The sequence below is a fragment of the Phycisphaerales bacterium genome, from assembly GCA_029268515.1.
Classification (GTDB): Bacteria; Planctomycetota; Phycisphaerae; order Phycisphaerales; family SM1A02; genus JAQWNP01.
Genome location: JAQWNP010000001.1, coordinates 173,015 through 288,357 on the forward strand (window position 1 = coordinate 173,015; position 115,343 = coordinate 288,357).

The following is a 115,343-nucleotide window of genomic DNA, read 5'->3' on the forward strand; positions in this document are numbered from 1 at the left end:
CCGAGACCGTACCTTTTTTCACAAAGTCTGCATAACTACTGTAGTCACGACAGGGCGATTGTCAAGCAAATCAGGCCTGCTCTCGACATCCGAAGATCGAAGGTAGGATCATCGTCACAGCTGATTTAGGCTCAGTCAATCCATGAATTTCAAGGCTGCTACCCACAATGATTGATACACATTGCCATCTGACAGATCCAAGGCTGGGCGAACAGCTCGAAAACGTACTTGAGAGGGCCTTAAAGGCCGGAGTCCAGGGTGCAATCACGGTCTCCACCTCCGCATCAGATGTTCCGCTGGCCCAGGCCTTGGCTGAGGCGAATCCTCGAATTTGGTTCACGACAGGTATTCACCCGCTCTCAGCGGACGAAAATCCACAGTGGGAAATAATCCAAAATGCCGCCTCACACCCCCGCTGCGTGGCCTGGGGCGAACTTGGTCTCGATGGTCACTATCCCAATCCCTCCCTCGATACCCAACGAACGATCCTCGAAGCTCACCTGGAGGTTATTGGTGAATTTGAGGCCAATGGCGGGAAGCAACTGCCAATTATCGTCCACTGCCGTGATATGCATGTTGAGCTGATCGAGATCTTCCGCGCGTCTGGAATCGATGGCAACCGATTTGTGTTTCACTGTTTTAATGCCTCCCCAGTTGAGGCTCGCATGATCTTGGACTTGGGTAGCTGGATTAGTTTCACCGGCATCGTGACCTTTGCCACTGCACCAGAAGTTGCAGAGGCTGCCAAATTGATCCCGGCAGATCGCATCATGGTGGAAACAGATGCACCGTATCTTTCACCAGAACCACTGAGAAAAGTACGCCCTTGCGAGCCCGCATTTGTCGTTCATACCGCAGAGAGACTTGCAGCGCTTCGCGGCGTCGACACACAAAAATTCGCAGCGCAACTTGATGCCAACGCAGCGAGATTTTTCGATATCGAGATTCCACAATGCGCGTAGTCTCACTCTTACCATCGGCAACAGAACTACTCGTTGGCGTAGGTGGCCAAGATCTACTTGTTGGCCGCTCTCATGAATGTGATTGGCCTGTTGAGATTACTGACCGCCCAATACTGACATCACAACGAACCACTGGTTCAACCGGCGCAGCCATTGATGAGGAAGTCCGCCAACTGCTGAAGGAAGGCCAACCACTCTACGAACTCGACGAAAACCAGTTAGCAGATCTCAAGCCGGATCTCATTTTGACTCAAGATCTTTGCTCAGTTTGCTCCATTGATCTGGCAGCGGTCTCACGAGTTGCGAGCAGACTGTCACCACAGCCACAGGTGATGAGCCTTAATCCAACCTCACTCGATGACGTCTATGACGATGCATTACGCATTGGCAGCGCCATTGGCTACCGAACGAAAGCTGACCAAGCGGTCGTCAATTGGCGAGCCACCTACCACAATGCCCGCGATTACGTGAACTGTTATGAACAGGGACCCGTTGTCGCTTTCTTAGAGTGGCATGATCCCATGATGGCCGCTGGCCATTGGACACCAGCCCTGATTGAGGCTGCTGGTGGCCAGCACCCATACAACCCACCAGGCGCCAACGCGATCACAATATCCGCAGAGAAACTTAAAGCAGCTCGCCCCGATCGCTTGATCGTCTGCCCATGTGGCCTTGATCTTGAGTCCATTGTTCAACAGTTGGATGTGCTTACCAGGTCAGAATGGTGGAGCGATATTCCTGCTGTAAAGAACAATCAGGTCGCAATCGTTGATGGCAACCAGATGTTCAATCGTCCTGGCCCAAGATTGATTGATGCCTTCTGTTGGTTAGTGGGCTGGCTGCAAGAACGTCCAGAAGTGATTCCCAATAATTTTCCCTGGCAGCCGATAGCTGGTGACGCCACCATTGAAAACCACTAAACAGAACCGCTCGATAGCAACCATGCTCAACAGTCTCAATCAAGGTTGGTTTTCATTGTCGCTACTGTCCAGCGGTGGCATTCCCGGCAGTCTGATGGGCTCCCGGCCAGGCGATTGCGGCTGCGACAGTGGCAAAATTGTTTCTGACGATGGCTGATTGACACCATCTATGAGCAGTGGCACCGTCCGCACAGTGAGCGTGTAGGTGTCTTCACCAGACTGGAAGACGATTGGCATTTCATCTGGTAAAACTTCGAGCTCACCGGTACGTGTAATACTGACCGGAGCTTCAAAAAGCGCGGGCCGGTCTTTCGCAGCCACTGCTGGCCTTGCCAGCTTCCATGGCTCAATCGCAACCGCAAGACCCTCAGGACTCACTGCAGTCAATGGTGCTGGCGGATCATTGCTTCCGATCTCACCCTCTTCGCCGGCAATTTTTATGTCCAGTGATTTGCGTGATGATTGCAATTCAATAACTGGGTAAGTAGACCAAAGAGGTGGCACTCGACGGGTATTCATTATGACATTCAAAGTGAGTGCGGTACGCGTCGAACCCGATGGGGCCTCCGACCAATTGATCCGCATATTAATAGGAACGACTTGTTTTCCTGACCTCTCACTAGGCTTCATGACCGCAGACACCAATACGTCGCCACCGGGACCGACCTCATTAATATCCACCGTTGCCTCAGTACAGCTACAGCCCGGAGTCAACCCTTCAATACGAATCCACTGGTCCGTTTCATTGAGCAGTACAAATGAGTGCTGCCTTTCAATCCTGTCAGGGCCAACTTCAATTCGGCCAAAGTCATAGGTAAGCTCTCCCGTCAAATCAGGTACAGAGCCGCGGTATAACATGAATACAACCAACACTGAAACGACAAAAGACACGATCACTGCCAACAAAAACAGATGAATACGCTGACGACTCTCGGTCATAGTCAAGTGCCTCCTAAACGACCCCTTATAGAATACGGCCGCCAGTACTGTTCGGCTACTTTCCTGGTGGCTTGATTCTCATTATTGGCTCCAGCTACAGAAGCTCTAGAATACAAACCAACTAAAACTGGCATAAGAGGATTTGAGGCTCACACAATGCAAATGGAACGCTTTACATCGCTGGCGCAAGCCGCTTTAGGAGAGGCGCAGTCAATTGCGTCTTCAATGTCACATGGAGAGCTCTTACCGTTACATCTTCTCGCCGCATTTGTACGTGATACCGATGGCGTAGGCAGAGTCATTATTGAGAGAGCTGGTGGCGATCTTTTGCAGCTCGACAACATCATTGAATCAGAACTTAAGAAGCTGCCCAGGGTGACTTCCGAGGGTCAGATGCAAGTGCCACGCACAGGCACCGAGATGATGCAGACCCTCACGAGCGCCGAGCAAGAATCTAAACGAATGGGCGACACTGTCATTTCGGTCGAACACCTTTTAATTGGAATCGCAGATACCAAGTCGATGGCCTCTGAAATTCTTAAGACACTAGGCATCAATAAAAAACATCTCATCACTGCAGTGGAAGCGCTGCGCGAAAGCTCTGGTGTCACCAACATTCACGACGAAGATGCTGAGTCAAACTATGAAGCACTGAAGAAGTATGGCATCGACCTCAATGCGATGGCACAATCAGGAAAGCTAGATCCAGTCATTGGCAGGGACGAAGAAATTCGCCGCTGCATGCAGGTACTCAGCCGTCGCACAAAGAACAACCCTGTACTCATCGGAGATCCAGGTGTCGGCAAGACGGCTATTGCTGAAGGTCTGGCGCTGCGAATCATCAACGGCGACTGCCCCACCTCAATGCAAAACGCAAGGATTATTGCACTTGACGTCGGACAACTCTTGGCCGGCGCAAAGTTTCGAGGGGAATTTGAAGAGCGGCTGAAGGCTGTTCTCCGTGAGGTGCAGGCGAGCGATGGACGTGTGATTCTTTTTATCGATGAACTTCACACAATTGTTGGCGCAGGTGCGGCAGAGGGCTCCGTCTCAGCTGGCAATCTTCTCAAACCCGCACTTGCACGCGGCGAGCTTCGATCAATCGGAGCCACAACCCTTAATGAATATCGCCAGCATATTGAAAAGGATGCTGCATTCGAGCGGCGTTTCCAACCCATCTACGTTGGAGAGCCAACCCTCGAAGACACGATTGCTATTTTACGCGGCCTCAAGCCAAGATATGAAGCACATCACGGCGTACGAATTCAAGATGGTGCGCTGGTTTCTGCAGCCACTCTTTCTCATCGTTACATCACAGAGCGTTTTCTCCCTGACAAGGCAATTGATTTACTCGATGAAGCAGCTTCACGGCTACGCATTGAAAATGATTCCATGCCCGCGAGTATTGATGAACTGCGCCGTCGGTTAATGCAAATGGAAATCGAGCGAGAGGCACTCAAACAAGAAGGCGACAAAGCTTCGCAGTCTCAACTCAAGGAACTTGAACGAGCAATCGCCGAACTTGAAGAAGAGAATCGAAGACTCACGGCTCAGTGGGAAGTCGAAAAAAATGAGCTCGATGAAATAAAGGCTGTCAAAGCAGAGATTGATTCTAAACAGACAGAGTTAAATCAAGCTCAACGCTCTGGTGATCTAGAGCAAGCCGCACGAGTTCAATATGGAGAAATCCCTGAACTCGAAGAACGACTCATGAATGCCGAAACAACACTCTCTGAACGCCTCGATGCGGGACAGACCATGGTCAAGGAAGAAGTCGATGCAGAGATGATCGCCGAAGTTGTCTCAAAATGGACCGGCATACCTGCCATCAAATTGGCGGAAGGTGAGCGAGAACGCCTTCTCCAAATGGAAGATGAATTAAGACACCGTGTCATTGGTCAAGATGAGGCTGTCAAGGCTGTATCAGATGCGGTCCGACGCAGCCGCGCCGGCCTCGGCGAAGCATCTCGACCGATTGGATCCTTCTTGTTTCTTGGCCCAACTGGTGTCGGCAAAACCGAACTTTGTAAGGCGCTCGCTGACTTCCTCTTTGATACAGAAGACGCAATGGTGCGAATTGATATGAGTGAGTACATGGAACAACATGCTGTTGCGCGTCTCATTGGCGCTCCTCCCGGCTATGTGGGTTATGAAGAAGGCGGCCGCTTGACCGAAGCCGTACGTCGTCGCCCCTATTCACTCATACTTTTTGATGAGATGGAAAAAGCACATCCAGATGTCAGTAATGTGCTACTCCAGGTGCTTGATGATGGAAGACTCACTGATGGCCAAGGGCGAACCATCGATTTCAAAAACACCATTATTGTGATGACAAGCAATATCGGCTCACAAACGCTTTTAGAAATGACTGAAGCTGGGGCATTGGATATCGAAATTGATACCCACATGCGCGAACTTCTTAAGCAAGCCTTACGACCAGAACTCTTGAATAGAATTGATGAGACCATTGTGTTTCATCAATTGTCGCGAGACCAGATTGCTGGAATTGTTCGCATTCAGATCAACGCTCTGGAACGCCGACTTGAAAATCGGGGCCTTGGCATTTCACTCACTGATTCTGCGATTGAAGCAATTGCATCTGAGGGATTTGACCCACAGTTTGGCGCAAGACCACTCAAAAGAACTATTCAACAGCGCATCGAAAATCCGATTGCAACACGCATTCTTGCTGGTGAATATGATGCCGGCGACCAAATCATGGTTGATTATGAACAAGAGAACTTTACGTTCGGTCGGGCCAACTAAAGCTTAGGCTTCACTCTGATCCGCATCGTTGCCACCTGCCGCTAGCTTGTCGGAAGGCAGCTGCTGAAGCAATTGGTTGTATGCCTTGTAATTGGCATGAAGCTCAAGCATTGAGTCACCGCCAAACTTGTCCATAAAAGAAGCAGCGATCTGAAAAGCAATCACATGCTCCATCACGACACTGGCTGCTGAAAGAGCACAAACATCTGAGCGTTCATAATCACTTCGCTCTGACTTCTTCGTATTAAGATTGACGCTCTCCATACCCTGCAACAAGGTACTGATTGGCTTCATGGTGCCACGAACCACAACTGGCATCGCATTGGTCATTCCGCCCTCAATACCACCTGCGTTGTTACGAAGACGCACAAAGCCCGCGTTCGGTGACTGTCGCGCCGACTCGTCATACACAATGGCATCATGAACCTGGGAACCTGGACGACGGGCACATTGTGCACCGAGACCAATTTCAACCGCCTTGAATGCCTGGATGCTCATAACAGCTTGAGCCAGACGTCCATCAAGTTTTTCTGACCACTGCGTACATGAGCCAAGCCCATAAGGACAACCAAAAACCACTGCTTCGCAGAGACCGCCCAGCGTATCTTTGTCGATCTTCGCTTGACGGATATGGCCAACCATCGCTTCAGTGGCAAGCTCATCAGGGCAATACATAACAGAGGCATCACGCAAACTTCGAAGTTCGTTGAGTCGATCGTGTGTGATCTCGACTTCGGTGTCGACATCAAGCAAGCCACGCACAAATCCAAATGTCTCAATACCAAATTCACGAAGCAGACAACGGGCCACCGCTCCTGCGGCTGTGCGAGCGGCCGTCTCCCGAGCACTTGCTCGCTCTAATGTGTCACGACAATCGGTTGTCAGCCACTTCATGGCTCCAGCAAGATCTGCGTGACCTGGCCTGGGCCGGTAGACCGGTGGGGTTCTTTTTGCGTCATCAAGTCGACTGTCTTTATTAACCACCTGAATGGTCAGTGGCCCACCCATGGTTACACCGTTGCGTAGCCCAGTGAGAAATTCAGCCCGATCGGTTTCGATACGCTGCCGTCCACCTCGGCCATAACCACCCTGACGGTGGGCCAATGCACTATTAATGAGGTCTTCATCGAGCCGCAGACCGGCTGGAAGACCTTCAATCATCGCCAGACCGCAAGGGCCATGTGACTCGCCGGCGGTACGGAAGATCAGTGGGGACATGCCCCCATCCTACCACCGAGCGTGTGGCGGGGGTACGATGCCGCGTCCTATGCATGAACTGACGCCTCGAGACATCGTAGACAAGCTTGACCGGCACATCATTGGCCAGCACGCCGCCAAGCGCGCCGTTGCTGTAGCCGTCCGAAACCGCTGGCGCCGCCAGCAGCTTGAGGGCGACCTGTCCCGAGAGGTGATGCCTCGCAACATCATCATGATTGGTCCCACCGGGGTCGGTAAGACTGAAATTGCAAGGCGCCTGGCCAAGCTCGTTCATGCCCCCTTCCTTAAGGTGGAGGCCAGTAAATTTACCGAAGTCGGATATCACGGCAGAGATGTGGAATCAATGATTCGAGATCTGCTGGAACTCGGTATCAATATGGTGCGTCGAGAGCAGGCTGAACGCGTACAAGAAGAAGCTCGAGAAAGAGCGGAAGAAAGACTTGTCAGTTTGCTTCTTGGAGAAGAACAAGCATCGGAGCCAACTCCACCGCCAACGAGTCCGATCGATGACTTAACCAACGCCAGCACCACGCCGAACGCTGAAGAGGCTGCTCGATCACAAGAACAAGAAGCCGCCCAACACGAACGTGTGCGACAGCGACTCTTGAAGAAACTTCGTGATGGTTTTTTTGATGAACGCGAGATTGAGATTACCGTCCGTGAAAAACAGACGATTCCAGTGATGGGCATGATGGGTCCAGATCAAATGGACCCTGGAATGACCAACATGCTTGAAGGGCTCATGCCCGACCGCTCACGACAGAGGCGTGTTAAAGTCGCCCGCGCTCGAACCATTTTGATAGAACAAGAAACAGAGAAGCTGATCGATCATGAAAAGACGATTGAACAAGCAATCGAGCGGACCGAACAAACGGGCATCATCTTTTTAGATGAGATCGATAAGATCGCAGGCGCCAGTGATGGGCGTGGCTCCAATGCAGATGTTTCAAGACAGGGCGTCCAACGCGATTTACTTCCGATTGTGGAGGGCTCCAGCGTTGTCACACGTCAAGGCGTTGTGCAAACTGATCAGATTCTTTTCATCGCCGCAGGTGCTTTTCACAGTGCGTCTGTCAGTGACCTGATGCCCGAGCTACAGGGGCGATTCCCAATCCGCGTCGAGCTTGACTCTCTCACAAGAGATGACTTCGCTCGAATTCTAATTGAGCCGGACGCCTCACTCACACGCCAGCAAGAGGCACTTCTTTCAACCGAAGGCCTCACGATCAAATTCACCAGTAGCTCGATTGATGCCATGGCCGAAATGGCCGCAGAGGCCAACGCATCGATGGAGAATATTGGTGCTCGCCGTCTCATGACTGTGATCGAACAAGTCTTTGCAGAAATCTCTTTTGATGCGCCTGATCTTGCAAAGAAAGGCACAAAGAAAATTGAGATCACTGAAGCGTTTGTTCGCGAGCGCCTTGCAGAGATCATGGCTGATGAAGATCTCACTAAATTCGTTCTTTAGGTCCGGCCTCTTATGAAGAGGCATCAGCGCTTATAAACACCAACTTAGAGACTGCTTTGTTGCCAAGCTCGCTTGTAGGCATCCTTGCTCGCCGACGCTCCCACCCATGCCTCATATTGCCCCACTGCCTGGCCTAGGAACATTCCAAGCCCACCAATGACCTGGGCACCACGCGCCTTGGCGTCTTCCATTAACTTTGTTTCCAATGGGCTATAAATAATGTCATAGACAGTCAGATCCGTCGTGATGACATCAGATGAAACACCCATCGCCGTTAATGGTGACTCTTCTGGTGCGGCGCCACCCGTCATACCAACCGTCGTGCAATTCACCAATATGTCAAAAGCACCCTCGACGAGATCTTTCAAAGCACCGCTCTCAATGACACCCTCACCACCATCTTGTTTGACAGCATTCAGCTGGCGACACATCTCTTGAGCATTTGCCTCGTCACGATTGAACACCGTGATCAGTGCACCAGAATCGAGAAGCCCGACTGCGACTGCTCGAGCAGCACCGCCGGCGCCCAAGAGCGCGACCTTCTTTGACTTCAGATCCTGGCGATGAATACCCATCCCGTCGATTAGACCCTGGACTGCACCAAGGCAGTCTGTATTCGATGCCTCAAGATCGCCATCTCGTCCAATCGCCACGGTGTTGGCAACACCGACTCGCTGCGCCAGTGGCGTCATGCAGCCTCCCGACTCTTCAACCAATCGCAATGCATGAGGCTTGTGCGGGGTTGTCACCGATAAACCCGCAAGCTGTAAATCCGGGGCTTCTAACATCTCAGCAATGGTGGCCTTAAAACTGGCCCACTCAGGTGCAATAGGCATGGCCAAAAAGACTGCATCCAAACCTTCACTGGCAAAAACAGCGTTGTGAATGACTGGCCCCTTCGAATGAAACGCAGGCCAGCCAACAATCCCCATCACTTTGGTCTGGGCTGAAATCTCATGGAAGCGATAACGGCTTGTCAGTTCATACACAGGAATTTGCCCTGGCGCTGTTTCATCACCTTCTTCACAGCTTGCAAATGTTGCAAAGGCACCAAACTTGCCTGCAAGTATTCGACTCATCTGACCAAACAGACCCATCCCCAATGCGATCATAGGTTTTGCCCGCTCTCTCAAGATTTCAAAGATCTCAAGATTGTCCCGCAATGTCCTTGCGTGATAAGCAACTTTAATGACGGCACACAAAGGCTCACTTGCTGCTTTTGCGATACGACGTGATAAATCATGAGGACGACCATCGAAATCATGTATAGACAGAATGAGCGATGTCGCATCATGATCGATTTCATGAGTCAAGCATTCACGCAATTCATGAGAATTCGTCCACGATGCAAGTTCTATATCGATATACCTCGGTGGAACCGCTTGTTCACAAAGCGTCTTCAGCAACGTGCCTCGCTCTTGATCTGAACCCTGCCAATCACCACCCTCAGCCGCCGATCGACAAGTGATGATGGATGGAATCGGACTCTCAGCAAGAAGCGATGACAGCGCCTCAAGGCCTGCCTGAGGATCAGTCAGCGTGTCAATGCGCCATTCCACCAAGCCCGCCCCCTGAGACTGGGCTCTCCGCGCTTGCTCAATGAGGCCTTCCGGACATTCGAGATTTCTCACAGGAATTGAAACAGCAATGAGTGTCATAACAACTAGGATATCTGGCTCACGCCAAACCGCCGGTAAGATGCCCCTTATGCCCTCTGAAGCCAACCAACTCAATCAAGCTCAGAATTTCATTCGTAGCCACTCCAAAGGGGAGCTGAATTTTGATGACAATGTTCAGCCACTAGGCTACATCGTCTCACCAGACGGCCGCCTCGTTGCACCAGTCATGGTAGCCGTACTTCACAGCATACAAACTGTTCTATCCATCCCAGATGAAGGCGATCCAGATCTGGCCATGCTCTTGAGCCTTGAGGAGCTCCCTGCAGAAGAACAACGCGGCTCACTGCCCGATCGCTGGCGGATTTATCACGGCGATCCACCTGACGTGAATTGGGCTTATTTGAATATTGAGATGGCGAGACTTGGTGAATTCGTTCTGGATGGCGAGGCGTTTGATTTATCCAATCCCTTGTCGGATCAAGAAGCATCTGCAGTCAAAACAATCAATCAGAATCCGGCAATAATCCAGCGCGTCTGCCTCTCGATACTCAAGGTCGACATTGATTCACCGGTGATGGTCGGTTTAGATCCAGCTGGCTTTGACATACGCGGGACGTTTAGCGTTTTCAGAATTCCCACTGATCATTTGATGTCGTCTGCAGAAGATGCAGTAACAACATTCCATGGTTTGGATCCACAACATGGATAACTCTTTCATTTCATTACTGCGAAGTTTTCCGGGTGATGTGGTTGAGGCCCTTCAAGCCCAAGGCTTTACCAACATTTATTGCAACCCCAAACCAGAGAAACTTGACCGCGATCGCATACTTGAGGTTTGCCAAGGTGCCATTGGCATCATGATTCCACCTGGAGACACCTCTATTGACGCCACGTTTTTCGATACCGTCGGACCACAACTGCGCGTCGTCAGTTGCTACGCGGTGGGTTATGACAAGATTGACTTACAGGAAGCCTCCAAACGAAATGTTGCCATCGGATACACGCCTCATGCGCCCACTGAAGCAACCGCAGACTGCGCGTGGCTCTTGATGCTTGGTGCCGCTCGATTCGCGGCCTGGGGCGATCAACTTGTAAGAAGTAAGCAGTGGCAGGGAGTGGGACCAAATGACCGCCTGGGCCAAGGGCTGACTGGTAAAACAATTTTGATTGTCGGCGCAGGTCGAATTGGAACGGCTGTCGCGCGCCGAGCCATTGCGTGGGGAATGCGTATTCTTTACACCAGTAACTCACGCAAACCTCACCTTGAAGCAGCTCCATACTACGGCGCGTATGTCGATTTAGATGAAGGACTCGCCATTGCTGATGTGGTCACTTTGCATTGCCCGCTATCACCAACGACACACCATCTGATTGATGCACAACGCCTCGCAAAATTTAAGCCTGGCTCAATACTCGTCAACACTGCACGTGGGCCAATCGTAGATGAATCAGCACTTGTCGATGCACTCAAAGATGGTCCGCTACAAGCCGCAGGCCTTGACGTCTACGAACATGAACCAATCGTCCATGCGGGATTGATTGAACTAGATAACGTGTTCTTACTGCCGCATCTTGGAAGTGCCACCACCTCCGCTCGGCTCTGGATGTCCGAAATTGCCACAACAAACCTCGTTGCTGGGATACAAGGCGAGCCACTGCCCTACCAAGCACTTTAGAAGCGAGGCATGCCTAGGACAGCACCATCATTGCGTTTCAACTGCGAGAACTCACTGAGGTTTGGTTGCTTCAAGATGATCGATGATTTGCGTTGATCCCAAGCCAGGCTCGTGCGCTAACACCCGCAGTTCAATACCAAGTTCGGTCACGAAACCATGTTCAGCAATCTGCTCCGGTCGATAGTCGCCACCTTTAGCATAGATATTGGGCATCACTGACCGAATCAGCGCCTCAGCTGTTGGCTCCTGGAACTCCGTCACATAGTCAACACACTCAAGTGCAGCTAATACGCGCATGCGCTGCTCAGCGGTAAACACTGGACGCCCCTGTCCCTTAAGAGCTCTGACCTGTTCATCAGCATTGACACCCACCACAAGCACATCACCTTCGCCCTTGGCTTGCTGAAGATAAGCAACATGACCCGCATGAAGAATGTCGAAGCAACCATTGGTGAGAACAATGCGATGACCTGCCTCGCGGTGCACCTGAACTTCAACTTCCAGCGCCGTTCGATCACGAACTTTGCCCACTAACTTCGATGCAGTTTGCAAAGCAGCACGCCGAAGTTCCGAAATCGCGATTGGCTGAGCTCCAAATCGCTCGACCTCGAGACCCGCTGCCATATTCGACAACGCAACAGCCTGTTCCCACGTCAATTCATTCGCGATAGCGCCTGCAAGCGCGGCAATCACCATATCTCCGGCACCCGTCACATCGTAAACACTACGCGCTTGAGTCGGCATCAGCTTTGGCGACCGACCACGTTCCAAAAGAAGTGCGCCATGACGATCAAGAGTGACCACAACAACTTCACATCCAACTGTTTCCATCAGTTGCTGAGCGAGTTCACCATTGTGCTCTTCAGAAGCCTCCAAAGGCGTACTACGACCCGTCGCAAGCTCGGCCTCTGATCGATTGGGGGTCAACGCCGTTGCCCCTTGGTATCTGGCATAGTCGGCAATCGCCGCAGGATCAACTAACACAGGAATACCTAATTGCTTACACTTTTCCATGACCGGCGATAATAGGCTTTCGTGACAAACGCCTTTGTTGTAGTCCTCGATACAAACAACATCTGCTTGTGGTAAAGCGTCTTCAATTGCGGCGCGTATTTTCTTGCATACGGCTTGATCAATTGGCTCACGCGATTCCATATCTACGCGAAACATCTTCTGAGGATGACGATGTTGAGCGAGCCCAATGAGACTTCGCTTAATGGTCGTCGTACGACCAGGATCTTTTATAAGACCGCAAACATCTGCTCCAGATGCGGCAATCGCATCACTCAATACCACGCCTTCTGAATCACTGCCAATGACCCCGAAACAGTAGACCTGGGCATCTAGTGACTGAAGGCAAGCGGCAACATTTGCAGCACCACCAGCACGATCCTCAATACGACTCGCTTGAAGCACTGGTACAGGCGCATCAGGACTGAGTCTTTCAGCCGCCCCGTAGACGTACTGGTCCAGCATAAAATCACCAATGACCAGCGCTGTAAATGGCTTCCATTTTGAAAGATTACCCAGCATGTTCGACATCAAAAAGCTCTTCTCAATTTAGCGATCGAATCATCATTACTAAGCGCGTCTTAAGCGATGTTGAGCCGGACTGTTTCAACAACCCGGGCTTCTAAGAACTCACCACCCCGTAAGAATTCCATACGCAATTGTGGCACCAGAATTGGAACCGGAAACATCGCCAAGTCTACCACGTGACGCAACTTCACCCAATCTTTGGCGGTCACCAACAATGCCTCTGCCCCTTGGCAGGCAGCATTGAGCTTGCCAACAAGACTGGCATCAAAAACTTGATGATCTGCCAAAGGGATATCTTCTACAAGCTCTGCACCATAGTCCTTCACTTGTTGACATACAGCGGCGGGATTCCCAACGCCTAAAGCGGTCACAACCCGCATTGCTTTGAGTTGCTCTGGGGGGCATTCCTGTTCACCAGAAACATCATGCCGCACAAGAGACTTCCAAACATGATTCACCCAGGCAAGTGGAGCGGCGCCACTCATCGCTTCAATACGAGCAGACAACTCGGCATCAAAAGAATGTGCCCGTGTAACAATGACGCCATCAGCTCGTTTTAGCGACAAAGGCAACTCACGTAGGTAGCCCATCGGCAGCAGTCGATCATGCAACGTGTCTTGTGTCGCATCAATCGTGACAAGATCTAAAACGCGACCAACCATACGATGTTGAAACCCATCATCTAACACACAGCAGTCAATAGTACGGTCACTTTCGCAGCGTGATCGAAGTCCCTTCATTCTATTTGGCTGAGCGATGATTGGTGTGCTTGCTCCCAGCCTTTCGAAATACTCCGCCTCTTCATCACTGTGCCCATTGGTACGGGATCCATAGCCACGCATTGCAATCGCTGGGTGAAAACCTGATTCACGCAAACGCTCCACTAACCACATCACCAATGGAGTTTTACCGCTTCCGCCTACAGAGAGGTTGCCGACCGAGATGACTGGTACCGGAGGCTTGCCAACGCGCCAACCTCGATCAAAAGTCCAGTTGCGCAACGACGTCACACCACCAAAAATACTGCTTGCGATTGGGGCCAATGGCCGCAAACCGCTTGGTAGTTTCTCACGCATCACGATCACCTTGGGGGCCCTGATCTATTTCGCTTTGCAGTGCCTTAAAGAGGCCTGGCGCATCACGGCGAATATTCGCTTCTTGCCGACGAGCATGGGCATTGGCCGTTAAGAAGATATCGATAGCGGCAAAAATCACAAGAATCATCATTGCGACCAATATGATCAGCCATGAAACAACATACTGGGTTGGTTCAATTGAGGGGTCAAGATAGCTCAACGCCCGTACAAGTATGGGAAGCGTTACCAGCATAAGTAGTAATGTCATGCGACGGATCTTACGCCGCGAAGGGGGCACATGATCAGAACCAAGTCGCCAGCTATACCACACAATTAACATCGCTATGACGATCGCGATCGGGATTGAAATCGAAGGCAAAATATGAACTACAGCCAACATCAAGAAGTGATTCCAATTCGTCCGAGCAATGGTGTCAGCGTCTGCATCGGTAATCCCATGACCGTGGTTGGATCGCCGTCAACTTCAATTGACCAGCCTGCCTCAAGTCGGTCCGCTAGATTGTAGCCACCAGCTTTGCCCTGCCAATCATCGCTTTCTATATATTGACGAATGGCATGCGCATTGAGGCGACCGAGATTAACACGTGTACGATCAACAAAGAGACATCTTTTAAATTGCTCAGCACCAAGTAAACAGACACCAGTCAATGTCTCATGACTACGGCCCTGTAACAGATCAATCATTCCATACGCTTCATCGCGTGTCTTTGGCTGTCCAAGACACGACCCATCAATCAAACAGAGTGTGTCTGCACCTAAGACGATGGCGTCTCTTTGCCCAGAGATTTGGTACATCGTGCTCCACGCTTTGATATACGCCAGAGAAATGACCCAATCAGCTGCAACGACGTGCCCTTGCGACAATAGTCCCTCATCAATTGGCGATGGTGCAATGCTTGGTTCAAAACCAGCTTGGCGCAGGAGCATCTGCCTGCGCGGCGATCGACTAGCCAATACTAATTTCATGAGGCCTGTTCCTCGGTGGCTCGGGGCGCGACCCCCTTCGAAACCGCATGCAACGATGCTTCAACAACCTCATCGAGTTCAATGCGATCCATCCATAATGAACCAGGCTGGGTAGAGCGATAATTGACATTCTCCAATTCGTCACCATTAACGTGCTGCAGAACTGCATCTGATCGACCATATGGACCAACCTTCTCTGGATCCGTGGGCCCAAACAAAGCCACGATGGGCGTATTCAACCCAACAGCCATATGTAATGGCGCGGAGTCATTGGCAACAACTAATTGTGATGATTCAATCACCGCCATCGTCTGACCTACGGAGAAGCTTCCACAGCAATCATGCAACCTCAGCTCACCTTCATTGCCATGACGTACACCGACAATCTGAGATTGTTCACCTGGAGCCCCAATGATTACCACATGCTGTTTTCTACAAATGTCTTTTTCACTCAGTAGAGCGGCTGCTAAAAGTGACCACTTCTGAGTGGGCCAACGCTTGCTTGCCCACCGAGACGTTGGCGCCAGAACAACATATGGATCATCACCAATGCCAATTTCTTTGCGGTAGATGTTCCACCAAGCTGCATTTTTATCTGAAATGTATAACTGCATATCCTTGATGGCCGGCACATTGATCGTTTCAAGGATGGCAAGCATGCGATCAACTGTGTGAACACAGTGCCCGGTTTCCGCGCGACGGTTGTAACCTAACCAGGCCGCTTCTCGGGCCTGCCTGGAACCAACCCGAACACTGGCTCGCGTCACCCAGGTAAAAAACCCACTCCGACTCAGGCCTTGGCAATCAACAACTAGATCATAGTGCGCCTTATTGAGCGATTTGAGAAATCGACCCAGCCGCGCCGTCGTCGGAGGGTGGTACCACCATCGAGCCAGTTGCTTCCTTTCAAAACGCACACACCCATCCACTGCCGGGTGAGCATTGACCGCATCTTCAAATCCGTCTTGCACAAGCCAGTCGATATGTGCAGAGGGCCAGCGCTTCTTTAAACTTGCCGCCACGGGCACGGAACGACAGACGTCGCCAAGAGCGCTTGGACGGACGATCAAAATACGAGCAGGGTCAAGGGAAGAGAGCATGCCAGCACTTGGCTCCCGGTTCAGACCGATAAACCACCCTTTCATTCATTTCAAGGTGGATTACGTTATCTTCAAGCACCTTAACAACGATGTGGCACGAAGAGTGTCATATCCTTATAGGGTAGAGAATCATCTGAGATCATGATTGCGAACGATCCTAGCATTCTCTCAAATCACCTCAATGAGCCTTTGCTCATGTTTCCTGTAGTTTTCATCCATGGCACAAGACCAACCCAAAAATAGAGCCTCTTCCCATTCTGGTGATCTCGGGCAAGATCCCTCTGAACCACTCTCACTGGCTGATTCAGACACAGGGAAGCCACATGCACCGCAACCACCCTCTCCTGTGCCAACCCCACGACCAGTCATAGCGAGTCCTGAGGGCGCCACCACCACCGGAGGATTTGAGACGCTCATGGGCAAGCTGGTGATCTCCAGTGGCTTGGCGACTCCAGAAGAAGTCGAGCAATGCAATGAGGTGCTGAAAACCCGAACCGATCAAATTGGAGCAAGAACGCTGGCTGACTTGCTCGTTGAGCGATCCTACGTCACCGACCACCAACTCAGTCGCTTACGCGATGACTTTGAGGCCAAGAAATCGGGCCAACGAATTCCGGGCTACCGTATTCAACGCAAGCTTGGATCTGGAGCAATGGCGACCGTATTCCTCGCCCATCAACTCAGCCTCGATCGCCCCGTCGCCATTAAAGTGCTTCCAAAGAAGTTCTCTGACAATGTCAAGTTCATAGAGCGCTTCTACAAAGAAGGTCGAGCTGCTGCCAAACTCAACCACCCTAATATTGTCGGGGCTTATGACGTTGGTCACGCTGGAGAGCATCATTATTTCGTAATGGAATATGTTGATGGCATGACCGTCTATGAGGAGTTTGCCTCAAAGAAACGTCTCGATGAAGCAACGACAATCCGATATATCAAACAAGTCGCTCTGGCTTTACAGCACGCACACGATCAAGGCTTTATTCACAGGGATATTAAGCCAAAGAATATTATGCTCTCATCCAATGGCACCGTGAAACTTGCTGATCTGGGCTTGGCTCGTGCATTGACCGATCTAGAAACGGCCAAAGCTGAGGCGGGGCGCGCCTATGGCACGCCTTACTACATCAGCCCTGAGCAGATTCGCGGAGATCTCAACCTCACGCCAGCCACTGACATCTATGGGTTGGGCGCGACCACCTTCCATATGCTCACAGGACAGGTACCTTTTCAAGGGAAAAATCCATCTGCCGTCATGCACCGACATCTCAAGGATGATCTTGTTCCACCAGATCATCTGAATCCCGCCATCAGCCCCGGCATGGCTCAGATCATCGAGATGATGATGGAAAAGCAGCCCGGCAATCGATATCAGACCGCGGAAGATCTTTTGACTGATCTCGAACTTGTTGGCAATGGGCAACCACCACACTTTGCCCGACATGCCTTAGATCTAGCGAGTGCTGGCAAAGCAGAATCACAGGTTGCTCCGGGGCCGCCAACCGCGCCTCAGATCAACACATCAACAGGCTCTTCATTGAGTAACCTCACCATCGGCTTCATCATCGTGACGGTCGCCCTGGTGCTGAGTCTGCTGGTAAACGCGTTTCTGTTTCTAAGTTCACCCTAGACCATCGCTCCGAGGGGCCCACGCGAGAACCTCTACCTCAACTGGGGCGCCCAGCGGCAAGCTTGATGCACCCGTGGCAGCCCGAGCGTGGCGCCCAGCTTCACCAAAAACATCCATGAACAGCTCGCTTGCACCATTTGCGACGACTGATTGCTCTGTAAAATCATTGGCACAAGCAACAAACACGCCAATCCGAACGATCTGCTTTACCCGACTCAGGTCTCCTTCGACCATGTCAGCAAGCACCGCAATGGCATTAAGGGCACATTGCCGAGCTGCCGCCTTGGCCTGATCAATACTGACCTGCCCGGGAACAGAGCCAGTCCAGCCCAAGGCCCCATTGAGCATGGGCACTTGACCGCTGACAAAGATGAGATCATTGGCCCACATGGCCGGCAAATACGCTGCAACAGGCCTGGGGGCCTCTGGAAGCACGATTCCCATTGCCTTGAGCTGCTTATGAGCCTGGTGTGACATATATGAACTCTCCTAATTTTTGATCTATAAATCGTGTATTAGTTGCGGCCATTACTTGACCTGATCGTAAGGACTAGTAGGCTAAAGGAAGAGATCAGAGACATCGAGCTCTGATTTTGACTAAATGTTGCCTGTCGCAGCCAAGCTGAGGCAGGCAAAGACAATCTGGGACGAATGTTCGCGGCACGACAGTAATATCCCAAAAACGTTTTCATCTGCCACTTTTCACTGGCTTCAATCAAATATATACCGCCGCGACACGTCGACATTTCGAACTGAGCACGCGGTGATGATGCTCTTGCAATTTGATCTACGCGCCGTTGGTATTTTTAAAAAATACCGACCACTTATGGTGCCAATATCAGTGCTAGAGGATTCACAACAGCAATAAACGCTTGGATTTAAACTGCATTCTGAATGCCTAGGGCGAGGTTGGGTTTAGCCTGATCTGGGATTGCTCGAAAGCACAGGTGCAAAGTTTTGTTTCGCTCTAAATCTGTTGAGCTACGGCTCATACAGATTGTTAGCGAGGGCTCCCAAAGGGGGGATGCCTTCAGCACCATTGATGCAAAGGTGCTCTTGAGGTTACAAGGACGGTCATGCAGGATGCTGACCGAGTGTAAATGAGTCCATGGAGGGCACTGGGCAGGCACTGGATAGTCACGAGCTCGTCTATGGCGGGTCAGCGACTGGAAGAAAAGACAAAGGAGTGTGTAGGCCAATGGCCAGCGGGCACAACTCCATAAAAAATGGTCGGCAAACAATCTTGTACTAATCGCTCATCATCGAGCAAATTTCATAAAGCACTCTATGACAATCATGCCCTCCATAATTGAGAACCAAACTGACAGGAGATTAATCCCTATGAATCGCAGGAGAGGTTTTACCTTAATCGAAATCCTAGTTGTTGTTGCTATCGTTGGCGTCCTGATGTCATTGCTGCTTCCAGCACTGGCTAAAGCTCGTAAATCAGCACAACTTCTGCAAGATGGCAACGGCATCCGGGAAATGCACCGTGCGGGAAAAATGCATGCCCAAGATTCCAATCAAGGCATGCCTACGCCGGGCAAAATCGCATGCCTAGATATGGACTTTGACGGCGATGGCGCAGGAGACCAATACGTCCCACTGAAAGGCCCTGAAGATACCAATCAGAACACTACAAAGGCACTTCATTCACTAATGATCGCCCTTGAGTACTACCAACCAAAACTCTGCGTAAGCGGTGTTGAGGCCAACCCAGCTGTCCAAGTTGATGATGATTACCAGTACGGTCTCTATGACCCCGCGAACCAATCATTCTGGGACCAAGGCTTCGATTGCAATATCACTGGCCAAGGCCCATTCCCAAGTAATATCTCATATGCTCACCAGTGGTTTGCCGGCAAGCGGAAGGCTACTCGATGGCAACGAAATACTGTTGATTCCAACGTTGTACAGATGGGCAACCGTGGCCCCAAAGATGGCAACATTCACCCAGACGTGGTAGACCCAGAAGAATACAAGAACTCTAATACGCTCCTGATGCATGGTAGTGAAAAAGATTGGACTGGCTGCTTTGTCATGGGTGACAATTCAACACGCACAGAGAACGGCTTCTATCTGGACGGTGTTGAGTACAACCCACGTGGTGGCTTCGCTGCAAAAATGGACAACCAATTCTTCGACGAAGACAATCACAGCAACGCATTCGACATAGAAGCGACCTCTAATGGCGTTTGGGAATTCAGCGACCTCAATGGTGGCGATTCCGTCCTGACCATCCAGAGAACGAATATAAACAATTTCGACACACGAATGAATGACTAATTCTTCTTGCCAAAAAAATGACTTATTACGACTTCTCTTATGAATGAGCAAGTTGAATAGATTGGAGACAATAACAATGACAAATCGTCAGAATATTATTCGAGGTGGCTTCACCTTGATTGAACTTCTTGTGGTTATCACCATCATTGGAGTACTGATTAGCATGTTGCTTCCAGCGCTTCAAAAAGCACGAGCTACTGCAGCTTTAATGGAAGATGGCTCACAACAAAAGAGTATTGTTCAGGGAATGGCTGTTAATGCTGCTGGCTCTGGAGCTACTGGCAGCTATCTACCAGCACCAGAATTCCGCCACAGAGGCCCAAGCGCTGACGGAAACTTCTACCCAGGCATTGGCCCAACAAGCCCAGAACTAAACACACATACGAACCTCATGTCGATGCTGGTTATGTCGAACGCCATTCCAACAAAGCTACTCATTGGAACGACCGAAGACAGCATCACTGTCTATGAGGCAATCACTTACAGGTACGACGACTACCGCCCAGCCGATGGCACCTCAACAGAGCCTAGGTACTGGGAAGGTGGAACAAATCTGAGCGGTGATAACACAGGTGACTATCAGGGAGATCTAACAGAAGGCTGTAATCACTCCTACGCCGTTATGGCATTGGATGGTGACAGATACCGACGTGGCTGGAGCACCAATCACGACGCCTATACACCTCTTACAGCAAACCGCGGCCCAGCATGCGGCGAACTCGGTGGCCATGACTCGGAGAACCTACCTCAACCATTCCGTGCTCATGGTGACGAGCAATCTTGGTACGGACACATGGCATATGGCGACGGCCATGTAGAAGCAGGCGAGAGTTTCATCCTTGCAGACAACCAATACCAAGACGGCAATGGCAACAGTGCTCCTGATAACGTCTTTAGTCATCAGGAAACGGCGAAAGGAAGCGATCATTGGCTCATCCATTGTGATGACAAAGAAGCCGCTTCTAACTCTGACTACGGCACACATAAATCAGTTGCGAATTGGGAATTACTGCCTGACGGCAGCGATTCGGGCTGCAGCGACTAAGGCACCCACTTCTAGCTACTTTAGGCTGGGCACCCCTGGTGCCCAGCCTTTTTTATTGCGCCCCAACCACTAAATAAACTACTGCTGGCCAACTCACTCCTATAATCTCTAACGTAGGCATCATGAAACTAAGTTCTACCCAACCTATCTTTCAAATCGCGTTTCTACTCACGCTCATCTGTATTCTTAGTGGCATGGCCCAACAGCAAGCCACGGCCCCAATTCCTGCGGGACGTAGTGCTAGTTTAGTGGCGGTATTGCCTGTGAGAGGCGTGATTGATCGTGTGACCGTGTGGTCATTGCAACGGAGACTCGCCGCCGCCATTGAGGCTGGCGCGGATGCTGTTGTTCTTGATCTTGATACACCTGGCGGCGAAATGACGGCCACACTTGATATTTGCCTGCTGATTAAGACACAAGCGCCTGCCAATACAGTGGCATGGATTAACCCACAAGCCTACTCGGCTGGAACGATCATCGCCCTTGCCTGCCGTGAGATCATCATGGCGCCAGGCGCTACCTTCGGAGATGCCGCTCCAATTGCTATCGGCCCTGGTGGACTTAGTGCGTTACCCCAAACAGAGCGTGCAAAAATTGAGTCGCCGCTCCTTGCGGAAGTCATTGATTCTGCAAGACGAAATCACTACGACGAAAATCTGGTTCAAGGGTTCATCAGTGTTAGCGTTGAATTATGGCTTATCGAAAACAAAAGCACTGGACAGCGTGTGTTTGTTGATCGACCTGAGTTCAAAACGCTCTTCGGCCAAGAGCCCACCGAAACAATGACACCGGTCGGATTCTCTGCGCCTTCAGTATCAACGATTATGCCTTGGTGGAATACGCTTTTTGATCCGCCAAATCCAGGTGGCTTTTCAAGCAGCCCCCAACAAACTGAACAGGAAAAACAGGCAGAGATTGAATTCCAACAAACACTGCCTTCGAGTCGACAGCGGCTCACTGCCAATGACCGTGACCAGTGGCAAGTCGTGGGACAAGTGCTGACGAATGATCGGCTGCTGACGCTAAAAGCCGCAGAAGCGTCTCACTACGGGCTCGTGACCGCGGTCATTTCGAATGATCAGGAAATAAGTGACTTCTTTGGTGCCTCGCGGGTCATCTTGTTTAACGAATCTTGGTCAGAAGGGCTGGTTCGCTTCCTCCTCAATCCATGGACAAAAGGCACTCTCATTGTGGTCTTCATACTTGCTCTGTTCATTGAGCTTGCTTCTGGAAGTGGGGTCTTTGCCTTGCTTTCTATTAGTGCACTACTGATCTTAATTGGAGCACCAGCGCTGGTTGGCATGACCCAATGGTGGGACATTATGTTCATCGGACTTGGCTTGGTCTTGATCGGCCTGGAGCTCTTTGTCATTCCAGGCTTTGGATTTGCAGGCGTCGCTGGCGTTGTGGTGCTACTGATCGGGCTGATTGGTACATTTATCTCTGGTGACGTGACCACTGCAGAAAGCCAGCGCGGACTATGGGTTGGAATCACCACTGTGTTCGCAGCACTCTTTGCGGCAGCTTGCGGAATCTGGATCATTTCTCGATATGTTCACACACTACCGCTATTCGATCGGGCCATCCTTCGTGCTGAAGTAGCGACTGGAGCTGGCCCCGATGTCTCTTCACCAATCACACCTAAAGTAGCCAGAGGAGATATTGGTTTGACTGAGACAGATCTACGACCCAGCGGTCGAGCTGTCTTTGCTGACCGCCCTTTCGACGTGACCTCAGCGGGAGAGTACATTGCCAAGGGCACGCCTGTTCAAGTCATCAGTGTCGATGGCCTAAGTATCCAAGTTGAGGAGGCCTAGCAATGGGATCACTTGCCCTCGCTGCTATTGAGACTGCGCCCGACGACACCTTTCTAGTGATTGGCATTGTCTGTCTTTGTATTGCCGTACTGGTCATTATTATGGAGGTCTTCATACCCTCAGCTGGACTCCTCGCCCTCATTGGCGCCGCTTCTGCGGTGGCCGCGCTGGTCTCTTTCTTCCTCTATGACACACTGCTGGGTGTTGTCATGCTCGGCCTGACACTGGTGCTCGGTCCACTGGCTGGATGGGGGCTTTTTCGCCTATGGATCAACTCTCCTATTGCTCGCCGGATGATCCTGGCCGACGAAAACGAGGCGATTTCAACTGGAGATCGCGCCTCCTTTGCGAAATCAGAAATGGAAAGAGCTCAACGGGCCCAAGAACTACAACAGCTCATAGGCAGTGAGGGAGAAACGATGACCATACTGCGTCCTGTGGGCACGGTGCGAATTGCTGGGCGTCGGCTCGATGCAATGGCAGAATCCGGTATCATTGAGGCTGGAACTGCAATCGTCGTCACGGATGTTTACGACAATCAAGTAAAGGTACGCCCGCGCTAGATGGAGCTTAGCTCAGGCCTGAAAGTTTCTTGCAGACTAGTTCTCTAGCAAAGCCATCGCAGGAGTCCGTGACATGTTGCTGCTCTCCCCCGTTCTTGCCATCACTCATGCCCAACCAATAGTTCTCGGCCTTACAGGCGGGACCATTGCTGCCATCGTTTTGGGCAGTATTGGTGGGCTCATCTTATTGGTCCTCCTAGGCTTCGCCTACCAGTTCTTTGGCCTTTGGCTACAAGCATTGGTATCCAATGCCCGCGTTGGCTTCATCGACTTAATAATGATGAAGTTTCGAAAGGTCAATGCTCGAGAAATTGTCTTCAATCGGATCAGTGCCAAGAAAGCTGGAATGGACCTGCCAACGCAGAACCTCGAAGCGCACTATCTCGCTGGTGGACGAGTCACAAATGTCGTTCGTGCAATGATTGCTGCTGATAAGGCGCACATCGATCTGCCATGGGAAACTTCAACTGCAATTGATCTTGCGGGCCGCGATATTCTTGAGGCTGTTCGTACCAGCGTCGATCCCAAAGTCATCGATTGCCCAAGCCCAACCCACGGCAAAACAACGATTGATGCAGTCGCTGGCGATGGCATCCAGCTGCGAGCTAGAGCTCGTGTAACAGTGCGAACAAACATTGCACGACTGGTTGGCGGTGCCACCGAAGAGACCATTATCGCCCGTGTTGGTGAAGGCATCATCTCAACGATTGGCTCCGCGGCAACCCACCTGAAAGTGCTTGAGAATCCAGACAAAATATCGAAAACCGTTCTCGCCAAAGGCCTGGATGCAGGAACTGCGTTTGAGATTCTCTCAATCGATATTGCTGATGTAGATGTTGGTGAGAATATTGGCGCAAAGCTTCAAGCCGACCAGGCCGCAGCAGACAAAAAGAGATTCCAAGCTGATGCAGAGAAGCGCCGGGCGATGGCCATCGCAGCTGAAGCTGAATTCCAGGCTGATGCAAAGAAGAATCGCGCCTTGGTCATCCTGGCTGAAGCTGAAGTACCCAAGGCACTGGCCCATGCATTCCGTGAAGGCAATCTCGGCATTATGGACTATTACCGAATGAAGAACATCGTCGCCGATACTTCTATGAGAGATTCCATTGCCTCCCCAGGCGCTGACACTGAGGGCGACACAGGAGCCACCAAACAGTAGGCTCCGATGATGACATTCGTCGCGACTGGACTGGGCCTTGAATTCGGGCTTCTCTAGAAGCTGGTCGATGTAGCGATAAAAGGAATCCACACTGAGCCATTCAGAGGTCCCTCATTACACTCGCCGCCGCCTGATCTTTGATCTGTCGGGCTTTGTGGTTGGCGCAGCCTTGTTGGCTTGGATCATTCAACAAGCAATTGCGAAAGGTGATTGGTCAAAAGTGCTTGAGGCGCCAGCTTGGCTACTTGTGGCACTGGTGGGGGCAACACTTGTCAGCGCGATCGCAAATGGTGCCGCATTCTGGATTACTATTCGCCCAGTTAAGAAGCTTCGGTTTTGGGATCTTCAGGCGCTCAATCTCGTTGCAAGCATGCTCAACTATGCTCCGGTCAGAGTTGGTGCCATTAGTCGATTCCTTTATCACATGCGTGTTGACCAAATGCCCTTGTTCCAAATTGTGGCCTGGTTTGTCGCCATCATGTGTATGTTTGGGGTAGGTCTGGCAGCGGTGGTTGGCGCCACCATCATTTGCCCACAGCTCAACGCCATTTGGTTCATTCTCTTAGTCGTAGGCACAGTAGGCCTTGGCTTTATATTGCGTGGCCTTGCTGCAACACCATTTGTAATGCACTACGGCCGGGGCGCTGGCCCTATCCTGCGCAATCACCGAGCCATTTGGGGAGGTATCATCCTGCGTTTGATCGACCTGGGCGCTTTTGCATGTCGCATGGCTGCTGCCCTAGCTATTTTAGGAATCGATCTTTCCCCAACACAAACACTCGTGCTCGCTGTTGTTGCTGTGCTTGCCAATCTGATTCCATTTGGCCGAGTTGGATTCCGAGAGTTTGCCGTCGCCATGGCTGCAGCACAATTGTTCTCCAGTGACACCACGTTTGATGTGCCCTGGGAAATGTTGGCTTTGTTTGAATCCGCCGGGGAAGCCGCTGTCTTCATACCACTTGGTGGCATACTTCTCATCTGGTTTATTCCTCGCCTGGCGAACGCACGCTCTACCAAAGAATCCGTAGACCACTCGTCATCTGACTCAATTTATGAATGATGTGTCGTTCGAGCTGGGAAGCGGTATCACGCCCATCATGATGAGAATCACAACAACTAATTGATAGACCACAGAGATGATTCCTAGAATCATCCCTGCACGCGTTGCATCACGGGCTTCCGGCGGCATTTCTCCACGCTTGATTCGATTGAGGTCTGCAGCACCCATCGACCATGCAATACAACCAAGGATCCAACCTCCACAGGGGATCAGCGCTAAGAAGCCGCACAATAAAACAACCGAACTTCGATTCTCACGTGTATCCTTGGTCGGATCGACCTGACCCGGCTGATGACCAACGGCATCATGGGGTGGTTGAGTGTCTTGACCTGGATCAGCTTTGGACATAACTCAGGATCCTAGCAGCACATTACCCCTGACATGAACAACCGCCGTTACTTCCCTCCGCAAAATGATACAAATCAACAACAGGTCGCCTAGAGGTGCTTCAGATTGCCGATTCAGTGAGATTTGAGCCGCTTTTTCAGGCCATCGCGTATCATACGGCTTGAGTAGAGGGCGGATATGACTCGTTTGCACCGCCCCACCTGACTTGAGATCTCATGTTTCCAGAATTGACTACCTATGACGACAACCACTTCATCCAATCGCCCTGCACTACTGGGTGGCCAGCCCGCAGTCACCCTAGACCAAACCGAAGCGCTCCGTTGGCCCATCGTGACGACAGAAGATGAGGAAGCAGTCCTCCGTGTGTTGCGTAGTGGCGAGATTTCAATCAACGATGAGGTCTCAAAGCTCGAAGACGATTATCGCCAATGGCTAGACCTTCCTTATGCCATTGCTCATAACAATGGCACTGGTGGCATTCATGGAGCAATGCATGCCTTTGATATTGGTCCAGGCGACGAGGTCATTGTGCAGTCAGCGACCTGGTGGGCAAGTGTGATGCCGATACTCCACCAAGGCGGCATACCTGTCTTTGCTGAACTTGATCCAGATACGCTGGGATTATGCCCAAAAGATGTTGAGCAGAAAATCACTGACCGCACCAAAGCCATCGTAGTGGTCCATCTTTTTGGCATGCCATCTAAGATGGATGAGCTCATGGAAATTGCATCTAAGTATGGCTTACTCGTCCTTGAAGATGCCTCTCACGCACATGGAGCGACCTACAAAGGTCGTAAGATCGGCACCATTGGTGACGCAGCAGTATTCAGTATGCAAGCAAACAAACTGGTGCCCTCATCTGAAGGTGGCATGTTTCTTTGTAGTGACGAGGAAATGTATGAGAAAGTTCTGCGTTACGGCCATTACGAGCGACTGCTTGGATTGGAATCACTCAATAAATATTTGGCTGCGACGGGATTGGGTCATAAGTTCCGCATGTCACCCCTAAGTGCCGCCGTAGCACGCGTCCAACTACGACATTTGGACGAACGAAACGAAAAACGCAATCACAATTGCATCAGATTAGGTGAGCGGCTCGAGAAACTTGGAATCAAAGCTTTCTTGGCACCAGATGATGTGCAACGCACCTACTTTGAATATCTGGTCCACTACGATGAAGAGGCCACTGGCCTTCCAATTGGCGATCTCGCAACTGCATTAAGAGCCGAAGGTGCCCAAATAGAAGCACCACGCTATCCACTACTTCATCAAATGCCTGTTTTCACACACGGTTTTTGGTCGATGATTGCTCGGACGGATGAGACCGATAGCCCGCTTCGGGAATATGATATTGACGACCTGCCATTTACGGTCAAGGGCAATGGCTCTCTTCTTAAGCTTCCTGCCTTTCCAAATGCAGGCGATGATTTAGTCGATCAGTATGCCGCTGCATTTGAAAAAGTCCTCTCTCACGCTGATGAGATACCTCGAGACAGCGAATGAGTAAAGATCAGAGATACCAAGTATTTACAGCACAAGAAATAGAGCGGAAATTTCGCCGCCCACTCACTCGTGTGATGCGCCCTTTAGTCTTATTGACCACCAATACACTACGCGTGGGCAATCGAATTACTTGGGAGCTACAAGGCGCTGAGTATTTAGAAGAGGCGACTGGGCCCTTTGTTCTTGCCTCCAACCACCGTAGTCATGTTGATACAGTTTCAATCCTAGGCTTATTGCCAAAATCAATATCACGCCGGACTGTGGTTGCAGCTGCGCAAGATGTGTTTGGTCGCCAAGGAACAACTTTTAAGAAACGGTTGATGTATGGATTCGTTGGCTTGGCTGTAGCAGCTGGCTTTCGTGCATTTGCATTCGACCGAAATGGTCCCCCACTCGCTTCGATTCGAACATCTCGAGAACTCATCAAACGCGGCTGGAATCTACTGCTTTATCCGGAAGGCACCCGCACCCGTACCGGCAAGATGAAGGCCTTCAAATCCGGTGTCGGAGCGCTGGCACGTTTTACCGGCAGTCCTGTTTTACCTATTTACGTTTCTGGTGGTGATCAAGTGATGCCTGCAGGTCGCGTCTTCCCAACACGAGCACATATCTGTGTCAAAATCGGAAAGCCACTTTATTTTCAAGATCAGTCATCGCCACGCCGTTTTACGGCTCGTCTTGAAAGAGCCGTCCGCCAACTTGGTGGCGAAGAAGTCTCCGCTAGACTCAATGCCAGAGCTGAGGGTATTTCCCAAACAGAAGAAACCCAATGTTCTCATGATAATCAACCGAACAGTGAACACCAGAACACTGGCCTTAAAGAAATAAAGCAACAGTCCGCCTAAGCGTGATGTAAACAAGATGCTATTGCTAAAACCCAAGGCTCTTTTTCCTCATCATAGAATGCGCTACCGCACTGATCTTGCGCTGCGTAGAAAACTCGCACTGACATGAGCATTTTGGCGACATCTATTATCCACTGGTCAACCACTGACATTCCACTGTTTGGGCTGCTCGTAATATTGCTTATTTTTAGTGGGTGCTTCTCATCATCAGAGACTGCTCTTTTTGGACTAACTCATAGCCAACGATTGACATTGCGCAGACGTCGATCAATCGCGAGTCGGGCTGTAGATGCCCTCCTTTCCGATCAACGCATGCTGCTGATTACCATTCTCTTTGGAAACATGTTGGTTAATGTTCTCTACTTTGTTGTCAGCTCAGTACTTCTGATCAGAGCTGAATCATCAATCTGGATTCAAGCAATTTTAGGCATTGCATTTCTTCTGATCATCGTTGCCGGCGGCGAGGTCATCCCAAAGGTGCTTGCGAATGCAAATCGCGTTGGCTTCATCCGCATACTTGCGCCGCCCTTGCTCACAATGCACCGTTTCATTGGCCCGTTTCGTGTCATTCTCAATTCGTGGGTCATAGCGCCTCTGAGTCGGCTCACCTCGCCACCACAATTGCCGCCAGAACTTGATGAAGAAGAACTCAACGCACTGCTTGACATCTCAGGTCGCCAAGGTGTGATCGACACCGACGAGCAACGCGGACTTCAAGAAGTCATCAACCTTTCACGACTGCGGGTTCGTGATGTCATGACACCACGGGTCAAAATGGTGGCCATTAGCCAAGAAGAAGAACATGAAGAAATTCTTGCGACCATCCGCAAATCAAGGCTGACACGAATTCCAATTTACCAGGGCGATCTCGACCATATCGTTGGAAACCTTTCAGTCAAAGCTTATTTAACTCAGAGTCAGCTTGGGGCGATCGAGCTTTCTCGTGCAATCTATCCGATGCGATATGTGCCTGAAATTGCCACACTCGATCAGCTACTGGAGCACTTTCGTTCGTCGGCCTCGAAGATTGCGGTTGCGGTTGACGAATATGGTGGCACGTCTGGAATTGTCTCGCTTGAAGATATCGTCGAAGAACTTGTAGGCGACATTGTTGCTGAAACCGACCAGCAAACGACACCACCTGTGCAAATAGAGCCTGGTGCATGGCGTGTGAGTGGCGGACTTAGTATCCGAGATTGGCCTGAGGTGCTGGGGCATCTTGTATGGCGTACCAACGTCGTCACACTTGGCGGCCTGATCTTTGATCGACTTGGACGGGCGCCTTCAGTGGGAGACATTGTCAAGATTGGTAACATCCGTATTGAGGTAGAAGCAGTTGATAGCCATCATGTCACAACCGCATTAGTCAAGACGACATCAATACCCGAATCGAAGGAGGATGTGTAATGACCCCTCTGGAGATCATTATCTACCTTGCTCTTATGATTCTGGGAATCATCCTGTCTGCCCTTTGGTCTGGACTGGAAACTGGAATGTATGTCCTCAATCCAGTTCGACTTGCTGTCAAAGCGGCTCATAATGACCCACGAGCTGTCGCTATTCGTAGAGAGCTCATGCAGCCAGCGAGACTTTTGGCAGCGCTTCTAATCGCTACAAATGCTTCGAGTTATCTGGCAAGTTATAGCATCGCAAAGTTATTGACCGGCTTTGAATTAAGTGGATGGGGCCTGATCATTATTGAAACAGCGATCTTCACTCCCACCTTATTTATCTTTGCAGAAACACTTCCCAAGGATCTTTTCCGAACACATAGCGATGTGTGGACATATCGCCTTGCTCGCACGGTGCACATTCTGCGATGGGTTTTAACAATCACATTGCTTCTTCCTACTATTCAATGCATTGCGCACCTCGCTGGCTTGATACTAAAAGCAAACTCAAACGACAACGAAACCGCTCGCCAACGCGTACTGCAATTGATTCGCGAGGGCATTGCTGTTGGGGTGGTCTCTGAGGCTCAAACGACGCTCGCAGATCGAATGCTCACTCTTCGAGAACGTCGCGTCCGTGATGAGATGGTCCCTTGGGCTGGTGTAGCAACCGTGTCTCTTGAAGACCCTCTGCCAACCCGCCTCGCTTGGGTTGCTGCTCGCCACCACACGCGTTTTCCTGTCGTTGATCAGTCCGGCCGAGCAGTTGGCGTGCTCTCGATGCTGGAAGCGCTTCTAGAACCGAATACTGCAACCCAAGAGCTCATACAACCAGCTTTTGAGTGCCCCGCAGACATGAGTGTCACTGAAGCACTTGCAAGCATGCGTGTAAACCGCCAGGCACTCGCCATCGTTACTGATCCAAAGGTAAACAAGGATGATTCTGGTAACAATGTGGTCGGCATCGTGACCCTAAAAGACCTCGTTGAGCCCCTCACCGGCGAGCTACACGCTTGGTAGTTTTTTAAAAGAACACCGCAAAAAACAATTCAGAACTGAATATGCCACGCCTATGATGATCTAGGTGGAACCTATCGGGAGGCTAAGAAGAATGTTTTTTTGCAGGTCAATTTCTATTATCGCGTTTTTGGGCATCAGTTTATTGACCCTTCAGCAGAGCGCTCTGGCTTCACACCTTGTCGTACAGGCTGGTGCTGGAATAGGCGTGAAGGACAAATGCAATAAACCGCAGAAAAAGAAAGAGAACAAAAAGAATAAGAAAAAAAAGATGACACCTGGATCATCAAACGATTGTCATTCACAACGACATAAAAACAATAGTCAAGTTGATGTCAATCACTCGGTTTATGGTGGTGTCATTGCTTGGGCAGATCGCCCGTTCGGAGGAAGTGTCGTTGCTTGGGCAGATCGCCCGTTCGGAGGAAGTGTCGTTGCTTGGGCAGATCGCCCGTTCGGAGGAAGTGTCGTTGCTTGGTCGCAACCGCGTTGTAATAACATCAATATCGTCACGCATGCGACCCAGATTTCATGGCCTGTTATTCCAGGATACTGGTCGCCGACAGACCCCCAAACTCTAAGCGGCAACACCATGACGTCGCAAACACCAAACACAATGACTCTAAAACAACGCCGAATGCCCTCTCGCACCCGCAGCAATGCACCACATAGTGGAAACGTGCATTGGGTCAATCAATCTCCACAGACTGAACAAACCACTTCTCTTGCTGATGCACGGCCCAGGGTCTGGTGCATCAAGCACGCCAGCCGTACTTGCGGATGCTACAGTCCATCACCCAAAACCACTGATCAGGTGCAGATGGCCAGCACACAATCTGTTCAGCCCTAGCGGCGTTCCGCGCTGACCCAGGGGAGGCCCCGTGAGCGCAAGGCGCCCCCAGGAGGAGGCGATTTGCCGACCCTGGGGGGCGAGGAGAAAGATATTTTCATATGGCTAAGTACCGAGAATAACGAAGCCGAGCACCAATCCAGGCAACTATCATGAAAGCATCTCAAGCCTAGGCCTCAGACGGCAATAATCCGCTTTTAGGCAAAACAGTGCCACTGGCCTGGTTGTGATATACGTTGTTTACTGGTTTCCGTCTGGCTGCTGCGGAACCAGGACCAGCTCTGAAACGGGCGATCCGGGTAGAAATGGCATGGGATCACCATTGAGCCAAGCCTCTTGCATACTGCCATAGTTGGCTGACCGAGGATCTCCTGATTGCCCGGCTGGCATTTGAAAAATGCCTTCCTCGTGATGGCCCGGACTCACGGACATTCGCGCCGATGCTCCAAATCCATATTGCCCAACACGCACGGCCCGCATATGACCTGGCAGTGGTTCATCTGGCATATTGAATTGCTTACCTAACCAGGGAATGCCATCGGTCAACAGATGTGTGACACCTGTTCTATTAGAATCACCCCACGGCTCATCCCAAGTTGTATCCATCGCTTCCATCCGTTGCTTCGTCGTCGACAAAGCGCTTCGAAACCATGATCTCCAAGAGTCATAGCCGGCTGGTTGTAAATGAGCGGGTCGCTCTTCAAGAATTTGGCGAAGTGGCTCTTCATTTATTCTGAATGGTGCTTCCTCAAGCGCAGGATGATCAAACTGACTCAGCAATGCATTTGACATTTGCGCCCGAAGAATTGCGTGAAATTGTTGCAGTAGGGCAAGTCCTCGCTGATCAATATCAGCCCGGCCATTAAATTGGTTAATGACTTCACGTATGACTCTCAATTCAGCATCACGGTCTTCTGGATCAACCGATTCGAGAATGATTTCTCTATAGAAATCATAAAATGGAACCTGGGTATCTAACTGAATCTCAAGCTGCCGCTGCTCATTATGAGCTTCTGTTTGTTCAAGCAGCATCTTAATGCGCGCTGCTCGACTTGGGTGTGACCATTGTTGTCCAATAAGGGATGCTTGTTCAAATGGCATCGTGCGGTTATTCGCTGTGTAGAGTAATCCGCTGGGTGGATCAATGATCATGGGACGATTCTCTTCATTGAGCGCCCCATCCCATCCAACGTCTCTACTTGCCCAAGACATGGGCGTTGTACCATCAAAGCCAACTCTTTTGGGTAAATATCCGCTCACTACCCAACCAATACGACCAGAATCATCTGCCAACATCACGTTTTGCGAGGGACCGTAGAACGATCGCATGATCTCTACTGCATCATCAAGATTCTCCGCCTCGAGCATTCCAAGAATATTGAGATTGACCATCTCTGGCTCAAGGCCAACCCATTTTTCAACCAGAGGTTGATCCATCCATTTCTTATCAGAGACAACACCCCAGCGTGTTGTTTGCAGTGGCAAAATTTCACGTCGCCCACCACGAACTTCAATAACTTCTTCTACATGACCAAACGCTTCCTGCCCGTCTGGTGTGTAGTACTCGTCAGTATTTTTGGGGTCTACCTCAACAATAATGTAATCACGAAAGTCACCCGTGGTATTTGTAAAACCCCAAGCAACCTTCCCAGTCGATCCAATAATGACCCCCGGCAATCCAGGCAGCGTGAGTCCCCCAACATCGACCCCAGGCCATTGCAACACAGCCCGGTACCAGATGTTTGGCACCTGCAACATGAGATGAGGATCATTGGCAACAATGGCCCCTCCGTGAGATGTGAGCGAACCAGCGATAGCCCAGTTATTAGAGTTTTGACCGCCTAATTCATCTGTTGGATTTTCTTTTCCTGATTCAACTGGTGATAAATGGGCGGGATCAGTCACCGGCGGCGACACCACAATGTCCTTGCGAAGATCAATCAGTGCAGGACCTGGGATCGGTGGCACAAGCACGCCCTCACGATCTGGCGTCAATGGAACATCGCCACGATCACCGGGCCATACCAAGAACTCATAGAGCTCCTTGGGCAAGCCAGCTTTGATCGCACCTCGACGTAGTTCTTCATTGCCATCCTCATGCAACATCTGGAACATAGTGAGATACACCAACAACGAATCTTGTGGCGTCCAGGCCTCTGGAGCAATGTTCAAAATACCATACTCAAGTGGCGGCTCAGCCAAACTCGCAAGCCCTGCATTAACACCATCACAGTAACGCTGCACGGTGGTTTGCATATCTTTATCAAGAGCATTCCACAGACGTTCAACGAGCTGCCTCGGCCGGCGATAACGCGCCCTACGATCCATAGGAACCGTTGAGGGACCAATCATGGCAGAGAGTTCACCTGCAAAAAGCCTTCGCATGATATCCATTTGAAAAAATCGGTCTTGCCCGTGCACAAAACCCTCGCCAAACATCGTGTCAAGCATATCTTTACCACGTATGGTCGGAATTCCCAGTTGATCGCGCGCTATGTAAACCTGCTGAGAGATAACCGGCACTTCGACTTGCTCTCTAACAGGCACTTCTAGAGATTCTTCATGCGCACTCTGTAATGCGAATACAACCGCCAATATCATTCCACTAGCAACTAACATGAAGCACCTTTTGTTACATTCATTGGTGATGCTGTCTTAATCTTGACATCACGAATTTCAGATTCGATTTTATGTGTATAGCTACTTTTCTTTGGTGACGCAGCAATATCAAGCTGCATACCACGCGTCAGTTGGTGAGCATACTGACTTGATCGCCACCACACCATGCGCTGTTGAATTGGGCCGCGAGGGCTCTCTTGTTTCACAAACAAAGCGAGGTGATTGCCTTCCTTACCAAATGACTGCGGATCACGAGTCAAGATAACATCACGAACACAGACAACTGGCCGAGCATTACCTTGTCCAAATGGCGCTAGTCTTGTGAGTGCTTTAATGCTTGTGTCATTGAATTCATGCAACTCTGCTTCACAATCAATATTGAGTTCGGGCATCAAAGTTGCTTCTGATATATTTTGGTTTGCGTGTTTTTTTAGTCCGCTGACTAAGGCATCGAGTTGTTCGGTTTTAACCGTAAGGCCAGCTGCTGCTGCATGACCTCCATAGGATTCTAGTAGAGCTTCCTGACTCACGAGCGCCGCGTGAATTGAGTATCCTGGAATACTTCTCGCAGAGCCTTTACAAAAGCCACCCTCTTGCTGAAGAAGAATGGCAGGACGGCCATACTTTTCCGCCAGTCTTGAGCACACAATGCCCACAACACCAGGGTGCCATTTTTCATGAGCCAATACAATGACCCGGCAATCTGGCGAGGTCATGCCCTTAGACTCTGCCAATTCACAAGCCTGTTCTAAAATGATTGCTTCAAGTGCCTGGCGTTTGGTATTAAGTTGAGTCAACTCTGTGGCAATAGCATGACCTTCATCACGCGTTGCAGTGGTCAACAATTCGATCGCTTGCCTTGCATGCCCCATACGTCCGCATGCGTTGAGACGGGGCGCTAGTCGAAACCCGACTGTCTCAGCATCAATACTTCCCTTTGCAACACCTGATACTTCAATCAAAGATTGAAGACCTGAGAGATTGGTGCAGAGCATGCGCCGCAGGCCCCAACGTGCCAAAATTCGATTTTCTCCGAGCAGTGGAACGACGTCTGCAATTGTGCCCAGAGCAACTAAAGGCAGTAGATCTAACAAGACCTCTCGCAATTTTTCACTCACGCGCTGGGAGCCGCACCAATCGACTGCCAATTGCCAGGCAAGTTTGTAGGCCACGCCTGCCCCACTCAGATCTCGGAACTGATAGCCACTGCCTGGAAGACCAGGATGCACCAATACATCTGCCGTCGGAAGTGATCCATCTGAATTGAGGGTGTGGTGATCTGTAATAATGACGGAAAGTCCCGCTTTCCTCGCTGCAGCAACTGGCTCACAAGCAGTGATTCCGCAATCAACTGATACGACAAGATCACAACCTTCTCTTGCCATCTGCTCCAGAGCAGAGGCATTCAGGCCATAGCCATCATCAATCCGATGCGGAACGAACGTCCGAATATCTGCATCAGGATTGATCGCCTTGAGCATGTGATAGAGGATCGAGGTAGCCGTAATGCCGTCAACGTCGTAGTCGCCATAGATGACGATTGACTGCCCTGCCCTCAGAGCCACCAAAAGACGCTCGGATGCAGCACTAATCCCTGGCAGCTGGTCCGGGGACAGGAGATCTGCCAGCGATGGATCGCAGAACTTCTCGACCTCGGGGGTGGAATTGAAGCCTCTGGCCACCAGAATCCGCTGAATCAGTGGCGGCAGAGAGCTACCCTCAAGGTGGCCCCCAGCCCCAGTCCTGGGGGCAGCTTCTCGTAACATCCATCTTCGGCTCAATCCGTCCATGACAGACCACCATAGACGACTAAAGAACCTCGGGCCAGAGCACTTTCGAGACTGCCCCGACTGGAGACCTCCACTATTGAAGAAAACGTCTTATTTTGCCCCGACTCGGGTTTTACGACCCTCCGCAGGTGCACAATACTGGCGTGTGCGGATAAGATTTGAAGCCCACGTCTGATCAGTAGACTGGATCACACCATGCAAGCTCCATATACATCCATCCTCCTATTCGGCCCTCCCGGCGTTGGCAAGGGTACCCAAGGTGCCATGCTGTCATCGATTCCAGGCTTCTATCACCTGGGTACCGGTGACATCTTTCGAGCGCTCGATCGGAATAGTGAGTTAGGCCAAGCATTCTTGAAATACTCAACCAAAGGGCTCTTGGTTCCAGATGAGTTGACGATTGAGGTATGGCACAATCATGTTGCCAAGATGATCAAGTGTAAGGCTTATGATCCAAAACGAGATGTGCTTCTTTTAGACGGCATCCCTCGGAGCAAACCTCAAGCATTGGCTATGGATCAATATCTTGATCTTCTTGGTGTTGTCCACCTCGTCTGCAAAGATATCGATGAAATGGTGCGCCGCCTAAGACATCGAGCTGAAGTCCAGAACCGTCCTGATGATGCAGATGACAAAGTGATACGTCGTCGTTTTGATGTCTACAAAGACGAGACTTCCCCAGTTCTGGCTCACTATCACAAAGACCTGATCTTTAATATTGATGCAATCGGCAGCCCGGCAGCCGTCCTACTCAAGATCCTTGAGTTTGTTGTGCCTGCAACCGAATCCCGTCTGGGTAATCCTCTCTCTCAATGATCGAAGAATTTGTTGGCATGAATGACAAAAACCGTCCAGTACTTTCTGTGGTTGATGTCACCAAGCGTTTTCGAAAAAATACCGCGCTTGATAAAGCAACGTTAAGCATTGCTGCCGGTGAATTTGTTGGACTACTCGGACCAAATGGTGCTGGAAAGACCACTTTGATCCGCGCTATTACGGGACATGTGTTAGTAAACAGTGGCTCGATACATCTCTTTGGTGAGCCCATTCTGGGCCGAACACGCAGCCGAATCATCACCGACTGCCTTGGTACCGTTCCGCAAGATCTTGCCCTCTATCCCAATCTCACCGCGCGCGAGAATTTGTCTGTGTTTGGATCTTTGTATGGTGTGACAGGAAAGACTGCCAAAGAACGGAGTAAGTGGGCACTGAATTGGGCTGATTTAGAAGACCGTGCTGATGAACCTATCAACAATTTCTCCACTGGCATGAAACGTCGATTAAATATTGCCTGTGGCATCCTCCATGAACCAGCATTCATACTTCTGGATGAACCAACTGTCGGCGTCGATCCACAAGCCCGCGAATGCATTTGGCAGATGTTACGCACATTGCAACAAAACGGTGCCACCCTTCTTTTGACGACACATCAATTAGATGAGGCAGAAACACTTTGCGATCGAATTATTATTATTGATGACGGCAAGCCTATCGCGCAAGGTTCATTTGATGAGTTGGTAGCTGAGACCATCGGTTCGGATCGCGTTATCGTTATAGAATGCGCACTTGATAATAAATATGCCCAATCGCTTCCAGAGCACTGGTCCTATGACGGGACTGTCATTCGCGTAAAAGTAAAAGATGTATGGAAAGAATTGCCAGGAATCATTGAAGTGCTTCAAGATATCAGCACTCCAATTGGCAACATCCATATCAAGCTTCCGAGTTTGCATGATGTATTCCTACATCTCACCGGACGGGAGTTACGCGAGTGATATTCACTATTTTTAGAGTTGGAGCGATACGTGTCTATCGAGATTGGATCAGTCTGGGCTTAGCTTTTGTGCTACCAATTGTTTTCTTTACGATCCTCGCACTTGTTTTTGGCGGAATGACTGTCAACACAGAAGGCAATCGCTCTGTCAAGGTGATGTTTGTGGACCTTGACGATTCTTCTCAAAGCAGGGCGATCGTCAATTGGGTCAAGAACAGCAATGTTGGCATCATGGTGATTCCACCCCCACCAGCAACAAGCTCAGATGAACCGCCTACGAAAGAAGCATGGCGTGCTGTCCGAACAGGTCACGTTCCCGCAGCGGTAATCATCCCAAAGGATTTTGGCAAGAGCGTGAGCAATATCAAGGGCGGGACACCTCAACTCACGATCTATACCGATGAGGCGAACCCGATCACACCCATGATTATCCAGGGCACGCTTCAAGCTGCAATGGCGAAGGCGCTACCAGAAATTGCTTTGGCCAACGGCTATCGAATCATTGAGAAGCTCATTGGTCCACTCACACTGAAACAACAAGAGCACCTTGAACACATAAGAACATTGCTCACGAAGCATCCTTCAAATCAGAGCACTGACACGGTCGGCACACACTTTAGCTCAGACAATTTGTCGCCCGTAAAGATTCAAGTCGAATCCGTTCACAAGCAAGGCGTGACCGTCGAGTCAGGTCATGACATGGTCACGTTCTATGCTGCTGGCATTGCGGTGACGTTTCTACTCTTCACCGCAATGGGCGCTGGCGGCACGCTATTAGAGGAAGAAGAGATTGGTGTACTAGAGCGCCTCATGGATACTCGAGTTGGTATGACGAGACTACTCCTTGGCAAATGGCTTTTTCTTATGCTTCTTTCGTTTCTACAAGTCATTGTGATGTTTATCTTTGCAGAGTTTGTCTTCGGGGTGGCTCTATTTACCACCAAGCACATTATTGGCTTGCTTGTAGTCACACTCTTTACAGTGGCCACCTCATCAGGTTTTGGACTGTTACTGGCGACCATTTGCAAAACTCGTGCCCAGCTCGCAGGCATCGGCGTTGTCGTGATTTTGATGATGAGTGCTATTGGGGGAAGCATGTTCCCCGCCTTTATGATGCCAAACTGGATGCAGACGGTTGGCATCTACACCTTTAATCACTGGGCCGTCCAGGCCTACCAAGGTGTCTTTTGGTATGACAACCCAGACCAATCAATCATTGGCATGCTTGGCACACTCTGGCCGGAATACCTTGTGCTCACTGCTTTGACGTTCATCTTTCTGGCTGTAAGTCGATTTTTGGCACGCCGATGGGAAATTGCCTAGAAACTGCCGTCAACTGACTACAATAGATGCTCAATGCCCTCTCTTGTTGAGGTCATTTTCCTCTTTGATAATTGGGGCCGAACTGGTATCGACCGGACAGGGAAGGTTCGTCGTTGCACGTCGTGGACGCATCTTTGCCACGTAAAAAGGATGCAACTTTATAACTGCCAATCCGCAGTACGCACTCGCAGCTTAATGCTGTGACAGCCACCGCCTGACGCCCGATGAGGTGGTGGCTGAAAACATCGGGCTGGTTCCAATGGGCTCACAGGCCTCGGCGGAACGAGATATTTGTCTGTGTAGGCAAAGCGAAATGCTGTCGTCGGCAGCTCGCGGCGCCGAGATTAAAACGGCGACTACACGTGTAGACGCGGCGCTCTGACTGTTTCGGCACGGGGGTTCGATTCCCCCCGGCTCCACTATCCAGAATGAGAAGGCACTGAGTTAAGTCGCTGCCGCACTTCAATCAGCCTCGCGCAGATGCTAATTGCTATTTCTTCAGGCGTCTCAGCACCGATCCCTAGACCAATTGGTGAATCGATGCGATCGAGAAAGTCGCGACGAATGCCTCGCCCCTTAAGCACCTCAAGCACTTGAACGACACGTCGCTTACTACCCATCAGTCCAATGTACTGGCTTTTGACTGTGGCCAGTGCTTCGAGCGCAGCAACATCGTGTTCGTAACTACGACTCACAATTGCTGCGTAGAGCTGACGATCAGACTGTTGACGCATAAGCGTTGCTGCGACTGATTCGCAGCACTTGATACATCCCTCAGCTAGCAAGTCATTGCCATCAGTCATCGGTCGATCATCCTGAATCACAATCTGAAAGCCCAAAGGATGAGCCGCACGCGCGAGTGCTAAACCACAATGGCCCCCACCTATGATAAGCAACATCGCATCAGGCAATATGTAGAAAGGATCTGCTGTTTCACTTATGAGCCGGTTTGTGCCGACCACTTGGAGTGACCACGACTGATTGTCTGGAAACTGCTGCTGTACAGACTGACCTATTTGAAGTGCTCCCAACGCCTCTTCTATAGATTCAAGTGCCGCTGGGGCGAGCAAATCCAGACGTACCTTCATCGTCCCGCCACAGATTCCATCTCGAGGCTCTTCACAAGTTCCCCGAAGATCTATCACCACTTCCTTCGGCCCATTTACCTTCTTCATCTGGCGAGCCGCCTCGACCACTCTTGCTTCAGCTTGGCCACCACCAATCGTGCCTAAACACCAGTCTTCACCACAAGCCATTTGAGCACCGGCATAGCGAGGTGTCGAGCCACGGACGTCACGCACAGTCGCCAATACAACTGAGCCTGTCTTCAAACGCCCGGATACTGCGCGAAAAAAATGTTCGCCAGTCATCGTAATTCACTTTCAGAAACCTGATTCCAGCACTCCCAGAATGTCTGGCTTGGATCTGAATAAACGCGAAGCATTGCAGCTGCAATTTTCTTTGGATCATGCCATTTCTCAACAAATCGCCGTGACTCTTGTCCTGCTTTTCGTAGCCCTTCTACATCTCGGAGATTTGCACGCAATGTCGCCAAGAGATTTTCTGGGTTTACCTGAATCAACGGCAACTCATTTCGCATTTGTTCTGGAATATACTCCAGATCTTCTTGTCTTATATAGCACATGACAGGCTTACCCATTGCCATCATCTCGACTGCAAATGCCCCGTACCATCCAACCCGCAGTTGATCAATAACTAAGTCTGCTTGCTTATATAACTCCATTGCTTGCTGGTGAGGAATGCCCTCGATAAACAGCCATTCGAGATCAAACTCACCTTCAAGAGCACTCGCTGCCTCTTCGATAACTTTGGTCCCTTTAACCGCGCGATTTGTTGGTGCGTGCAGAATCTTCAACTTCGCTTTTTTCTCTGAGGGAACCACTTTTACGACATCAGGATTGACTGCAGCGTATGGCACAAATTCGGCCTGAGGGACCACATGCAAGAGATCCGGATTCAGGCAGAACACTCGATGCGCTGATCTGGACACATAGCTAATATTATTCGCCTTGCTCGCATCATCACGAGGATGACATAAGCCCTCGCCTTGCTGCTGACCACAACAAGATAACGAAAAGTTTTTCTGGCAATAACCAACCTGCCTCGCATCACACCCCTGATATGTCATCACCACTGTCTTACCCGCTGCGCGCAGTAACGGAAGATCAATACCATGAGATCCGAGTCGAGGCAAAAAGCTCTGTCCAAAATTAAAATGAAACACATCGTGACGAGATATTGATTTAAGTCCGAATAGGACCCGTTTAGTCAAACGGTTCCATCGATTCGTTTGCCCAAGATTCAGATCAATATCAACTGGATATCCCAACCACGATCGTTGTAATACTGCAAGCATACTCTGTGCACCGAGTGCTTTCTCTGCTGCAACAAGACCGCTCGGATGTCCGCCGACATCAGTAGGCGCGTGTAAAACCCGAATTCCATGCGAGCGTTCTTCATTCATAGCTATTCACGGTCTCTTGCAACGCCTTTGACAGAGAAGTAAACGAAATGTCAACAAGAGAGCAGAGACGCTTTACATCCGCTATTAGATCAAATGGCCGTGTCGCCTCAGCCAATTCAAAAATAGGCTCAATACCAAGGGCCTGGCCAATACCCATTCCTATTTCACGAATACTTACACCATTTGGACCACCGACATTAATGACATTATCTCTAATCGTTCCACTCAACATGCCACCAATCAACGCTTCTAATCCAATCAGCAGATCGTTAATATAGATCAGTGAGACAACAAGCCCCCCCTCATCTTCAATATTGGCTGGATGACGCTGCAAAGTGATCGCTTGCTGTTTTTTGATACGACCTGCCAAACCCGGAACCAGCATATTTTCTTGACCTGGGCCAAACGCGCCGAAAATTCGTATGGTCAGCGTCTGCATCTCACCAGCAATCGCACCCACGACATCTTCACCCATCACCTTACTAAGTGCATATGCATTGTCACGACGAAGTGGTGTCTGCTCATTCATGGCAGCAAAACTATCTGTATATACGTTACCTGTTGAAGCATAAACAAACAGGCGGGCACCCGACTTCTTCGCTGCAGCTGCTACTCGAGCCGCACCGACAACATTCACGCCAAATAGATTATCTGCCTGTTCTGGAAACGATCGGTAATGTGGGGATTGTGATAAATAGACAACCACCTCAGTTCCAGGTGCGATCACAATACCATCGTTACAAACATCAATCGGCAGGACACCCGTACGTTCGCAAGGATGAATATCGTATCCAATGACATCATGCCCCTGTTCTTTCAAGCGCTTCAGCAAGTGCCTTCCAATAAACCCACTGGCTCCAACAATTGCATACTTCATGAAGATCTCTTATCTAGGGTAGCTGACCTGCTTCAACATTGAGCTGCTTGTAGGCCCGGTGCAAACGTGCGGCAAAGTGCACTGGCGTATGGTGTTGTTCAATATACTTTCGCCCAGCTGCACCAAGCTGATGAACGCGCATTCTGTTATTGGCAAGATCCCGAAGGGTGTCTTCCAGCTGATCAGGATTCGCAGACAAGATGGGACAAGCTTCAGAATCGAGTAGATATCGCTCTGGATCTCGAATGTAACAAATAACAGGTTTCCCTAAGGCCATCCCCTCTTGAGCGGTATAACCATGAAAACCAATTAGACATTGATCAAAGAGAACGTCGGCCTGTTGATACAACTTCAACGCCTCTTCATTCGATAGGTTTTCAATAAGCTGTAACTCAATCAACACGCCCTCTTGCTGTAATCTTTCCACCGCCGACATCAGAAAGCGAGTTCCCTTATAGGCGCGGTTATTCGGAGCATGAACTACACACAACGCAGTAGTAGAGTCCGCGCTCGGTACGTGCGGCTTGTATTTATTACCACTTTCTACATCGAGTTCTACCGGCCAATAAAATATATCGTTAATACTGCCTGGCGTGTAGTGAATCATATCACCCATTGAAAACACAGCAGTTGTATTATTCCTTATTCGCTCTGCATATCTGTCACCTGTTTCCTTATTACAAATACAAAACGATCCTGGCTGGGGACACTCCATACAACAGTTATATTGCCCGAGCGATTCGGTGCGCTCACGAGAACGAACATCGCCTCCATATGCCCAACAGAATACTTCTTTCTTAATCTTTTTCAGGAGCTCAAGCTCATCCCAGTTAAACGTGAATGGCTCTGGCGATACAAGAATGCCACGATCACAGTAAAAGTGGAACCGATCAAATTTCCAGATCGCCCATAACAACACACCGTATGGACTAAGCCTCCCAATGATAGGCAAGCGCCTCCATTTGGCTAAGTCATAGGTAAACGCACCACGAATGTGATCATGTTCAAAAACCAGCGATCGTGCATCAATTCCCAGCAAGCACTCAGCCCGTGCATTAATACCCATATTCAACACTGGATGCCCGACCCAAAGACTGCGAAGAACTCGCTTCTTTTTGCGACGTGTTCGAAAACACCCCAAGGTTCGAATGACCATCATAAGCAAAACGTGAATGAGCTTTGTCATGATGTACTCAGACTAACGTGTTTGTGAGAGCCGTTACGGCAGAGCCACCCATCACACGAGCAATCTCATTATTGGAATGGTACCTTTGATACCAACGCTTACCAGCCTTACATAATTCCTGAGTATACTCTGGGTCCTGATAAAGACGTCTAAGATGATCAACTGCTTCTTCAGGTGTACTTGTATTCAGAATTGGCGGCAGCTCTGGAAAACACCATCTATGCCGATCCTCATCGAGCCTAAGCAGGACAGGACGCCCATGAAGTAGTGCTTTAGGGGTCAGACTGCCGAATGCCCCAAGGTAAAACTGATCTGCCACAACATCGGATGCCAAGATATATTCAATCATCCCATAATTGGGAACTGGCGCAATCCATTTCACTCGATCACTAATACCACACTCTTCAAGAAGCTCTTTGGTTGCATCAACTGTGAGGCCCCATTCAACAAAGATAGCCGACGCCTTTGGACAACATTCATGGACAAAGCGGGCGAATCCGCGAATGAGGATATCATTGCCCTTTTCCCAGCTTGGATGACGGGCTTCTTCCCAATGCTGGCGAGCAGGATGAAAAACAATAAAGTCTGTATCGAGCTCCTCACAAAGCGAGGCTCGCAACTGAGAAGCTGAGGCATCTACCTGCAAGTCTTCATTAATGGGGTGTGGAACAAAACGATACTTATCCAGCTTCAACTTATGAACTGCATCAATATTGTCACAGTTCGTAATAAGTGACATATCAGCACTTCGATAAGTCAAGGCACAGAGGCGACCTTGCTTCGTTTTCTCAAATGGAATACTACGAATTGTTCCGTGTTCAAATGCTAAATATGGACGCTTCTCACAAAGCAATGGAAGAATTCCGTCAGTGGCATAACCGATAACTACGTCGTAGTAAGCTAATACCTCAGACCACTTTTCTATTACTGAAGCGTAAGCAATAATATCATTACTGCTAATCCGACTTTCTTCCTCTGGAAACATTTCATCCTGAGCCTTCGCAAGCTTCTCTGCCAAGATATTGATCCTATGAATAATAGATGGCTTGGATTCTTGCTCTTCTGGAAATGAGAACCCCTCTGTTAGTTTAGATTCTGATGGAAACATAACAGGTGGCAAAGATTCTAACTTTGTTGAAACAGATTCAATAATCTGCCAAAACCGTCGCAGGGGCATAAACATCAAGACGATGAGCGACATAACCACCATAGGAATTCCTAGACAGATCTGTGTCACCCGTGACTGCAACCAATACCAGTCAAGCCACCGCATAACTCGCGACTTGGTGTTCTGGATAACTTTGTCACCACCACTCTTCTCCAGGGTGCGGAACATGCCATGTTGCACTTTAACAACTGTTGCTCGACCACTATCACTAGCCCTGTAGCAAATCTCTTTGACTAAGTTCCTTTTTCCAGAACTCACGAGAACGAAATACCGACCTGCATTTCGCATTCCATACTTCGTTTTTCTTATAACTTTCCTGAGCGTGTAAAGTGACAATCTTCCAGACTGCAACACCCACACTTTGGCTCGAAGTCGACGTTGATCATTTCGAAAGACCAATCTTGCTAATGCTCGGATAGGGCGAAATCGTCTTGTCTCTTCACTTGAACCAGAAACTTTTCCAGACCAATATCCAACAAGGTTCGCCCAGAGACTCTCTGCTTTCAGCGTATTACCAGCCTGCTTCGCCAGAAGATATTCCAAACAAGTCTGATGTGGCCCCTGAACAAACCATCTTGGACGTTCAAACCCTGTAAGATCAAGCTCATGCCATTGCGGGGCAAAATGATCAATGTCACTCACAACAATTTGCAACTCTTCCCACTCGGGACATCCCATGATGTGGTAGTAGTCATAGCAAATAACATCACATTCAAATCCACGCCTATTTAATATCTTTGCGTTTAGATAAGCATTGTTGGCGATATTTCCAATATGCAATACGCGGGGAGCTCGCCCCTCAGCTTCCCGAAACTCCGCAAGCCACTGATCCAATTCTTCATCATTCAAGTGATTAACGATCGCACTTGCCCCATGAGCTGGACCAATCTCTACTGCTCCGGAACTTGTACCATTCTGTTTCTCACTCGAATGGCGAGAAGAGAAATCAGGAATCATATTCGCTTGCTCTTCAGCCACGGAAGTACTCCGGGTGAAGCACAACTAACACCTCAGCACCCAACTCTGCAGACATAACCACATCTAACATTTCAGCAAGTGATACATCCCAGACAAACGTGTTGCCTCCACCGATTACCCATCGATCCTGTCCTATGGCCCAAACCTGCAGATCCACATCCCAATCATGACACGGGTTGTTCGTTAAGTAGGTACGCATCCAGTCTTCATTACGAATCGAGGCCCCCGCAGAATGAGTCGCAAATTCAGTGGCTGCCGCTCTATCAACCTCTTCTACTACTTTGGCATAAGTACCTTCGTAGAACAAACCAAAAGACTTCTCATCAACAAGGCCTACTGGCAGCTGCTGTCCTTCTGCATCACAAACTTCGCGATTCCAGAACACTCTATTTTTAAACACCTCAGAATTGTCCGCCCCATAAACCGAGATAGAGTTGTGACCAACTGTACCTAGAACATTAGCACCATGACTTCTAAGCCAAAATAACTCTGTCCATAAAGCTCCAATAGGATCCAGATCAGTTGTCGAAGCAACATGCATTACATCATTGTGCAAACCAATTTCACAGCCGGCAACGATCAGATTTTGAACTATTGCTGCAAGCTCAGGCGATCGCACTAGTAAATCTTTTTCATATTGGCCGTAGTAGAGTGCTGTTGGCAAAAGATAAAACGAACTTCCCACACCAACCTGCGCACAGTAGCGTGCCATACGACAAGCAGTTTGTACATCCGCATCTATATCCACACGGAGACCAACATTGACCAAGTCATTACTACGTTCAGTCTTTAACTTGCACAGTGGTTTTATATTGAGGCGATCACACTTAGCCAAAGAATCAGTCATGATTCTAAAAGTATCGAAGATACCTGTCAGATCTTTATAACAAGACGAAACTTGATCCTGGATATTCCTTGGTTCTGGTGACTGGAGCACACGAATCAAAGCCGGCTTTGGTTCTTCAACCGGCACCTCCAGCTCAGCAGCCACTTCCTCTGGTTCAGCCACCGGCAACCCGGATGCATCCCCACCACCAAAGATTTTCTGCATTCGCCTTAACATTGCTAACACCTCTCACAGAGGACATACCACCTATCACGACCGTTTGAAAGCTGCATCATACCTCACCCCAGAGTCCGACTTCATGAATCCTTACCGCGGTTTTCAGGCACGCGAGCTATTATTCTTGTTTCACGTGGAATCGAATCATTTCCCGTTGCAACGGTACTGATCTCAATTGAATGACATCCAAGTCTTTCAAGCGTCCGCTGAGCTCGACTAGGAGACAAGTCGTTGTAAGAACAGCCGTGTTCTTCATTCCAAGAGTATTGATGATCTGTTAATTCGGGGAACCAGCCACGATAGCACGTCACATAGATCCAACCTTGCGACCAGCGCACCATTGCTGCCAGATACGCATCCATATCATAACTATTGTCGATGGTTCCCTGTGAAAAGACCAGATCGAACTTTTCATCAGCATCCTCAACAATAAAATCACAAGATCGATAATGATGTTTCTTATTAGGACGGTTTTCCTGACACCATGCAATAGCAGGATGAGCAAGATCAAAACCGACATAGCGGCGATCCGCCAAAGCATCGCAATAACCAACACCCAAACCACATCCAAAATCTGCAACCGTTTGCAACTCAGAATGACCATCTATAAATGACAATAAGTCTTGATGAACGGCTTTTCGAGACTCATACATCCACGTATACCACTCAAGACCACCATCATGCTCTTTCCAAAACTGACCATAGTTTTTGGGCTTCCATCTACTGCGAGCACAATTGCTGTATTTAAGATCGATCATCATCTGACCTGCATGCCGATCAAACGCATCCCGCATTTCCCCTGACCACCACGGCCAGGAAGCCGCTGGCCTTGGATTTGGCGTCTGCCGATATGCGAGAGAGTTAACCCGCTGATCCATAATTTCTTGTACTTGATCCCGACCAGGGGAGTCGAGACCAAGCCATTCATACATACCTTCAATTCCCTCTACTCCATCCCGAGCGAGATCGATGCAACGGACTCGATCACCAGTCACTGATTCCAAGCCTTTAAGGTAAACAGAATTACAGGCACTCCAATACCAAGCACACATGTGACTTCGCGGCATTTTTTCCCATAACTCGTACACTGGATCCCCTGGCTGTGGCCGGTTACGAGCGTAATCAGAACTATCGTCACTAATCAGCAAGTTCGCTGCCGAACTCACCGCTGCTGGCTCCAACGCTTCGGATTGCAAACCTTCCCGATAAATATTTCCAAACTTCGCGATGTGCCAATTCATCATTGAAGTCACCACATCGCGACCATCCCGAGTCAACAGCACGAAACGACAGTTGCTTTCCTTTGCGAGCGCTGGAATAAACGGACCATAGGTCACATTTTTTTCGCCATAATTTCCGTGTTCTGTTAACCCCTTCTTAAAACGGGGCACTAACACATCCCGCACCAATTTCATTTTATCTTTGTCACTAAGGCATCCATCTAAAGCTGCTCTTGTTTCACGATTGAGATTGGGCATGGGCTCTGAAGCACAATGACCATTCACTGCAGTATCGAGCAATGTCGCCAAAGCTGTCGAGCCAGATCTTGCTGTACTAAGAATACAATAGGGAACGTTTGTCATCGTTTTACTCAACGTTCTAATTTAGACTCCAGGCTTTAGCTGTGAAGTTCTTTTTAGTGTTGTGTTTGTTCGTTTGGCATGCTTACGCCAAGCATGGAACATTCTAAACTGCTCAGTATTAATCACTCGCTCTTGGTCATTAGATGGCTTCATGAGCACCACACTTACCGGAGCTGCTACTCGGGCAGGGCTCCAGACAGACAGATTCATTTCGTCAGAAAAACACAGCTGCATTTTATTTTGTGGGCATTTCCATTTGGCCAGTGCCAAACTAAACCAGCTAATGTTATTTGCTTCTTCTGGCAGCGCCTTCAAGAATATATAGCCTGAGCAAGATGGTATTTTTCGATACATCGATCGTGTCCCAATGAAGAGGCTGAATCCACTTTGAGATGCTATACGCACGCCCCATTTCAAACGATGATGCCACTTTTTATGCAAGTCAACACCTTCGATACCAATGTATTGAATCGCTCCGAGAATATTTGGCACCGATACAACTCTACTCTTCGTTTGGTTCGGCAGCTCAACTCGCTGCCGAACACCTCCACTCAAGACTGTTACCAATTCTGTTTTGTCACCGATATGGCCACCAATGCGCAAGACGTCTGGAAGAGGACTACTATCGAGCGTCACCTTGGCTTTCTCTGCGCAATCGACCGAAACGGTCAACCCGTAAAGTTCCGCGATATCCTCAGGCCCACGATTTCCAGTATGTGGATCATTCCAGGATTTAATATTGATCTCATTTGGGCTCACCCGATCAACATGATCCGCAATCTGGGTCATCATGTATAAATACTGATAGAAGCAAGACGCTCGCATTACACAAATGCGTTTTTCTTCTTGTACTTTTCCAGAGAAATTGAAAACTCGATCCTGCAAACCTTGTATTGCAGGAGAATCAAACTGCCTCTCTTTATGTTCCCACCTCTGATCTGCCCCAATATGGGTATAGAACGGAATTGCTTGTGGAACACTATTCTTCGTCGCATTCAATACAGTCATAAGACGTGATGCAAATGTTGTAATGCGGCTTCTTTTATTGACGAATTGCCCCAAAGATAGATCGATGAGATTTTCATCCTGCACTGGCAGCACACGTCGGACAACTGTAATGGGCTTCCCATCTCTTGCGATCGTAGGACTGGTAACTTGCAGTGGGTGCAGTGAGGTCCTGGGCTCTCCCGAACTACCCGATGGATTAATAAAACGAACACCCAGCTTTCGAAAATGTTCGAGAATGTAAAGTGGCGAATCTGGATCATCTGGCAGAAGAGAAACATCAACATCATCATTGGCACTATCTAACCAGAATGGCCTAACACTTTCAGGCTTCAAGATATCGAGTACTGATGCCAATTGTTCACGATGACGTTTCGCGGATGAATCTGTGAGAAAACCACTTGCGTTATGGTCAATAAACAGACGGCAAACAGGGCGACAAGTACTTCCCAGATGATCGAGCACTTGCTTCTCTAAATCACCATCAAACGCGAGCAAACAGAGATGCTCGATCGCATCGCGTGCCTCACGACTTTCGACACAGATATTAACCCTGTTAATAATTGTCTTTCTAGCAATCAGGTGGCCGCTAGAAAGTGGCAAATGATACTTGTAACGCTTTCTACCATTGCTCAATTCCTCAATCCCACCAAAGTCCAGCTTGCGACTCCAACCACCCGCTGAGATAAAAGTCAGCTCAGGTGGAATGCCTGAATAGTCATCGAAGTCAAGAAACGCGGCACGATAGTCGCGGACAAATCGACGGCTCACCTTTTTTTTAACAATACGACCGAGCTTCTTATTAGCACGCTTTAGGGCAACCACACGACCATTGCATTCTTTCTTCCACTCAATGAGTGATTTGGGAATCATAATTCCATTTGGAGGTGGATTCCAGAGTCCATGAATGTGGTCAATCAACCCAAGCTCTGCTAACTGCGTCAACTCACGACTATTTCTTGCCAAGTGATTACCATGGCCAAAACACGGCGAAAACAAACTGTTCGCCATGTTTATACCGGCATCAATTGGCAGTATTGAATCTCCGAAGTCAAGATTTAAGTCGTAGCAGAGGGTAGACAGTGCATGCCAAGTATTTCTTGGATATGAGCAATCGCAATCACTGATGATTGCAAAAATGTGCTGAAAGGGATAAGGAAGTAATCGAATTCCTTGCGACTTCAAACGAGCTTCAAGATCTGCCGCCTGCTGATCACTTAAGCCTGCGTCTCGATGAAATGGTCGCTCCATAGTCATAATAGAAAGTCTTCTTGTATTCTGAATCCCAGATTAACCTCTGGAATAATGGACGCGCAAAACATCACGCTTGTGTCCACGAGTCGAAGTCCCAATCCATTAACTCACATAGACGCCTATTTGACGGATCATAAAAATTATCTAGTTTCTTTCGAACATCTACTGGCATAGCCAAAGCAGATATTTCTTTTGTGGCATGGTCATGAACAGAATTATGCTTTTTCCCCACTTGGCTGTAATCAATTCCATCCTGGCCTGGCTCAGGAAGATTGAGCCATGACATGACATCAGCAAGGGCTTTTAGTGGCTGATCTGCGAAATCTTGGTAGTTCGTGACAAATACTTGAGACCACCCGAACAGATGGATGTAGTTCATAAGCTGTGAATAGTACATGCCACGGTCAAGATGCAATAAACGGGCATCAGAATACAACATATGTTGCCACCTCTGCCGATTACTGTCATCGAAGTTGTCTTTAACAGCGGCCAGTCTTTCATCTACCATAGACCCAAAGTCACTGAGAAGATCTGAGCCGCTATAGCTTTTCCGATATGAAGACCACAGACAATCTGTTGGGTTGCGTAATATGAACAGAATTCGAGCATCTGGAAGATGTTGTCGAATGTTGCAAGCAATGTGAGGGAACACCATAAAGTAAGGCCACTTCGTGCCGTAATACTTTGGCTTTGGTTTCATTAGCTTGGCTGGATTCCATCGCTCACGGCGCGGCCTATCGGCTGTCGTCATCTCTTCATAGACCTTGCCGCCATCTTCGAGCCCAATCATGCTGTAGGAGTTAAAGGGTGTCGCAAAAGGAAAGCCAACATACTCGCCTTTATAGGACAAGACTTCCTTGGAGTTACTCAGAAAGCAAATTTCTGGACTCAACATAAGAGCTTGCTTAAGAGAGCTCGTAGCCGACCGCTGGGCTCCGGCGATGATCAGATTCAGACGTGACATAAACTCAGCTCCATCAAATATCTATTTACAGCACTACAGTCTATCAGATTGACCCTATTGGGCCCTTCTGACAGCATCCATATACCATCTCATACCAATGACTCAGGAGTTCGCTATACTGCCGCCCACTTGGATCCCATGGGGTCTCTATAATCGAGGTTCCACATGTCCGATCCCGTTACAGTCGTCATTGTAAACTCGCTCAGCTATACCGGTACGACTTGGCTTAATCTGGTGCTTGGATCCCACTCTAGAACCTTTACGATTGGGCCACCTGATCGCGTCTATGCCCTGCTTAAGCAGCAAACAGTTGAGCACCCTGTCAATGCCTGCCGTGTCCATGGCCCTACGTGTGAATTCTGGCAAGGCTTCTGCGAACAGTACGATTCTCGTGAGAACTACTTTGTTCAACTCGCTGATTACGCCAAGTGTGATGTACTGGTTATCAATAATCCAATACCCAACGGCACCAGCCTAGAACTTGAGCATCCCTCAATTGTGGTCAAACCTATTCAGCTCATTCGCGATGGCCGAGCTGTCGCAGCAAGTTATAGGCGAAAGCACCCAAATGAGTCGTTTTTCGATGGCGTCAAGAACTGGCTATCAGCACCCCTCAATAGTTTCCCCTTCGATAAAAATGACCCCGATCTTCTCTGCCTTCGATATGAAGATGTGCTTCAAAATCAGCACACCGCAATTGAGCAAATTGGCCAATTTGTGGGTGTCGATTATGACGCGAAAGCTTTACGTTTCTGGGAACACCCACATCACATCACAGCTGGAAATTCTGGCACCATCATGATGATTAAATTGGCACAAGAACTCCGGGTTCCAGCAAACGAGAATCGCGAATATTATGAAGAGCAGCTGAAAACACTGCAAGACAATCCAAGCCACACATTTAATGACAAACGTTGGACTAGTGAGCTCTCAACCAGAGACCGCTTTGCATTTGATTACTTTTGCGGCAAAGCAAACGCCCAGTTTGGCTATGACAGAGATTCGTTCACCACTGACGAACACCGAGAGTTCACTAATGAACTACAACAAGTCATTCCGCCACCAGCGACAACTGCTATCAACACCTCACCTGAACAAGAAACATTTGTTGCCCCACCACCCGAAGAATCAGAGGCGACTCCAGCACCTGAGTTTACACTGTTGCCTCCACCATATGAGCCAGCGGCGTCGCCTCCACTACGACAGCAATTGTTGCCTTCATACTGGTTACAAAACGGAATAGCGATCACGTCTACTCAAGCCCGCAAACTTAGTTTTGCTATTACCATTTGCCTCGTTGTAGCCATATTAGTCATCATCACCTTGGCAATTTTACTCGGCGCCTCATCTTCTATTGGGTAATACATGGCCTCATCATCTGCCATCATCGAATCAGAGCAGCTTCAAGTAGATTTAAAGAACCGCAAAATACAAAAGTACCAGGTTGAAGATAGCGGCCTCTCACTACATGCTTGTATCAGCAACGTAAATCGAAACAACTTTCAGGGATATGGAGCCGACTACACGACAGGCGCGGGCGCCCAGAAGATTGTCGTTGGATGCCTACAGCAATACTACGATTTAATTAAATCTCTGGCTGCATGCCCACGAATTCGTTTTGCACCTCATTGTGACCTAACAAAGCAACCCGTCTCCGATGATGAAATTGTTTGCAGTATTCGACATGATGTCGATGCTGATCCGCGTGTGTCGCTTGCTGAAGCTGAAATAGAAGCTGAATTTAATGCCAGCACGACTTACTTTGTTCTACACACAGCCACCTATTATGGAGCCTTCCAAAAAGGTATCTTCCGACGCAATTCATGCATGGCGGTGATTTACCAAAAGATTCAAGAGCTCGGACAAGAAATCGCCCTCCATACAGATCCTTTAGAGCTGTTCCAAAATTTAAACATAAACGGCGCCGAAGCTGTTGTCACCGAAGTCGAGTGGCTGCGTAGCCAAGGCCTTCGTATTGTCGGAAGCGTGGCTCATAACTCAGCGCCTATCTATGGAGCTGAAAACTACGCCATCTTCAAAGGCAGAAACAAACACCACAAGCCCAACAACGCTAATCCTGATAAGAAACCTGAATACCTTGATGAAATTATTCATGAGGGTCGCTGGGCGCCACTTGGAATTATTGATGAGCAGCAATTAGGGTTGCACTATGAGGGCAACGAGTTTCTTCATCAACGCGCAGTACCGGTCGAATATGGCGCCACTCGCGGCGTGAACCGATGGCGCTGGAACCAACATAACCTTCGCCTCAAAAAATGTCCCAATCCGAAGGAAGATCTATTTATCGATCAGACTCGACTCCTTCGAGATATTCAGACAATGCCAGGCGGACGTTGGCTTATTCTCAATGTCCACCCCTTGTACTACGGTGCAAGGCACAACGAAACAACAGCACCACCGATGCATGTTGACTCTATTACTGTTGATCACAAAAGCTCTGTGGGCTGGGATACCTATAAACCCAATACGCTACAGGCTCGATCTGGGAACGAACATGATGCTCAAGTCATCAACTTCAGCGATGAAGATGGGATGCTAGACGCACCACGCCCGAAACCAGATGCGGATAACACCCTCCGAATTATGTTTCTTGGAGGCGCCAACCTAGATGGTCTTTCAACGCCAATCCCTGAACATTGCGGACAACAACTTTATCGTTTATTAGCTCGACATTTAAAACGATCTATCTGGTGCCGTACTCTTGCGTTCCCATCGATGGGCCTTTGTCGACACTTTGATTGGTTTGAAAGACACAAGACAAGTGTTTCTCCTGATCTTGTACTCATTGGTATAGGCGCCGATGAAATCGAGACAAGTGTTACACCACACTGGTGTCTTAACACGGGTTTTGATTCCACATTCCCACCAGCCTCTTATCTCAAAGCAAATGGCCATGGCGCAGAAGTGGTTGCAGGTGTACCTAAACAAGCAGCAATTCGTCGTAGTCAAGCTCAAGCAAAGACGACTACTACCGCAGTAAGTCTCACTACTCTTGACTCTAATAAGCACCACCAAGCCAATGATCAGATTGCTCAGTGTGTGAAATATTATGCAGACGCTGTACGAGCAACTGGAGCCGTTCCTATGCTCTTCGTCAATGAATGCGGCGAGTCTGCCGGCCTCTGGAGTGAAGGCATTACTTCGGACCGCCGCGCAGAGGGTCATGCCCAGGCACTCTCATACATCCAGCAGTGGGGCAGCCATGCCGACATTCCAATTATTGACCCTTATGCTGCATTTTTAACACAGAATGAGGATCTCATTTGCCATGTCACAAATGGTAAAGAATGGAATGCCACTGGACACCGACTTGCAGCTGGCGTGCTGTTCGATGCGGTTTTAGATTTTCTAGGCAATCACGATTAACGGATACGAGGCAGGCTCTCACTAACGAGAGCGTACTTGTGGCGATTGCTTGAGCTCTTCATAGAGTTCGAGTGCCGCCAAGCGGTGCGCATTCACTGTCCAAGTGCCATCTTCGTGATGAATTGGGCACTCCGCCTCCGCCTCAAATCTTTGATAGGGACTGATGAGTGGAATACTCAATCGCCCAGCAATTTCACGCCATCTTTCAACAACAATATTTGCCTGCTTATATGCTTCCACGCTTGAATGGGTCGCTGACAGAGCGCCCAGATGCTCTCCCGCCTCCGTCACCATAAGAAATAACTGAGAATCACGGGGCTGGATTGAATCATTAATGAAATGCAGAATTGAACTCAGCCCGATCATTTTCTGAGATTCCACTTCCGTTAACTCTTTGCAAAATAATGTGCGTTGAAAAGACGATTCATCTTCAGGACCGCTTTTACTTGGATTTTGCCGGTGCTTTTTCCACTTCGAACTTGCAGCCTGTACTTCAACACGCTCTCCGGCCCATTTTAGATACGAGCCAGGAGGATGTTCTGGAGAGAATCCCGTGCGCTTACTCCAATATGCTGACTCGCTCCAGGCCAGCTCTTGTGACGTTACACCAAGCACAACAATCGTCGGCTCAATTCGTTCTTGCATGATCTTAAGCCAATGCCACAGACGCGAAATGCTCATTTCAGAGAACGCGCACTTCACACACATGGTGCTTTCATCGATCTCCTCACAAAAACGCTGCTCCAACAATCGATGGCTCTGTGAATGGGACGCGACTGCTAATGAATCGAGCCCTCCGCCATCAAGAAACAAAATCCGGTTTCGACACTTACTTCGCTGACCTGTTAACACTCCTTCAGCGTCAAGCATGCCGAGCTCGTTCACAAATGAAACGTTGTGGTAAATCGCTTTGTCTTTATCTGGTCCAATTGCTGAAACAGAAGAACCTGGAACCAGTGTTTCCCAACCTAATTTCTGTCCCACAGACACTTGCACATGATGTCTCGCTGAGTCAGGTGGATCAACAGCACTTGTACGACCACCGTAATAACACGGGTGAATCGTCATCACAATGCAAGCAGGTGCCTCAAGATGCCTAATATCTCTGACCATTTCATCCTGAGTACAGAATGGTGGACGGCCCAACTCCAACCCTTTTTTAGCACGTCTATCATATGCGCGCCATCGCCAACCATCGACGGTACGTGTAGCGCCATACTCCACGTTAATTTCTTTTCGTCTTCTAAAAATGTCATTGCCTTCGTAGGTCAGACCTAACTCGGCCTCGTCCACAACACGCAGCAGCGCCAGCGTACCATTGTGCTCTAAGACGTCGGGAGGGGCGTCGGGATCATAGGCAACCTTCGCTTCATTCCGGAATCGGCCTCTAAACAACTCATAGTTTTCGGCTCCAAAAGCGGCTTTGGATCCATGAGCAACCGTACCCGTGATCCTCAACCCAATGCTCCGCAGCCATTGCACCTCTTCGATAAGTGCTGCGGCACCATCAGCTCCATCACTTTGATATACCGTAATACCATCGGCATGCAGTCCCACTTCATGTCCCAGTGACTCTATCTCTTTATAGACAGCGCCCATAGCTTCATGCCTTCGATAACGCCCAAATCGCCTTTGCATGTAATAGCCTGCGGTATGAAGTAAATAGTGCGAGGTCGGAACACACAATTCATTTTCAATACGAGCCATCTGGTGTGCTGCAACAATATCACCATCAATGTCGTGGCGTATCGCGAGACGAATTTTATCTTGACCATCTGGCTGCCGACATAACTCTTCAAGCGTCACAAACTCAATGCCAATATCTTTCAGCTGACGAAGAAGCTGCTCGTAATAAAACATGGGGTAAGCGCACGCTTTATCTGGCTCCTTTGCACTAAGCCGAGCGCCGTAACCACTATACATATCCTTATTGCACTGGTGAAACACGCTCTTAACTGACACTCGACTCTTCGTGACGCGATAGTCAGAAAACTGGGGATGCTCATTTTGATTGCTCACAATTCCGACTTTCGTATAACCACTTCTAAACTATCGCCATGAACTGCAATCAGCGGCCCATTACTCGGGTCGAAACGTTTACCATCCGATTCAGCATAAAGTTCCACGATTTCATCACGAGGAAGACCAGTGAAAGCGAAGAATCCGGAACCATCAAAGAACGCATCATCACGAACAATACGCTCTCCATCTGGTCCATTATAACTTAGCACTAATCTCAACTCCGAAAAGGCCCCTTCAATTCGGCCACCAAACACACAAGTCGTCGGCACAGCAGGCCTCAGTGAGCCAGACCGAAGAAACTCAACAGCATCTAAATCAACTTCACATGCTGTATCACTCTCTAGAATAAAACTCATCGATGCAATAGGCGAGACAGGCAAAGGTCCACCTGGCACCGATCCACTTCGCCACTTGAGATCCACCAGCGGAATGACGCGCCGTTCCCATTCCCCAGACTCGCATTGTGATGTGAGATAAGAGGCGTTGACATCTGCCACTGATTGATGAGTGACACTGTCCCCAAAATAAAATCGACCGCCATCTTTTGTCTCAATAAGAACCCCACAACGCGTCTGAGATGCCTGCCGCCTGACTGAATATGCAAAGTGCTGGCAACCAGCTGGATCGATATCTTGTGGGAACCAGTTGATTCTCCCTGATCCAGGCTTCGATAATTCAACATGAGCATATCCAGAACCTCTTGCTGCATCAGTCTTGTCTGTCAGCCACTGAACCGCAACACACTCTTCCTGGCTTAACATCAACTCATTGGCAAAAGGCACCTCATCGAGAAGTACATGCGAAACATGCCCCCCAACAATTGTCACAGATTGACGCAACTCACCATCAGCTGGATTACGCACGAGGTTTTCTATTGGTTTATTATCTAAACAGACCTGTGTTTTGGAATTGTCATCAACGTAAAAGGTAATTCCATACAGATCTTCTACACTTATTGGCATGGTCTTGCCTGTGTGTTTATTTAGCCACGACTTAATTTGTATCGTGTCGCCACCAATTCGGGATACATGTTTTGGAAGCACCTGAGCGATGAGCGAGTATTGATACAATCGAGAGGCTGAAACAAAGCCAAGCCGCTTATTTTCGGGAACCGAACCTGAAATATTCATCACACGATCTTGCAGCGCACTCATGACTGAATCATCGAAGTAAGGCTCCTGTGGGTTTCGCGTATTACCTAAATGGGTATAAAACGGCCACGCCTGATCAGTCTCTTGGGCTGAACGCTCAAGCAATCTTCGCATTCGCTCTGAAAACGTGTCCGTGCCCATATTATTTTCAAGCTTTTTGTCTAACACTGTGTCATTGGGCAACTCCGGAGCCATGCGCCTTGCACCAAATAAACGAGTTCTATCTCGACCTTGTGTCAGAGGCGTGATCTCAAATATATGAGCTCGCTCACCAGGCTCTCCGGACTGACCCGATGGGTTAATAAACTTAATGCCAAATGTACGAACTAAGTAATGAAGAAGATATGCAATGGAATCAGGGTGGTCTCCAAGTGCTGAAAATTTTAGATCCTCTTTACAGCCACTGATATAGAGCGACGGGAGTGGTGATTGCCCATATCGGGATGACACCGCCTCGTGAATTTCTCTCTCTACTCTTGTGTTAACGATGTACTTTGACGCATGGTCTGTAACGAGATTCGTTCCAACATTCCATTCTGTACGAAGTGACTCAAGAAGGACGTGGCTTTTCAATGCATCTGTATTAAAAAGATAGAGCGCTTTTACTTCAGTAGCTGGCTTTGCCGCAGAATCACGAACTATTATTCGTTCAATAGAAGAAAGAAATAAATTGTGCTCGCGACTTCGATCAAGTGGAACATCAAAATAGGCCACTTTCCAGCGAGAGCGGCCTATTTTATACTGCTCTCTTTGCTTGCTATTTGAACGTTGATAGGCCAGCTCTGTTCCATCTGGCCTGACAACAACCAGTGTGGCACTATCGGATAGCTCAAGACCTTTTGTACAGACAGCAACTGTACACACTGGCACCCGAAATGACTTGAACTCTAACTGTCCAAACCGCGATCTTTCTAACTCTGCTGGAACCGCAATACACCACTCGCCTACACCGGGCGATGACACATCGTTCAACACCATTACACGTGCACCAAAGGCTGATAGCGAATGAAAATGATCGAGGTTACCCCGATGAAATTCACGAACTAACTCAATAAAACCGACTTTGCGATCGTCATCGGCGTGCGGGTACGAATGAGAAATAGGCGCACACCCATCACAATCGAAAAATGCCAGCGGCTCTGTTCGCACGCGTCGCGAAGCACGCTGATGTAATCGAAACGAGTCTCCAAAATCAAGGCCATGCCGACGAATGAGCTGAGTGTGATACGCATTTACATCAAATGGTTTTGCCGCATCCAAATCACTAACTAAACCAACAATGTTGGCGGCAGGATATGGGAGCAATCGCATGCCCGCGCTTTCTAAAGCAGCGAGACATTGCTTTTTCTTCTTTTGAGACAATACATTACGAAGGGACCACGGACAAGCATCGAGGCCTCGAAAGAGCCCCCAAGATCCAATGACTGGATGGCGAAGAAGGTAACGCATGCGATTAATGCGGTCATGACCTATGGCCTGTAAGAGGCTTCGAAAAAGCCCCCAAGATCCAATGATTGGATGGCGTAGAAAATACCGCATTCGATTAACGCGGTCATAACCTATCGTCCGCCCAACGAAATGCTTTAACCACTGCATTGATCTAAACCATTCCTAAAATGACTCATAGCGACTAATGAGAGCGGCACGAAAACGCTAGAGATCATCATCATCATCATCGCCAAGCAACTGCAAACTACTCGCCTCTAATTTCATCTCTTTTCGCTTAGCCGTACGCTCCTTCTTCATCGAATCCCACCAATGGTGGTCACCCATACCCAAGACATCACCATTGATGGCCCAGATAACTTGCTCTGCAGCAACCTCCTCTCCATGAGGATTAGATGATGACACGAACAAAACAATTTTTTGATCCAGAATAGCAATCAGCTTGTCAGCATACGCTGCGTCAATATCTTCAAAAATATCCCACTCAACCAACGCTACCGATCCAGGCGTGTTACTCAAGCCAAGGACATAGACAGCCACTTTTAGATTGGGCGACAGTGTTGCCCAAACACTCTGAGTTAATACCGTGTCACGGCCTTGCGGAAGACCTTCAATCTCGTTCTTTAAATCTGCGTTAGTAATGAACTCTTCAACTTCTTTTGTCACTTGGTCTGAAGGCGTCTTACTACCAGTCAAGATACCTTGAAGTGGCAAAATTGGGCATGCCTGACCACTAAAGATAAAGCTGCCTGTATACCAAACAAGTGGATCCACTTCTGTCGCTGCAACGAGTGACTCTGTGACCAATCCCAATGAAAGACGGGCAGGTGATATGTTGATTGAGAACAGCGTTGGTTTCCCAGGTCGCAAGGTGAGACAATCAACACCTCCATACTTTTTGGAACCCGGCAGCTTCATATCGATACTGCTCACCTCAGTAGAAGTGTATTGCTTGCCACTGAGCTGAACTAACGGAAAGTAAATGCTGCGATAAAAACGAATACGAGGATAAGAATCCGTCATACTTGCCACGACGGCAGCGAGGCTTGTGAATGATCGACCCAACTGAGCCAAGGCCAGAATGTAAATGAGTATGGAACCCCATGAATCGGTAGATTCAATCGCTGCAGAGCCCAGGATAATGAGAATCACAACAATCATTAGAGGGCGAAGTAATGATGTCACCAAAGCCGAACGCTGAGATGTGAGCTGACGCCTGTCATAATAATCCCAGTATTCCTTAATGCGCTGATCTGTATAGTAACTCTCGGCAATTTCATTTTTCCTTAGATCTGGGGTTACACCCCACTCTTCACCGATTGCGATGTGCTGCTTGATAGCTCCAGCGATGCCTTCACGGGCCCGCCCGTAATACTCTGTTGATGCTTGCTGTGCACGACCACCTAAAAAGTAGAGCACTGGAGCGCTTACAAGGAATAACGGCAATACGTAGATCGTCGCTCTGACATCTAGGAAAAAAAGAATTCCGATATAGGCGAACGCATAAAAGATCAACTGGACCGATCCCATCATCGACTCGGCGGCTTTTGCCATCAAACGAGGATCGCCTTTAATGGTTCGGCCTAGATACTTCTTGTTGAATGTAGTCTGGCCAGGTATCGGATGCCATCCTGCTATCAGCTGGAGCATTCTTGAACCGGCCCGGTATTGATACGACCGGGCGATAGCCCTCGATTGAACGGCACAGAAATAGGCAGTAATCGCACTGAAGATCTGTAGAACCAGAACAATGATTGCCACAACCCAAAGTGAACTAAGCTCCGCACCAAGGTTCCAGCCAACCCCAGGAACGATCCAGGCCTCACCAACCTCTAATTTCTGAATGTAAATCGACAGCAATACCAGTGTGCTCGACACCGCAATCGCGCCAAGAAAACTTAAGACGCCAACCATAGTAACGCGGTACATTTTGCCTAAGAATGCGTCTTTACTGAGCCATATATAGGCCTCAATAAAACGGCTAATCCGACCCATGACGTGCGACCACCAGGCTGAACCTGAAGGAGATTCACTTGCGTGGTGCTGGGCTGTATTTGCAGTGGACATGGTTACCTTGCGGCCCTTCATATTTTTGATGATTCACTCGCCCATTTCAGCAACAAGTCAAAGCCGGGTTCGACTACTACAACTAAACAATATCAGCTTCACACATTGTCTGGGTAACTACAATGTCTAGACCGCATCAGACCTGCAAACTATCGACTCGAGTCTGACTCATCTCTACGATATCATTCGCTTCAGTATCTACAAAGTGTCGCTGAATCCACTCTATGCTAACCAAAGACCAAATCAGTAGGCGATGATTTCTCTTGCCATCAAAGTGTTCGTTTAAGCATGAGCGAACAAAATCTTGATCAAACCAGGGACGTTCCAGCGTACGTTGATCAAAGAGGATGGACTTAATGTAGTCCATAGATGGGCCTCGATACCAATTTTCATCTGGCGGAGAAAACCCTTGCTTACGCTGATAAAGAAACTCACTTGGCAGGAACTTTTCCATTGCCCTACGAAGAACATACTTACCCTCTGATGAATCCATGAATTCACCGCTACGACTAGATTCTTCGAGTTCCGCCAAACGCAACTTTTGAGATGGACGAAGTCGCCAAGCGAGCGTGTTGAGCGCATTGTCGAGAAATGGCACCCGCGTCTCTAAACTATGTGCCATTGAGATATGATCATCGGTAATCAAGAGTCCGTGCAAAAACGTCTTAAACTCAAAGTACAGTGCTCGGTGTAGCAAGTTTTCTGAATGACTGGCTTCTTGATCCCAAGCTGGCGCGCTCGCCATAACTTCGTCGAAACTATGGCGAGGATCGCCCAAATGCCTTTGAAGATCAGATGAAAACAGACGCGACAACTCCGCTTGTGGCAAGAGTCGATGCCATGAGTCAAACACCGAATTATCGAAGTCATCTATTGAACCACCACCAAATGCGGCGCGGTAACGCCATGGATAACCAGCGAATAATTCGTCTCCACCAGTCCCAGCAAGGCACACCTTTACGAATTTACTTGCCAATTTTGCAACATACCAATTCTGATGACACATCCCAACACGTGGATCGTCCATATGCCATGTAATTTTATCCATGGCTGCAGGCATATCGCCTGCATGAAGAACAACGTCATAGTGCTCAGTTTGCAAAAGATATGACAAGCGCTCTGCCAACCGTCGCTCATCAAAGCCCTGCTCAATTCCATCGACATTTGTCAAATCAAATCCGCCGGTGAAGGTGTGCAATCGACTGATCGATGTTCCCGCGACAGCCACAATGGAACCAGAGTCCATACCTCCTGATAAATAGGACCCCACAGGCACATCACTAATTAATTGTCTTTGTACCGCACCACGGAAGCCCATAGAAACATCATTCACGACGGACTCTTGCCCCTGCGATTCTTTTCCAAATGCGGCAACTGCATCAATGTACTTTCTGGGCTCTCCTACAACACCATTACGAGGATCAACCCGAAGATGCTCACCAGGCATCAATAACTGGACGTTCTCCCAAATCGTCTGCCGCTTGTACACATTTTGAAATGTCATGTATTCAACAAGTGACGAAGCATTCAATGCAGGTTTCACAATACCACTTGCGAAAATGGCCTTGATCTCACTCGCAAAGAGAAAGAATCCGTCTGAGATTGCGTAATAAACTGGTTTCACACCAAAACGATCGCGAACCAGATCAAGTCGATGCTCAACTGAGTCATATATTCCAAACGCAAACATGCCGTCAAGTTGCTCGAGACAAGGTGGGCCACACTCGTTCCAGAGCTGCAAGATGACCTCTGTATCGGTTCCCGTGCGGAATCGATGGTCACGCTGCTCAAGCTCATCACGAATTGCCTGAAAGTTGTACGCCTCTCCGTTATGCACAATCCAGTGACGGCGATCGGGTGTCGCCATTGGCTGATGCCCGTAGGCGCTGAGGTCAAGAATAGAAAGACGCCGATGACCAAGTGCTACCTGAAAATCACTTTCAGCCATTTCCCTACGCGAGTAAGAGCCACCAAAGACTGGAAGGTGCTCATTGAGGTGGGCAAATTTCTCATCTGTATAGGCCGTCGAAGTTGCACCGCGATGTTTGGTACCACGCCCTGGATCAAAAAACGCATAGCCCGCATCATCCGGGCCTCGGTGCGCAATGGTGTCACACATCCGTTTGATCCATACAGGATCAACGGGGCGGCCTGTCAAACTAACGATACCGGCGATACCACACATGCGTCAGGATGCCAGCACACCGCCAACGGCAGCCTGCTTCCCACGAAGATCCCCTTCATGACTGCGCCGCCATTCAATAAGGCTCTGCATGCCATGGTCCAAATCAATGGTCCAATTGAATCCAAGATCCTTGGAAGCCTTCTTGGGACAACCAATTCTGTTTTGCACGAACGTGAGTCCGGCATCTTCATATTGAATAGATAGATTGCTTTCTGTCAGCGACAGAAGCAATTCAGTAAGGTCTTTGATTGTGGTACCGATTCCACGACCCACGTTGTAGCATTCTCCAGAAGCATCTGCTTGCATGCCAAGCACATTGGAGCGAGCCACATCCGTGACGTGAATAAAGTCGTATTGCTGCGATCCATCACCGAATACGATTGGACTTTGCCCATTCTCAATTCGATCAAGAATCTTGTGCATCACTGCAATATAAGCGCCCTTGTAATCCTGCCGTGGACCATAGACATTCATATAACGCAAGCCAATCCAATCAAGGTTGTAGCGAGCACCAAGACTTTTGAAGAAGTGTTCACCAGCTATCTTTGAAGCGCCATAGAAGGTGAAGTTGTTGTACGCATGCTCCTCAGTCATTGGTGTCTCAATCGCATCCCCATAAACCGAGGCAGATGATGAGTACACCACGCGTTCGACACCTGTTTCGATGGCAGCCATCGCCACATTAAAGGTGCCTCGAACATTCACATCGAAGGCTGTATCGGGGTATTCATGACATTGCAGAATCCAGAGAGCCGCAAGGTGAAACACACCATGACAACCTTCCATGGCCTTGCAGAGAATATCACGCTGAAGAATGTCTCCACCGTGAGGAAAGATGGAAACCCGTGGATCTTTTAGAGCCTCACGCAGGTTATCAAGAGAGCCCCTAAAAAAATTATCATAAATGACAATCTCACCAACATCCGTCGCCAGAAGCTCATCTACGACATGACTTCCAATGAGGCCTGCACCACCAATAACGAGTACTTTTTTCCCACTCAATTCCACGATTGACTTCCTTGCAGTTATAGGTGTATTGGCCCCAGAAACACGCCCTTGAAGGGATAGGAAGCAAGCCTAAAGCCGCCATCAGGTCTCGTCAATCAAGAGCTCTTCTTCAGACTGATGATCGAGTTGCAATATAGACCCCCAAACCACTACAGAACCCTCAAAAGTGCATTCATCGAATACCGCATTTTTACTGCGAAAACTAGATATTTTTGATCTTGGTTGAAGAAGGAATGATTTTGACTGTTGAGGTGTCGCCAAATCATATCTGCCCAAATGAGCTTTGGTTTCACCGAAGGACGAACCCTGAAACCATGACTTCTTGCCACATCTGGCTTGGGCGCATTGCTTACCGCAAGATCAACCAGCACCAAGCGCTCTTTGGCATGGCCCAGTGAGATACATCACTTCCTGGCTGCATGGGTACATCGTAAACTGACTCCTGAAACTCCTACAGATAGGATGTGCCCTTCTTGCACTCTGGTCGTTTATTGATTTGGTTAAAGGGATGAAGTGTGGCTGATTTACAAGATACTCAGACAGTCATCATTGGGGCTGGAATTGTCGGCTTGGCGACCGCGAAGGCTTTGATCGACCGCGGAGATGTTGCCCCTATTCTCTTAGAGGCCGAGCCCGAGATTGCATCCCATCAAACTGGACATAACAGTGGCGTGATTCACTCTGGGCTCTACTACAAACCTGGCTCACTCAAAGCCACGCTCTGCACATCGGGGCGCGATGCAATGTATGAGTTCTGCAACAATCACAACATCCATGTGAAGACGTCTGGCAAGATTGTGGTTGCAACCCAAGAACACGAGTTACCACAACTCGAAGCACTGCGGCAGCGTGGCACCGAAAACGGCATCCAGGACTTAGAAATCCTCACACAAGAGCAACTCCGCGTGCATGAGCCCCACATCACGGCAATTGCAGGCATGTTCGTCAAAGAAGCAGGCATCACGGACTACGGCCAAGTTGCGAAAGCAATGCGCAAAGAAATCGAAGACGCCGGTGGCCAAATCCATACCGGCGTCATGGCTAAGCGTTGTCAAAATCAAGGCGACAATGTTGTTGTAGATACGACCACTGGCAAGTTCACTGCGCAGCATGTTGTTAATTGCGGCGGACTACACTGTGATCAAGTCGCTCGTGCCAGTGGACGTGCGCGTGACGTGCGCATTGTTCCTTTTAGAGGTGAGTACACACTACTTTCTGAAAGAGCTGCCAAACTTGTTCGCGGCCTCATCTACCCTGTGCCCGATCCAAGGTTCCCTTTTTTAGGTGTACACTTAACCCGTACTGTTCATGACACAGTAAAAGCTGGCCCAAACGCCATTCTCGCTTTTTCTCGTCATGGCTACAAAATGCGTAACATCAACATTCGAGATCTACTAGGCATTGCCGCTTATACCGGTTCATGGCGTATGGCTGCACGGTATTGGCGTACAGGCGTCAGTGAGTTTCGCCGCTCTTTGTTTAAGAAGATTATGCTGAGATCGATCCAGCAACTTATTCCTCAGATTGAGTCGAGTGATTTGTTGCCAGGCCCTGCCGGAGTTCGCGCCCAGGCGGTTGACCGAGCGGGACGTCTACTTGATGACTTTTGTATTGAGCGCCATGGAAATGTGGTGCATGTACTCAACGCCCCCTCGCCAGCAGCAACCGCCTCTATCACAATTGGCCGATCTATTGCAGATCAACTGGCAATCACACCCACATCGTCTGGCTAAGACTCACCACCAGAGAAAAGAGCTGGTAGCAGACGAACAAATGCTGAGCGTGGAAGCACATCATCAGCACCTGCTTGAGCAGCTGCGTCAAGAACCTCCCGGTCAACATGTGATCCAAAGGCCACAATCCGCGCCGCTGGTGCATGCTGCCTCACACAATCAACCAACTCTTTAACAGTGACTCTTTCGACCGATAGGTCGATGAGCACTAACTTGGCTGATTGCTCGACAAGTGCTAAATCTAAAGCCTGCACATCACGCACAACTCTGCATGCCACATGAGCCTGTGCAGCTGTACCTGTAATTCGTGACTGGAAGATCAAATCAGTGACAACGGCAATACACATATTCAGTCATGGCACCCAGTACTTTGCCTGGCCTCATAGATAGAAAGGCGAGAACCACACGCAATTAGACTGAGAAGCTACTTCCACATCCACAAGAGCTGGTGGCATTCGGATTATTGAATACAAACCCGCGGCCCATTACTTCATCTTTAAAATCAATCTCTGTGCCATTGAGATAAAGGAAGCTCTTTGGATCACAAATCACACGAACGCGAAAATTCTCTTCGCTTGCGTTCATTTCGTTGTCATATTCCCAGAGTTCATCGGACTCACGCTGGCTTTCAGTGAGATCAAGGAGGTAACTAAAGCCGGAGCAGCCACCACCCTTGACGCCAACTCTCAAACGAATCACCTGTGGGTCAAGCTCCTGTTGCTTGACGATGTTCGAAATCTCTCTTACGGCCGCATCGGTCAGCGTAACTGCCATCAGACATAACTCCTGGCCCAGCGAGGGCCTCAAGGTGGGTTCCATTCGAGACAAGGGGCAAACTCTTCTTTCGGGGGTTTGGCCCCAGAGCTGATGGGGAATTGTAGAGGCCAACCGGGCCAGAGGCCATTAGATAGTGACTAAAAGCCAATTTTTGGGCCAAGAAATAGGACCTAAACAACTAATGCATAACTAGAATCATTACAATGTGGGTCTGATCTATTATCTCTGCCACTACTGGGCCAGCCCATAATGTGGCTAGCAGGAGCCAACGATGCCAATGGACATGACAGGAACTCTCGATCGCTGGGAGAGCGCTAAATATCGCTATGGCTTTACTACAGACATTGAAGCAGAATCGCTTCCGCCAGGTTTGAATGAAGACACCGTCGCCTTTATTAGCGCCAAGAAGAAAGAGCCACAGTGGCTTCTCGATTGGCGGCTCAAGGCCTTCAGTCATTGGCACACAATGACTGAACCCGTGTGGCCGAATGTAAACTACCCAAAGATAAACTACCAAGACATCATCTACTACTCGGCGCCAAAGTCACCAGACGATGCCCCAAAAAGCCTTGATGAAGTCGATCCAAAGCTTCTTGAGACATATGAAAAATTAGGCATACCGCTCGAAGAGCGCGCTCGACTTGCTGGCGTTGCTGTTGATGCTGTGTTTGACAGTGTCTCTGTTGCCACAACCTTCAAAGATAAATTAGCTGCCGAGGGCATTATCTTCTGTTCAATGTCCGAAGCGGTACAAGAACATCCCGAGCTCGTGCGACAGTACTTGGGTTCGGTCGTCCCCTATAGCGACAACTTTTTCGCCACTTTGAACTCCGCAGTATTTAGTGACGGCAGCTTCGTGTACATCCCTAAAGGTGTCACCTGCCCTATGGAGCTTTCAACCTATTTCCGTATCAACGCGATCTCGACAGGACAGTTTGAAAGAACTCTTATTGTGGCAGAAGAAGGAAGCTCCGTAAGTTATCTTGAGGGCTGTACCGCCCCAATGCGAGATGAAAACCAACTGCATGCAGCGGTCGTGGAACTCGTAGCACTCGATCGAGCCACAATCAAATACTCCACGATTCAGAATTGGTATCCCGGTGATGAAAATGGCGTAGGCGGGATTTATAACTTTGTAACAAAGCGTGGCAAATGCGCTGGGGCAGACTCCCGAATCTCGTGGACCCAAGTTGAGACTGGTTCTTCAATTACCTGGAAGTATCCAAGTTGCATACTTCAAGGCGATCGCTCTGTCGGCGAGTTCTACTCTGTTGCGATGACGAATCATCGCCAGCAAGCAGATACCGGCACAAAAATGATTCACATCGGCCGGGACACAAAGAGCACCATTATTTCAAAAGGTATTTCAGCCGGCCACGGCCAGAATACCTACCGCGGCCAAGTAAAAGTTTTGCGCAAGGCGGCAAACGCTAGAAACTACACCCAATGTGACTCAATGCTCATGGGTGAAGAATGTGGAGCGCATACGTTCCCATATATTGAAGTCGGAAACGAAACATCACATGTCGAGCACGAAGCAAGTACATCGAAGATTGGCGAAGACCAACTCTTCTACTGCAACCAGCGTGGTATCAAGATGGAAGATGCGGTTTCGATGATTGTTAATGGATTCTGCAAAGAAGTATTCAAAGAGCTTCCTATGGAATTTGCTGTAGAAGCCCGAAACCTGCTTGAGGTCAGCTTAGAAGGAAGCGTCGGCTAATCAGCCCAACGTATCGTCATCAAGACACCTCTAAATGACCAACGAAAGGAAGATGTAAAAAATGGCATTGCTTGAAATCCGCAACCTGCACGCCACCGTTGAGGGCAAGGAAATCCTGCGTGGAATCGACCTCACGGTCAATGCAGGTGAGGTCCACTCGATTATGGGCCCAAATGGCTCCGGCAAGAGCACGCTCGCACAGATACTCGCCGGACATGATGCTTATGAGGTCACAGAGGGACAAGTTCTTTTCAACGGAGAGGACATACTTGAAGATGATCCCGATGTGAGAGCTCGCAAAGGCATCTTCCTTGCTTTCCAGTATCCAGTTGAGATCCCTGGGGTCTCAACCAAGTACTTCCTCAAAGCAGCCATCAATGCCATTCGCAAGGAACGAGACTTAAGTGAACTTGATGCGATGGACTTCATGAAGCTGGTCAAAGAAAAGGCGACGATGGTTCATCTCGATCCATCATTGCTCGACCGAGCTGTCAATGAAGGCTTCTCTGGCGGCGAAAAGAAACGAAGTGAAATTTTCCAGATGGCGATGCTTGACCCCACCCTCGCCGTTCTAGATGAGACCGACTCCGGACTGGACATCGATGCACTGCGAATTGTCGCTGATGGTGTCAATGCACTACGCGATCAAGATCGCGGCTTTGTGGTCATCACTCACTACCAGAGATTACTGAATTATATCGTGCCTGATTATGTGCATGTGCTCATCAACGGGCGTATTGCCCGTTCGGGTGGCAAAGAACTTGCGCATGAACTCGAAGAGCGCGGTTATGCATGGATTCAGGAACCAACTTCAGCAACAGCCTGAGATTAGATAACAACAGCTATGCCAGACCTTATGACAAACTCAGATTCGCTCCTTGCCAGCGCTCAAGCCCACCCAACCAATGGACCCGAATGGCTCAATACCATTCGGCAGTCTGCGGCTGCGTCATTTGCCGAACTCGGCTTGCCAACACGCAAGCATGAAGATTGGAAATACACCAACCTGAGACGCGTTGGCGAGATGACCTATACACCAATTACGTCCATCTCATCCCATGAGATGCCGACAGTTGATTCTGAACTGATACCGGAAGCCTGCGCCCATCTGGTTTTCGTCGATGGTGTTTATGTTCCAGCACTCTCTAAATGCCTCACCACCGGCCCACTGCAGATCATGACACTTCAGTCAGCGATCGAGTCAGAGGTCCCACAAGTCAAAGAGCATCTGGCCAAAATTGCTGACTTTGAAGATGAGGCAATTACAGCACTTAATACGTCACTCTTCACTGATGGAGCTGTCGTAACCATCGCTGATGGCCATGTTGCTGAACACCCGGTGCATATTTTAAACATCGTGACTCACACCGATCAGCCCGTGGTGGTTGCACCTCGCACACTCATCATTGCAGGCAGTCAGTCAGAAGCGTCTGTTGTTGAGAGCTTCCTAAGTCCTGATGGAACGAGTGCATTTGTTTGCCCCGTCACAGAAATCGTGGTTGGAAGTGGCTCGACCAACAAGTACTACCGAGACGTCCGCGAAGGATCAGGGACAGTTCACTTGGCGCGAACACATGTTCATCAAGCAGATCGAACCAATACTGTTACCACTGCACTGACAGCGAGCGGAAAAATTTGCCGCAATGCCATTTACGCAACGCTCGATGGCGCCGGCAGCAACGCCGACATGATTGGGCTCACAATGACGCGCGGCGCAGAGCATGTTGACAACTTCCTCCGCGTTGATCATGCAAAGGAACACTGTGACAGCAGAGAGTTCTTTAAGAGCGTCTTAGATGATCAGTCATCTGTTGCATTCTGCGGTCGCATCATCGTACGTGAAGGCGCCCAAAAGACAGATGCAAAACAAACCAATATGAACCTGCTGCTCAGCCCAGATGCTTCAGTTGACACTCGACCCCAACTGGAGATTTTTGCCGATGACGTCAAGTGCACACATGGTGCTACGGTTGGCCAAATCGAAGACGAAGCGATCTTCTATCTGGCAGCGCGCGGGCTCGACAAAGAAACGGCACGAAGCATGTTGATCTATGCTTTTGCAAACGAATGCCTTGAGCATGTTTCAATCGCGTCACTTCGACAGCGCCATGAGGCCATACTTCTGGATCGCATCCCGCATGGCCACCGCCTTATGAGCGAGGTATGACAAAACAACATTCCAAAGCACCGCTTGATGTTGAAACAGTCCGCAAGGATTTTCCTATTCTTTCAAGAGAGATGCATGGAAAACCGCTGATCTATCTCGACAGCGCTGCAACGACACAGAAGCCTCAATGCGTGCTTGACGCAATGGCAGAATACTACGTCTCTTCGAATGCCAACGTCCATCGTGGCGTCCACTTGCTCAGCATGGAAGCAACCGATGCATTCGAACTGGCGCGCCAGCAGATCCAGAATTTTCTTGGGGCACAACAGTCACAGGAAATTGTCTTTGTTCGTGGTGCAACTGAGGCTATTAATCTCGTAGCAAATTCATTTGTACGGGAGAACATCAATACCGGTGACGAGATTCTTGTTACCGAAATGGAACATCATTCAAATATTGTTCCCTGGCAAATGTTGTGTGAAGCCACCGGCGCTACACTTCGCGTTTTACCGATCACGGATGAGGGCCTATTACGAACCGATTTACTCACCGAAATGCTGACCGATCGCACTCGCATTATGGCGGTCACTCATGTTTCAAATGTGCTTGGCACCATTAATCCAATCAAGACAATTGTTCAGGAATGCCATGCTCACGGTGTTCCAGTACTGGTTGATGGTGCCCAGGGTGCCGTTCATCAACATGTTGACGTCGTAGATCTAGATTGCGACTTCTATGTTATTTCTGGCCACAAAATGTATGGGCCCACTGGCATTGGCGCCCTATATGCGAAGCAACAACATCTAGAGAACATGGTTCCATATCAAGGTGGTGGCGAGATGATTCTCTCCGTGAGCTTTGACAAAACTGTCTACGCAGAACCACCCGCACGATTCGAAGCCGGCACCCCCGACATTGCTGGTGCAATCGGTCTTGGCCGGGCCACTGCCTATCTCCAAGAACTGGGGCTTGCCAATATTGAGGCCTGGGAGCTCGAACTGGGTCAGTACGCCCGGGAACAGTTGGCCCGTATTCCATCAATCCGGATGTTTGGTCCAGCCCAGAATTCAGCTGCAGTGGTTTCATTCCTCATCGGTGATGTGCACCCCCATGATGTTGGCACGATCCTTGATCAAGCAGGCATTGCGGTACGAACAGGCCATCACTGTGCGCAACCTCTTATGGAACGGTTTGGCGTTGCAGCTACAGTCCGTGCCTCTTTTGGGGTCTACAATACAATGGATGAGATTGATTCACTTTGCCTTGCAATCGATGAAGTAAACTCTCTTTTTAACAATGTCTGACTTACAAGATCTCTACCAAGAAATGATCCTTGATCATGGCCGGCGCCCCCGCAACAGTGGCGCCATGCCTGATGCAACATGCCAAGCAGATGGCTTTAACCCACTTTGTGGAGATCGCATTACCGTTTTCGCGAAGATTAATGGTGACCAGATCGAATCACTAAGCTTCGAAGGCAATGGATGTGCGATTTCACAAGCATCTGCATCTCTGATGACGGAAGCTCTTAAGCAGGCCAACATCACGACCGTCTCTGAGCTCTTTGAAAAATTCCATACGCTTGTCACAGGCAAAGCGGAACTTGTTGATCCCGATAGCCCCCCACCGTTGGGAAAACTTGAAGTCTTTGGAGGCGTCCAAAGGTTTCCGACACGAGTCAAATGCGCCACACTCGCGTGGCATACCCTCATGGCTGCAATCAAAGGACAAGGCGACACCGTCACAACTGAGTAGGCGCACACTAAACAATGTCTGATACATCGAATAACCAACGGGAACAAATCATTACCGCACTTAAAACGGTGCGAGATCCTGAATTGCCTATCAATATTTATGACCTTGGCCTCGTCTACGAATTGGATATTTCAGATGGCCAAGCTCATGTCCGAATGACACTCACGACTCCTAATTGCCCCATGGCCGACGTGATTTTATCGCAAGCACAAAAGGCAATTGAATCAGTCGATGGTATTAGCGGCGCAACTGTGGAACTGATCTGGGAACCTGTGTGGGACCCGAGCCGAATTAGTGAGAATGCAAAACTCGAACTCGAGTTTATGGGTCTTGACCACATTTTCGAAACCTCACAGCACGGGGAGAATGTCGCTCCAAAGCCAAAGATCTCACCCTTGACTGTTAATAAGACCAGCCCACCACCTCATCAATAAACTGCAGGAGATCGTCGGAATGGGACAGTTCATAAAAGTTGCCAATGTCTCAGAGGTGCCCGAACACCAGCCACAGTGTGTTCACGCGGAAGGCCATGCAATCTGTCTCGTCAACCTGGGCGGGGACATCAAAGCAGTAGCAGATACATGTAGCCATGCTGATGCATCGCTGTCTGATGGCGAGATTGATGGCGATGAGATTATCTGTCCACTCCATTACGGGTCCTTCTGTTTGAAGACCGGCGAGGCTAAACAGCCGCCTGCTGATGAAGACATTCGAGTCTATAACGTACGCGTCACCAACGGGGACATTGAGGTCGAGATCTAGTCATTGGTTCAACACAATGTGCAAGGATCTCATTCAGCCCTCCAGGTCATTAAATTCAAAGTCACGCTCATGACTGGGGACACCACCCCCACGCTTGTAATAACAATGTGAAATCTGTGGTATTCACAACACCATCACCCGAGACATCTGCATGGCACGGGCTCGGGCATGGAGTTGGCTGGTTTGCTCCATGCCCGGCGAACCACGTGCCCTCACTTTCGAGACAATGCCGCCCGGTGGTCACGACAGAAACGTGAGCAAGGCAACACACGCCCTCAAGTACCTCGCGGGAAAGGCAATCAGCCGCTGATGATTCCATTACAGACTCAGGGCCAACGGCCTGTCCATAGACCGGATTCACACCATCGCCAGGTTTCAGAAATGTCCCTCCGATGAAGCTCAACATGACTGAACAACTGAATAACAATTTTTGTGATAGTGCTTTCATTGCAATTCCCTTCACAGTCGCTTCATGCAACTGATCTGAGAACAGCGTACGGGCCTGTTCCACCACTTTTAAAAAACACCATCCAAAAAAGAGAGTTTGTACTTCTGTCACTCTGCTTGAACAAAGCAGTTGCCCGCGCTATCGCACGAACTGAACAAAACCCCATCGCCTTGGGCGGTGCATGTCTATCACACCAGTGGGAACCCACACCCAGTTATGTTCAGGTGTGTCCGGAATTCGCTGATACGCACCATCCACAATTTGGTGCTGCCATTGCACTCGTGAAAAATTAACACGCCAGATTTCATCAACATGCGGCGCTACCGCGGCTCGTTTCCCGCCGGTTAGACTTGACCAGGGAATAGCCAGCTCGACCTTCCATGCCTGATCTTCATCGCTTGGATCATTCACGGTCCCTTCAACCGAGACTGCGGTTTTGAGACCGATGATATCCCAGTCAATATTAAAAGTACCACCTTCAACATATGGCTTGGTCAGCATCAGATCGAAGGGCGTATTCAGTGCATTGACTTCGTACTCAAAATAGTCAGTCGCATCTGACTCAGGATCAATAAACACCTCAAAATCATTATCGTTATAAATAATCGAATCACGGGCGGTCAGCGAGCCCCATACATGCGGCTCTTCGAGTCGAGCTGCAATATAAAAGTAGGTGTCATCCCAAGCCATTTTGACGCGTGTCTTGAACGTAGGCTCTGGTTTCTGATCACCCTCGATATCAACAAATAGACTTGTCCATGGTACCGACGACCAACTTGTCTCATTGAGAAGACCGTCAATGACTGGAGGCGATTCAATAAAAATAGCCTGATACGTGGGCGGCCTCTTGGCCAATAGTGACATGCCATCAGTGGTTGGCAATTGCTCAGTTGTCCGAGATTGGGTCCTGCCTGTCGGCGACTCTGAAACACATCCACCTGGCAGTCCCGATAAGCCCGCGAGCAGTAAGCAACATTGCCATTTATGCAGCCTTTGACATTGTTTATTCATAGGATTCCCGCCTTCGACCCCTTTGTTTCTGACGCTGTCCTATCATGGAGTAATGACGCTTCCTCTCTCTGTGCTTCAAACCTCTTCCAACACCGCCAATGCGCCGCGCGGGGCACTCCGACCAAATCACCTGATCGATGCCCATGGGCGGATGATTCAAGATTTAAGGCTCAGCGTAACCGATCGCTGCAATTTTCGTTGCACCTACTGCATGGAACCAGACACCCGTTTCATGCCCAAGCGAAATTTACTGAACCTTCAGGAATACCTACGTTTGGCACGCGTCGTTCGTGGCCTGGGCATTACAAAAATACGGCTCACTGGAGGCGAACCCACTCTTTATCCAGATCTCGATCAGCTCATTGATGGCCTTGGAAAACTCGCGCTTGATGACCTCGCAATGACAACCAATGGTTGGCAGCTTGAGCAAGATCGCGCATTGCGGTGGAAGCAATCAGGCCTCACGCGCCTGACATTTAGCCTCGACACGCTGCGCGAAGAACGGATGTCTGCGATCACACGCTCTGTCACAAGCGTTGCTCAGGTCGTTTCATCAATTGAAACAGCTCACCGAGCCAAGCTTACGCCACTTAAAGTCAACGCCGTCATTATGCGAGGCGTCAACGATGATGAGATTACTGAGTTTGCGCATTTTGCTTCCGAGATGAATATCGCCATGCGGCTTATTGAATTTATGCCGTTAGATGCGGGGCGAAGCTGGGACCGAAAGCAGGTTGTTCCCATGAGTGAAATGCTAGAGCGTCTACAAGAAGTTCATGAACTGGTGCCCCATACAAACGATACGCCTCACTCAACATCGACCAATTTCAGTTTTGCCAATGGCCGCCCCGGAAGCATTGGCATCATTGCACCCGTATCGCGCCCGTTCTGTGGCGCCTGCAATCGTCTTCGTATTACGGCTGATGGAAAAATGCGCCCCTGCCTCTTTAGTCTGGAGGAATGGGATTTATCACCACTCCTAAGACAAGGTGCGACCGACGATGCGTTAGCGAGTTATATGGCTGATGGGGTATGGCAAAAGCAGAAGGGCCATGGAATTGACTCAGAGCAATTCGAACAACCCGCTCGCACCATGTCGTCAATAGGCGGGTAAAGCGTTGGCTATTGATTCATCTCATTCCAGGCCGTTTCAACAATGGCATCGAGATTCTCGTACACCGGCTTCCATCCAAATGTTTTTCTAATGAGCGTGGGATCGTTGTAGAGCATGTCAGGATCTCCCGGTCGCCGCTGTTCAGTTACTGCCGGAATCGGATGCCCGGTGACACGACGACATGAATCAATCACCTCCATCACCGAATGCCCTTGCCCAATACCCACATTAAACTTCTGCATCGAACCGGGCTGCAAATGGTCCATGGCAAGCAGATGTGCTGAGATCAAATCCTCAACATGCACATAATCACGAATACAGGTTCCGTCTGGCGTCGCATAATCTGTCCCGAAGATCTTGATTTGCTCTCTCTTTCCAGCTGCGACTTCTAGACAAATTGGAATGAGGTGTGTTTCCGGCACATGGTGTTCTCCAATTCGCCCCTGTGGATCACAGCCAGCAACATTAAAATAACGCAGTGCGGTGCAACTAAACTCAGAGTTGGCTTTAGCGCATTGCTCAAGCGCTTGCTCAAACCACAACTTAGACCATCCATAGGGTGAAATTGGCGACTGCGGACAAGTCTCAACAAGCGGCATCTGCTGCGGTGATGGCAGACCATAGGTCGCGCAGGTGCTTGAAAACACTATTTTATTAACACCCACATCCATCATTGCACGGAGTAGCGACAATGAATTACCTGTATTGTTTTCGTAGTAACGCAATGGCTCTCTGACTGACTCATCAACGGATGCAAAGGCGGCAAAATGCATCACAAGTTCGACTTGAGTCGAACTCATCACATCACGCATTTTTTCATAATCACCACAGCGACATTTGATAAAGGTGAAATCGCCCTGTTCTTTAAGTGTGTCAATCGTTGCCTGCCAACCATTGGAAAGGTCGTCAACCACGGTGACCGTGTGACCGAGTTCTAAAAGTCGAAGTGTTGCATGCGAGCCAATGTAACCCGCCCCGCCTGTGACCATAATATGCATCAATAAGAACTCCCAAAAACCCTCTTGATTTGCACTTAATAAAAGAGCGAACAAAGCACAATTTATCAATCTATCATACTGCCTCAGACAACCCGCAATACACTCAACTTCGATCAAAGGAGACCCGATTCCACCTCCTCAGTGTCGAATACCAAAGTCATTCAAGCCGATAGACTGTAGATGCCGACTGACTCTTATCGGCGTCACTATGGAGCATAAAAAAACCAATACCGATGCACTTATCTCGACCGGCGTCCGCAGCGTCATCGGTGGTTTTCTGATGGGCTTAGCGAATCTGGTTCCAGGAATTTCAGGCGGAACAATGCTACTAGCCTCGGGTGTCTATCCACAATTTATTTCCGCCGTTTCTGACATAACAACCTTCAAATGGCGAATTCGTCCCATCGTCATTATTGCCTGTATTGGCCTGAGTGCGGTTATTGCAATTGGCTTACTTGCTGGTGTTGTCACCGGACTCATTATTACACATCAGTGGATCATGTACAGCATCTTCATTGGACTCACACTTGGTGGCGTGCCAATCATATTTCGTCTTCTACGACCGATGACCCACACAGCAATACTTGCTGCGGTGTTTGGGTGTGGATGCATGGTTGTTTTGGCGATTGCTGAAAGTTTCGGCGCAGCGAGCGCCAGTGAAAATCTCTCCAGCCATACTGCATTGCTATTCGCTGGTGGCGTTGTTGCTGGAGCAGCAATGGTTTTGCCCGGCGTTTCGGGTAGTTATCTGCTCCTGATCATGGGGCAGTATCTTCTTATTTTCGAAGCGGTTAATAGTGCGAAACTTGGCCTGAAGAGCTCGGACTCACAAACCATTATGGAAGCAATGAAGATTCTTGTACCTGCAGTTGTTGGTGCCATTGTTGGAATTGTGGTCGTCAGTAATGTGATCAAACGGTTACTTGAAAGAGCGCCCCAACTTACACTGGGAGCACTCATGGGCTTGCTGATTGGTGCAGTAGCAGGCTTGTGGCCCTTTCAAGCAAGAATCGAGCCCGCAATTGGTGGCAAGACGCGTTGGGGAAAAGTGATCCTAAATGAGCAGCAACTTGCTGAGCTCAAACCGAAAAACTGGGCATCCGAGTTTTTCGCGCCCTCACCAGGGTTGATCATTGGTGCTTTATGCCTGATTTGCTTGGGATTCGCGATTTCAATGGCAATTGGATGGGCAGGAACAGTCCTAGACCAAAAGGCCAAAATAGAAACAACAAAACCCAACCCATAGTCGAATGACTCAAATAGTGATCCCTCGCAAACTGGCCATGGGGCTTGGTACGATACGTGGCCAACGGCAGCGTTGCGGAGGGAGCCACACGGATGAGACATGTCATCATTGGAACACCAGCAACCTGTCAACAACTTGATGCTCAGCTGGCCTTATTGACTGACCCACCTGAAACGGTCGGCTGGATTTATATTGAGAGCAATTCCGAAGTCGCTGAAGAACGTCGGTGCCTCGGTACGCTGGAGGATCTTGAGGCACTTCTATCTAAGTGGCAGCTTGATCAAGTACTCGTTGCCCTGCCAGCGGCCATGACTGATTTGATTATCAATATACGAACGAGATTACGTCGTCTCGGTATCGCTGATCGGTTCATGCCAACCCTCGATGATCAACTCACTGGACGAGGGCCGCGCACCAATCTTGAAATTGACACTGGAGCACTGCTGGGACGTCGTCTCCATGCGATAGACGATGCGTCAATATCACGCTCTTTTCGAAATCGACGAGTCTTAGTCACTGGCGCAGGAGGCTCCATTGGTAGCGAGCTTTCAAGGATGCTTGCCCAATGCAAGCCCAGTCAACTGGTGCTTATTGACCGTGCTGAAAACGCCCTTTTTGAAATAGATCGACAGATTGCCCAATTGGCACCGGACCTAAGTCGATGTGCGGTCCTCCATGATGTCGTTGATGCAGCCGCTACGGAGGATTACTTTCGAAAATTTCAGCCACAGATTATCTTCCACGCGGCCGCACATAAACATGTGCCAATGATGGAAGACCATCCTGGAGCTGCTATTGACAATAATCTGTTTGGCACAAAAGCAGTAGCTGATGCATCAGCAGCTGTTGGCGCTGAGCGATTTGTGCTGATTAGTTCAGACAAGGCTGTGAATCCAAGTTCGATGATGGGTGCCACCAAGAGACTCGCCGAACTATATGTGCAGTGGATGAGTGGCCTGAGCGACACAAACTTTTCCATGGTCCGCTTTGGGAATGTCCTTGGCTCTGCTGGCAGTGTGCTCGATATATGGAAACGGCAGATTGCAAATGGCCGCGCTCTCACAGTCACACATCCTGAAATGACTCGTTACTTCATGACCATTCCTGAAGCAACCTCTCTGGTGCTACAGGCTGCAACGCTGGAGACAGAACCTGGCGGAGCTGTCTTTCTGCTGGATATGGGAGCGCCAATCTCAATTCTTGAGCTCGCACGCAGCTTTGCACAGCAGTATGGCCTGATGCCGATCGAACGGGGCCGCGCTGGCGAAGAAGACAAACCGGTGGAGGTTGGTGAGATAGAAATTATCTTCACTGGCCCACGCCCTGGGGAAAAGCTTCATGAGAAGCTTGCCTTTGATGCGGAGGCAATGGTTCCAACCCAACACCCCAGTATCAATCTGTGGCGCCTCTCAGACCCCCAGGAGGGCCAAATCAATCGAGCCCTGACTCAGCTTGCGAAGGATGCCCGGCCACGGGATCCGCTGGTACTTGGCGGGCTGATTCGCGATCTTGTGCCTGAGATGGTGAAACCCATGGCAATATAAACCACTGCTAAATAATAGGTTAGGATCTTTTCTGAAAGATATTGGTGCCACTGTATTGCATAGAGGGCCAGAGCAAGTCAAGATACTGCCCTTGATTAGCTGATACTGGTAGAGAGCAGCGATCGACAAATCTAAAAGCCCCTGTGGGCAATGGTTGACCAGAGGCAATAATTGTGAGCAAACAACTCTCCCAATGGCTAAACATGGATGGCGTAAGTGAAGTGCGCCAGCAAACCAACCAGTTGCTTTTTCGGCTTCGCGACTCTCGTCAAATGAGCGATACCTGGCATGAGCAAACCGGCACGAACAACCCGATGCGGATGGTAACCGGGCGTTCAGCGATGGATCATGCTGTGTCTTCCACAGAAATGATGCTTCGTGATATCGATGCGATGCTTGCATCAATGTCCGAAGAACTCGATCTTCCCCAGAACAATGCCGAAGATCAAAATGGACATGCTCCAGTCAAACAGCTCCGTCCGACCTCCAGTCTTTCGCACTAAAATAACTCAACTGTTCTAACGATAGCACTCAATAAACTGGCTTGGCGGTTCGGATTATCATAATGGCCTCGCGAAAAAAACAACCTCAAACACAACCCAATGAAGACTGGACCGTGGACTGGATGATCTACATAGGCTTGCTTGCAGTTGGTCTATTTGGAATCGCTATTCTGGGCACACTGGCGGGGCCTCAGGGGTGGCGGTCGATTCTGATCGGTTACATTTTGGCCATGATCTGCCTGATTAATTTCTGTACCTACAAAGCACATCGAGGGCATCCTCTAGAGCGGTGGCAAATCGCCCTCAGCCGAATTCCACTCACCTTTGCTGGATATGGCCCCATCCGCGGAAAGCCGCTCACTGAGGCACAGGGTGATGATCGGGCGGGGCTGGCATTGTGGATGAGCATTGCCTTTAGTGTGGTCTTTCTGGCGCTCATCTCTTGGTGGCTGCTCCAGCCCGTCTAGAGTGCCATGCCCTAAGAGATTTCATTGTGTGAACCGACCACAAGCTGTGCCTTGTGCCTGTACACTCATCACCCATGAAGCTGAAATTACAATTCACACGTCTCTCTGACCTTGCGATTATTCCCCAATATCAGAGTGATCATGCTGCAGGCCTTGATCTCCATGCAGCCATTGAAAAACCCATCGCTATTGAAGCTGGAAAGATCACTCTCGTACCTTGCGGCTTTGCAATGGCTGTGCCCGTGGGATACGAAGCACAAGTGAGGCCCAGAAGTGGACTGGCCACAAAGTTTGGCCTCTCCATGCCCAATGCACCAGGAACCATCGACGCAGATTATCGCGGTGAGGTAAAAATTCCACTCATCAATCTCGGTGCTGAAACGTTTACGGTCGAGCCAGAGATGCGAATCGCACAAATGGTCATCGCACCAGTTGCTCACTGTGAGATCATGGAAGTCGAAGCGCTCAGCACCACAACCCGTGGCGATGGTGGGTTCGGAAGTACTGGCACCACCTAGCCTACTATTTCGTTGACACCAACAAGGCTTTTAGATCGGTAAGACCAAGCTCTTCTCAAAACGATATCAGCTTGCCGATCCCATTCCTGCGACCCGGCGCCAGCCACTAATCTGTCCGAGATGAAAGGTCACATGCCCTACCATCATGAAGGTGGCCACTGCACCCATATTTGGCATGCTGTCTTCCATAAACGTTCCTGCTGCCGATTTCTCAAACACCGAATCATCTAGATTTTCAACAAACTTCGCCGCAGTCTCTAACCGGTCCATGAAGAAAGAAATACCGTCGTCTTTTGGGTGGTATCCACCATGAAGATGAAGGCAATCAGATCCATGCTTATAAAGTTCGGCATCGGACTCACCTAACTCGATATCACTTCCAAGCATCTGCATGCCCACGCCTACATAGTACGCACAGTGCCCAAGTACGAATGCAGGATGATTGATCGTAGAACCACAGCTATCATTAAATCGATCTGCTTCTACGTCATCCACAAGCATCTTTGTCAGTTTCATCGTAAAACGAATGGCCCCTGCAAGGGAAATTCCAGAGTGTTTACATGTGGTCGTCATTTGCAAGCTCCTGATTTGAGGTTAGATCGCGTAGTGTAGCTTTCTCAGCCTGTACGTGAGGGTTTTATTTCCGGTGTGCTCTCAAAATATTTAGCTTGCTTCATTCATTTTCACCCTGACAGCCATTTCGAAAAAAGACATGCAACATTGATCCGTCTCGCATTACCAAGACCCACTACAACAGTGATCCAAGATCACTCAGTCCCAGTTCTTCACGCATAAAAAATGGTTCGGCAGACGTCACACCGATTCGGCTTCCTAGATAACGATTGCCATCCGCCACCCAGTTGACAATCGCTCTATTCTTTTCCGGCTTAATAAACTGACTCTCATAAGCTTCAATTGACTGGCGTTTGGCCGCCTCAAATCCTGTGATATCAAGTAAGAATGTGGGCTGAGGAATGATTTTCAGATGTGTGCAGTAGTAGTAAACAAGCCTGCGTGCATAAATCGGCTCACCAGGCAAATCCACTTTCGTGAGCTTTGCATCAAAACGTGCGTCTTCAACAATACGTGTTGTGGCAAGATGATCTGGATGCGCATCTTCGAAGTAAGGCACAAATATAATCTCAGCGCAGTGCTCACGAATCACCCCAGCCACCCGATGACGAGCCTCAAGCGAATGCTCAATACAACGATTGGTCAGTCCTATTTGGTGCCGTTTCACACCGAGCACTTTTGCCGCCGCCGCCGCTTCCTTCTTTCGTGTCTCTGGATCTCCAAACGGTGTTGGCTCGCCATTAGACATATCTACAAGAAGAACATCGTGACCTGCGCTTGCCAACGCTGCAATTGTTCCACCCATTCCTAACTCTTGATCATCGGGATGTGGCCCGACCACGAGAATCTGCATAACGTTCAGTTGCCTCCCATATTTGGCAAAGTAGACGGAGATTGATTTTGTTGGGGTCCAGTTTTGATAACTTCAGAAGACTGCGGTTCATTAAGCTGATTATCTTTAAGGACATCACTTGCAATAAGGCTTACGTAGCGCCGTAGTTGCTCAGCCTCATCTGCTTGCCCACGACTCTCTCGATACGTAATTTCTGGCATATATCGACCAAGCTCAGCAAGATCACTGCGGCGATGATAAAGCCAAATTCCATCATTTGGAGGAAACACGAGTCGATTCATAACGCCTGTGGCGCCGTCACTTCGATCAGCCAATAACCCCCCTAGACGTAATTGCAAACGAGCTGCGAGCTCAGCAACGGCAAGTTCATTTGTAATATTTTGATTCTGCTTTGCTACTTCTTCATAACGCCCCTCGATTGCGGCCGCAACTGTCAAGACGAGTCGGGAAGATAGATCTCCAAAGTACACCCCACATTGCTCTTGATTAAGAGACCAGCCCGCCCAATGTTCAAGGTGTCGCTCGTTTTTACTGCCCTTCTCAACAGCTTCAACCAACACAACTCCTGACATCAATGACATGGTTTTTACAAGCTGCCTCATTGCAAACGCAGCCGAACCGCCGTTGCCTTGCATTGCCCATTCATTAACCCACTTACGTCTCTGCACCTCAATCGTCTTAGCAAGGGCCGCCGCCTGTCCACCCGAAAGACGATCATACGCGGGGTCACCCCGAACCAACGCCTTTTCACCGGGCACATGAACGAACAAGCTCATTTCATGGCCAAGCTGCGATATGCTTTTGATCGCTTCTTCTCGCTCACGCGACTTGAGTAAAGAGACTACCAAACGGCGCATCGTACCAGCCAATTTTGCATGAGCACTAGGATCGATCTGGATCATCCTTGCATACCAAGCATCGAGGGATCTTAAGCTCTTGAGATCATCAAGGTATTCAGCGAGTGTTGTCACCAGCGTAATCACCGCTGGATTTGATCGATCTATTGGGCGTGCGAGAATTGCGGGCAGTTTTGTAATGACCTCTCGTTCAACGCGTTTATATTGCATATCAATTTGACGCTCCGTGCGCACCAGATCACCCCGCAATGCGCCTTGGGGCAGGGCTTTTACATTGAGTGGCAATAAAGAACGATAATCAAACATGATGCCCAAGACGTCTAATGCGAAGGTCATTTTTTGCATAGACAGTTCGATGCCGCCGCCAGCCTGTCGTTCTTTTTCGAGTGTGCGAAGAATATCTACCATGTCCGACGGTTGCACTCGCATTGATCGGTGATTGTGCATCGCAGTAATGTAAGCAAGCAAGTCTTCTAGATGCTCGAGCTCACGAAGCACCGCCTGGGCCTCTTTCCGAGATTCGGCTTCGGAAAAACCAATCAATGCGGCTTCCCATCGCTGACGATAAAGTTGTTTTTGCTGCCGAGGCAACCATGCTGCCTCATCAAGAGCTTTCCCTAACTGCAGTGCTTCAAATAACGATAATTGAAGCACGCGTGCTTTAATTCTTAGAGATGGAATTGTTTGAGCAGAACTCAGAAGCTCGAGTGCTTTCGTCAAAGCGGCACGAGTTTCTTCATTGATGTTGGCATCTCGCAGCGCGTCACGAACCGTCTCTGTATTGACTCCCTCACGAAGTTCAGCGCCATAAGTGCCATTCATCTCATCTTGAGAAATCCAATGTGACAGCAACTGCTGACCTTCATAGTGACTAATGACTTCTGCCAATGGTGACAGGTGGGTGACCAGCCATTGATCGAGCTCTTGCGATGTGACCTCTGTACTGAGGCTAACCTGATTACTCTGATTCTCTACAAAACGAAGCAGGGCCTTCGCAATGCGTGACTGGGTTGCGATTCCTGAGGGAGAACCATCAGTGGTTGTTCTGAATCCATCCAGAGCGCCATCAATAAGATCACGCGACTTTGCCAGTTGGGCACCATTGATGATGGCATAAGATCCTTTGGCGCCCACTCTTTCGCCAGTCGCCAATAGGCTTCCAGCCATTGCCCGATGTGCAATAGCTACGTCAATGAGGAGGCGCTGCCGATTATTTGCTTCAATCCGTTGCGCACTGAGATCATCAATTTCACCATCAAGCTCAAGCACTAGATCACTGACCCATGATGGACCGCTCAGATTCGGAATTTGGATAGGCTCAGGAATATCCAACGTCTGGCCATGGGCTGGCATGGCAAAGGCAGTGATCAACAACCCCAGTTGCGCGAGCATTTTCATCATAGATCTACCTCATCTGGATATTTGATCCACATGAGGCACAGGCCCTCCGGAGGAAGAGTTGGCCCAGCCATCGCTCGATCACAAGCATTCAGTATGGCAGGCACTGCTTCGACGGCACGTTGACCACGTCCAACTTGCGTTAATGTTCCCGCAATAATACGCACCATGTTGTAGAGAAAACCACTGCCCGTCACTTTAATAACACATCGATGAGGACCGGTTTGCTCGCATACACAAGAATAGACCTCTCTCGTGGTTCCCTTTCGACCGTGATTGACACGCGTGAAACTTGCGAAATCAAATTCACCAACGAGATGCTGAGCTGCATCATTCATCAGATCCACATTCAGATCAAAGGGCAACCAAGTATGCATATGCCGGTCAAAAAGTGGGCGGTCATGCTTCATGGGCGAGCCAAACGAGATCGAGTAGTCATATCCTTTCGAAAGCGCATCACTAATTGGATTAAAGCTCTCTCCAGTCAGTTTCAGATCATGAACTTGCATATCCCCAGGCAATCGGCCATTGATAGCAATGCGTAAACGATCGAGTGGCAAGTTCAATGTACTGCGAAACACTGCCACCTGACCCACAGAATGAACACCAGCATCAGTTCGAGATGCCCCCAACACTGTGACCGGCTCTCTTACAACACGACGAACCGTGTCTTCGAGAACGCCTTGGCATGTGCGCATTGGCTCTGCATCTGGTGGGGTTTGCTTTTGCCAACCATGAAAGTCCGTGCCGTCGTATGAGACTGTCATTTTATAATGCGGCATTGTTCAATTGCAGCCGGCGGTCACTCGTAGAGGGCCGCAGTGCTTGAGTCGCAAAACCATTCACTGCGCGCTCAGTGGCCAAACAAATTGACTTCCGGAAACATGCCCTTCTCTGAAAAATACTCGAGAGCCTCATCAACTGAAGAGAATATTTTTGTGGCTGTTTCGGTGATAAAGGGCGAGGGGCTCTTCTTAGGTTTCCAGACCACATAAACCTCTTTTGTATGTTCCCAGGCGTGGTGAAGCTCACGCTCAACGCCACTGGATAAACCAGGTCCACCTCCTGGCAATTCAGGGATCAAAGAGACAATCATGTCGGATTGATCAATCAGTTTAAAGTCTCGCATGTAGATCTGACCATCAATATCTCCTGCGATATCCAACACTTGCTGAACGGATACCCGTATTGCATCGCCATCTGATCTTCCCCCAAATTCATGCGGGGTAACGTCGAGCCACTCTTCGTTGGCCTGACGGGCTTCAATCGCACGGTCTAAAAGAAGTTTTTCGTCGACATCGGCTGGATCAAAGCAAATGAAGTGCTCAGCAAGCCGCCGTCTAAATTCTTCAATTTCGGCAAGTACATCTGGCATGCCAACCACATGTGTCATGGGAAAGCTTGGATAAACACGTTTAAGATTTGGGCGCGTAATAAGCCGAACACAGGTTTCAACAGTTTCTTGATGCCTGCCACGGCTGAGAATATAAAACTCATTGTGACAGCCAAGCGCTTGGGCGAGCAACTCTGTGGCGAGAATTTCTTCTTCACGCCAAACCATACAGTCCTTGAGCGTCGCATCAATATCGTGTTCTTGATGCAAACGATGATGAACCACCTCAATGTTGTCCATCAAGCAAATAAGCATATTTGGTTCGGCCTGCTTCATTTGATCGAAGTCATAGGCACTAAACAGACCATGCCGCCAACGAAAAGTTGCATGTGTATTGATGAGCACATTTGGATGCGCCTCAGCAGGCCGCGTCTCAGAGATGATGTCTTTAAATGCTGCTCGGCGCAGCGTCTGCAAACGGCTGAGTGGAAGGTCAAGAATACGACCCTTGCGAACATCTGGCGACTCTTGGTACATCATGTCGCCCACATTGAACATCTCAATGGCCGTACCCCGCTCACCAGCGATCTGCTCTACCGCTTCAAGGTAGCGCTTCTTATCCATTCCGATTTGGCCAGTCATCACCACGCGCATTTGGATACTCCATCAGGTGCTAAATGCTGGACTGTTGAATCATCAACACTCCAGCAGCGAACACGTCATTATAGGGCTTCACTGAGGCTACGCCTGAACGATGGCTTGAGAAATTATTGTTTCGCTTGGCTCCGCCTGGTCGCCAGCTCAGCCACACACGATGGGTCGTAGGTGCTCCCTCGCTTAAGCCAAGCGATTGGGGCACGAGGGGCTCGATTATCAGATTTACGCGAACGCATCCAGAGCCCAAAAAGGAACACCGCAACAAGAACAACCAAGACCACCACTGCTATTTTGATCAAAAGATCGACGAAGTTCTTGGTATCTGGCATACCAGCGCCGATGAGATAACCCAACCCTAACTGAAATGGAAGGGTGACCGCAACGCAGACTGCCTCGGCGACTAAGAACTTCCAGAATTTCATTCGAAAGGCGCCAACGACGGTAATCATCGTTGTCCGGCTCGCTGGAATAAATCGACTGACCACCACAACCCAGACACCATAGTGATCAAACTTGTACTTCATCTCCAGCATTCGTCGCGGATGGACCAGCCGTTTTATCAACCGCCTTCTTAGTAGTTTCATTCCAAAAGTACGGCAGATCCCAAACCACGTAACATCCGCTAGTACAACCCCCAGATAGGTCAGTGGAACCATGGGGAACCATCCAAACTGACCCTGGCCAATCAACATTCCCGCAGGAATAATGATGATGTCCTCACCAAGTGGAATACCAACCCCGGAGAGGTAAAGCAGAAAGAACACCAACCAGGGGCCATACTCCCCGATATTGTTCGAAATTGTGAGCGATAGATCATCAAACATAATTACGGATTGCCGCTAGCAACATAGTGTAGGGTGTTTGCCGTGAGGTGATTGTGGTTTGATCTGGAGAAAAGTTTGCAGATGGTTATCCATTGTTCCAAAAACATTAAAACCACAATCACAAATGTGCTTAGTGCATCAGATTCGCTCAAAGGAACTCTCAACGCTGAAACAGCATCCCAAGCGATCTCCCAAGGTGTGAAGCGTGTTTACCCAGATTGCCATGTTGATGTTTGCCCACTGGCCGATGGCGGAGAGGGCAGTTTGGCCGCCGTCTACAAGAGTATTGGCGGTGTTTTCCGCCAAGCTCAGGTCTGCGATCCTCTCGGCAGAACATGCCAAGCACGTTGGCTCCATGTACCCGAACAAAGCCTTGGACTGATTGAAATGGCGGAGGCTTCAGGGCTCTTGCGGGTGGCGCCTCAAGACCGGCGCCCCTTATTGGGGACCACTTACGGCACGGGACAGTTACTTAACGAAGCGATCCAGGCTGGCTGCCAAAATATCACTCTTTTTCTTGGTGGCAGCGCCACCATCGATGGGGGCATCGGCATGGCCCAAGCGATTGGCGCCAAACTCTTCGATGCAGATAACAAACCACTTGTAGCGCCCCTTCCCCCAAAGTCATATTTATCGATCAGCAGCATTGATACAAGTCATATTCCACGAGCGTATCAATCACTACGAATTGCATGTGATGTCACCAACCCTCTTGTTGGAATCAATGGCGCCGCAGAAACCTATGCCGCACAAAAAGGTGCGACACCGTCACAAGTAAAACACCTCCAGAAAGTGCTCCTGCATGTAGCGTCACTCTGCCCAAATACCAATCCTCAAATAATGGGAGGCGGCGCCGCCGGTGGCGCTGGCTTTGGTATGCATGCCCTGCTCGGAGGAACAATGGTCTCAGGCATAGACACGATTCTAGAAATTGTAAATTTTAATGAACGTTGTAAACGTGCGTCGCTCGTCATCACAGGTGAAGGACAACTCGACGCCCAGACACAATTTGGAAAAGCTTGCGGTGGTGTTGCTATGGCAGCTGCCGCACTGAGTGTGCCGACTATTGCTGTCGTTGGCCGCACCGCCAAAGGATTTGAGTCCATGCTTGCGGAACAAGACGGCCCACTGGCTGACTACATCAACCTCTCTACGTACGTAGGATCAGAAATGGCCCGTACGGAAACCGCTCAGTCCATTACACAGGCTGTTGAACAATGGCTAAAAACCAGCCAATGAGACACGTCGTGTGAGTGCTTTTCACAACACCACTCGTTCACCACCGAGAATTTGGTCTGGGAGCGTCGCTAAGGAAAGCTCTTCGGCATCCATGGCTGTCAACGGGCTCACCTCGATGACCGCATCGACCTCACGAACACCATTGACATCTTTGTATGGAATCTCGACACCATTGATTGTCAGCCAGCCCGCTGCACGACTGGTCTGTAAATGATAACTCGTGACCGCAGAGTCATTACCCTTACGATTTTTGATAGGTGCGAATTCTTCTTGTCGACGCGTTTCCATAATGGCTGGGCGAGTTGCAAAATGCAGTGCATCGAAAACAAAGGTTTCAAATTTCACGGCGTTTGGCTCGCTTGGCTCAACCACTTTTCCTGTTGTAAGATCGACGACATTCACCTTTTTGTGAGCGCGATGCCACGGCAATTGCACCGTAGCATCTTGCGCCGAATGTTCCTGGCCTAACCGCTCGATAAAAGGAACACCCAGAAGGTGTACTGCAATGGATCCCGCGTGGAACTTAATCTGACCTTGCTCATCTTGTGCCTTGGCAAGCTCTGGAGGAAGATCGGAATACTCGATCACGCGCGTTTTACCTTCTCCAACACAGAAGACACCAACAGGCTCTTCAGGGTGACTCTTCCGCACCATTTTGCTCGACATTTCACCAGATGAATCATCCGCCGTCGCATGAACACCAATAAACACTGGATCCAAAACTCTCACAAGCGGATTGTCTACTTGGAAATAGCTGATGTGTTGAATGCCCCGGGCTTGCATATCCTCGATCGCACCGCTCGAACATAAAGCTCTGAGGCTGCCGCCATGTCCATCGGGATTCATGGCCACGCGCCCCTTCTCTGCCAACAGGAGCTTGCCTGTTGTTGCATCGACCGACGGGATCTCCCCCTGTGGGAACATATAGATTTCGCTTCTAACAAGACCAAAGCAATTGTTATCAAGAAAGAACGCTCTGGTGGACGCATCATTTTGCTGGCTGGTCATGATGTACCAGGGAATTCGGCAGTTAAAACGGCGCTGCGATGCCAGAATCTGCTCTGCAAAAGATTGAAAAAGTGACTTCCCGGTGACTGGCGTTGCTGGGAATGTACCCTTTGGACCACTCCAACCCAGGCGTGTTCCTTGGCCGCCAGCGACCGTAAACGCGGCCACTTGCCCCGCGCTCAAAAGTGCCTCACCAGCACGGCGGAATTGGCCAGCATCCTCAGCTGTTTCAAAGAAATGACTTGGAGGAGGCTCTAGATGCAGCGGTGCACTGTCATCAGAATGGGGCTCTCGTACTTCTTTTCTGATCAGTCTGTCAAGAAGTCCAAAGTCGATGGTTTCGATCTGAGAAAGCAGCGAAGACTGCGCATCTTCATCTAACTCACCATAGAAGGTCAGTAGATGCTCCTGCTTATGCTGGGCTAGCAGTGACTGAACTCTTTCGAGTTGCTCCGACATAGACATCGCACTTTTCTTGCATACAAAAAGATCAGTATGAGATCGGGGCCTGAATCATAGCAAGAGCAGGCGATATGCACAGGGACAAAAGAAAGCGAAGCTCACTCATCACTATCAGGCAATGCTGGCTCGGACCACCCTTCACGACTATGTCGGACAATCTTGCCTGTTTCAAGGTAAATCACTTGCTCACAGATATTCGTCGAGTGATCCGCAATACGCTCAAGAGACCCAACCACACTCAATAATCGGAAAGCCATGTCAACCAAAATACCTCCAGAGGCAACCTGCTTCTGAGCATCAAGGGTGATCTCACGTTTAAAACGATCGACAGCATCATCAAACTGAAGCACACGAGTGGCGAGCTCGATATCAAGACTAGAGAGCGAGTCATTTGCATCCCTGAGCATACCAATCACACTATTGGCCATCACGCGGAAGGTCTGTGGTAGTTGATCATGGTGACCATCACCATCAAGAACAACCTCCGCGACATTCACCGCACAATCTGCGATTCGCTCGAGCTCGTTGTTAATCTTGACAATTGTGAGGACGCTACGGATGGAATATGGCTCGGTCTCTCCCATCGCCAAAAGGTTGATGGACCCTCGTTCGATCTCAACATCAACCCGATCGATCGACTCATCACCTTTGATCACATCCGCCGCTTCAACGCGGTCACCATCAAAGTAGCTCTCCACTGCTCTAAGCGTGAGCTCCATGCAGCGAGCACCTTGACGGCCTAGATCATGCCTAAGACGTTGGAGGTGTTGATTAAACGATGTCATGCCTGCACCTGTCGGATGCTTAGAATTGGAGACCAAGGATAAAACCCTTGTGGCGCGAGTATAGCCAGCCAGCCGCCCCACGACCATTATTCGATCCCTGGTTTGCCAGTTGTCCTATGAGTAAATACGCCATAGGCTGGAGAGATGGTTGAATTAGGCGTCAATGTTGATCATATCGCCACCGTTCGGCAAGCTCGACGCCAGATTGAGCCCGACCCGGTCCAGGCAGCTCTTGAAGCCCAGCGAGCTGGCGCTGAGGGGATTACTTGTCACCTCCGGGAGGACCGGCGCCACATTAATGACCAAGATGTGCGTCGCCTGGCCGAGGCCATTGATGTAAAGCTGAACTTTGAAATGGCCGCCACATCTGAAATGGTGGCCATTGCTCACGAAATCCGGCCTCAGATGACCATGCTGGTTCCAGAGAGTCGGCAAGAGCTTACAACTGAAGGTGGGCTAGACGTTTATGGCCTGCAAAGCCAGCTACTGCCCATCATTCAATCCCTGACAGGCGAAGGCATCATGGTCAGCGCTTTTGTGGATGCTCAGCAAGAGCAAATTGAAGCGGCTGCAAAAGTTGGCTTTTCGGTCTGTGAAATCCACACTGGCGGTTATGCCGAGGTTTTTCTGACTGAGCCAAGTGCTCATCGTACTGATGCACTGGCTCAAGTAATTGAAGAAATTCAGCAGGCTGGCAAGTGGATTCAAGAGGCAGGCATGCGGTTCAACGCAGGCCATGGCCTCACCCATGCCAACGTAGCCCCTATTGCTGCAATGCCTGGCCTCGCTGAACTTCATATTGGGCATAGCATTGTGAGCCGAAGTCTCTTTGTCGGGATGTTTGAATCTGTGGCCGAAATGAAACGTGAGATTGATAAGGCTGTGAACCAATAATTGGTCTCTGCGGCTCAGAAGTGTCATAATAAACCTGAGCCGCATACGAGCAGGAAGGGACTCCGCTCATGATAGATTTTTCTGGTGCCTATACCGCATTGATCACGCCGTTTTCCAGACGCGGTGACATGCTAGATCTTCCGCGATTGACTGAACAAATCAATCGGCAGGCCAGCTATGGTATGACTGGCGTTGTTCCATGCGGAACAACTGGAGAAACACCAACACTGACTAATGCGGAGTACCGGATCGTTGTTCGGCATGCCATTAAAACAGCTCGAAACCTCCAACTGACTGTCATACCTGGCGCTGGTTCAAACTCAACACACCATGCCATTCAACTCCATCAGTTTTGTCATGATGTTGGCGCTCACGCCAGTCTCCAAGTAACGCCCTATTACAATCGACCTTCACAAGAAGGCATCTACCGTCACTTCATGGCGATTGCAGACAGCTGTGACCTGCCGGTTGTTCTCTACAACATTCCAGGAAGATGTGGACGCCTCATCGAATTGAACACCATCAAACGCCTTGCAAGCCACCCGAATATTGCTGCCATCAAAGATGCCACTGGTGACGCCAACCAAGCCAAGGAAATCTTAACTGACACCGATTTAGTACTTCTAAGTGGGGATGATCCACTCACCCTGCCGTTGATGGCCCTTGGTGGCGGTGGTGTCATCTCAGTACTCTCCAACATCTTACCGATGAGAGTCATGAGCTTAGTTGCAGCTTGTCGGGAGGCACGATGGGAAGAAGCCGTGAGTTTGCACCGACGCTTACTCACACTTGCAAGCACACTTCTAGAATGTGACGTGAACCCTGTGCCAATCAAAACTGCAATGGCGCTTCTCGACTGGGACAGCGGAACCGTGCGTCTACCTTTATGTGCTTCGACCTCCGAGGTTGTGAATCAAGTTCGAGAACAACTCAAAGCTTGCGGATTGACCATTGCTGCCACGCACCGCTCACTGGAACAAACTGCATGACCAACCTTGCCCCTGCACACGCGATGCCTTATCAGATCGCCGTTCTTTGTTATCTCTATGATCCTGCAAAACGACTTCTGCTTTTGCGACGGAGCAAGATGCCCAACAAAGATTTCTTTTCTCCAATTGGCGGAAAGCTCGAGATCACCACTGGCGAAAGTCCTCACCAATGTGCTGTTCGTGAGATCGACGAAGAAACTGGCGTGTCACTTCGACCTAACGATGTAGAACTCAGAGGCATTATTTCGGAAGAAAGTTACGAAAACACCAACCACTGGTTGATTTTTTTATACGAGGTCAAACGTGAAATTAAGCCTGATGAAATCAAAAACTATGAGATGGATGAAGGCACGCTAGAGTGGGTCGACTACGACCAAGTCGCTCAATCAGATATTCCAGAAACCGACCGGCGTATACTCTGGCCGCTCATCCAAGAACACAAAGGTGGCTTTTTTATGGCGCACGTTCGATGTGATGGCCCAGAGCTTGAGTGGGAAGTAACAGAGTCTTATAGACATAGACCTCCCCAAAGCAATCACAAATAGAATGATCTCGTCTTTATAACCCAGCGATTGATGCGACTTCTCTTATGAGAGATTCTGCATCTTCATTGGTTGGCGCTTCTGCAATCAATCTCACGATTGGTTCGGTATTGCTCACTCGTAAATGAACCCATGCATTAGCCCGATCAACGCGTAAACCATCAAGATCGTTTATTTTTTCTGATGCGAATGCTTTGCGCACGCGATCAAATATAGCGCCAACTCCGTCGTGCCCACCCACTGAAGAAAGATCAAATGCCTGCTTAATCATTGCGTATTTCGGCATTTCATCAATGAGATCTGATAGAGAACGCCCCTCAGTCGCAAGTAATTCTAATACGAATGCCATTGCAGAAAGGGAATCTCGGATCCAGCAAACGCTCGGGCAAATGACGCCGCCATTGCCCTCGCCACCCATTCCAGTTTTCTCTCCACCCACCCCAGCATCACGTAATGCATGCACAACATTGGCCTCACCAACGGCGGTGCGAATAACTGACACACCCGGATTAATCTCTGCTAAGTCATCGATCATTCGACTGGTCGATAGGTTTGCAGCAAGTACCCCACCATGCTCGCGAGCAAGAAAACGCCTCGCAACCATCGCCAATGTGTACTCCTCACCGACATACTCCCCACGCTGACTAATCAATGCCAATCGATCTGCATCAGGATCCTGGGCGAATCCAACCACCGCCCCGCACTCTTTGGTCACAGAGGCGAGTTCAGTCAGATTCGCCTGAGTTGGCTCCGGTGAATGTGGAAAGATACCTGAACCGCTCGCATGCAAATGAGTCAGCTGGCAACCAAGCGCTGTCAATAGTTGACGGCCACCCTCACATCCAGAAGCATTGACTGAATCTAGAGTTACTATAAAACGCATTGCAGCAATACGGTTTCGATCAACTTGATCAAGAACGCGCTTCACATGCGTTGTCGTTCCACTGAGATCAACAGAAACCGAATCAATGGCTGTGCCCGTAAAATCCTGATCGCGTAAGCTCTTAAACCGATCGATAATAAGTGCCGCTTCATCAACAGCTGGCGCAAGCCCATCTTTGTTGAGGCACTTGAGGCCATTCCACTGCTGAGGGTTGTGACTTGCCGTGATCACAATGCCGCCTGAGGCGCCATGTTTGTCGATCATCACACCGACGGTTGGCGTTGCCACAACATCAAGATCAATAACCTTGCAACCGGCCGCGATTAATCCTGCTAAGGCTGCCTTATGAAGTTCCTCACCACCAGCTCGGCCATCCCGCCCAGCGCATACCAAAGGTATACCATCAGAATGATCCTGGAGATGCCCGCCATAAGCCGCGGCAAAAGCTGCTGATACCTCCGGCGTCATCGTCTTGCCAACGATGCCCCGAGCACCAGAAACGGACAGCATGAGGGGTGCTTCACTGCTCATAATAGTGAGAAGCATACCGCGCCAAGCCCAAAGCAAGAAGCAACATCAGAGTCTTCTGCTTTTGAGCGGTATACTCCCCTATCCACAATGTACGAACTGACGATCCATTTAAATTTTCTTGCCACACACGCCGTGACGATCCAGGGCATTGATGAAGAGCCTCATGAGCACGATTGGCAGCTGGTGGTCCATGTTGCTGCCCACGATCTTGATAGTGATGGCGTGGTTTGTGACTTCCACGTCCTTGAGCAAGGTGTCAAAGAAGCAATTGCACCACTTGAAAACGCTGATTTAAATGAGCTGACACTCTTCAAAGGCATCAGCCCGACAGCGGAACATGTGGTGACTCTGATTAGCCAACGGATTGCCCCCGTACTTCCGACACGCGTTTTCTTACGCCGCGTGAGCCTCACAGAAGCACCGGGCTGCATCGCATCAGTTGTCTTTGAAGACGAACTTGCGTCGGGCTGAATTCAGCTGGGTTTTAGTACGCAAGCGATCGCGGCATAGAGGAAGCTATGAGATGTAGCGTTTCCTGAGAATTGCCGTCCAGCACAACGTTCATGTTGTCATCTGGAATAATCAGCAAATCGATGGTTGCTCGATAGAGCTGACGCCCTGCTGCAAACTCTAGTGTAAACGGCGAGATCGATTCACCGGTCACTGGATCATTCTGAGCAATCACACCTTCCATTAACAGATGCTCATCACCGTTGACAATGACATACAGCGATTCTACTGAAGGCTGCCACTCTATTGTAATTTGCTCACCTGCTGGGGTCACAATATCAATGTAATTACTTTCCAGAGTTGTCTGAGACGGCAGCGATGGCAGCGGGCCGAAACCTTGACCAGTTCGAATCATTGCCTGAATTCGATCAACAGTCAGGCGACCAATGGCATGCGTTGAAGCCGTTTCTGTTGTAGTTTGGTAAGCCGTAAAAGATGCATCAAGCGCCGTGAGAGTTGCAACCATTAACGCTGCAGTAATTGCCAATGCAACCAACAACTCTACGAGGCTGAAACCACGGCGAACAGCGCGCCGACCCCTCTTGGGTAGATTTCTAAATTGGCTATTCACATTGAGCCCCCTTCAACATAGCTAAGCGGAACTGGATCACAACTAATTGGCCAAGGAATTCCATCAGGCAAGATGGCATTCGGGTCGTAGCGAATTGTGATCGCTCCGTAACCTTCAGGCTCGGCTCCAGGGTTCGATCCCTCACCGTCACCTTCTGTCGATCCAAAATAACCAATTGTTGTATTGAACGAGTCAGTCAATCCGCCGTAACTCAGCGGACCAGCTTCAGATTCCGGACGGAATGTCATCAGCATGGTGCCAAAGACATCAGCTGTACCACGGACATCCATAATCCCAGTCACTATTGTTCCCTTGAGCTTGACCTTTGTAAGCACATCATTTGAAAAATTACCCACGTCAGATGACCAGCCGGGAATCAACATCGAGCTCTTTGATAATTCAAAAAGGTCTTCTTCGCCCAGTCCTACCAACACGTCCTGAAGTTCGGTTGCATCTGGCTGCTCGAGCAGGTCTGTATCTTCAGGATCAATATAGAACCGTGTATTACCTGTAAACTGCAGTTTGTTGCGCCAATGCGTGTATTGAGCTGGCTGATCACCCGCGACAGAGCCAAGAAAAGTGCATCCGTCAAAACGAATGTTATTAGAGTACGGCTTGGTGTCTTCTATTTCATCATCATCGCCAAGCTCCGCAAACAGACCAGGAAATCGAAGCACATAACCACCAGGACCTGGCTCTCGTGCGCCCACATAATTCCAGTTCTGATCTTCACATTCTTCTGTTGTTTCAATGTAGGTCACACCAATAAATGTGCAGTTTTCAAATAAGCCGTTGTTCCCGATTGGAATGCGCACGTTTGTAAAAGTCATGTTGCGGTAGATTGCACGCTGGTAGTGATCGTAGGCATTTGAAGAACCTAAAGGCACTGATTCCCATTGTCCTGCTTCGGTAGGAATATATTCGGCGCCTGCGACACTATCGAGATTGTCTTTAACCTGCCCATTTTCGGCATCACCAAAACTCGCGCCAGATTGAGACTCACCATCAAACCAAGTCTGACTGTCACTAAACATATCCGTTGTAATTTCTCGGAGCTCTTCATCACTTACATTGAAACTTGTTGGCGATTGTTCCAGATCTGGACGAATGGGCCCTTGAACAACGGTCGTGTAACTATCTCCATGAGCTGCCTCCCATGAAGATTCGCTGACCGAAAAGACTAATCGTCCTCGTACCTTTGAATACATATCGTTGACATCAAGTACGCCATCGAGATAACCAAGTGTTGTGTCATATCCACTGATGACACCGTCTCCATCACGATCGGCATTTCCTTCATCAATGAGCTCAGCTAGCTGAAGATCATCCGTAAACTCTGCACTCAATCCGCCGTAGCCAGCGTCAAATGCAAGGCCTGAATCGTAAACAACTTTTTTGTCACCGTTAAAGTCATAGTGAGCTAGAAAGAGATCAAAATCATCGACGTACTCGTCACCGTCATAGTCCTGAAGATCAGGGTTACCAGAAAGTCCTTGACTCTCAATAGGATGATTGGGACGAAGACGGTTATCACCATCAACATCATGATCTGACACTTCGCTATAAAGCGCATCTAACTTTGGATCTAAGACACTGCTATCCAGAAAGTAAAAGTCACTACGCAGCACCAATGGATCTCCATTAGTGCTATCAAGTTCGCCTGGAATAATTCCGTAACGAGAGCCCAGTGGACCTTCAATTCGTACATTTTTACCAATCATGATGCGGTTTGGACTGAGTACCGCATACTCAATCTTCTTACTGATCTGAAGGTCAATCTGCACCGTCCGCGTAATACCTTGATCTGTCCCAACACTGGTCACTCTCAAATATCGGCCGTCTTGTAACAACTCATATTTCAATTGGAAATACGGATAGGTCACATCAGCGCGCAGTGGAATCAATTGCGAGTACATCGCACCAAGCGCCTCATCAATAGCTGGCAGCGCATCATCACCTGGCTCAATTCCCGGCGGCAGCACATGCGTGTCCACTTGTTGGTGCACGTCATAGAGTGCATGAATAAGGCCAGGCCCACTTGGAAATGGAAGATCGTATCCAACCGGATCACTTACGGTAACGCTGCCATCATCGTCATCCCATTCACCAAGCCACAAACGCTCACCAAATGTACTGTCAATAACACCACGCTCAACCACAAACCGTGCACTCTCAGCTGAAAGGCGATCGATGGCGAATGCCAGTCCTGTCTCTGCAGCACTCATTGCTCGTGAAACCTTGAGTCCTGCGTCTGCGGTCTTCATATTTGTTTGGGCTACGACGGCCATAGCTGCAGCTAATGATCCAAACATGACCATAAACATCATGGCAAGTACCGACGACACACCACGACGAACAACAATCCTATGATTGTTCCGTCGTGCGCGAGGCGAAGATGTTTGTTGTACTGCCATGTTCATTTGATTTGTTTACCTATTGATTTCTAATTGAGTGTTCTTAACGCGGTGATATCCATCCAACACGTGTGACCTCCATCGCATCACTACTTTCATCTTCCTGAAACGAAACAACGACCTCCACAGAGACCATTTCACTCGCCCCATCATCAACGGCAGAAGTAATGTCATAAGAATCAACATTGGCAATCCGGATCGTCTGCGACCATCCATCCATATTGGGAATCACTTCGCGCCGGGCATTAATGGGACCATTGTCATATGCAGACCCAAAGACCATGCCACCACCATCGCCATCGAAGTCATCTAGATCGTCATAGTCAACGACCCAAAGCTCATTCTCTTCAGGGCCCCATGCAGCAGTGCCCGTGACTGGATCATGACTTGGAAGATTCAATGTCATTTCTCGAATCTCATTGCCAAGTCGCGCGGCTATTGATGCATGGCTCGACCACGTATTCTGTTTATGGAATGCTTGTTGTGCAGCAACAATAGATAGAACGCCTACCCCAACAATAATGGTAGCCAGCGCGGTCTCAATTAACGTAAACCCGCGACGAGTCGCTTGAACCCTACGTCTATTGCCTCGAGTATTTTTGCCTTGTGACAACATTGATTCGTTGGCTCCTAAGCCATTGACACTAGTGACCTGAAACAACCGAGCTCATCTTGAAGATTGGCAGGATGATCGCCATGGCAATAAAGCCAACAACACCACCCATAAGAATGATCATGATGGGTTCGATCATGCCAGTAACAGACTTGATCGCATCTCGCAGTACTTTGGAGTAGTACTCGGAAATTTCTTGCAGAACTTCCCCGAGTCGCCCTGACTCTTCACCAGCCGCGACCATCTGGACGACTGACTTGGGCAGCAGATTTGATCGGCTCAACTGCGAGTTAATCTTCTTACCTTGACGTACTGCCGAATACACATTTCGCCACATACGCTTGAAGAGTACATTGCCGGAAATATCGCCTGTAATCAACAACGTATCCAGCATTGGTACGCCTGCATTAAGAAGTTCGCCCATCGTGTTCAGCGAACGGCTCACATACAACGCTCGAAACATACGGCTGAATAGTGGAACCCCGAGCTTGCCACGATCAATCCAGAAACGGCCCATATCAGTCTTCGAGAAGAAGATAAAACCAACGATCGCGCCTACGCCACCAAAGCCGAGTGTCCACCAATAATTGACCATCCAAGCCGAAAGATCCATCAGGAACTTCGTGGGCCAGGGAAGGATGTCTTCTTTGCCCTCAAATACACCAGCAAATCTAGGCAACACAAACGTAAGCAAGAAGATTGTGACAAACGTAGCCATACCAGCAATAACACCTGGGTAGATGCTTGCACCAATGACCATTTTGCGCGTCTCGAGCTGTTGTGTCAGGAAACCAGCGATGCGATCAAGCATCTTGGCAAAGGCACCTGACATCTCAGAAGCCTTGACCATGTTTACATACAGAGGATTAAAGAGCTTTGGATAAGCTGAAATAGCTTCGGAAAACTGTTTGCCAGATTCAATCTCTTGCTTGATGTGCATCATAACGCGCTTGAATTTCGGGTTTGTAATCTGTTCCGAAATACCATCAAGTGCGAGACGCAAACTAATGCCTGCTCGAATCATCACCGCTAACTGTGTTGTGAAGTCGAGCACGTCACGCTGTGTTGGACCTGAAGAGTAATTAAGGATTCTCTTAATAGACTCGCCCATTTGCATGCTTGCTGTTTGAATTGGAACCAACTGAAGAACATGGTGCCCCTGGCTACGCAAAATCATAGCTGCAGCAGCTGCGCTTTCGGCGTTAAGAACGCCGGCTTGCATCTGACCAGAGCTGTGTCGTGCTTGATAGCGATACTGAGGCATGATCCAGAGTTCCTAGGCGTTAGGCCGCCAACTGACGTTCGAGCTTATCGGGGAAGGCTGCCTGAGCAATCGCATCTTCGCGACTGATAAGGCCATTGAAGTAAAGTTCAGCAATTGAGTTATCCAAACTCACCATGCCAATCTGACGATTGGTATCGATGACATTTGGAATCTCGAATGTTCTTGCCTCACGAATGATGTTGCGCACAGCAGGCGTACAGAGCAATACTTCAACCGCAGGCACCATGCCTGGACGATCAATCCGACTGAACAACGACTGTGAAACCACTGCTTGCAGTGTGTTTGCGAGCATTGAACGAATCTGATTCTGCTGACCTCCTGGGTACATGTCGATCACACGCTCAACAGTCTGTGACGCATTCACAGTATGCAAAGTAGACAAGACCAGGTGACCGGTTTCTGCAGCACTTATTGCAAGTGCCGTGGTTTCAAGGTCACGCATCTCACCAACGAGAATAATGTCTGGATCCTGACGCAGTGCATGCTTGAGGCCAGATGAGAAACTGGGCATATCATGCATAAGCTCACGCTGTTCAATAAGGCATTTGTCAGATACAAAGCTGTACTCAACTGGATCCTCAAGCGTGATAATGTGTTTACGATAGCGCTCATTCATCGATTGAATCATCGATGCCAAAGTGGTCGACTTGCCCGAACCAGTGTCGCCGGTAACAAGAACCAGACCACGTGGCAGGTATGTCAAACGGCTTATGACTTCAGGCAGATTGAGATCACGCATCGGAGGCACGGCCGTCTTAATGGCACGCATTGCCAGGCCAATCTGACCTCGTTGCTTATGAACGTTTACACGAAAGCGCGCCAGGTCGGGAATTTCATAAGAGAAATCCACATCCATCAGAGACTCAAGCGCTTCACGCTGCAAGTCTGTTGTAATCTGACCAAGGAATTCCCGAAGGACTTCCATGGTAAGAAGTGGATAGTCCATTGGCGTCATCACGGTATTGACGCGCATCATGGGTGGATGCTCGGCAATTAAGTGAATATCCGACGCTTGGGCCTCAATCGCGACAGTAAGAATCTCAGACAGGCGCATACAAATACCCCGTTGCTTCACGGACAAAGCGCCCGCGAGTCTTGTCTTTATCGGCGCGAATCTAGGGGAGATGAAGGGATGCCTCGTGTGATTCTGCCCCACTTCGCATAGGACACGGGCAAGTTTGGGTTGTAGCAATTATTCCGGCTGGTCCGTACTGATTATGGGGCCGTAGAGCTCGATTTAGCCTTCTCGGGTATTTTCTTCTCAATAATGAGTTCGATAGAATCTTCCGCACCGAAGGCTTGACGGGGCTGATAAAGGCCCCATTCCAGTAAAGTCTCAGCGAGCTGCCCTGGGGCAATATAGAGAACATTACCCATAATCTTCATTCGGACCTGTTCTGGGCGAGCCTCTTTAGACCAGCCTAACTGCTTATCCAGAAGGACTGCGGGAACCATTGCAGATCGCTCAGCGGCTGCTGGAATAGTCTGCTCAGCGGCCCAGACGCCCTGATAGGCCCTGGTGCCATCTACCCAGACTGAATACTCATAAAGTCGCAGTTCCGTGCCAGTATCATTGTTGTTGGCAAGATCTAGATAGATCTCGAGTTCCAGCCCCTCATCAGTCGCATGACTGACAACCACACCCGAGACCTTCATATCTGGCCCACGAAAGCCACTACATCCATAGAACAAGGGTGCACCTAGCAACATCACCAAAACCAGACAGATGTTCTTAGAGGGCCTCAGCGCCGGTATCACCACGGTGATCGACGGGCAGAAGAACCGAGGAAGAAGACCGATATATTTGGAAGCTGTGATGGCTGGTTGAGATGCGATGATGGCACGGTAACGAAGGCCCTTGATATTGTCGAGACTACAAGGATATGAACCGTGTTAAGAGTACTAGGACGCCCTACTATTGACAGACAAGTACCACCAAGAAGATGACTGGCGTTTTCATTCCCTTAAAGGCTCTATGGGAAGCCATCCTGCTCACTGCTCTATTCTGGAGATGACAAAGGCTCTCTTTCGCATGACCTATCACTGGCCTCCAATTTCGAAACCCATATGGATTATGTTGGCGATCTTCATCATCGCCAAGCCTGGCCATGGGCAAGAAAACCCGGTCTATGTAAATGAATCTCCCCGTGGTGCCGAATTACTACGTCGAGCAGCATCTCAGGCAGAAGCCAATCCCCGGGAAGCAGCCCGCCTTTATCAAGAGGTTCTTGATGATGCTTGGCAGCAGCTGGCCCCACTTGGCAGTCGGCATCCGGATCAGTTTTTATCTTTGAGAAACCTCGCCCTTGAGGGACTTCTTGCTGAACCCATCGTCCTTGAGCGCTATCAACAAACCCAAAGTGGCCAAGCTCAAAGAGAACTCGATGCAGGATCTCTAGAGTTGGTCGCCATCAGGCGACCGATGACCTCCGCTGGCCTTGAAGCGATGTTACGTCTCGCAGAATCTGCGATTGATCATGGCGCATTCGATTCGGCTCGATACTGGCTTGATCAATCTGAGTCACATCCCAACCAAACAGATCGAACCATTCGACATGCTGCATATCTTCTGGGTGTGGCTGCCCGGTTTCAATCAGATACAGAGGTTCTTGAAAATGTAATTGAAAAGCTCCAAACTGATCCTGAGGCAACACCCCTTCGAAATGCTTTGATCAACCTTAAGAATGAGCCACTTAAACAGTCTGTTTCGATATCGTCTTCACCACTCGAACAAAACACGTCTGGTGATATGAATGCACTTGTTGGCATGCCGATGTGGTCGTTTCCTCTTATTGAATCGCTGTACCAACGTCGCAAGGCAACATCCAATCGCCGATCGAATGAACGACAAAAGATACAGACCAATACCGTTGCACCCACCGTCCACGGCGAGCTGGTACTGATCAACCAAGGAACGATCATTCAAGCCCTTAACCGCTTTAACGGAGAAGAGGTATGGCGATTCCGAAACGATAGCAATCGGTCAATTGCAAGTGCATCCGACGCACCGTTGGATTTAAACGCCATTGCTGTTGAGGGCTCTAGTCTCGTGACCTACACGGGACATGCCCATGCCAGAGTACGATCAAATCCATCGAACATTATCTGCCTTGACACTCAGACTGGCGCTTTCAAATGGTGGGTCAATCTAGAGCTCTTGAGTCCAAGCGAGACCTTTGACGGACTCTTTCCTATCGGCGCCCCGCTCATCAAAGAAGGCACCGTTTATGTTCTCGCCCGAAAAGTCAGTCGGCAATACCTTGCAAGTTGTTTTATAGTCGCCCTGGAGCTTAACAGTGGTGTCCTTAAGTGGAGCTCTTATATTGGCTCAAGCGGTAGTCTTCGCAATCGCTCGGCATGGCCTGCATCACTTTTGACGTATGACAATGGAACACTCTTTGTTGCGAGTCCAGTGGGCGTTATTGCCAGCCTAAGTGCGACAACTGGCCAGATTAATTGGCTTCATCGATCTGAGGTACCAGTCTCACAAGGAACATCAATCACAGGCATGGTCCCGTGGAATATGGCCCAGCCAATTGTGGCTGGGGATCGGATCATTGCATTGTCACCCGATCGCAACTGGGTTTTTGAATTCGATCGCTTAAGCGGCGATCTGATCCAAACAAAAGGCGCCTTGGTTTCTAGCTCTCTCGCAGAACCACAATACCTTCTAGCAAATGATGATCGACTGTATTCGGTTGGCAAAAATGTAAGAGCTTTTTCAATTGACGATTACAATAAGCCACTTTGGCAGTACCCGCCTCGCGGTCCATTTATAGACAATCCAGTTGTGTTAACTGGCCGGGTTGTTCTTGCTGATGACGCTTTGGTGATCCCAACAAGCGCCGGTATTGCCATACTTGATCCAACAACTGGTGATGAGATACAACTTGTTAATCATGCACTCAGTGGCCATCCGCTTGTTGTTGATAGCCAACTACTCATTGCCACAGACGACGCGGTTCATTCTTATCTCTCTGATGCTCAAGCAGAACTCCTACTGCGCCGCAGCCTTGCCCGATCACCGGAGAATCCAAAACCAGCAATCATGTTGGTACAGCTGGGCTATCGGACAAATCGACTAGAGCTTATGGAGGAAGCGACTGCGCTCGCATTGAAAGCAATCACAATCGCTGGACTCTATAACGAACGCCTCTCCGATCAAGCTCAGGATCAGCTCACGACCGTTCTTCTCGAAATTGCGGCCGGCAACGCTCTCAAGACGGGCGACACTGAGCCGCCAACACCAGAGATACTTGCCAATCTTGAAGTAGCTCGTGCCACTGCATTTCGTTTACTCAGTACCGTGATCCAATCTGCGAGCCAGCGTGTCGCATTCGCCCTTGCTTATGGCGATTGGCTCAAATTTGATGATCCAGCCGCCGCCGTAGATTCATACGCCTCCATTCTTCGAGATCCGGATTTGCGGCGACAATGGGTTTGGGATCGCGATGTCGGGCGACGTGGTGGCAGCTGGGCAACAGCACTCCTTAACAATTTGATCGTTTCCAGCGGGCCCGAGATTCGGAGCATTCTTCAAGAAAGAGCAGACAAAGACCCCGCTGCAGATATTTCCAATCTCACTTCGATGACACCTGCGTCCTTAATCAAACTCGCTCGGGCATTTCCATTCTCCCAACAGGGCGTTCAAGCGAGCATGCGAGCATCTCAATTACTGATCGAGCAAGGTGCCCCGCGAAGAGCCATTGGATTACTGATGTTGATTGGTCGATCAGCAAAGCCGGCTGATCAAACTCTTATTGCTGCACAAGCACTCAAGTTATCTCAAGCGATGGGCTGGACTGAACTCGCCACGATGCTGCAATCTGATACACAATATGTATGGAATGGCGGCGCCTATCCAACAGATGGATCCATCGCCACTACAACCTCTAATGAGTTGCCTGAAATCGGTGATGTCACTCCGAGCACTTCGGCCAGCGTCCTCAATGGTTCTATTGTTGCTCAAGACAAAAACATCTTCACTGAAAGTCAAAATTCGCTTGCTCTCCTGGAACAAGACAATCGCATTGGGTTATTTGATTCAACGAAAAAGAAGATGAGATGGTGGGTTGATAAACCTGCCTCTTTCTCGACAGATAGTAGCCTCTCTGTTTTAGGAATCACAAGTTCAAGCTCACTTCTTTGGGAGTCAGGAGAGCAACCTTCGGCCGTTCTTCTAAGTAACGAAACCGGACTTCCAATCTGGAAAACGGCTCCACTCAACGGAATATTTGGTGGCGTCGTCAATCTTCAAAGACGCTCATCAACCAGACTTCAACATAGATCAAGAGACGATCGATTCGACGAAAAGGCCATGCTTCCATTAGTCGGCAAAAATGATCTCATGATTCTCCAGAGAAGTGGACAAGCTGTTTCATTGAGCCTGGAATCTGGCGATCACCTTTGGAAAACAAAAGACCTTTTACAACATTTGCTCTTCGCCCAACGTTCATCATGGGGCGTCACACTGGTTGGCGATGGGCCACGCCCACTTACAACTGAGTATCCCTGGTCCGGTCGTACTTGGCTTGTCTTAGTTGATTCGAAAACGGGTCATAAGTTCGGAGAGATTTCCTTGCCGAACCGAGAAACTCCGCTGTGGGTTGAGGCAGCGAATGCGTCGCAGGTCTTAATTGGTGCCGCCGAGGGCATTGCCTGTGTGGACATCGTGACAGGCGACTTGCTTTGGTTCAATCGAAGCCCGCTCGCTCAATCAACAACATCTGCCTCAGCAGTCAACCGCAATGCGTTTGCTGTTTTTGATTCCAATCGTGATCTGCGCATGATCAATCTTCACACCGCACAGTTAAGCGACTCACTTCAGGCTCCCGCGAATCGCGACTGGACCTCCCAAGATGTGATTTACTCGACTGCAAGGAATGGAATCCTTTACACGATGACCCAAGATCGAATCATTGCATTTGCCGGCGATGGCCAAGTGGTTGGCGCAGATTTTATTGCCGACCCTCGTGGCTTTGAAGCTATTCTCCAGTCACGCAACGGTTTTATCATTCCCAGCCTCCGACCCAAAAACAGCAACTTGCGACAAGCTGGATTGCGAATAAGAGAGGCCAATACGCGCGACTACACATATCAGTTTTTCCAACTGACACCTGACTGTCGTATCACTGATTCTTTTGAGCTACCACCCCTACCAACACAAGGGGAGTATGCCATCCCTATTCAGGGAGCAGTGCTATTCTCTACAAACAAACAGACCATCGTCATTGATCTACCTGCTACTCAGCAATGAGAAACAGTGCAGCATGAAGAATGATCACTGGCTATCTTGATCTTTAGATTGCACTTGATGGGCAAGGGTTGCCCCAGCGGCCATCTTATCCACTGCACGCTTATCGTCCTGCCTGCTCAACTCCATAGCTCGGCCATGAACTCCGTTGATGGATGCAGCTATTGATTCACACAGTTGGACAACAGGTTTTACAGTTGCATGCTCTGCCAGAACAACCCCAATGCGATCCTGCATCGCTTTACCATTGTCTTTATAGAGACGACGGAACGCGTCTTTGACAGCATCTACCTCATCAGCGCTAAAACCACGACGCGTCATCGCAATCGTATTCACAGCTCGAACATCTGCAGGGTTTCCTTCAACGATCATAAATGGTGGCACATCACGAGCGATCCTCGCAAGACCACCAATAAAGCTGTAGCAACCGACAGTGGTGAAGTGATGTATTCCTGCACCTCCACCAATGCTGGCTCCATCATTGATATGCACATGCCCGGCTAACATGACTTGGTTCGCAATAATTGTCTCATCAGAAACAATACAATCATGTGCAATGTGTGCGGCAACCATTATGAGATTGTCATTTCCAACGCGTGTAACGCCGCCACCGTTAGCCGTACCCCGATGAATGGTGACATGCTCTCGAATACAGTTGTTGTCACCGATCTCACATACCGCTTGCTCACCACGGTACTTTCGGTCCTGTGGATCTGCACCAATGACTGCAAACGGATAAATCAGATTTCCTTTACCAATGCTCGTCCACCCCTGGACGCAGACATGGTTTATGAGTACAGATCCCTCGCCTACCTCAACCTGAGGCCCAATGGCACAGTAAGGTCCTATCTCTGCAGACTCATGGATCTTTGCTGAAGAATCGATGATGGCTGTTGGGTGCACGCCGGACATTTGAAATTATTAATACCTTATCTGCACGTATCCTGCCTTGAGGGCTGGAATCTCTGAAATGAGGATGCTTATTTATACTATTTCTGATGAGCAAATGGCTGGTTTACTATCCCGCCCAGACTAAATTTTTCCACATCAACACCAAGTAGCAACTCATGCGCTATCAGGATCCACCAACATGAACCGGACCTGAGCTTCAGCAACAACAGAATTACCCACGAGCGCTCGACACTTAACGTTCGCAGTCGTGGCTTTGGCCCGTATTGCCTCTGCCTCTAGGATAACCTGATCTCCAGGTATCACCGGCTTGCGTAACTTAACCCGATCTAAACTGAGTAATATCGCAATCTTACCAGTATGCTCGAGTTTCTGACTGACCAACAAACCTCCTAATTGAGCCATTGCTTCAACCAGAAGAACGCCGGGCATAATAGGTGCCGCTGGGTAGTGACCCACAAAAAACGGCTCATTAATGGTGACATTCTTGACCCCAACGGCCCGTCGGTCGCCATCAAGCTCCAGTACTCGGTCAACTAATAGCATGGGGTATCGATGAGGCATCAACCGCTGAATGGTTCTGATATCCATTGCTCGGCCACCGCGAGCTAACTCTGCATAGTGATGGCTCTGAGCTTGTTCTACGAGCTGCCCACACATTCGTCGATTGAGACTATGACCAGATTTGTGGGCGACAAATTTTCCGTGAATCTCCGCACCACTCAAATAAAGATCCCCGAGCAAGTCCACAATCTTGTGGCGAACCGGCTCGTTCTCAAATCGATAGCTATTTTCGATCGGCCCGTCATCACCAATGACCAAGACATCCTTGGGAGAGAGATGACGACACATTCCTTGATCCCAGAGTGCTTGAGCTTCTTCCTTCAAGCTGTAAGTCCGAGCGGGCGATATATCTTCCGCGAAGTTGCCATTGCGAAGAGCAAATGCTTGCGTTTGTCTCTTAATCCTGTGCGTGTTGTCACCGTAATCAAGATCAAAGACAACTTCGAATTCTGCAGCATCACTTGGGAATGCCGCGATCATTGCATCGCCATCCTTCACCATGATCGGACTGCTTACTTTGAGAACTCTTCGCGGTGAGTCTTGAGCTTCGATCCCAACTTCAAGAATAGGCTCAACAAATGGTAGAGCCGAACCATCCCCACAAGGAAGTTCTGGGCCATCTATACGTATCAAGGCGTTATCGATACGCAGGCCAGCAAGCGCAGACATACAGTGCTCAACTGTTTCAATCGTCACATCTCCGCGTCGAAGCGTCGTACGCCGAGCTCTCTGAGTGACATTGTCAATCGTTGCGGGTATTTGAATTGGCGGATCTTGATCGACTCGCTCGAACACAATTCCATGACCTTCTGGCGCTGGTTGAATAGCCACATTGACTGGCTCACCGAGAAGCAACCCAATACCAGACACCTGCACTTCTCCCCGCAACGTGTGTTGCTGAGGAACGTTGGCCGGTTCGGTATCTTGCTTACTTTTCTTACCCAGCGACATCATCGGCCTCTGATTTCTTAATGTGTTTTTCCACTCGTCGCATAAAGTCGGGAAGTTTCATCACGCTCAGTATCTGTCGCTTAACAACACGAGTGCTCTGCGCCGGAGTGCCATGCACTGGATCACCTGCAACAACATTACGAATGACGCCCGCCTGAGCGCCCACCATGGCGCCGTCTTCGATATCCAGATGACCGGTGATTCCAGCTTGAGCGCCAATCATCACACCATCACCAATGTGCACCGAACCAGCAACGCCAACCTGACCACAAATCACGCAACATCGACCAACCTGAACGTTGTGGCCAATCTGCACCAGATTATCGAGTTTGGTTCCTGCTCCAATAACGGTTGCTCCAAACTTACCTCGGTCGATACAGCTATTTGCGCCAATTTCCACATCGTCTTCAATACGCACGCTGCCAATATGTGGCATCTTGACCAACCCTGTTCCATCAGTTGCTGGCCGAAAACCGAAACCATCCGCACCAACAGCCACGCATTGATGAAGAATGACACGGTTACCAATCTCACAACGAGATCGTATCACGGTGTTACTGTGAATTTCACAATCATCGCCAATCATCGCTTCGCTGTAGACCTGTACTCCACCAAAGATACGCGTGCGATCACCTATTTTTACACCACGCCCGAGCACAACACCCGGCCCAATAGAAACACCTTCACCCAGTTGAACGGTTGAATCAACAACAGCAGATGGGTCTATACCTTCTGCAAGGTATTCCGCAGGCGGAGCGAACAATGACAACAAATCGGCCATCGCCAGTTCGGCATCAGGCACCACAATGTGTGCCTTATGGCTCGGCGGCGCGTCCATCGAAATGGATTCTGATACAACACAGGCCGATGCGTTGGAATCATGCCAGCGGGTGACATATTGCGAATCACTGACCAGGGTGGCATCACCAGCCTGGGCTTCATCTACACCCATAAGACCAGTAATAACCAGACTGCCATCACCGATTACTTTTCCGCCAAGTCTTTCGGCGAGAGATGCTGCAGTAAATTGGCTTGTGGTGGTTTGGGTAGTCATTAATGTCATTTGGTCTTGTAATTTCCAGAACTACTGGTGTGGACTATCAATCTCATCATGGAGAAGGTGTGGCAGAAGAGGCTGCTTGATTCATTCTCGCCAATAACTTCTCAGTAAGGTCGATCGTTGCATCGGCGTACAAGACTTTACGAGCCGAGATCTGTCGAACCATCTCCGCTTCTGCAACCGGTGGCAAGTCGCCAACACCATCATCAACAAGGATTAATTGATATCCATCCTCTTTGGCAATTTCAGCTGCAGAATCACGAATAGATTGATAGATCCTTTTGTATATCAATGATTTTTCAATTGAAATCTTCTGTCGGCTAAACTCCATGAATGCTTGATACTCTAGAGTCTTAAGTGAGTACTCTTCAAGCACTTGTTGGTACTTGTCAGAGCCAGGTGGATAATCTTCAAGGTCTGCAGCAAGATCTTTAATCAATTGACCTTGTTGTTCACCGTCAACCTGAAGCGCATCAGCCATTTGCTGTAGATTTGCATCTGCCTGAGCTCTTTCTGTGAGTCCAGCGAAGACGACTTCAAGATTGACCACGCCTGCTGCAATTGGAGCCGCCTTGAGGGTGTTGCGAATCGCAAACGATTCATAGGCAGTGAGCCCAACCAAGGTCATTAAAATGACCATTATGGAGACTGGGCAGGAGAATTTAGCACGGCTGGTCAGCATGGCTCTGATTCCTCAATCATGACGCGGTTTCCCACCACCTCTACGCTAGAGGGACAGGGCTCGACTTATTGTAGTAATGCTTTGGAAACTCGGGTTCCTTTCCTCTTGGCCCACATCCGGCCAACGGGGTGTATCCTGTTCCAAGCTAGGTGGTGCCTCATAACACCCCAGTCATTTTTCCTCCTCTCAAGCCCCGGAATCCCTATCTATGAAACGCAAGCAAAATCTCGGAATGCTCTTCGTCGCTGGACTGCTTCTTGGTGGATTCACTGTCCATGAGGCTACTGCGGTCAGACCACTGTTGCGGCGACCCTCAGTCACCGTCACTGTTGATCTAGAACGTGTTTTAGAAGGGCTTAACAAACGGGCTGATGATGACGCGGAACTACAGAAATTGGCCATGTCTTACCAAGCAGAGGACATTGCCAAAAAGGAAGAGATTGCCAATATGGAAGATTCCATGTCGGATCTCATCGATCAGCGAAAATTGCTCGACAAGGAAGAAGAAATTGCCCTTGCAACGCTACGTCGTCAGGCTTGGCTCAATTTCATCGGTGAAAAGTTGGATGTCGAAGAATCACTGATGCTTCAAGATCTTTTTCGAGAAATCCAAAAGGCTGCTGAAGAGATGTCGAAGACCGAGGGCTTCGATGTGGTGCTCCTTGATGATTCGAGCCTACAGCTTGCAGTCATCGAGAGAGATGTGCGTCGCGTCATTCAAATCAAAGAGCAACTGCGAGCTCGCAATCTACTCTTTGCAAGTCCGGTCACCGACATTAGCGATGACCTCATCACACGCATGAACAACGCGTACGCCACCAAGTAATAGCCCCAGCGCCAATATCAGCTGACTAGAAAGGCACCTCAGCTGAAAAGCTGAATATCTGGGTGATATCGTCTGGTCCCTGAAGTACGGGAATCGCAAAGTCAAAGGCTAACGGTGCGGGACCGAATATCGGCAAGAAGAGCCGAACACCTACGCCGATGGATGCACGATAAGGATCAATCGTGATCTCATTGGCCACTGTACCGCTATCGATAAAGGCAACACCGTCGACACTCTCTCCGAAGAGGGGGAACTGGTATTGAGCACCCAAGAACATCATCCAGTCACCACCAACAGGAACATCTGTTTGTTTGCCGTTCTGGCGGTTTGTACCCTTAGGACTCACCTGCCGATACTCAAAGCCACGTAACGTGCGGCCACCAAGATAGAACTTCTCGTAGGTGGGTGCGGTACCACCAAAAATATAGCCCGTACGGCCCCTTAGACGCATCGTTGATCGACGCCCAAGAAAATCTTCATCCACAGTTAAGAAAAGCGTGTACTCCGCTTGAACGCGCGAAAAAGTCACGTCCCCAATACCACCAAACTGACTGAGATAGAGATTAAATTTACCGCCTTCGCTGGGGCGGAACAGTGAATTAACTGTGGTACGACTGAGTGCCAGGGTCAAACCGGTCAGCAAATCGGGACCGCGATCATTGTAAATTTCCTGAGGCACATCATCTCGAATATCTGAGAGTTCTACCTCCTCAATTTTCGCAGCAATTGAGCCACTCCAAACTTCACCGAGTTTATGCCCAACACCAAACTGACCACCCAGACGATTTTCCCAGTAGTCAAAGAATTGCCGACGACGGAAGAAGCCGCTGACATCAAATCCCCAGTTGCTTTCAAGGAAGTGAGGCTCATACAGAGAGATCTCATAATTAAAGACCTCATTACCTGGCTGAAAAACCATACTGAACTGTTGCCCTGCACCTCGAAATGCACGCCCCGACCATAATTCGTCAAACGAACGGGGATAGTCTGCTATATCAAAGTTGTTTTGGTTAATTGAGAAATCACCAAAAACACCAGAGTCACTACCAAAGGCGACACCGAAATTGAAGCTACCAGTGTTTCGCTCTTTGACCTCTACCAAAACATCTCGATGCCCGGGCTGGCTCGGTGTTGGATCCTGAATAGTGATGCGTACGTCATTAAACAATTGGGTATTTAGTACACGCTGTCGTGATCGTGTGACCTGATTTGCATCAATACGCCGACCTGGATGCAGGTGAATAAGGCGGCGTATCACTTTGTCCTTCGTTAAAAAGTTGCCATTGATCTTGACCAGGCCCACTGTCGAGGATCGGCCCTCCGTGACTTCAAGTAAAAGATCAACAACGGGTTCATTACTGGAACGCAAGTCAGAAGCCTGAATATCAACTTCCAGATAGCCCAATAGCCCATAGGCCTCTCGGACTGCCTCAACAGACTTCCGCACTCCTGGTGCCGTAAAAATGGACCCTACCTTCATTGGCACAATGGCCTTGATCTGCTCGGGCGTAAAGACCTCTACCTGCTCACCTTCAAGTAAATTGATCACCTGTAGATCACGCAGCGTATACAGCGAGCCTTCTGCAATCATAAAGGTGACTTTGGCTTCAGAGTTGTCTGCACTGATTTCGACACGCCGGTCGATCCGAGCATCGAGATAGCCTCGATCAATATAAAACTCTGTGAGCGTTGTGACATCTGCAATCAGCTGAGATTCATCAAGCTCGCCACGCCTAAAAAATGGAATGGCCGTTCTTGTCACAACTTCCGAATGGAGCACGCCATCAGTAAAAGATGTATTGCCTTCAAACTCTACTGCCTTCACGCGAACACGTGGCCCCTCAATGATCTCGAAAATCAGAACTGCATTCGCTTCAAGCTCTTTCTCATCAATAGAGACCGTGATCATGTAGTAGCCTTGCTCACGGTACATCGATTCAATTTTTCGTTTGGCATTTTCAATCAGGAAGTCATCGCGGGGACCACCTCTCACCAAACGAATTGATGCGAGTAATTCTTGACCATTGAAAACCTTGTTGCCTACAAATGCGATTTCCTGAATCATCGCCTGCTCGGTGAAGTCAAAAAAGACAACAACCGTTCCATTGGCTTGAAGTGCCGCTGAAGCTGAGATGAATCTAAAATCACCGAGGCGGGTCAGGTTTGCGATATCGAGTTCAATGGTCTGCGGCGAATATGGCTCTCCAGGTGAACTACGAAGATTATTGAGCACTTTTTGCTCTAGAACCCGGTCAAGACCACGCAGCACAACCTGAGAAATTGGCCGGTCAATAAGGTCCTCATTCATCGACTGCCCCAGCGCGTGAGACAGGGGCGCTACCGAGAGCGATAGCCAACAGAAAAACATCAAAAGTAGAGGAGCAAAACGCATCGGCGAGTCGAGCATAACCATCGGCCATGACTACAACAACCGCCCCCAGCCTCCTTCGTGGATCGCAAGATGAGCCCCATGAGCCTCAATCTACTTATCCAGGTGGCATAACAAGCAACCATGATGGCCTTTGAGAGCCCAAAGATCGCCCCTGAGATGTCCCACATTGGCATCAAACTGGCCTTATCGCTACCTTTTGGTGCTATGACTACTGCCACACTAAAACGAACTGCCTTTCATAAGTACCACTTGGAACATAAGGCCAAGATGGTTGATTTCACCGGCTGGGATATGCCCTTGCTTTACAGCTCCATTATTGAGGAGCATAAGCAAGTACGCCGCAGCGGTGGCCTATTCGATGTATCCCATATGGGTCGAATTCGCTTCAAAGGAAAAGATGCCCGTCGTTTCCTCGACCGAGTCTGTACACGGCAGATTCTCGGCATGACTGACGGCCAGGCCAGTTACTCGCTGGTTTGCAATGAAAATGGTGGCTGCCGCGATGACGTGCTGGTTTACCGTATTTCTGACTTTGAGTATTTGATGGTGTGCAATGCCTCCAATCGGGAGAAGTTGGTACAGCACTTCGAAGCCGAACGTGGTGACATGGTCTTCAAGATGAAGGATGAGACGCTCAGCACAGCCATGGTCGCCATTCAA

General features: G+C 49.3%; 96 protein-coding genes and 1 other RNA gene (1 of these 97 cut by a window edge). 46 read left to right on the forward strand and 51 right to left on the reverse strand.

The features are described from left to right. Nucleotides 1-167 precede the first annotated feature (167 nt). Both P8J86_00655 and P8J86_00660 read left to right on the forward strand, forming a co-directional pair. Nucleotides 168-962 (forward strand): TatD family hydrolase, encoded by a 795-nt coding sequence (locus P8J86_00655; protein MDG2053195.1) that lies wholly within the window; start codon nucleotides 168-170, stop codon nucleotides 960-962. After that, the gene (locus P8J86_00660) at nucleotides 953-1,882 is read left to right on the forward strand and encodes an ABC transporter substrate-binding protein (protein ID MDG2053196.1); all 930 of its coding nucleotides are present in this window, start codon (nucleotides 953-955) and stop codon (nucleotides 1,880-1,882) included. The genes P8J86_00655 and P8J86_00660 overlap by 10 nt, the downstream gene beginning before the upstream one ends. Before the next feature lie 39 nt (nucleotides 1,883-1,921). On the opposite strand, the gene P8J86_00665 is transcribed toward P8J86_00660, so the two are convergent. After that, nucleotides 1,922-2,821: a DUF1573 domain-containing protein gene (locus tag P8J86_00665; GenBank protein ID MDG2053197.1), complete on the reverse strand. Its 900-nt coding sequence runs from the start codon at nucleotides 2,819-2,821 to the stop codon at nucleotides 1,922-1,924. A gap of 156 nt (nucleotides 2,822-2,977) precedes the next feature. Here P8J86_00665 and clpB point away from each other — a divergent pair, with 156 nt between their 5' ends. Next, nucleotides 2,978-5,587 carry an ATP-dependent chaperone ClpB gene (gene clpB, locus P8J86_00670; GenBank protein ID MDG2053198.1) on the forward strand — a complete coding sequence of 870 codons (2,610 nt, stop codon included), beginning with the start codon at nucleotides 2,978-2,980 and terminating at the stop codon, nucleotides 5,585-5,587. 3 nt (nucleotides 5,588-5,590) lie between these two features. Here clpB and aroC read toward each other — a convergent pair whose 3' ends face one another. After that, complete coding sequence (gene aroC / locus P8J86_00675) at nucleotides 5,591-6,805, reverse strand: chorismate synthase (GenBank protein MDG2053199.1); 1,215 nt, start codon at nucleotides 6,803-6,805, stop codon at nucleotides 5,591-5,593. A gap of 37 nt (nucleotides 6,806-6,842) precedes the next feature. Between aroC and hslU the strand changes: the two genes are divergently transcribed. Then, nucleotides 6,843-8,276: an ATP-dependent protease ATPase subunit HslU gene (hslU, locus tag P8J86_00680; GenBank protein ID MDG2053200.1), complete on the forward strand. Its 1,434-nt coding sequence runs from the start codon at nucleotides 6,843-6,845 to the stop codon at nucleotides 8,274-8,276. Nucleotides 8,277-8,320: 44 nt separating this feature from the next. Here the strand turns inward: hslU and P8J86_00685 are convergent, their stop codons facing one another. Then, entirely contained in the window at nucleotides 8,321-9,934 is a 1,614-nt protein-coding gene (locus tag P8J86_00685; GenBank protein MDG2053201.1) for a type I 3-dehydroquinate dehydratase, read from the reverse strand. A 49-nt stretch (nucleotides 9,935-9,983) separates the two neighbouring features. On the opposite strand from P8J86_00685, the gene P8J86_00690 reads away from it, so the two are divergent. Both P8J86_00690 and P8J86_00695 read left to right on the forward strand, forming a co-directional pair. Next, on the forward strand, nucleotides 9,984-10,604 hold the full coding sequence (locus P8J86_00690; GenBank protein ID MDG2053202.1) for a hypothetical protein: 621 nt from the start codon (nucleotides 9,984-9,986) through the stop codon (nucleotides 10,602-10,604). Further along, the gene (locus P8J86_00695) at nucleotides 10,597-11,571 is read left to right on the forward strand and encodes a D-glycerate dehydrogenase (protein MDG2053203.1); all 975 of its coding nucleotides are present in this window, start codon (nucleotides 10,597-10,599) and stop codon (nucleotides 11,569-11,571) included. Before P8J86_00690 ends, P8J86_00695 begins: the two co-directional genes overlap by 8 nt. A 51-nt stretch (nucleotides 11,572-11,622) precedes the next feature. Here the strand turns inward: P8J86_00695 and P8J86_00700 are convergent, their stop codons facing one another. Genes P8J86_00700 through P8J86_00720 form a run of 5 tightly spaced genes read right to left on the reverse strand, consistent with a single transcriptional unit; the run spans nucleotide 11,623 to nucleotide 16,273 of the window. Further along, on the reverse strand, nucleotides 11,623-13,113 hold the full coding sequence (locus tag P8J86_00700; GenBank protein MDG2053204.1) for a bifunctional heptose 7-phosphate kinase/heptose 1-phosphate adenyltransferase: 1,491 nt from the start codon (nucleotides 13,111-13,113) through the stop codon (nucleotides 11,623-11,625). Nucleotides 13,114-13,163: 50 nt separating this feature from the next. Continuing rightward, nucleotides 13,164-14,186 carry a tetraacyldisaccharide 4'-kinase gene (gene lpxK / locus P8J86_00705; GenBank protein ID MDG2053205.1) on the reverse strand — a complete coding sequence of 341 codons (1,023 nt, stop codon included), beginning with the start codon at nucleotides 14,184-14,186 and terminating at the stop codon, nucleotides 13,164-13,166. After that, the gene (locus P8J86_00710; GenBank protein MDG2053206.1) at nucleotides 14,179-14,586 is read right to left on the reverse strand and encodes a hypothetical protein; all 408 of its coding nucleotides are present in this window, start codon (nucleotides 14,584-14,586) and stop codon (nucleotides 14,179-14,181) included. Before P8J86_00710 ends, lpxK begins: the two co-directional genes overlap by 8 nt. Then, nucleotides 14,586-15,173 carry a Maf family protein gene (locus tag P8J86_00715; GenBank protein ID MDG2053207.1) on the reverse strand — a complete coding sequence of 196 codons (588 nt, stop codon included), beginning with the start codon at nucleotides 15,171-15,173 and terminating at the stop codon, nucleotides 14,586-14,588. The genes P8J86_00710 and P8J86_00715 overlap by 1 nt, the downstream gene beginning before the upstream one ends. Then, nucleotides 15,170-16,273 carry a glycosyltransferase family 9 protein gene (locus P8J86_00720; GenBank protein ID MDG2053208.1) on the reverse strand — a complete coding sequence of 368 codons (1,104 nt, stop codon included), beginning with the start codon at nucleotides 16,271-16,273 and terminating at the stop codon, nucleotides 15,170-15,172. Before P8J86_00720 ends, P8J86_00715 begins: the two co-directional genes overlap by 4 nt. A gap of 217 nt (nucleotides 16,274-16,490) precedes the next feature. On the opposite strand from P8J86_00720, the gene P8J86_00725 reads away from it, so the two are divergent. Next, complete coding sequence (locus P8J86_00725; protein ID MDG2053209.1) at nucleotides 16,491-17,900, forward strand: serine/threonine-protein kinase; 1,410 nt, start codon at nucleotides 16,491-16,493, stop codon at nucleotides 17,898-17,900. Here P8J86_00725 and P8J86_00730 read toward each other — a convergent pair. Further along, nucleotides 17,892-18,377: a RidA family protein gene (locus P8J86_00730; protein ID MDG2053210.1), complete on the reverse strand. Its 486-nt coding sequence runs from the start codon at nucleotides 18,375-18,377 to the stop codon at nucleotides 17,892-17,894. The two genes, P8J86_00725 and P8J86_00730, sit on opposite strands and share 9 nt — an antisense overlap. Nucleotides 18,378-19,241: 864 nt before the next feature. On the opposite strand from P8J86_00730, the gene P8J86_00735 reads away from it, so the two are divergent. The 6 genes from P8J86_00735 (at nucleotide 19,242) to P8J86_00760 (ending at nucleotide 25,830) form a co-directional block, all read left to right on the forward strand. Continuing rightward, complete coding sequence (locus P8J86_00735) at nucleotides 19,242-20,186, forward strand: type II secretion system protein (protein MDG2053211.1); 945 nt, start codon at nucleotides 19,242-19,244, stop codon at nucleotides 20,184-20,186. Nucleotides 20,187-20,262: 76 nt separating this feature from the next. Next, nucleotides 20,263-21,231 (forward strand): type II secretion system protein, encoded by a 969-nt coding sequence (locus tag P8J86_00740; protein MDG2053212.1) that lies wholly within the window; start codon nucleotides 20,263-20,265, stop codon nucleotides 21,229-21,231. Nucleotides 21,232-21,353: 122 nt separating this feature from the next. Beyond that, complete coding sequence (locus tag P8J86_00745) at nucleotides 21,354-23,048, forward strand: NfeD family protein (GenBank protein ID MDG2053213.1); 1,695 nt, start codon at nucleotides 21,354-21,356, stop codon at nucleotides 23,046-23,048. Nucleotides 23,049-23,050: 2 nt separating this feature from the next. Continuing rightward, nucleotides 23,051-23,611 carry an NfeD family protein gene (locus P8J86_00750; GenBank protein MDG2053214.1) on the forward strand — a complete coding sequence of 187 codons (561 nt, stop codon included), beginning with the start codon at nucleotides 23,051-23,053 and terminating at the stop codon, nucleotides 23,609-23,611. A 73-nt stretch (nucleotides 23,612-23,684) separates the two neighbouring features. Beyond that, the gene (gene floA, locus P8J86_00755; GenBank protein ID MDG2053215.1) at nucleotides 23,685-24,770 is read left to right on the forward strand and encodes a flotillin-like protein FloA; all 1,086 of its coding nucleotides are present in this window, start codon (nucleotides 23,685-23,687) and stop codon (nucleotides 24,768-24,770) included. Between the two features lie 172 nt (nucleotides 24,771-24,942). Beyond that, the gene (locus P8J86_00760) at nucleotides 24,943-25,830 is read left to right on the forward strand and encodes a hypothetical protein (GenBank protein MDG2053216.1); all 888 of its coding nucleotides are present in this window, start codon (nucleotides 24,943-24,945) and stop codon (nucleotides 25,828-25,830) included. Here P8J86_00760 and P8J86_00765 read toward each other — a convergent pair. Continuing rightward, entirely contained in the window at nucleotides 25,816-26,178 is a 363-nt protein-coding gene (locus P8J86_00765; GenBank protein ID MDG2053217.1) for a hypothetical protein, read from the reverse strand. The genes P8J86_00760 and P8J86_00765 overlap by 15 nt on opposite strands. 237 nt (nucleotides 26,179-26,415) lie before the next feature. Between P8J86_00765 and P8J86_00770 the strand changes: the two genes are divergently transcribed. From P8J86_00770 to P8J86_00790, 5 genes are all read left to right on the forward strand, one after another. Next, on the forward strand, nucleotides 26,416-27,681 hold the full coding sequence (locus P8J86_00770; protein ID MDG2053218.1) for a DegT/DnrJ/EryC1/StrS family aminotransferase: 1,266 nt from the start codon (nucleotides 26,416-26,418) through the stop codon (nucleotides 27,679-27,681). Beyond that, the gene (locus tag P8J86_00775; GenBank protein ID MDG2053219.1) at nucleotides 27,678-28,526 is read left to right on the forward strand and encodes a lysophospholipid acyltransferase family protein; all 849 of its coding nucleotides are present in this window, start codon (nucleotides 27,678-27,680) and stop codon (nucleotides 28,524-28,526) included. Before P8J86_00770 ends, P8J86_00775 begins: the two co-directional genes overlap by 4 nt. A gap of 105 nt (nucleotides 28,527-28,631) precedes the next feature. After that, entirely contained in the window at nucleotides 28,632-29,933 is a 1,302-nt protein-coding gene (locus P8J86_00780) for a hemolysin family protein (GenBank protein MDG2053220.1), read from the forward strand. Further along, nucleotides 29,933-30,937, forward strand: coding sequence for a CNNM domain-containing protein (locus tag P8J86_00785; protein ID MDG2053221.1), 1,005 nt, complete (start codon nucleotides 29,933-29,935; stop codon nucleotides 30,935-30,937). The genes P8J86_00780 and P8J86_00785 overlap by 1 nt, the downstream gene beginning before the upstream one ends. Nucleotides 30,938-31,205: 268 nt before the next feature. Continuing rightward, a complete protein-coding gene (locus P8J86_00790) occupies nucleotides 31,206-31,784 on the forward strand; it encodes a hypothetical protein (GenBank protein MDG2053222.1) in 579 nt (192 codons plus the stop codon). A gap of 240 nt (nucleotides 31,785-32,024) precedes the next feature. Here P8J86_00790 and P8J86_00795 read toward each other — a convergent pair whose 3' ends face one another. Next, entirely contained in the window at nucleotides 32,025-34,403 is a 2,379-nt protein-coding gene (locus tag P8J86_00795) for a penicillin acylase family protein (GenBank protein ID MDG2053223.1), read from the reverse strand. Then, nucleotides 34,397-36,193, reverse strand: coding sequence for a single-stranded-DNA-specific exonuclease RecJ (gene recJ, locus P8J86_00800; protein ID MDG2053224.1), 1,797 nt, complete (start codon nucleotides 36,191-36,193; stop codon nucleotides 34,397-34,399). The genes P8J86_00795 and recJ overlap by 7 nt, the downstream gene beginning before the upstream one ends. Nucleotides 36,194-36,388: 195 nt before the next feature. Between recJ and P8J86_00805 the strand changes: the two genes are divergently transcribed. The 4 genes from P8J86_00805 (at nucleotide 36,389) to ssrA (ending at nucleotide 39,712) form a co-directional block, all read left to right on the forward strand. Next, a complete protein-coding gene (locus P8J86_00805; GenBank protein ID MDG2053225.1) occupies nucleotides 36,389-37,009 on the forward strand; it encodes a nucleoside monophosphate kinase in 621 nt (206 codons plus the stop codon). A gap of 17 nt (nucleotides 37,010-37,026) precedes the next feature. Further along, complete coding sequence (locus tag P8J86_00810) at nucleotides 37,027-37,968, forward strand: ABC transporter ATP-binding protein (GenBank protein ID MDG2053226.1); 942 nt, start codon at nucleotides 37,027-37,029, stop codon at nucleotides 37,966-37,968. Beyond that, nucleotides 37,965-39,290 carry an ABC transporter permease gene (locus P8J86_00815; protein ID MDG2053227.1) on the forward strand — a complete coding sequence of 442 codons (1,326 nt, stop codon included), beginning with the start codon at nucleotides 37,965-37,967 and terminating at the stop codon, nucleotides 39,288-39,290. The genes P8J86_00810 and P8J86_00815 overlap by 4 nt, the downstream gene beginning before the upstream one ends. A gap of 73 nt (nucleotides 39,291-39,363) precedes the next feature. Further along, nucleotides 39,364-39,712, forward strand: a transfer-messenger RNA (tmRNA) gene (ssrA, locus tag P8J86_00820). On the opposite strand, the gene P8J86_00825 is transcribed toward ssrA, so the two are convergent. From P8J86_00825 to P8J86_00865, 9 genes are all read right to left on the reverse strand, one after another. After that, on the reverse strand, nucleotides 39,710-40,660 hold the full coding sequence (locus tag P8J86_00825) for an XdhC family protein (protein ID MDG2053228.1): 951 nt from the start codon (nucleotides 40,658-40,660) through the stop codon (nucleotides 39,710-39,712). The two genes, ssrA and P8J86_00825, sit on opposite strands and share 3 nt — an antisense overlap. Beyond that, the gene (locus tag P8J86_00830; GenBank protein ID MDG2053229.1) at nucleotides 40,657-41,775 is read right to left on the reverse strand and encodes a glycosyltransferase; all 1,119 of its coding nucleotides are present in this window, start codon (nucleotides 41,773-41,775) and stop codon (nucleotides 40,657-40,659) included. The genes P8J86_00825 and P8J86_00830 overlap by 4 nt, the downstream gene beginning before the upstream one ends. Then, a complete protein-coding gene (locus P8J86_00835) occupies nucleotides 41,768-42,652 on the reverse strand; it encodes an NAD(P)-dependent oxidoreductase (GenBank protein MDG2053230.1) in 885 nt (294 codons plus the stop codon). The genes P8J86_00830 and P8J86_00835 overlap by 8 nt, the downstream gene beginning before the upstream one ends. Before the next feature lie 13 nt (nucleotides 42,653-42,665). Further along, nucleotides 42,666-43,838, reverse strand: a complete 1,173-nt coding sequence (locus P8J86_00840; protein ID MDG2053231.1) for a glycosyltransferase — start codon at nucleotides 43,836-43,838, stop codon at nucleotides 42,666-42,668. A gap of 7 nt (nucleotides 43,839-43,845) precedes the next feature. Next, entirely contained in the window at nucleotides 43,846-45,984 is a 2,139-nt protein-coding gene (locus P8J86_00845; protein MDG2053232.1) for a hypothetical protein, read from the reverse strand. After that, nucleotides 45,977-47,035 (reverse strand): hypothetical protein, encoded by a 1,059-nt coding sequence (locus tag P8J86_00850; GenBank protein ID MDG2053233.1) that lies wholly within the window; start codon nucleotides 47,033-47,035, stop codon nucleotides 45,977-45,979. The genes P8J86_00845 and P8J86_00850 overlap by 8 nt, the downstream gene beginning before the upstream one ends. 92 nt (nucleotides 47,036-47,127) lie before the next feature. Then, on the reverse strand, nucleotides 47,128-48,630 hold the full coding sequence (locus P8J86_00855) for a methyltransferase domain-containing protein (protein MDG2053234.1): 1,503 nt from the start codon (nucleotides 48,628-48,630) through the stop codon (nucleotides 47,128-47,130). Between the two features lie 21 nt (nucleotides 48,631-48,651). After that, a complete protein-coding gene (locus P8J86_00860) occupies nucleotides 48,652-50,892 on the reverse strand; it encodes a hypothetical protein (protein MDG2053235.1) in 2,241 nt (746 codons plus the stop codon). A gap of 64 nt (nucleotides 50,893-50,956) precedes the next feature. Then, the gene (locus tag P8J86_00865) at nucleotides 50,957-51,853 is read right to left on the reverse strand and encodes a sulfotransferase (GenBank protein MDG2053236.1); all 897 of its coding nucleotides are present in this window, start codon (nucleotides 51,851-51,853) and stop codon (nucleotides 50,957-50,959) included. 165 nt (nucleotides 51,854-52,018) lie between these two features. Here P8J86_00865 and P8J86_00870 point away from each other — a divergent pair, with 165 nt between their 5' ends. Both P8J86_00870 and P8J86_00875 read left to right on the forward strand, forming a co-directional pair. Next, complete coding sequence (locus tag P8J86_00870; protein MDG2053237.1) at nucleotides 52,019-53,215, forward strand: hypothetical protein; 1,197 nt, start codon at nucleotides 52,019-52,021, stop codon at nucleotides 53,213-53,215. 3 nt (nucleotides 53,216-53,218) lie between these two features. Then, a complete protein-coding gene (locus tag P8J86_00875; protein MDG2053238.1) occupies nucleotides 53,219-55,240 on the forward strand; it encodes a hypothetical protein in 2,022 nt (673 codons plus the stop codon). 21 nt (nucleotides 55,241-55,261) lie between these two features. Here P8J86_00875 and P8J86_00880 read toward each other — a convergent pair whose 3' ends face one another. The 5 genes from P8J86_00880 to P8J86_00900 form a co-directional block, all read right to left on the reverse strand. Further along, nucleotides 55,262-57,259, reverse strand: coding sequence for a hypothetical protein (locus P8J86_00880; GenBank protein MDG2053239.1), 1,998 nt, complete (start codon nucleotides 57,257-57,259; stop codon nucleotides 55,262-55,264). After that, nucleotides 57,256-60,009 carry a hypothetical protein gene (locus P8J86_00885; protein MDG2053240.1) on the reverse strand — a complete coding sequence of 918 codons (2,754 nt, stop codon included), beginning with the start codon at nucleotides 60,007-60,009 and terminating at the stop codon, nucleotides 57,256-57,258. The genes P8J86_00880 and P8J86_00885 overlap by 4 nt, the downstream gene beginning before the upstream one ends. Before the next feature lie 57 nt (nucleotides 60,010-60,066). Further along, on the reverse strand, nucleotides 60,067-61,926 hold the full coding sequence (locus tag P8J86_00890; protein ID MDG2053241.1) for a hypothetical protein: 1,860 nt from the start codon (nucleotides 61,924-61,926) through the stop codon (nucleotides 60,067-60,069). Between the two features lie 136 nt (nucleotides 61,927-62,062). Beyond that, entirely contained in the window at nucleotides 62,063-64,111 is a 2,049-nt protein-coding gene (gene asnB / locus P8J86_00895; protein MDG2053242.1) for an asparagine synthase (glutamine-hydrolyzing), read from the reverse strand. Nucleotides 64,112-64,114: 3 nt separating this feature from the next. Then, nucleotides 64,115-65,119, reverse strand: coding sequence for an NAD-dependent epimerase/dehydratase family protein (locus tag P8J86_00900; protein ID MDG2053243.1), 1,005 nt, complete (start codon nucleotides 65,117-65,119; stop codon nucleotides 64,115-64,117). A gap of 515 nt (nucleotides 65,120-65,634) precedes the next feature. On the opposite strand from P8J86_00900, the gene lhgO reads away from it, so the two are divergent. After that, complete coding sequence (gene lhgO / locus P8J86_00905) at nucleotides 65,635-66,852, forward strand: L-2-hydroxyglutarate oxidase (GenBank protein MDG2053244.1); 1,218 nt, start codon at nucleotides 65,635-65,637, stop codon at nucleotides 66,850-66,852. Here the strand turns inward: lhgO and P8J86_00910 are convergent. Both P8J86_00910 and P8J86_00915 read right to left on the reverse strand, forming a co-directional pair. Then, the gene (locus P8J86_00910) at nucleotides 66,849-67,199 is read right to left on the reverse strand and encodes a hypothetical protein (protein MDG2053245.1); all 351 of its coding nucleotides are present in this window, start codon (nucleotides 67,197-67,199) and stop codon (nucleotides 66,849-66,851) included. The genes lhgO and P8J86_00910 overlap by 4 nt on opposite strands. A gap of 64 nt (nucleotides 67,200-67,263) precedes the next feature. After that, on the reverse strand, nucleotides 67,264-67,626 hold the full coding sequence (locus tag P8J86_00915) for an iron-sulfur cluster assembly accessory protein (protein ID MDG2053246.1): 363 nt from the start codon (nucleotides 67,624-67,626) through the stop codon (nucleotides 67,264-67,266). Between the two features lie 274 nt (nucleotides 67,627-67,900). On the opposite strand from P8J86_00915, the gene sufB reads away from it, so the two are divergent. The 7 genes from sufB to P8J86_00950 all read left to right on the forward strand — a co-directional run bounded on the left by sufB (nucleotide 67,901) and on the right by P8J86_00950 (nucleotide 73,976). After that, complete coding sequence (gene sufB / locus P8J86_00920) at nucleotides 67,901-69,352, forward strand: Fe-S cluster assembly protein SufB (protein MDG2053247.1); 1,452 nt, start codon at nucleotides 67,901-67,903, stop codon at nucleotides 69,350-69,352. A 61-nt stretch (nucleotides 69,353-69,413) separates the two neighbouring features. Then, on the forward strand, nucleotides 69,414-70,178 hold the full coding sequence (gene sufC, locus P8J86_00925) for a Fe-S cluster assembly ATPase SufC (protein ID MDG2053248.1): 765 nt from the start codon (nucleotides 69,414-69,416) through the stop codon (nucleotides 70,176-70,178). An 18-nt stretch (nucleotides 70,179-70,196) separates the two neighbouring features. After that, nucleotides 70,197-71,519 (forward strand): Fe-S cluster assembly protein SufD, encoded by a 1,323-nt coding sequence (sufD, locus tag P8J86_00930; GenBank protein MDG2053249.1) that lies wholly within the window; start codon nucleotides 70,197-70,199, stop codon nucleotides 71,517-71,519. Then, nucleotides 71,516-72,763 carry a cysteine desulfurase gene (locus P8J86_00935; protein MDG2053250.1) on the forward strand — a complete coding sequence of 416 codons (1,248 nt, stop codon included), beginning with the start codon at nucleotides 71,516-71,518 and terminating at the stop codon, nucleotides 72,761-72,763. The genes sufD and P8J86_00935 overlap by 4 nt, the downstream gene beginning before the upstream one ends. Further along, nucleotides 72,756-73,214, forward strand: a complete 459-nt coding sequence (locus tag P8J86_00940; protein MDG2053251.1) for an SUF system NifU family Fe-S cluster assembly protein — start codon at nucleotides 72,756-72,758, stop codon at nucleotides 73,212-73,214. The genes P8J86_00935 and P8J86_00940 overlap by 8 nt, the downstream gene beginning before the upstream one ends. Before the next feature lie 14 nt (nucleotides 73,215-73,228). Next, nucleotides 73,229-73,648, forward strand: coding sequence for an iron-sulfur cluster assembly protein (locus tag P8J86_00945; protein ID MDG2053252.1), 420 nt, complete (start codon nucleotides 73,229-73,231; stop codon nucleotides 73,646-73,648). A 19-nt stretch (nucleotides 73,649-73,667) separates the two neighbouring features. Then, nucleotides 73,668-73,976 (forward strand): non-heme iron oxygenase ferredoxin subunit, encoded by a 309-nt coding sequence (locus tag P8J86_00950; GenBank protein ID MDG2053253.1) that lies wholly within the window; start codon nucleotides 73,668-73,670, stop codon nucleotides 73,974-73,976. Between the two features lie 67 nt (nucleotides 73,977-74,043). Here P8J86_00950 and P8J86_00955 read toward each other — a convergent pair whose 3' ends face one another. Then, nucleotides 74,044-74,490, reverse strand: a complete 447-nt coding sequence (locus P8J86_00955; GenBank protein ID MDG2053254.1) for a hypothetical protein — start codon at nucleotides 74,488-74,490, stop codon at nucleotides 74,044-74,046. A 72-nt stretch (nucleotides 74,491-74,562) separates the two neighbouring features. Beyond that, nucleotides 74,563-75,435 carry a carbohydrate-binding family 9-like protein gene (locus P8J86_00960; GenBank protein ID MDG2053255.1) on the reverse strand — a complete coding sequence of 291 codons (873 nt, stop codon included), beginning with the start codon at nucleotides 75,433-75,435 and terminating at the stop codon, nucleotides 74,563-74,565. Nucleotides 75,436-75,487: 52 nt separating this feature from the next. Between P8J86_00960 and moaA the strand changes: the two genes are divergently transcribed. Beyond that, entirely contained in the window at nucleotides 75,488-76,549 is a 1,062-nt protein-coding gene (gene moaA / locus P8J86_00965) for a GTP 3',8-cyclase MoaA (GenBank protein MDG2053256.1), read from the forward strand. A gap of 8 nt (nucleotides 76,550-76,557) precedes the next feature. On the opposite strand, the gene galE is transcribed toward moaA, so the two are convergent. Further along, complete coding sequence (gene galE, locus P8J86_00970; protein MDG2053257.1) at nucleotides 76,558-77,547, reverse strand: UDP-glucose 4-epimerase GalE; 990 nt, start codon at nucleotides 77,545-77,547, stop codon at nucleotides 76,558-76,560. Nucleotides 77,548-77,755: 208 nt separating this feature from the next. Here galE and P8J86_00975 point away from each other — a divergent pair, with 208 nt between their 5' ends. The 5 genes from P8J86_00975 to dut all read left to right on the forward strand — a co-directional run bounded on the left by P8J86_00975 (nucleotide 77,756) and on the right by dut (nucleotide 81,825). Beyond that, nucleotides 77,756-78,793 carry a DUF368 domain-containing protein gene (locus P8J86_00975; GenBank protein ID MDG2053258.1) on the forward strand — a complete coding sequence of 346 codons (1,038 nt, stop codon included), beginning with the start codon at nucleotides 77,756-77,758 and terminating at the stop codon, nucleotides 78,791-78,793. Between the two features lie 92 nt (nucleotides 78,794-78,885). After that, complete coding sequence (locus P8J86_00980; GenBank protein MDG2053259.1) at nucleotides 78,886-80,337, forward strand: polysaccharide biosynthesis protein; 1,452 nt, start codon at nucleotides 78,886-78,888, stop codon at nucleotides 80,335-80,337. 173 nt (nucleotides 80,338-80,510) lie between these two features. Beyond that, nucleotides 80,511-80,840 carry a hypothetical protein gene (locus P8J86_00985; protein MDG2053260.1) on the forward strand — a complete coding sequence of 110 codons (330 nt, stop codon included), beginning with the start codon at nucleotides 80,511-80,513 and terminating at the stop codon, nucleotides 80,838-80,840. A gap of 62 nt (nucleotides 80,841-80,902) precedes the next feature. Then, a complete protein-coding gene (locus tag P8J86_00990) occupies nucleotides 80,903-81,307 on the forward strand; it encodes a hypothetical protein (GenBank protein MDG2053261.1) in 405 nt (134 codons plus the stop codon). Between the two features lie 74 nt (nucleotides 81,308-81,381). Next, nucleotides 81,382-81,825, forward strand: coding sequence for a dUTP diphosphatase (gene dut / locus P8J86_00995; protein MDG2053262.1), 444 nt, complete (start codon nucleotides 81,382-81,384; stop codon nucleotides 81,823-81,825). A gap of 66 nt (nucleotides 81,826-81,891) precedes the next feature. Here the strand turns inward: dut and P8J86_01000 are convergent, their stop codons facing one another. From P8J86_01000 to P8J86_01025, 6 genes are all read right to left on the reverse strand, one after another. Continuing rightward, nucleotides 81,892-82,398: a hypothetical protein gene (locus P8J86_01000; GenBank protein MDG2053263.1), complete on the reverse strand. Its 507-nt coding sequence runs from the start codon at nucleotides 82,396-82,398 to the stop codon at nucleotides 81,892-81,894. A 175-nt stretch (nucleotides 82,399-82,573) separates the two neighbouring features. Continuing rightward, nucleotides 82,574-83,251 (reverse strand): PIG-L family deacetylase, encoded by a 678-nt coding sequence (locus tag P8J86_01005; GenBank protein MDG2053264.1) that lies wholly within the window; start codon nucleotides 83,249-83,251, stop codon nucleotides 82,574-82,576. Nucleotides 83,252-83,256: 5 nt separating this feature from the next. After that, on the reverse strand, nucleotides 83,257-85,509 hold the full coding sequence (locus P8J86_01010) for a hypothetical protein (protein MDG2053265.1): 2,253 nt from the start codon (nucleotides 85,507-85,509) through the stop codon (nucleotides 83,257-83,259). Next, on the reverse strand, nucleotides 85,506-86,288 hold the full coding sequence (gene truA, locus P8J86_01015; GenBank protein ID MDG2053266.1) for a tRNA pseudouridine(38-40) synthase TruA: 783 nt from the start codon (nucleotides 86,286-86,288) through the stop codon (nucleotides 85,506-85,508). Before truA ends, P8J86_01010 begins: the two co-directional genes overlap by 4 nt. Nucleotides 86,289-86,359: 71 nt before the next feature. Beyond that, entirely contained in the window at nucleotides 86,360-87,493 is a 1,134-nt protein-coding gene (locus P8J86_01020; protein ID MDG2053267.1) for an AAA family ATPase, read from the reverse strand. Between the two features lie 113 nt (nucleotides 87,494-87,606). Next, on the reverse strand, nucleotides 87,607-88,320 hold the full coding sequence (locus P8J86_01025) for a DedA family protein (GenBank protein MDG2053268.1): 714 nt from the start codon (nucleotides 88,318-88,320) through the stop codon (nucleotides 87,607-87,609). Nucleotides 88,321-88,401: 81 nt separating this feature from the next. Between P8J86_01025 and P8J86_01030 the strand changes: the two genes are divergently transcribed. Continuing rightward, the gene (locus P8J86_01030; protein MDG2053269.1) at nucleotides 88,402-89,559 is read left to right on the forward strand and encodes a glycerate kinase; all 1,158 of its coding nucleotides are present in this window, start codon (nucleotides 88,402-88,404) and stop codon (nucleotides 89,557-89,559) included. 21 nt (nucleotides 89,560-89,580) lie between these two features. Here the strand turns inward: P8J86_01030 and P8J86_01035 are convergent, their stop codons facing one another. Both P8J86_01035 and phoU read right to left on the reverse strand, forming a co-directional pair. After that, on the reverse strand, nucleotides 89,581-91,026 hold the full coding sequence (locus P8J86_01035; protein MDG2053270.1) for a UDPGP type 1 family protein: 1,446 nt from the start codon (nucleotides 91,024-91,026) through the stop codon (nucleotides 89,581-89,583). 101 nt (nucleotides 91,027-91,127) lie between these two features. After that, a complete protein-coding gene (gene phoU, locus P8J86_01040; GenBank protein MDG2053271.1) occupies nucleotides 91,128-91,814 on the reverse strand; it encodes a phosphate signaling complex protein PhoU in 687 nt (228 codons plus the stop codon). Between the two features lie 144 nt (nucleotides 91,815-91,958). Between phoU and P8J86_01045 the strand changes: the two genes are divergently transcribed. From P8J86_01045 to P8J86_01055, 3 genes are all read left to right on the forward strand, one after another. Continuing rightward, a complete protein-coding gene (locus tag P8J86_01045) occupies nucleotides 91,959-92,708 on the forward strand; it encodes a pyridoxine 5'-phosphate synthase (protein MDG2053272.1) in 750 nt (249 codons plus the stop codon). A 68-nt stretch (nucleotides 92,709-92,776) separates the two neighbouring features. After that, nucleotides 92,777-93,697 carry a 4-hydroxy-tetrahydrodipicolinate synthase gene (dapA, locus tag P8J86_01050; protein ID MDG2053273.1) on the forward strand — a complete coding sequence of 307 codons (921 nt, stop codon included), beginning with the start codon at nucleotides 92,777-92,779 and terminating at the stop codon, nucleotides 93,695-93,697. Continuing rightward, on the forward strand, nucleotides 93,694-94,242 hold the full coding sequence (locus P8J86_01055; protein MDG2053274.1) for an NUDIX domain-containing protein: 549 nt from the start codon (nucleotides 93,694-93,696) through the stop codon (nucleotides 94,240-94,242). The genes dapA and P8J86_01055 overlap by 4 nt, the downstream gene beginning before the upstream one ends. A 13-nt stretch (nucleotides 94,243-94,255) precedes the next feature. Here P8J86_01055 and P8J86_01060 read toward each other — a convergent pair whose 3' ends face one another. Continuing rightward, the gene (locus P8J86_01060) at nucleotides 94,256-95,632 is read right to left on the reverse strand and encodes a hypothetical protein (protein ID MDG2053275.1); all 1,377 of its coding nucleotides are present in this window, start codon (nucleotides 95,630-95,632) and stop codon (nucleotides 94,256-94,258) included. A 108-nt stretch (nucleotides 95,633-95,740) separates the two neighbouring features. Between P8J86_01060 and P8J86_01065 the strand changes: the two genes are divergently transcribed. Beyond that, on the forward strand, nucleotides 95,741-96,124 hold the full coding sequence (locus P8J86_01065) for a 6-carboxytetrahydropterin synthase (GenBank protein MDG2053276.1): 384 nt from the start codon (nucleotides 95,741-95,743) through the stop codon (nucleotides 96,122-96,124). 13 nt (nucleotides 96,125-96,137) lie between these two features. Here the strand turns inward: P8J86_01065 and P8J86_01070 are convergent, their stop codons facing one another. From P8J86_01070 to P8J86_01095, 6 genes are all read right to left on the reverse strand, one after another. Continuing rightward, nucleotides 96,138-96,734 (reverse strand): prepilin-type N-terminal cleavage/methylation domain-containing protein, encoded by a 597-nt coding sequence (locus P8J86_01070; GenBank protein MDG2053277.1) that lies wholly within the window; start codon nucleotides 96,732-96,734, stop codon nucleotides 96,138-96,140. Then, complete coding sequence (locus P8J86_01075; protein ID MDG2053278.1) at nucleotides 96,731-99,154, reverse strand: hypothetical protein; 2,424 nt, start codon at nucleotides 99,152-99,154, stop codon at nucleotides 96,731-96,733. Before P8J86_01075 ends, P8J86_01070 begins: the two co-directional genes overlap by 4 nt. A 37-nt stretch (nucleotides 99,155-99,191) precedes the next feature. Beyond that, complete coding sequence (locus tag P8J86_01080) at nucleotides 99,192-99,764, reverse strand: prepilin-type N-terminal cleavage/methylation domain-containing protein (GenBank protein MDG2053279.1); 573 nt, start codon at nucleotides 99,762-99,764, stop codon at nucleotides 99,192-99,194. Nucleotides 99,765-99,792: 28 nt separating this feature from the next. Next, nucleotides 99,793-101,025, reverse strand: coding sequence for a type II secretion system F family protein (locus tag P8J86_01085; protein ID MDG2053280.1), 1,233 nt, complete (start codon nucleotides 101,023-101,025; stop codon nucleotides 99,793-99,795). Between the two features lie 19 nt (nucleotides 101,026-101,044). Continuing rightward, nucleotides 101,045-102,100: a PilT/PilU family type 4a pilus ATPase gene (locus tag P8J86_01090; GenBank protein ID MDG2053281.1), complete on the reverse strand. Its 1,056-nt coding sequence runs from the start codon at nucleotides 102,098-102,100 to the stop codon at nucleotides 101,045-101,047. A 161-nt stretch (nucleotides 102,101-102,261) separates the two neighbouring features. Then, the gene (locus P8J86_01095) at nucleotides 102,262-102,756 is read right to left on the reverse strand and encodes a hypothetical protein (GenBank protein MDG2053282.1); all 495 of its coding nucleotides are present in this window, start codon (nucleotides 102,754-102,756) and stop codon (nucleotides 102,262-102,264) included. A 322-nt stretch (nucleotides 102,757-103,078) separates the two neighbouring features. Here P8J86_01095 and P8J86_01100 point away from each other — a divergent pair, with 322 nt between their 5' ends. Further along, entirely contained in the window at nucleotides 103,079-107,302 is a 4,224-nt protein-coding gene (locus tag P8J86_01100; protein ID MDG2053283.1) for a PQQ-binding-like beta-propeller repeat protein, read from the forward strand. Between the two features lie 24 nt (nucleotides 107,303-107,326). Here P8J86_01100 and lpxA read toward each other — a convergent pair whose 3' ends face one another. From lpxA to P8J86_01120, 4 genes are all read right to left on the reverse strand, one after another. Next, nucleotides 107,327-108,211: an acyl-ACP--UDP-N-acetylglucosamine O-acyltransferase gene (lpxA, locus tag P8J86_01105; protein ID MDG2053284.1), complete on the reverse strand. Its 885-nt coding sequence runs from the start codon at nucleotides 108,209-108,211 to the stop codon at nucleotides 107,327-107,329. A 153-nt stretch (nucleotides 108,212-108,364) separates the two neighbouring features. Then, a complete protein-coding gene (gene lpxC / locus P8J86_01110) occupies nucleotides 108,365-109,726 on the reverse strand; it encodes a UDP-3-O-acyl-N-acetylglucosamine deacetylase (protein MDG2053285.1) in 1,362 nt (453 codons plus the stop codon). Continuing rightward, nucleotides 109,710-110,786, reverse strand: coding sequence for a UDP-3-O-(3-hydroxymyristoyl)glucosamine N-acyltransferase (gene lpxD / locus P8J86_01115; protein MDG2053286.1), 1,077 nt, complete (start codon nucleotides 110,784-110,786; stop codon nucleotides 109,710-109,712). The genes lpxC and lpxD overlap by 17 nt, the downstream gene beginning before the upstream one ends. A gap of 46 nt (nucleotides 110,787-110,832) precedes the next feature. Further along, the gene (locus P8J86_01120; protein ID MDG2053287.1) at nucleotides 110,833-111,465 is read right to left on the reverse strand and encodes an OmpH family outer membrane protein; all 633 of its coding nucleotides are present in this window, start codon (nucleotides 111,463-111,465) and stop codon (nucleotides 110,833-110,835) included. A 208-nt stretch (nucleotides 111,466-111,673) separates the two neighbouring features. Between P8J86_01120 and P8J86_01125 the strand changes: the two genes are divergently transcribed. Beyond that, on the forward strand, nucleotides 111,674-112,291 hold the full coding sequence (locus P8J86_01125) for an OmpH family outer membrane protein (GenBank protein ID MDG2053288.1): 618 nt from the start codon (nucleotides 111,674-111,676) through the stop codon (nucleotides 112,289-112,291). Between the two features lie 25 nt (nucleotides 112,292-112,316). Here P8J86_01125 and bamA read toward each other — a convergent pair whose 3' ends face one another. Then, entirely contained in the window at nucleotides 112,317-114,599 is a 2,283-nt protein-coding gene (gene bamA, locus P8J86_01130) for an outer membrane protein assembly factor BamA (protein MDG2053289.1), read from the reverse strand. A 240-nt stretch (nucleotides 114,600-114,839) separates the two neighbouring features. Here bamA and gcvT point away from each other — a divergent pair, with 240 nt between their 5' ends. Next, nucleotides 114,840-115,343, forward strand: the 5' end (the start) of a protein-coding gene (gene gcvT, locus P8J86_01135) for a glycine cleavage system aminomethyltransferase GcvT (GenBank protein ID MDG2053290.1). The gene runs 672 nt beyond the window's last position; only the first 504 of its 1,176 coding nucleotides appear in the window; its start codon is at nucleotides 114,840-114,842; its stop codon lies off the right edge, out of view.

What these genes read in the sequence shown, in the direction of transcription:
- P8J86_00655 (MDG2053195.1), top strand. Translation starts at nt 168, where the DNA reads ATGATTGATACACATTGCCATCTGACAGATCCAAGGCTGGGCGAACAG.
- P8J86_00660 (MDG2053196.1), top strand. Translation starts at nt 953, where the DNA reads ATGCGCGTAGTCTCACTCTTACCATCGGCAACAGAACTACTCGTTGGC.
- P8J86_00665 (MDG2053197.1), bottom strand. Translation starts at nt 2,821, where the DNA reads ATGACCGAGAGTCGTCAGCGTATTCATCTGTTTTTGTTGGCAGTGATC.
- clpB (MDG2053198.1), top strand. Translation starts at nt 2,978, where the DNA reads ATGCAAATGGAACGCTTTACATCGCTGGCGCAAGCCGCTTTAGGAGAG.
- aroC (MDG2053199.1), bottom strand. Translation starts at nt 6,805, where the DNA reads ATGTCCCCACTGATCTTCCGTACCGCCGGCGAGTCACATGGCCCTTGC.
- hslU (MDG2053200.1), top strand. Translation starts at nt 6,843, where the DNA reads ATGCCGCGTCCTATGCATGAACTGACGCCTCGAGACATCGTAGACAAG.
- P8J86_00685 (MDG2053201.1), bottom strand. Translation starts at nt 9,934, where the DNA reads ATGACACTCATTGCTGTTTCAATTCCTGTGAGAAATCTCGAATGTCCG.
- P8J86_00690 (MDG2053202.1), top strand. Translation starts at nt 9,984, where the DNA reads ATGCCCTCTGAAGCCAACCAACTCAATCAAGCTCAGAATTTCATTCGT.
- P8J86_00695 (MDG2053203.1), top strand. Translation starts at nt 10,597, where the DNA reads ATGGATAACTCTTTCATTTCATTACTGCGAAGTTTTCCGGGTGATGTG.
- P8J86_00700 (MDG2053204.1), bottom strand. Translation starts at nt 13,113, where the DNA reads ATGTCGAACATGCTGGGTAATCTTTCAAAATGGAAGCCATTTACAGCG.
- lpxK (MDG2053205.1), bottom strand. Translation starts at nt 14,186, where the DNA reads ATGCGTGAGAAACTACCAAGCGGTTTGCGGCCATTGGCCCCAATCGCA.
- P8J86_00710 (MDG2053206.1), bottom strand. Translation starts at nt 14,586, where the DNA reads ATGTTGGCTGTAGTTCATATTTTGCCTTCGATTTCAATCCCGATCGCG.
- P8J86_00715 (MDG2053207.1), bottom strand. Translation starts at nt 15,173, where the DNA reads ATGAAATTAGTATTGGCTAGTCGATCGCCGCGCAGGCAGATGCTCCTG.
- P8J86_00720 (MDG2053208.1), bottom strand. Translation starts at nt 16,273, where the DNA reads ATGCTCTCTTCCCTTGACCCTGCTCGTATTTTGATCGTCCGTCCAAGC.
- P8J86_00725 (MDG2053209.1), top strand. Translation starts at nt 16,491, where the DNA reads ATGGCACAAGACCAACCCAAAAATAGAGCCTCTTCCCATTCTGGTGAT.
- P8J86_00730 (MDG2053210.1), bottom strand. Translation starts at nt 18,377, where the DNA reads ATGTCACACCAGGCTCATAAGCAGCTCAAGGCAATGGGAATCGTGCTT.
- P8J86_00735 (MDG2053211.1), top strand. Translation starts at nt 19,242, where the DNA reads ATGAATCGCAGGAGAGGTTTTACCTTAATCGAAATCCTAGTTGTTGTT.
- P8J86_00740 (MDG2053212.1), top strand. Translation starts at nt 20,263, where the DNA reads ATGACAAATCGTCAGAATATTATTCGAGGTGGCTTCACCTTGATTGAA.
- P8J86_00745 (MDG2053213.1), top strand. Translation starts at nt 21,354, where the DNA reads ATGAAACTAAGTTCTACCCAACCTATCTTTCAAATCGCGTTTCTACTC.
- P8J86_00750 (MDG2053214.1), top strand. Translation starts at nt 23,051, where the DNA reads ATGGGATCACTTGCCCTCGCTGCTATTGAGACTGCGCCCGACGACACC.
- floA (MDG2053215.1), top strand. Translation starts at nt 23,685, where the DNA reads ATGTTGCTGCTCTCCCCCGTTCTTGCCATCACTCATGCCCAACCAATA.
- P8J86_00765 (MDG2053217.1), bottom strand. Translation starts at nt 26,178, where the DNA reads ATGTCCAAAGCTGATCCAGGTCAAGACACTCAACCACCCCATGATGCC.
- P8J86_00770 (MDG2053218.1), top strand. Translation starts at nt 26,416, where the DNA reads ATGACGACAACCACTTCATCCAATCGCCCTGCACTACTGGGTGGCCAG.
- P8J86_00775 (MDG2053219.1), top strand. Translation starts at nt 27,678, where the DNA reads ATGAGTAAAGATCAGAGATACCAAGTATTTACAGCACAAGAAATAGAG.
- P8J86_00780 (MDG2053220.1), top strand. Translation starts at nt 28,632, where the DNA reads ATGAGCATTTTGGCGACATCTATTATCCACTGGTCAACCACTGACATT.
- P8J86_00785 (MDG2053221.1), top strand. Translation starts at nt 29,933, where the DNA reads ATGACCCCTCTGGAGATCATTATCTACCTTGCTCTTATGATTCTGGGA.
- P8J86_00790 (MDG2053222.1), top strand. Translation starts at nt 31,206, where the DNA reads ATGACACCTGGATCATCAAACGATTGTCATTCACAACGACATAAAAAC.
- P8J86_00795 (MDG2053223.1), bottom strand. Translation starts at nt 34,403, where the DNA reads ATGTTAGTTGCTAGTGGAATGATATTGGCGGTTGTATTCGCATTACAG.
- recJ (MDG2053224.1), bottom strand. Translation starts at nt 36,193, where the DNA reads ATGGACGGATTGAGCCGAAGATGGATGTTACGAGAAGCTGCCCCCAGG.
- P8J86_00805 (MDG2053225.1), top strand. Translation starts at nt 36,389, where the DNA reads ATGCAAGCTCCATATACATCCATCCTCCTATTCGGCCCTCCCGGCGTT.
- P8J86_00810 (MDG2053226.1), top strand. Translation starts at nt 37,027, where the DNA reads ATGAATGACAAAAACCGTCCAGTACTTTCTGTGGTTGATGTCACCAAG.
- P8J86_00825 (MDG2053228.1), bottom strand. Translation starts at nt 40,660, where the DNA reads ATGACTGGCGAACATTTTTTTCGCGCAGTATCCGGGCGTTTGAAGACA.
- P8J86_00830 (MDG2053229.1), bottom strand. Translation starts at nt 41,775, where the DNA reads ATGAATGAAGAACGCTCGCATGGAATTCGGGTTTTACACGCGCCTACT.
- P8J86_00835 (MDG2053230.1), bottom strand. Translation starts at nt 42,652, where the DNA reads ATGAAGTATGCAATTGTTGGAGCCAGTGGGTTTATTGGAAGGCACTTG.
- P8J86_00840 (MDG2053231.1), bottom strand. Translation starts at nt 43,838, where the DNA reads ATGACAAAGCTCATTCACGTTTTGCTTATGATGGTCATTCGAACCTTG.
- P8J86_00850 (MDG2053233.1), bottom strand. Translation starts at nt 47,035, where the DNA reads ATGCAGAAAATCTTTGGTGGTGGGGATGCATCCGGGTTGCCGGTGGCT.
- P8J86_00855 (MDG2053234.1), bottom strand. Translation starts at nt 48,630, where the DNA reads ATGACAAACGTTCCCTATTGTATTCTTAGTACAGCAAGATCTGGCTCG.
- P8J86_00860 (MDG2053235.1), bottom strand. Translation starts at nt 50,892, where the DNA reads ATGACTATGGAGCGACCATTTCATCGAGACGCAGGCTTAAGTGATCAG.
- P8J86_00865 (MDG2053236.1), bottom strand. Translation starts at nt 51,853, where the DNA reads ATGTCACGTCTGAATCTGATCATCGCCGGAGCCCAGCGGTCGGCTACG.
- P8J86_00870 (MDG2053237.1), top strand. Translation starts at nt 52,019, where the DNA reads ATGTCCGATCCCGTTACAGTCGTCATTGTAAACTCGCTCAGCTATACC.
- P8J86_00875 (MDG2053238.1), top strand. Translation starts at nt 53,219, where the DNA reads ATGGCCTCATCATCTGCCATCATCGAATCAGAGCAGCTTCAAGTAGAT.
- P8J86_00885 (MDG2053240.1), bottom strand. Translation starts at nt 60,009, where the DNA reads ATGCAGTGGTTAAAGCATTTCGTTGGGCGGACGATAGGTTATGACCGC.
- P8J86_00890 (MDG2053241.1), bottom strand. Translation starts at nt 61,926, where the DNA reads ATGTCCACTGCAAATACAGCCCAGCACCACGCAAGTGAATCTCCTTCA.
- asnB (MDG2053242.1), bottom strand. Translation starts at nt 64,111, where the DNA reads ATGTGTGGTATCGCCGGTATCGTTAGTTTGACAGGCCGCCCCGTTGAT.
- P8J86_00910 (MDG2053245.1), bottom strand. Translation starts at nt 67,199, where the DNA reads ATGTGTATTGCCGTTGTCACTGATTTGATCTTCCAGTCACGAATTACA.
- P8J86_00915 (MDG2053246.1), bottom strand. Translation starts at nt 67,626, where the DNA reads ATGGCAGTTACGCTGACCGATGCGGCCGTAAGAGAGATTTCGAACATC.
- sufB (MDG2053247.1), top strand. Translation starts at nt 67,901, where the DNA reads ATGCCAATGGACATGACAGGAACTCTCGATCGCTGGGAGAGCGCTAAA.
- sufC (MDG2053248.1), top strand. Translation starts at nt 69,414, where the DNA reads ATGGCATTGCTTGAAATCCGCAACCTGCACGCCACCGTTGAGGGCAAG.
- sufD (MDG2053249.1), top strand. Translation starts at nt 70,197, where the DNA reads ATGCCAGACCTTATGACAAACTCAGATTCGCTCCTTGCCAGCGCTCAA.
- P8J86_00935 (MDG2053250.1), top strand. Translation starts at nt 71,516, where the DNA reads ATGACAAAACAACATTCCAAAGCACCGCTTGATGTTGAAACAGTCCGC.
- P8J86_00940 (MDG2053251.1), top strand. Translation starts at nt 72,756, where the DNA reads ATGTCTGACTTACAAGATCTCTACCAAGAAATGATCCTTGATCATGGC.
- P8J86_00945 (MDG2053252.1), top strand. Translation starts at nt 73,229, where the DNA reads ATGTCTGATACATCGAATAACCAACGGGAACAAATCATTACCGCACTT.
- P8J86_00950 (MDG2053253.1), top strand. Translation starts at nt 73,668, where the DNA reads ATGGGACAGTTCATAAAAGTTGCCAATGTCTCAGAGGTGCCCGAACAC.
- P8J86_00960 (MDG2053255.1), bottom strand. Translation starts at nt 75,435, where the DNA reads ATGAATAAACAATGTCAAAGGCTGCATAAATGGCAATGTTGCTTACTG.
- moaA (MDG2053256.1), top strand. Translation starts at nt 75,488, where the DNA reads ATGACGCTTCCTCTCTCTGTGCTTCAAACCTCTTCCAACACCGCCAAT.
- galE (MDG2053257.1), bottom strand. Translation starts at nt 77,547, where the DNA reads ATGCATATTATGGTCACAGGCGGGGCGGGTTACATTGGCTCGCATGCA.
- P8J86_00975 (MDG2053258.1), top strand. Translation starts at nt 77,756, where the DNA reads ATGGAGCATAAAAAAACCAATACCGATGCACTTATCTCGACCGGCGTC.
- P8J86_00980 (MDG2053259.1), top strand. Translation starts at nt 78,886, where the DNA reads ATGAGACATGTCATCATTGGAACACCAGCAACCTGTCAACAACTTGAT.
- P8J86_00990 (MDG2053261.1), top strand. Translation starts at nt 80,903, where the DNA reads ATGGCCTCGCGAAAAAAACAACCTCAAACACAACCCAATGAAGACTGG.
- dut (MDG2053262.1), top strand. Translation starts at nt 81,382, where the DNA reads ATGAAGCTGAAATTACAATTCACACGTCTCTCTGACCTTGCGATTATT.
- P8J86_01000 (MDG2053263.1), bottom strand. Translation starts at nt 82,398, where the DNA reads ATGACGACCACATGTAAACACTCTGGAATTTCCCTTGCAGGGGCCATT.
- P8J86_01005 (MDG2053264.1), bottom strand. Translation starts at nt 83,251, where the DNA reads ATGCAGATTCTCGTGGTCGGGCCACATCCCGATGATCAAGAGTTAGGA.
- P8J86_01010 (MDG2053265.1), bottom strand. Translation starts at nt 85,509, where the DNA reads ATGATGAAAATGCTCGCGCAACTGGGGTTGTTGATCACTGCCTTTGCC.
- truA (MDG2053266.1), bottom strand. Translation starts at nt 86,288, where the DNA reads ATGCCGCATTATAAAATGACAGTCTCATACGACGGCACGGACTTTCAT.
- P8J86_01020 (MDG2053267.1), bottom strand. Translation starts at nt 87,493, where the DNA reads ATGCGCGTGGTGATGACTGGCCAAATCGGAATGGATAAGAAGCGCTAC.
- P8J86_01025 (MDG2053268.1), bottom strand. Translation starts at nt 88,320, where the DNA reads ATGTTTGATGATCTATCGCTCACAATTTCGAACAATATCGGGGAGTAT.
- P8J86_01030 (MDG2053269.1), top strand. Translation starts at nt 88,402, where the DNA reads ATGGTTATCCATTGTTCCAAAAACATTAAAACCACAATCACAAATGTG.
- P8J86_01035 (MDG2053270.1), bottom strand. Translation starts at nt 91,026, where the DNA reads ATGTCGGAGCAACTCGAAAGAGTTCAGTCACTGCTAGCCCAGCATAAG.
- phoU (MDG2053271.1), bottom strand. Translation starts at nt 91,814, where the DNA reads ATGACATCGTTTAATCAACACCTCCAACGTCTTAGGCATGATCTAGGC.
- P8J86_01045 (MDG2053272.1), top strand. Translation starts at nt 91,959, where the DNA reads ATGGTTGAATTAGGCGTCAATGTTGATCATATCGCCACCGTTCGGCAA.
- dapA (MDG2053273.1), top strand. Translation starts at nt 92,777, where the DNA reads ATGATAGATTTTTCTGGTGCCTATACCGCATTGATCACGCCGTTTTCC.
- P8J86_01055 (MDG2053274.1), top strand. Translation starts at nt 93,694, where the DNA reads ATGACCAACCTTGCCCCTGCACACGCGATGCCTTATCAGATCGCCGTT.
- P8J86_01060 (MDG2053275.1), bottom strand. Translation starts at nt 95,632, where the DNA reads ATGCTGTCCGTTTCTGGTGCTCGGGGCATCGTTGGCAAGACGATGACG.
- P8J86_01065 (MDG2053276.1), top strand. Translation starts at nt 95,741, where the DNA reads ATGTACGAACTGACGATCCATTTAAATTTTCTTGCCACACACGCCGTG.
- P8J86_01075 (MDG2053278.1), bottom strand. Translation starts at nt 99,154, where the DNA reads ATGAACATGGCAGTACAACAAACATCTTCGCCTCGCGCACGACGGAAC.
- P8J86_01080 (MDG2053279.1), bottom strand. Translation starts at nt 99,764, where the DNA reads ATGTTGTCACAAGGCAAAAATACTCGAGGCAATAGACGTAGGGTTCAA.
- P8J86_01085 (MDG2053280.1), bottom strand. Translation starts at nt 101,025, where the DNA reads ATGCCTCAGTATCGCTATCAAGCACGACACAGCTCTGGTCAGATGCAA.
- P8J86_01090 (MDG2053281.1), bottom strand. Translation starts at nt 102,100, where the DNA reads ATGCGCCTGTCTGAGATTCTTACTGTCGCGATTGAGGCCCAAGCGTCG.
- P8J86_01095 (MDG2053282.1), bottom strand. Translation starts at nt 102,756, where the DNA reads ATGTTGCTAGGTGCACCCTTGTTCTATGGATGTAGTGGCTTTCGTGGG.
- P8J86_01100 (MDG2053283.1), top strand. Translation starts at nt 103,079, where the DNA reads ATGACCTATCACTGGCCTCCAATTTCGAAACCCATATGGATTATGTTG.
- lpxA (MDG2053284.1), bottom strand. Translation starts at nt 108,211, where the DNA reads ATGTCCGGCGTGCACCCAACAGCCATCATCGATTCTTCAGCAAAGATC.
- lpxC (MDG2053285.1), bottom strand. Translation starts at nt 109,726, where the DNA reads ATGATGTCGCTGGGTAAGAAAAGTAAGCAAGATACCGAACCGGCCAAC.
- lpxD (MDG2053286.1), bottom strand. Translation starts at nt 110,786, where the DNA reads ATGACATTAATGACTACCCAAACCACCACAAGCCAATTTACTGCAGCA.
- P8J86_01120 (MDG2053287.1), bottom strand. Translation starts at nt 111,465, where the DNA reads ATGCTGACCAGCCGTGCTAAATTCTCCTGCCCAGTCTCCATAATGGTC.
- P8J86_01125 (MDG2053288.1), top strand. Translation starts at nt 111,674, where the DNA reads ATGAAACGCAAGCAAAATCTCGGAATGCTCTTCGTCGCTGGACTGCTT.
- bamA (MDG2053289.1), bottom strand. Translation starts at nt 114,599, where the DNA reads ATGAATGAGGACCTTATTGACCGGCCAATTTCTCAGGTTGTGCTGCGT.